General features: G+C 67.1%; 109 protein-coding genes and 4 tRNA genes (1 of these 113 cut by a window edge). 42 read left to right on the top strand and 71 right to left on the bottom strand.

Going from position 1 to position 112657, the window contains the following annotated elements; all coding sequences use genetic code 11:
* Nucleotides 1-227 carry the beginning of a GH25 family lysozyme gene (locus ASF54_RS14600; protein ID WP_055964693.1) on the bottom strand. 688 nt of this gene lie to the left of the window's left edge, so the window shows 227 of its 915 coding nt (coding positions 1-227); it begins with the start codon at nucleotides 225-227; its stop codon lies off the left edge, out of view.
* Nucleotides 228-229: 2 nt separating this feature from the next.
* Nucleotides 230-415 (bottom strand): PspC domain-containing protein, encoded by a 186-nt coding sequence (locus ASF54_RS16705; protein WP_055964692.1) that lies wholly within the window; start codon nucleotides 413-415, stop codon nucleotides 230-232.
* 80 nt (nucleotides 416-495) lie between these two features.
* Here ASF54_RS16705 and ASF54_RS14590 point away from each other — a divergent pair, with 80 nt between their 5' ends.
* The gene (locus ASF54_RS14590) at nucleotides 496-993 is read left to right on the top strand and encodes an SRPBCC family protein (protein WP_055964689.1); all 498 of its coding nucleotides are present in this window, start codon (nucleotides 496-498) and stop codon (nucleotides 991-993) included.
* 194 nt (nucleotides 994-1187) lie between these two features.
* Here the strand turns inward: ASF54_RS14590 and ASF54_RS14585 are convergent, their stop codons facing one another.
* From ASF54_RS14585 to ASF54_RS14565, 5 genes are all read right to left on the bottom strand, one after another.
* Nucleotides 1188-1694: a hypothetical protein gene (locus tag ASF54_RS14585; protein ID WP_055964686.1), complete on the bottom strand. Its 507-nt coding sequence runs from the start codon at nucleotides 1692-1694 to the stop codon at nucleotides 1188-1190.
* A 129-nt stretch (nucleotides 1695-1823) separates the two neighbouring features.
* A complete protein-coding gene (locus ASF54_RS14580) occupies nucleotides 1824-2336 on the bottom strand; it encodes an FBP domain-containing protein (RefSeq protein WP_055964683.1) in 513 nt (170 codons plus the stop codon).
* 205 nt (nucleotides 2337-2541) lie between these two features.
* Complete coding sequence (locus ASF54_RS14575) at nucleotides 2542-3351, bottom strand: tryptophan-rich sensory protein (RefSeq protein ID WP_055965422.1); 810 nt, start codon at nucleotides 3349-3351, stop codon at nucleotides 2542-2544.
* 120 nt (nucleotides 3352-3471) lie between these two features.
* Nucleotides 3472-4953: a hypothetical protein gene (locus ASF54_RS14570; protein WP_055964679.1), complete on the bottom strand. Its 1482-nt coding sequence runs from the start codon at nucleotides 4951-4953 to the stop codon at nucleotides 3472-3474.
* Entirely contained in the window at nucleotides 4950-13184 is an 8235-nt protein-coding gene (locus tag ASF54_RS14565; protein ID WP_157510214.1) for a pectinesterase family protein, read from the bottom strand. Before ASF54_RS14565 ends, ASF54_RS14570 begins: the two co-directional genes overlap by 4 nt.
* A gap of 506 nt (nucleotides 13185-13690) precedes the next feature.
* Here ASF54_RS14565 and ASF54_RS14560 point away from each other — a divergent pair.
* Entirely contained in the window at nucleotides 13691-14791 is a 1101-nt protein-coding gene (locus tag ASF54_RS14560) for a Fic family protein (RefSeq protein ID WP_162237145.1), read from the top strand.
* A 122-nt stretch (nucleotides 14792-14913) separates the two neighbouring features.
* Nucleotides 14914-16854, top strand: coding sequence for a LamG-like jellyroll fold domain-containing protein (locus ASF54_RS14555; protein WP_055964670.1), 1941 nt, complete (start codon nucleotides 14914-14916; stop codon nucleotides 16852-16854).
* A 147-nt stretch (nucleotides 16855-17001) separates the two neighbouring features.
* Here the strand turns inward: ASF54_RS14555 and ASF54_RS14550 are convergent, their stop codons facing one another.
* The 7 genes from ASF54_RS14550 to ASF54_RS14520 all read right to left on the bottom strand — a co-directional run bounded on the left by ASF54_RS14550 (nucleotide 17002) and on the right by ASF54_RS14520 (nucleotide 25374).
* Complete coding sequence (locus ASF54_RS14550; RefSeq protein WP_055965419.1) at nucleotides 17002-18792, bottom strand: alpha/beta hydrolase family protein; 1791 nt, start codon at nucleotides 18790-18792, stop codon at nucleotides 17002-17004.
* A 364-nt stretch (nucleotides 18793-19156) separates the two neighbouring features.
* Nucleotides 19157-19861 (bottom strand): aspartate/glutamate racemase family protein, encoded by a 705-nt coding sequence (locus tag ASF54_RS14545; protein ID WP_326934340.1) that lies wholly within the window; start codon nucleotides 19859-19861, stop codon nucleotides 19157-19159.
* 5 nt (nucleotides 19862-19866) lie between these two features.
* Entirely contained in the window at nucleotides 19867-20895 is a 1029-nt protein-coding gene (locus ASF54_RS14540) for an ornithine cyclodeaminase family protein (RefSeq protein WP_055964667.1), read from the bottom strand.
* A complete protein-coding gene (locus ASF54_RS14535; RefSeq protein WP_055964664.1) occupies nucleotides 20895-21794 on the bottom strand; it encodes an ABC transporter substrate-binding protein in 900 nt (299 codons plus the stop codon). Before ASF54_RS14535 ends, ASF54_RS14540 begins: the two co-directional genes overlap by 1 nt.
* A 63-nt stretch (nucleotides 21795-21857) precedes the next feature.
* Nucleotides 21858-23333, bottom strand: coding sequence for an MFS transporter (locus tag ASF54_RS14530; protein ID WP_235481098.1), 1476 nt, complete (start codon nucleotides 23331-23333; stop codon nucleotides 21858-21860).
* A gap of 191 nt (nucleotides 23334-23524) precedes the next feature.
* Nucleotides 23525-24139 carry a GntR family transcriptional regulator gene (locus ASF54_RS14525; protein WP_055964661.1) on the bottom strand — a complete coding sequence of 205 codons (615 nt, stop codon included), beginning with the start codon at nucleotides 24137-24139 and terminating at the stop codon, nucleotides 23525-23527.
* Nucleotides 24140-24630: 491 nt separating this feature from the next.
* Nucleotides 24631-25374, bottom strand: a complete 744-nt coding sequence (locus ASF54_RS14520; RefSeq protein ID WP_055964658.1) for an alpha/beta fold hydrolase — start codon at nucleotides 25372-25374, stop codon at nucleotides 24631-24633.
* 53 nt (nucleotides 25375-25427) lie between these two features.
* Between ASF54_RS14520 and ASF54_RS14515 the strand changes: the two genes are divergently transcribed.
* A complete protein-coding gene (locus ASF54_RS14515; protein ID WP_055964655.1) occupies nucleotides 25428-25853 on the top strand; it encodes a MarR family winged helix-turn-helix transcriptional regulator in 426 nt (141 codons plus the stop codon).
* Between the two features lie 99 nt (nucleotides 25854-25952).
* On the opposite strand, the gene ASF54_RS14510 is transcribed toward ASF54_RS14515, so the two are convergent.
* Entirely contained in the window at nucleotides 25953-26360 is a 408-nt protein-coding gene (locus ASF54_RS14510; protein ID WP_055964651.1) for a nuclear transport factor 2 family protein, read from the bottom strand.
* Nucleotides 26351-27157 carry an MBL fold metallo-hydrolase gene (locus tag ASF54_RS14505; RefSeq protein WP_055964647.1) on the bottom strand — a complete coding sequence of 269 codons (807 nt, stop codon included), beginning with the start codon at nucleotides 27155-27157 and terminating at the stop codon, nucleotides 26351-26353. The genes ASF54_RS14510 and ASF54_RS14505 overlap by 10 nt, the downstream gene beginning before the upstream one ends.
* An 87-nt stretch (nucleotides 27158-27244) precedes the next feature.
* Here ASF54_RS14505 and ASF54_RS14500 point away from each other — a divergent pair, with 87 nt between their 5' ends.
* Nucleotides 27245-28117 carry an AraC family transcriptional regulator gene (locus ASF54_RS14500; protein WP_162237144.1) on the top strand — a complete coding sequence of 291 codons (873 nt, stop codon included), beginning with the start codon at nucleotides 27245-27247 and terminating at the stop codon, nucleotides 28115-28117.
* Between the two features lie 179 nt (nucleotides 28118-28296).
* Here the strand turns inward: ASF54_RS14500 and ASF54_RS14495 are convergent, their stop codons facing one another.
* Nucleotides 28297-28716, bottom strand: coding sequence for a MerR family transcriptional regulator (locus ASF54_RS14495; RefSeq protein ID WP_055964641.1), 420 nt, complete (start codon nucleotides 28714-28716; stop codon nucleotides 28297-28299).
* An 87-nt stretch (nucleotides 28717-28803) separates the two neighbouring features.
* On the opposite strand from ASF54_RS14495, the gene ASF54_RS14490 reads away from it, so the two are divergent.
* Nucleotides 28804-29787: an aldo/keto reductase gene (locus tag ASF54_RS14490; protein ID WP_055964638.1), complete on the top strand. Its 984-nt coding sequence runs from the start codon at nucleotides 28804-28806 to the stop codon at nucleotides 29785-29787.
* 201 nt (nucleotides 29788-29988) lie between these two features.
* On the opposite strand, the gene ASF54_RS14485 is transcribed toward ASF54_RS14490, so the two are convergent.
* On the bottom strand, nucleotides 29989-30924 hold the full coding sequence (locus tag ASF54_RS14485) for an alpha/beta hydrolase (RefSeq protein ID WP_055964635.1): 936 nt from the start codon (nucleotides 30922-30924) through the stop codon (nucleotides 29989-29991).
* Between the two features lie 126 nt (nucleotides 30925-31050).
* Between ASF54_RS14485 and ASF54_RS14480 the strand changes: the two genes are divergently transcribed.
* Nucleotides 31051-31461, top strand: a complete 411-nt coding sequence (locus ASF54_RS14480; RefSeq protein ID WP_055964632.1) for a MarR family winged helix-turn-helix transcriptional regulator — start codon at nucleotides 31051-31053, stop codon at nucleotides 31459-31461.
* 329 nt (nucleotides 31462-31790) lie between these two features.
* The gene (locus tag ASF54_RS14475; RefSeq protein ID WP_055965410.1) at nucleotides 31791-32228 is read left to right on the top strand and encodes a GNAT family N-acetyltransferase; all 438 of its coding nucleotides are present in this window, start codon (nucleotides 31791-31793) and stop codon (nucleotides 32226-32228) included.
* Between the two features lie 24 nt (nucleotides 32229-32252).
* On the opposite strand, the gene ASF54_RS16555 is transcribed toward ASF54_RS14475, so the two are convergent.
* Together ASF54_RS16555 and ASF54_RS14470 are read right to left on the bottom strand one after the other, a co-directional pair.
* Complete coding sequence (locus ASF54_RS16555; protein ID WP_157510213.1) at nucleotides 32253-33005, bottom strand: hypothetical protein; 753 nt, start codon at nucleotides 33003-33005, stop codon at nucleotides 32253-32255.
* Nucleotides 33002-33604: an RNA polymerase sigma factor gene (locus tag ASF54_RS14470; RefSeq protein WP_055964629.1), complete on the bottom strand. Its 603-nt coding sequence runs from the start codon at nucleotides 33602-33604 to the stop codon at nucleotides 33002-33004. The genes ASF54_RS16555 and ASF54_RS14470 overlap by 4 nt, the downstream gene beginning before the upstream one ends.
* Nucleotides 33605-33768: 164 nt before the next feature.
* On the opposite strand from ASF54_RS14470, the gene ASF54_RS14465 reads away from it, so the two are divergent.
* Both ASF54_RS14465 and ASF54_RS14460 read left to right on the top strand, forming a co-directional pair.
* On the top strand, nucleotides 33769-34281 hold the full coding sequence (locus ASF54_RS14465) for an AAA family ATPase (protein ID WP_084816320.1): 513 nt from the start codon (nucleotides 33769-33771) through the stop codon (nucleotides 34279-34281).
* A gap of 57 nt (nucleotides 34282-34338) precedes the next feature.
* Nucleotides 34339-34560, top strand: coding sequence for a hypothetical protein (locus tag ASF54_RS14460; protein WP_055964627.1), 222 nt, complete (start codon nucleotides 34339-34341; stop codon nucleotides 34558-34560).
* Nucleotides 34561-34582: 22 nt separating this feature from the next.
* On the opposite strand, the gene ASF54_RS14455 is transcribed toward ASF54_RS14460, so the two are convergent.
* The 3 genes from ASF54_RS14455 to ASF54_RS14445 all read right to left on the bottom strand — a co-directional run bounded on the left by ASF54_RS14455 (nucleotide 34583) and on the right by ASF54_RS14445 (nucleotide 36211).
* Nucleotides 34583-34954, bottom strand: coding sequence for a cupin domain-containing protein (locus ASF54_RS14455; protein ID WP_055964624.1), 372 nt, complete (start codon nucleotides 34952-34954; stop codon nucleotides 34583-34585).
* Nucleotides 34955-35005: 51 nt separating this feature from the next.
* Complete coding sequence (locus tag ASF54_RS14450; RefSeq protein ID WP_055964622.1) at nucleotides 35006-35365, bottom strand: hypothetical protein; 360 nt, start codon at nucleotides 35363-35365, stop codon at nucleotides 35006-35008.
* Nucleotides 35366-35503: 138 nt separating this feature from the next.
* Entirely contained in the window at nucleotides 35504-36211 is a 708-nt protein-coding gene (locus ASF54_RS14445) for an alpha/beta hydrolase (protein WP_055965407.1), read from the bottom strand.
* A 74-nt stretch (nucleotides 36212-36285) separates the two neighbouring features.
* Here ASF54_RS14445 and ASF54_RS14440 point away from each other — a divergent pair, with 74 nt between their 5' ends.
* Nucleotides 36286-36876: a TetR/AcrR family transcriptional regulator gene (locus tag ASF54_RS14440; protein ID WP_055964619.1), complete on the top strand. Its 591-nt coding sequence runs from the start codon at nucleotides 36286-36288 to the stop codon at nucleotides 36874-36876.
* Between the two features lie 181 nt (nucleotides 36877-37057).
* On the opposite strand, the gene ASF54_RS14435 is transcribed toward ASF54_RS14440, so the two are convergent.
* Complete coding sequence (locus ASF54_RS14435; RefSeq protein ID WP_055964616.1) at nucleotides 37058-37558, bottom strand: VanZ family protein; 501 nt, start codon at nucleotides 37556-37558, stop codon at nucleotides 37058-37060.
* Nucleotides 37555-38271 (bottom strand): TetR/AcrR family transcriptional regulator, encoded by a 717-nt coding sequence (locus tag ASF54_RS14430; RefSeq protein ID WP_055964614.1) that lies wholly within the window; start codon nucleotides 38269-38271, stop codon nucleotides 37555-37557. The genes ASF54_RS14435 and ASF54_RS14430 overlap by 4 nt, the downstream gene beginning before the upstream one ends.
* A 96-nt stretch (nucleotides 38272-38367) precedes the next feature.
* Between ASF54_RS14430 and ASF54_RS14425 the strand changes: the two genes are divergently transcribed.
* From ASF54_RS14425 to ASF54_RS14415, 3 genes are read left to right on the top strand one after another with little or no spacing between them, the layout of a single operon-like run.
* Complete coding sequence (locus ASF54_RS14425) at nucleotides 38368-39108, top strand: SDR family oxidoreductase (protein WP_055964611.1); 741 nt, start codon at nucleotides 38368-38370, stop codon at nucleotides 39106-39108.
* Nucleotides 39108-40010 (top strand): SDR family oxidoreductase, encoded by a 903-nt coding sequence (locus ASF54_RS14420; protein WP_055964607.1) that lies wholly within the window; start codon nucleotides 39108-39110, stop codon nucleotides 40008-40010. The genes ASF54_RS14425 and ASF54_RS14420 overlap by 1 nt, the downstream gene beginning before the upstream one ends.
* A gap of 38 nt (nucleotides 40011-40048) precedes the next feature.
* Nucleotides 40049-40255: a tautomerase family protein gene (locus ASF54_RS14415; protein ID WP_043594869.1), complete on the top strand. Its 207-nt coding sequence runs from the start codon at nucleotides 40049-40051 to the stop codon at nucleotides 40253-40255.
* A 95-nt stretch (nucleotides 40256-40350) separates the two neighbouring features.
* Here ASF54_RS14415 and ASF54_RS14410 read toward each other — a convergent pair whose 3' ends face one another.
* Nucleotides 40351-40977, bottom strand: a complete 627-nt coding sequence (locus tag ASF54_RS14410; protein WP_055964604.1) for a TetR/AcrR family transcriptional regulator — start codon at nucleotides 40975-40977, stop codon at nucleotides 40351-40353.
* 51 nt (nucleotides 40978-41028) lie between these two features.
* Between ASF54_RS14410 and ASF54_RS14405 the strand changes: the two genes are divergently transcribed.
* A complete protein-coding gene (locus ASF54_RS14405; protein WP_055964602.1) occupies nucleotides 41029-41907 on the top strand; it encodes an SDR family NAD(P)-dependent oxidoreductase in 879 nt (292 codons plus the stop codon).
* Complete coding sequence (locus tag ASF54_RS14400) at nucleotides 41904-42848, top strand: hypothetical protein (RefSeq protein ID WP_055964599.1); 945 nt, start codon at nucleotides 41904-41906, stop codon at nucleotides 42846-42848. The genes ASF54_RS14405 and ASF54_RS14400 overlap by 4 nt, the downstream gene beginning before the upstream one ends.
* A 154-nt stretch (nucleotides 42849-43002) precedes the next feature.
* On the opposite strand, the gene ASF54_RS14395 is transcribed toward ASF54_RS14400, so the two are convergent.
* The 3 genes from ASF54_RS14395 to ASF54_RS14385 form a co-directional block, all read right to left on the bottom strand.
* Nucleotides 43003-43584 carry a TetR/AcrR family transcriptional regulator gene (locus ASF54_RS14395; RefSeq protein WP_055964596.1) on the bottom strand — a complete coding sequence of 194 codons (582 nt, stop codon included), beginning with the start codon at nucleotides 43582-43584 and terminating at the stop codon, nucleotides 43003-43005.
* A 65-nt stretch (nucleotides 43585-43649) separates the two neighbouring features.
* Complete coding sequence (locus ASF54_RS14390; protein ID WP_055964593.1) at nucleotides 43650-44000, bottom strand: putative quinol monooxygenase; 351 nt, start codon at nucleotides 43998-44000, stop codon at nucleotides 43650-43652.
* A 493-nt stretch (nucleotides 44001-44493) separates the two neighbouring features.
* A complete protein-coding gene (locus ASF54_RS14385) occupies nucleotides 44494-45279 on the bottom strand; it encodes an SDR family NAD(P)-dependent oxidoreductase (RefSeq protein ID WP_055964590.1) in 786 nt (261 codons plus the stop codon).
* Between the two features lie 85 nt (nucleotides 45280-45364).
* Between ASF54_RS14385 and ASF54_RS14380 the strand changes: the two genes are divergently transcribed.
* The 4 genes from ASF54_RS14380 (at nucleotide 45365) to ASF54_RS14365 (ending at nucleotide 47865) form a co-directional block, all read left to right on the top strand.
* On the top strand, nucleotides 45365-46222 hold the full coding sequence (locus ASF54_RS14380; protein ID WP_055964587.1) for a helix-turn-helix transcriptional regulator: 858 nt from the start codon (nucleotides 45365-45367) through the stop codon (nucleotides 46220-46222).
* A 150-nt stretch (nucleotides 46223-46372) separates the two neighbouring features.
* The gene (locus tag ASF54_RS14375; RefSeq protein ID WP_055964583.1) at nucleotides 46373-46588 is read left to right on the top strand and encodes a hypothetical protein; all 216 of its coding nucleotides are present in this window, start codon (nucleotides 46373-46375) and stop codon (nucleotides 46586-46588) included.
* Between the two features lie 73 nt (nucleotides 46589-46661).
* The gene (locus tag ASF54_RS14370) at nucleotides 46662-47174 is read left to right on the top strand and encodes a GNAT family N-acetyltransferase (RefSeq protein WP_055964580.1); all 513 of its coding nucleotides are present in this window, start codon (nucleotides 46662-46664) and stop codon (nucleotides 47172-47174) included.
* A 115-nt stretch (nucleotides 47175-47289) separates the two neighbouring features.
* Complete coding sequence (locus ASF54_RS14365; RefSeq protein WP_055964577.1) at nucleotides 47290-47865, top strand: VanZ family protein; 576 nt, start codon at nucleotides 47290-47292, stop codon at nucleotides 47863-47865.
* A gap of 192 nt (nucleotides 47866-48057) precedes the next feature.
* On the opposite strand, the gene ASF54_RS14360 is transcribed toward ASF54_RS14365, so the two are convergent.
* Entirely contained in the window at nucleotides 48058-48501 is a 444-nt protein-coding gene (locus ASF54_RS14360; protein ID WP_055964574.1) for a hypothetical protein, read from the bottom strand.
* An 88-nt stretch (nucleotides 48502-48589) separates the two neighbouring features.
* On the opposite strand from ASF54_RS14360, the gene ASF54_RS16550 reads away from it, so the two are divergent.
* Complete coding sequence (locus tag ASF54_RS16550; protein WP_157510212.1) at nucleotides 48590-48763, top strand: hypothetical protein; 174 nt, start codon at nucleotides 48590-48592, stop codon at nucleotides 48761-48763.
* Nucleotides 48764-49038: 275 nt separating this feature from the next.
* Here the strand turns inward: ASF54_RS16550 and ASF54_RS14355 are convergent, their stop codons facing one another.
* Together ASF54_RS14355 and ASF54_RS16205 are read right to left on the bottom strand one after the other, a co-directional pair.
* A complete protein-coding gene (locus tag ASF54_RS14355; protein WP_055964572.1) occupies nucleotides 49039-49779 on the bottom strand; it encodes a hypothetical protein in 741 nt (246 codons plus the stop codon).
* 170 nt (nucleotides 49780-49949) lie between these two features.
* Nucleotides 49950-50501 carry an RNA polymerase sigma factor gene (locus ASF54_RS16205; RefSeq protein WP_084816318.1) on the bottom strand — a complete coding sequence of 184 codons (552 nt, stop codon included), beginning with the start codon at nucleotides 50499-50501 and terminating at the stop codon, nucleotides 49950-49952.
* 1022 nt (nucleotides 50502-51523) lie between these two features.
* Here ASF54_RS16205 and ASF54_RS14350 point away from each other — a divergent pair.
* Both ASF54_RS14350 and ASF54_RS16200 read left to right on the top strand, forming a co-directional pair.
* On the top strand, nucleotides 51524-52006 hold the full coding sequence (locus ASF54_RS14350) for a hypothetical protein (RefSeq protein WP_055964569.1): 483 nt from the start codon (nucleotides 51524-51526) through the stop codon (nucleotides 52004-52006).
* A gap of 206 nt (nucleotides 52007-52212) precedes the next feature.
* Entirely contained in the window at nucleotides 52213-53874 is a 1662-nt protein-coding gene (locus tag ASF54_RS16200) for a hypothetical protein (protein ID WP_084816317.1), read from the top strand.
* Between the two features lie 880 nt (nucleotides 53875-54754).
* Here ASF54_RS16200 and ASF54_RS16545 read toward each other — a convergent pair.
* The 10 genes from ASF54_RS16545 to ASF54_RS14285 all read right to left on the bottom strand — a co-directional run bounded on the left by ASF54_RS16545 (nucleotide 54755) and on the right by ASF54_RS14285 (nucleotide 63154).
* A complete protein-coding gene (locus tag ASF54_RS16545) occupies nucleotides 54755-55177 on the bottom strand; it encodes a hypothetical protein (RefSeq protein WP_157510210.1) in 423 nt (140 codons plus the stop codon).
* Nucleotides 55178-55225: 48 nt separating this feature from the next.
* Entirely contained in the window at nucleotides 55226-56020 is a 795-nt protein-coding gene (locus ASF54_RS14330) for a hypothetical protein (protein ID WP_055964558.1), read from the bottom strand.
* A gap of 81 nt (nucleotides 56021-56101) precedes the next feature.
* A complete protein-coding gene (locus ASF54_RS16540; RefSeq protein ID WP_157510209.1) occupies nucleotides 56102-56749 on the bottom strand; it encodes a hypothetical protein in 648 nt (215 codons plus the stop codon).
* Nucleotides 56750-57418: 669 nt separating this feature from the next.
* On the bottom strand, nucleotides 57419-57559 hold the full coding sequence (locus ASF54_RS17060) for a helix-turn-helix domain-containing protein (protein ID WP_442855796.1): 141 nt from the start codon (nucleotides 57557-57559) through the stop codon (nucleotides 57419-57421).
* Nucleotides 57560-57867: 308 nt separating this feature from the next.
* Nucleotides 57868-58893: a c-type cytochrome biogenesis protein CcsB gene (gene ccsB, locus ASF54_RS14320; RefSeq protein ID WP_055964553.1), complete on the bottom strand. Its 1026-nt coding sequence runs from the start codon at nucleotides 58891-58893 to the stop codon at nucleotides 57868-57870.
* Nucleotides 58894-59236: 343 nt separating this feature from the next.
* Nucleotides 59237-59701, bottom strand: a complete 465-nt coding sequence (locus tag ASF54_RS14315) for a hypothetical protein (RefSeq protein WP_055964549.1) — start codon at nucleotides 59699-59701, stop codon at nucleotides 59237-59239.
* Between the two features lie 448 nt (nucleotides 59702-60149).
* The gene (locus ASF54_RS17055; RefSeq protein WP_055964543.1) at nucleotides 60150-60380 is read right to left on the bottom strand and encodes a cold-shock protein; all 231 of its coding nucleotides are present in this window, start codon (nucleotides 60378-60380) and stop codon (nucleotides 60150-60152) included.
* A gap of 687 nt (nucleotides 60381-61067) precedes the next feature.
* Entirely contained in the window at nucleotides 61068-61289 is a 222-nt protein-coding gene (locus tag ASF54_RS14295) for a hypothetical protein (protein ID WP_055964537.1), read from the bottom strand.
* A 162-nt stretch (nucleotides 61290-61451) separates the two neighbouring features.
* Complete coding sequence (locus ASF54_RS14290; protein WP_235481095.1) at nucleotides 61452-61838, bottom strand: DUF6176 family protein; 387 nt, start codon at nucleotides 61836-61838, stop codon at nucleotides 61452-61454.
* A 1228-nt stretch (nucleotides 61839-63066) separates the two neighbouring features.
* Nucleotides 63067-63154: transfer RNA gene (locus ASF54_RS14285), tRNA-Ser, on the bottom strand.
* A 124-nt stretch (nucleotides 63155-63278) separates the two neighbouring features.
* Here ASF54_RS14285 and ASF54_RS14280 point away from each other — a divergent pair.
* Both ASF54_RS14280 and radA read left to right on the top strand, forming a co-directional pair.
* Nucleotides 63279-64142: an SGNH/GDSL hydrolase family protein gene (locus tag ASF54_RS14280; RefSeq protein ID WP_084816316.1), complete on the top strand. Its 864-nt coding sequence runs from the start codon at nucleotides 63279-63281 to the stop codon at nucleotides 64140-64142.
* Between the two features lie 120 nt (nucleotides 64143-64262).
* The gene (gene radA, locus ASF54_RS14275; RefSeq protein ID WP_055964531.1) at nucleotides 64263-65624 is read left to right on the top strand and encodes a DNA repair protein RadA; all 1362 of its coding nucleotides are present in this window, start codon (nucleotides 64263-64265) and stop codon (nucleotides 65622-65624) included.
* A gap of 169 nt (nucleotides 65625-65793) precedes the next feature.
* Here radA and ASF54_RS14270 read toward each other — a convergent pair whose 3' ends face one another.
* From ASF54_RS14270 to ASF54_RS14255, 4 genes are all read right to left on the bottom strand, one after another.
* Nucleotides 65794-66180, bottom strand: a complete 387-nt coding sequence (locus tag ASF54_RS14270) for an SseB family protein (RefSeq protein ID WP_055964528.1) — start codon at nucleotides 66178-66180, stop codon at nucleotides 65794-65796.
* A gap of 14 nt (nucleotides 66181-66194) precedes the next feature.
* Nucleotides 66195-66860: a hypothetical protein gene (locus ASF54_RS14265; protein ID WP_055964525.1), complete on the bottom strand. Its 666-nt coding sequence runs from the start codon at nucleotides 66858-66860 to the stop codon at nucleotides 66195-66197.
* 110 nt (nucleotides 66861-66970) lie between these two features.
* A complete protein-coding gene (locus tag ASF54_RS14260) occupies nucleotides 66971-67489 on the bottom strand; it encodes an amino-acid N-acetyltransferase (protein WP_055964522.1) in 519 nt (172 codons plus the stop codon).
* Nucleotides 67490-67564: 75 nt separating this feature from the next.
* Entirely contained in the window at nucleotides 67565-70054 is a 2490-nt protein-coding gene (locus ASF54_RS14255) for an ATP-dependent Clp protease ATP-binding subunit (protein WP_055964520.1), read from the bottom strand.
* 166 nt (nucleotides 70055-70220) lie between these two features.
* On the opposite strand from ASF54_RS14255, the gene ASF54_RS14250 reads away from it, so the two are divergent.
* Nucleotides 70221-71147, top strand: coding sequence for an NAD(+)/NADH kinase (locus ASF54_RS14250; protein ID WP_055964517.1), 927 nt, complete (start codon nucleotides 70221-70223; stop codon nucleotides 71145-71147).
* Nucleotides 71148-71201: 54 nt separating this feature from the next.
* Here ASF54_RS14250 and ASF54_RS14245 read toward each other — a convergent pair whose 3' ends face one another.
* The 5 genes from ASF54_RS14245 to ASF54_RS14225 all read right to left on the bottom strand — a co-directional run bounded on the left by ASF54_RS14245 (nucleotide 71202) and on the right by ASF54_RS14225 (nucleotide 76319).
* Nucleotides 71202-72050: a serine protein kinase RIO gene (locus tag ASF54_RS14245; RefSeq protein WP_084816315.1), complete on the bottom strand. Its 849-nt coding sequence runs from the start codon at nucleotides 72048-72050 to the stop codon at nucleotides 71202-71204.
* Between the two features lie 141 nt (nucleotides 72051-72191).
* On the bottom strand, nucleotides 72192-73097 hold the full coding sequence (locus ASF54_RS14240; RefSeq protein ID WP_157510208.1) for a hypothetical protein: 906 nt from the start codon (nucleotides 73095-73097) through the stop codon (nucleotides 72192-72194).
* Between the two features lie 349 nt (nucleotides 73098-73446).
* Nucleotides 73447-74484 (bottom strand): sigma-70 family RNA polymerase sigma factor, encoded by a 1038-nt coding sequence (locus ASF54_RS14235; protein WP_055964512.1) that lies wholly within the window; start codon nucleotides 74482-74484, stop codon nucleotides 73447-73449.
* Nucleotides 74485-74988: 504 nt separating this feature from the next.
* Nucleotides 74989-75174 (bottom strand): hypothetical protein, encoded by a 186-nt coding sequence (locus ASF54_RS14230; protein WP_055964510.1) that lies wholly within the window; start codon nucleotides 75172-75174, stop codon nucleotides 74989-74991.
* 32 nt (nucleotides 75175-75206) lie between these two features.
* Nucleotides 75207-76319, bottom strand: a complete 1113-nt coding sequence (locus ASF54_RS14225) for a substrate-binding domain-containing protein (protein ID WP_055964507.1) — start codon at nucleotides 76317-76319, stop codon at nucleotides 75207-75209.
* Between the two features lie 271 nt (nucleotides 76320-76590).
* Here ASF54_RS14225 and ASF54_RS14220 point away from each other — a divergent pair, with 271 nt between their 5' ends.
* The 5 genes from ASF54_RS14220 to ASF54_RS16195 are packed head-to-tail and all read left to right on the top strand — an operon-like array spanning nucleotide 76591 to nucleotide 82216.
* Nucleotides 76591-77736 (top strand): extracellular solute-binding protein, encoded by a 1146-nt coding sequence (locus ASF54_RS14220; RefSeq protein ID WP_055964505.1) that lies wholly within the window; start codon nucleotides 76591-76593, stop codon nucleotides 77734-77736.
* Complete coding sequence (locus tag ASF54_RS14215; protein WP_055964502.1) at nucleotides 77733-78683, top strand: ABC transporter permease; 951 nt, start codon at nucleotides 77733-77735, stop codon at nucleotides 78681-78683. Before ASF54_RS14220 ends, ASF54_RS14215 begins: the two co-directional genes overlap by 4 nt.
* On the top strand, nucleotides 78683-79498 hold the full coding sequence (locus ASF54_RS14210; protein WP_055964499.1) for an ABC transporter permease: 816 nt from the start codon (nucleotides 78683-78685) through the stop codon (nucleotides 79496-79498). Before ASF54_RS14215 ends, ASF54_RS14210 begins: the two co-directional genes overlap by 1 nt.
* 10 nt (nucleotides 79499-79508) lie before the next feature.
* Nucleotides 79509-80684 carry an ABC transporter ATP-binding protein gene (locus ASF54_RS14205; protein WP_084816314.1) on the top strand — a complete coding sequence of 392 codons (1176 nt, stop codon included), beginning with the start codon at nucleotides 79509-79511 and terminating at the stop codon, nucleotides 80682-80684.
* A complete protein-coding gene (locus ASF54_RS16195) occupies nucleotides 80681-82216 on the top strand; it encodes an inositol monophosphatase family protein (RefSeq protein ID WP_084816313.1) in 1536 nt (511 codons plus the stop codon). The genes ASF54_RS14205 and ASF54_RS16195 overlap by 4 nt, the downstream gene beginning before the upstream one ends.
* A 6-nt stretch (nucleotides 82217-82222) precedes the next feature.
* Here the strand turns inward: ASF54_RS16195 and lysS are convergent, their stop codons facing one another.
* The 11 genes from lysS to tilS all read right to left on the bottom strand — a co-directional run bounded on the left by lysS (nucleotide 82223) and on the right by tilS (nucleotide 93798).
* Nucleotides 82223-83716, bottom strand: a complete 1494-nt coding sequence (lysS, locus tag ASF54_RS14195; protein WP_055964496.1) for a lysine--tRNA ligase — start codon at nucleotides 83714-83716, stop codon at nucleotides 82223-82225.
* A gap of 17 nt (nucleotides 83717-83733) precedes the next feature.
* The gene (locus tag ASF54_RS14190) at nucleotides 83734-84486 is read right to left on the bottom strand and encodes a Rossmann-like and DUF2520 domain-containing protein (RefSeq protein ID WP_055964494.1); all 753 of its coding nucleotides are present in this window, start codon (nucleotides 84484-84486) and stop codon (nucleotides 83734-83736) included.
* Nucleotides 84483-86222 carry a PH domain-containing protein gene (locus tag ASF54_RS14185; protein WP_055964491.1) on the bottom strand — a complete coding sequence of 580 codons (1740 nt, stop codon included), beginning with the start codon at nucleotides 86220-86222 and terminating at the stop codon, nucleotides 84483-84485. The genes ASF54_RS14190 and ASF54_RS14185 overlap by 4 nt, the downstream gene beginning before the upstream one ends.
* Nucleotides 86223-86284: 62 nt before the next feature.
* Complete coding sequence (locus ASF54_RS14180; RefSeq protein ID WP_055964488.1) at nucleotides 86285-86767, bottom strand: PH domain-containing protein; 483 nt, start codon at nucleotides 86765-86767, stop codon at nucleotides 86285-86287.
* A gap of 276 nt (nucleotides 86768-87043) precedes the next feature.
* Nucleotides 87044-87523 carry a DUF3180 domain-containing protein gene (locus ASF54_RS14175; RefSeq protein ID WP_055964484.1) on the bottom strand — a complete coding sequence of 160 codons (480 nt, stop codon included), beginning with the start codon at nucleotides 87521-87523 and terminating at the stop codon, nucleotides 87044-87046.
* The gene (gene folK, locus ASF54_RS14170) at nucleotides 87520-88071 is read right to left on the bottom strand and encodes a 2-amino-4-hydroxy-6-hydroxymethyldihydropteridine diphosphokinase (protein WP_055964480.1); all 552 of its coding nucleotides are present in this window, start codon (nucleotides 88069-88071) and stop codon (nucleotides 87520-87522) included. The genes ASF54_RS14175 and folK overlap by 4 nt, the downstream gene beginning before the upstream one ends.
* Nucleotides 88068-88430, bottom strand: coding sequence for a dihydroneopterin aldolase (gene folB / locus ASF54_RS14165; protein WP_235481093.1), 363 nt, complete (start codon nucleotides 88428-88430; stop codon nucleotides 88068-88070). Before folB ends, folK begins: the two co-directional genes overlap by 4 nt.
* Entirely contained in the window at nucleotides 88423-89214 is a 792-nt protein-coding gene (folP, locus tag ASF54_RS14160) for a dihydropteroate synthase (RefSeq protein ID WP_055965398.1), read from the bottom strand. The genes folB and folP overlap by 8 nt, the downstream gene beginning before the upstream one ends.
* Before the next feature lie 687 nt (nucleotides 89215-89901).
* Nucleotides 89902-91911, bottom strand: a complete 2010-nt coding sequence (gene ftsH, locus ASF54_RS14155; RefSeq protein WP_055964474.1) for an ATP-dependent zinc metalloprotease FtsH — start codon at nucleotides 91909-91911, stop codon at nucleotides 89902-89904.
* 203 nt (nucleotides 91912-92114) lie between these two features.
* A complete protein-coding gene (hpt, locus tag ASF54_RS14150) occupies nucleotides 92115-92666 on the bottom strand; it encodes a hypoxanthine phosphoribosyltransferase (RefSeq protein WP_055964472.1) in 552 nt (183 codons plus the stop codon).
* A gap of 19 nt (nucleotides 92667-92685) precedes the next feature.
* On the bottom strand, nucleotides 92686-93798 hold the full coding sequence (tilS, locus tag ASF54_RS14145; protein WP_055964469.1) for a tRNA lysidine(34) synthetase TilS: 1113 nt from the start codon (nucleotides 93796-93798) through the stop codon (nucleotides 92686-92688).
* Between the two features lie 55 nt (nucleotides 93799-93853).
* On the opposite strand from tilS, the gene ASF54_RS14140 reads away from it, so the two are divergent.
* The gene (locus ASF54_RS14140) at nucleotides 93854-94357 is read left to right on the top strand and encodes an inorganic diphosphatase (protein ID WP_055964466.1); all 504 of its coding nucleotides are present in this window, start codon (nucleotides 93854-93856) and stop codon (nucleotides 94355-94357) included.
* Between the two features lie 115 nt (nucleotides 94358-94472).
* Here the strand turns inward: ASF54_RS14140 and ASF54_RS16535 are convergent, their stop codons facing one another.
* Complete coding sequence (locus tag ASF54_RS16535) at nucleotides 94473-95951, bottom strand: C40 family peptidase (protein WP_162237142.1); 1479 nt, start codon at nucleotides 95949-95951, stop codon at nucleotides 94473-94475.
* A gap of 31 nt (nucleotides 95952-95982) precedes the next feature.
* Nucleotides 95983-97275, bottom strand: a complete 1293-nt coding sequence (locus ASF54_RS14130) for a M23 family metallopeptidase (RefSeq protein WP_084816309.1) — start codon at nucleotides 97273-97275, stop codon at nucleotides 95983-95985.
* Between the two features lie 362 nt (nucleotides 97276-97637).
* On the opposite strand from ASF54_RS14130, the gene ASF54_RS14125 reads away from it, so the two are divergent.
* The 3 genes from ASF54_RS14125 (at nucleotide 97638) to ASF54_RS14115 (ending at nucleotide 97939) form a co-directional block, all read left to right on the top strand.
* Nucleotides 97638-97710, top strand: a tRNA-Glu gene (locus tag ASF54_RS14125).
* Between the two features lie 78 nt (nucleotides 97711-97788).
* Nucleotides 97789-97865: transfer RNA gene (locus tag ASF54_RS14120), tRNA-Asp, on the top strand.
* Between the two features lies 1 nt (nucleotide 97866).
* Nucleotides 97867-97939 (top strand) — tRNA-Phe (locus tag ASF54_RS14115).
* 402 nt (nucleotides 97940-98341) lie between these two features.
* Here the strand turns inward: ASF54_RS14115 and rocD are convergent.
* Both rocD and ddaH read right to left on the bottom strand, forming a co-directional pair.
* Nucleotides 98342-99601, bottom strand: coding sequence for an ornithine--oxo-acid transaminase (gene rocD / locus ASF54_RS14110; RefSeq protein WP_055964457.1), 1260 nt, complete (start codon nucleotides 99599-99601; stop codon nucleotides 98342-98344).
* A complete protein-coding gene (ddaH, locus tag ASF54_RS14105; protein WP_084816360.1) occupies nucleotides 99598-100389 on the bottom strand; it encodes a dimethylargininase in 792 nt (263 codons plus the stop codon). The genes rocD and ddaH overlap by 4 nt, the downstream gene beginning before the upstream one ends.
* A gap of 172 nt (nucleotides 100390-100561) precedes the next feature.
* Here ddaH and ASF54_RS14100 point away from each other — a divergent pair, with 172 nt between their 5' ends.
* Entirely contained in the window at nucleotides 100562-100999 is a 438-nt protein-coding gene (locus ASF54_RS14100; RefSeq protein ID WP_055964454.1) for an Lrp/AsnC family transcriptional regulator, read from the top strand.
* A gap of 10 nt (nucleotides 101000-101009) precedes the next feature.
* On the opposite strand, the gene ASF54_RS14095 is transcribed toward ASF54_RS14100, so the two are convergent.
* Nucleotides 101010-104651 carry a proline dehydrogenase family protein gene (locus tag ASF54_RS14095; RefSeq protein ID WP_055964451.1) on the bottom strand — a complete coding sequence of 1214 codons (3642 nt, stop codon included), beginning with the start codon at nucleotides 104649-104651 and terminating at the stop codon, nucleotides 101010-101012.
* Between the two features lie 41 nt (nucleotides 104652-104692).
* On the opposite strand from ASF54_RS14095, the gene ASF54_RS14090 reads away from it, so the two are divergent.
* Complete coding sequence (locus ASF54_RS14090) at nucleotides 104693-105157, top strand: MarR family winged helix-turn-helix transcriptional regulator (RefSeq protein ID WP_055964448.1); 465 nt, start codon at nucleotides 104693-104695, stop codon at nucleotides 105155-105157.
* A gap of 37 nt (nucleotides 105158-105194) precedes the next feature.
* Here the strand turns inward: ASF54_RS14090 and ASF54_RS14085 are convergent, their stop codons facing one another.
* The 3 genes from ASF54_RS14085 to ASF54_RS14075 are packed head-to-tail and all read right to left on the bottom strand — an operon-like array spanning nucleotide 105195 to nucleotide 107524.
* On the bottom strand, nucleotides 105195-106169 hold the full coding sequence (locus ASF54_RS14085; RefSeq protein WP_055964445.1) for a DNA-3-methyladenine glycosylase family protein: 975 nt from the start codon (nucleotides 106167-106169) through the stop codon (nucleotides 105195-105197).
* A 9-nt stretch (nucleotides 106170-106178) separates the two neighbouring features.
* Nucleotides 106179-106856, bottom strand: a complete 678-nt coding sequence (locus ASF54_RS16530; protein ID WP_055964442.1) for a GntR family transcriptional regulator — start codon at nucleotides 106854-106856, stop codon at nucleotides 106179-106181.
* Nucleotides 106853-107524: a GntR family transcriptional regulator gene (locus ASF54_RS14075; protein WP_055964439.1), complete on the bottom strand. Its 672-nt coding sequence runs from the start codon at nucleotides 107522-107524 to the stop codon at nucleotides 106853-106855. Before ASF54_RS14075 ends, ASF54_RS16530 begins: the two co-directional genes overlap by 4 nt.
* An 87-nt stretch (nucleotides 107525-107611) precedes the next feature.
* On the opposite strand from ASF54_RS14075, the gene trhO reads away from it, so the two are divergent.
* Both trhO and ASF54_RS14065 read left to right on the top strand, forming a co-directional pair.
* Entirely contained in the window at nucleotides 107612-108487 is an 876-nt protein-coding gene (gene trhO / locus ASF54_RS14070; RefSeq protein WP_055964436.1) for an oxygen-dependent tRNA uridine(34) hydroxylase TrhO, read from the top strand.
* Between the two features lie 10 nt (nucleotides 108488-108497).
* Entirely contained in the window at nucleotides 108498-108986 is a 489-nt protein-coding gene (locus tag ASF54_RS14065; protein ID WP_055964433.1) for a pyridoxamine 5'-phosphate oxidase family protein, read from the top strand.
* 27 nt (nucleotides 108987-109013) lie between these two features.
* On the opposite strand, the gene ASF54_RS14060 is transcribed toward ASF54_RS14065, so the two are convergent.
* Nucleotides 109014-109658 carry a DUF4190 domain-containing protein gene (locus ASF54_RS14060; protein ID WP_055964431.1) on the bottom strand — a complete coding sequence of 215 codons (645 nt, stop codon included), beginning with the start codon at nucleotides 109656-109658 and terminating at the stop codon, nucleotides 109014-109016.
* Nucleotides 109659-109743: 85 nt separating this feature from the next.
* Here ASF54_RS14060 and ASF54_RS14055 point away from each other — a divergent pair, with 85 nt between their 5' ends.
* The 3 genes from ASF54_RS14055 to ASF54_RS16925 all read left to right on the top strand — a co-directional run.
* A complete protein-coding gene (locus tag ASF54_RS14055) occupies nucleotides 109744-110769 on the top strand; it encodes a 6-phosphofructokinase (RefSeq protein WP_055965393.1) in 1026 nt (341 codons plus the stop codon).
* A gap of 63 nt (nucleotides 110770-110832) precedes the next feature.
* Nucleotides 110833-111825: an MDR family oxidoreductase gene (locus tag ASF54_RS14050; protein WP_055964428.1), complete on the top strand. Its 993-nt coding sequence runs from the start codon at nucleotides 110833-110835 to the stop codon at nucleotides 111823-111825.
* A gap of 194 nt (nucleotides 111826-112019) precedes the next feature.
* The coding region (locus tag ASF54_RS16925; protein ID WP_235481091.1) for a GntR family transcriptional regulator at nucleotides 112020-112657 on the top strand (638 nt) is incomplete at its 3' end.

The raw sequence follows: 112657 nt of genomic DNA, 5'->3' as shown, positions 1-112657 counted from the left end.
CCCCGGGCATAGACCTTTCTGAAGCTGACGCCGTGCTGGTAGGCGCTGACGTCGAGGCCGGGGACGGTTTGCTCAGGCAACGCCGTGCCCGAGGAGGTGGAGGGCGCGGCGGCGGCAACGGGCGGTGACCCCGCTCGCGACGGGCCTGGATCCTGAAGCACCGTCGAACCGGCCACGCCGAGCACGATCAAACCCGCGATCAGCGCCGCCGCTCGGCCGTGGGGCACGCCTACTTCTGCTTGGGGATCAGGATCCAGAGCGCCAGGTAGAGCAGGAACTGCGGCCCGGGCAGGATGATCGACACGACGAACAGCAGCCGCACGACGAAGCGGCTCCAGTGGAAGCGGTCGGCGATGGCCGCGCAGACACCCGCGATGACGGTGCCGCGCTTGGGTCGGACGAGGTGATGAGCCATGCCACGAGTGTGCCCGACCTGCCTGATCCCACCATGAGTGCGGGCCAACCCGGGTCGGGTGTCGGCTCCGAACCCCTGTCATGAGCACAACGTCGTCGTCGACCGCCTCCGCCCACGGTGTGGCCCGCTCGGGTCTCGAGGCCACGTGGGACGTCAGCACGCCCCTGACCCCCGTCGGCTTCTACCCCCGCTCCGGCCTGCTGCCCGCCGTCGTCGAAGTGCGCGATCAGACCGGTGCGTGGGACGCCCCGGGGCAGACCCGCCAGCTGATGCTGTCCGACGGCGGAAGCGTCGTCGAGCACACCGTTCTCGTCGATCGACCCGGCCGTTTCGTGTACGAGCTCAGCGACTTCCAGAAGCTCTTCGGGGTGCTCGTGTCGAGCGCCCGCGCCGAGTGGGAGTACAGCGAGGTGCCCGGCGGCACACGAATCGACTGGACCTACACGTTCTTCGCGAGGCCACGCGCCGGGCTCGTGCTTCGCGGCATCGTGTCGCTGCTCTGGGGCCCCTATATGCGCCGGGTGCTGCCCGGGATCATCGCCGAGGTAGAACGGCAGGATCCGGCCCACCGCCGCTGAGGTCGGTGCCGCTCGCGCTCTGTGCCGGGCGCTCCGCTTGGCCCCGCGCTCCGCTGGGTTCCGCTCGGCTCCGCTCGGAGTCGGCGGGTGTAGTTAGGTGTCGGCGGGTGCTGGAGCACCCGCCGACTCCTCAGAACACCCGCCGACCTCTCGCGGGGCCTCGCACGGGCCTCGCCCAGGCGAAGGGGCCGCCGTCAGCCGTGCGCGAGCAGTTCGAGCCCGATCACCGCGAGGCCGAGCACGACTTCGGCGAGCAGCACGACGGCCTTCTGCCAGAACGGCAGGGTGATCCGACGGACGGCGAGGAATCCAACGAAGGCCAGCGTCGCGATGAGCACCACGACCGCCGCCTGGATCGCAGCCTCGATCGACCACACGTCGAGCTGCGCGAGCAGCAGAAACACCATCGGCAGCACGACGACGCCGATGGAGCCGATGCTCACCCCGATCATGTGCCGGAGCTCCGGCGCGGTCGGCAGCTTGGCATGCACGGTCAGGTGGCTCAGCAGATCGGCCACGAAGACGGCGAGCAGGGTGCCGACAACAGCAATGAGCAGCGTGATCGCCGCCTGACCCGGAGTGGTCTCGGAGGCGTGCGATTGGAGCGTAAGCACCACGGCGAGGCTCGTGAAGGTGACGTAGATGCGCTCCTTAAGGCTCTCGGCGCGCGCTTCGGCGTCGGGTGCGGGTCGGGTGCTCACCGGCTCAGCCTAGGCCGCGGGTGTCGTTCACTGTGCTGCGCGTCACTAACCGTTTCACGCATCACTCACCGTTTATTCGGTGCGCGATGCGTGAAACGGTTAGCCATGCTGACTGTCGGCTAACCGCACCTACACCGACGCGGCGAACGCAGCCACCCGCGACCGCAGCCGCACGACCTGCTCGTCACGGGCGGCGTCGGCGTCGAAGCCGAGGTATGCCTGGGGCGGACGGCGCCGGGCATTGGTGGAGCACTCGAAGTCGGCGCAGACGAGGGTGCCGAGCGTGTTGCCGTTGCGACCCAAAGCGCCGGAGCGCTTGGCGCTGTAGAACACGACCGGGCTCGGCAGCGTGACGTCCTGGCACCAGGCGCACTGGGCGCGAGCGGTCGGCGCCACGTCGCCCTGCCGCAGGAGGATCGCGGTGACTCCGCCGCCGCCGGACGGGATCGCGGTGACTCCGTCGCCGACGGACGGGATCACGGCGTAGGCCCGGCGCGGCATCTTGGGGTCGCGCCAGCCCAGGAAGTCGAGGGCGTCCCACTCGATTTCGCCGAACGAGGGCGGCAGCGTCAGGTCGGAGACCTCTTTGCGGGAGGCGTTCGAGAACGAGGAGCGGATGGTTTTTTCGGTCAGAGGAAGCACGGTTGAACACCAGTCAGAAGAAGGCGCGCGAGGGCGCAAAGAAATCGGAAGCCGGCGGTGGGAACGCCGGAGAAGGAAGGGTCGGGGCTACCTGCCGCCGGCGAGAATGCCGCCGACGACCTCCCGACGCCCGCTGGGCTTCGCCGATCCGATGGTGTTCACGCCTCAACGGTAACCCTTGAAGGCGTTCCGCGGATCCTTGTCGCTACGCTCGCGTCGTGCTCGCCGCTCCTCGCGCCGATCGCAGCCGGACGACGACTGTCGCGCCCACGATGACGACGACAGCGACGATCGCGGCCACCGCGGTGGGTGTCGACTCGGGCGAGCCGGACAGCCGCGCCTGGGCGATCCACGCGAGCCCCCACCCGAGCGACAGGGCCGGGGCGATGCGCCCGCGGCCGAGGGTGGCCACGGCGAGGCCCACCAGGCCGGCGACCGCGACGATCACGACCGCCCAGAGATCGGGCGAGATGCCGAAGCCCTCGAAGCCTTCCGCAACGAGGAGAGCGGTGACGTTGGCCGCCGTCGCCACCGACACCCAGCCGAGGTAGAGCCCGACTGTTCCGTCGGTGACGACCGCGTCGACAACGCTCGCGGACTTCGTCGTCGCGGTGATGCGGAAGGAGATGACGAGCGCGACGAGCAGTGCCGCGATGACGGGCACACTCAGCCACAGCTGATCGAACTGGATGCTCAGGATCCAGGCCGCGTTCAGCACGAGCGACCACGCGATCGGGTAGCCGAGTCGGCGGTGCCTCTCCGCGGTCGCCTGCGCTGGCAAGAACTGCCAGACCGCGTAGGCGACGAGGCCGAGGTAGATCAGACCCCAGATCTGAAACGCACCCGTGCCGGGAGCAACCAGCGTGGCGTCGGCGGCGAGCGCGCCACCTGCGGCCTCGGCGATGGGAGTGCCGAAGAGCACGCCCGACCCGACGAACGAACCGACGATCGCGATCACGGCGCTGATAGCGACCGTCGCCTGCCGCCGGCGATCGCTTCGAGTGGGAGTCGACATGACGATCATCTTGCCCTAGACGGCTCGCCGGTGACCTGACGGGAATCGGCCGATGTCACAGCGCCGCGGCGCGCGAGGTCGGCCGATTCACGCGACCTCCCTCGCCGCGAGGGCGCGCCGCTAGAGCACGCGGCCCAGCAGGCGCCGCCGCCACAGCAGCCACGCACCGACGCCGACGCCGAGAAGGGCGAGGCCGCCGCCGACACCGGCGACGATCGGCAGGAGCGCGGACCGCGCCGAATCGGAGGGAGCGGCCAGCACCGCGGTCGGCGCACCCGCGGCCGGTGCCGAAGCGCTACCGGGTGCGGCAATCGCGACGGGGGTGCCGTCGACGCTGACGGCGACGTGCGAACGAACGGAGTGAGAGGCTCGGTTGGCCCAGCCCGTCGAGGTGGTGCCGCCCGGCTGCCGCGCCTGGGCTGCCGCCGAGGTCGTCCCGCTCGATCCGGATGAGCTGGAGGATCCATCGGATCCGGCGGACCCGGACGTCCCACTTGCACCGGGCGCCGGCGAAGACGAAACCGGAGACCCCGGAGTGACAGGAGACCCCGGCGTGACAGGAGACCCGGGAGTCACCGGAGACGCGGGCGAACCGGGCTGCGCGGGGTCGTCGGCACACGACGCGACCTGCAGCTCGGCGCTGCGCGTCGTGCGCGGAGCCGCGTCGTCGCTCACCTCGACGCGATAGGCGCCCACCGCAAGGCCCGCGAACTCGACGCGGTGGTCGAGGTCGTCGCCGACGAGCGACACGATGGGCTGACCGCTGCCCGAACCAGACCTGGTGAGAGCGACGTCGTAGCCTCGACCGGTTACGAGCGAGGCAATGTCGGCCGTGATCGACCTCGAGCCGCCGACCGCGGTGCACTCCGAGATGGTGGTCTCGAGGCTCACCGGCGCGGCGCATCCGGGCAGCGTGACGCTCTCAACGGTCGAGAGCCCGTCGTCCGACTGGTCGGTGACCCGCACGACGTAGTCGACTCCCGCGGTCAGTCCGGAGAAGTGCTTCGTGATCTCCGGCTGGGTACGGAACTGGAAGTGCTTGACGACCTCTCCCCCAGTGAGCACCTCGATCAGATACGTGGTGCTGCGGCGGAGCGACCCGACGCTGAGATCGAGACCCTGCTGCGCACTGCGGTCCGGGTTGGTGCAGTTCGTGGTGGCCACCCGGAGGGAGACCGGCGAGCACGGGGTGGTCGTGCCCGAGACGGTCGCGTCGGATCCTGAGCCCGGTGTGAAGTCGCGCCCAGCTGAATCCGCGCCGAACGAGTTGAGATCGACCGAGTAGCGGTGTGCGACGGTCGGGTCGAAGTCGTAGACGCCCGGAAAGCTGCCCTTGAACACGCGCCAGTCATCACCCGACGAGTCGCGCTGGGTCGACCCGTCGGTCTGGATCTCTCCGTCGACGACCACCCGCACCTCGCCCTTGTCGACGAAGCCCTTCGGCTTCACGACGAGAGAAGAGCAGGTGTCCGAGATGCCCGGAACGGGCGCGGGCAGAGTGTCGGCATGGGCCGCCGGAGCGGCAAGGAAGGCGAGGCTCCCGGCCACGGCGACCGCGAGGGTCACCGCGGCCAGACGGCGGGGCAGGATCGAGGCGCTCATCGGGCGGTCGGGTTCCAGCCGTCGGTGCCGGCCAGGTAGCTCGAAGCGGTGAAGCCCGTCGCCGCGGAGTCGGTCAGCTGAGGTCGCGTGGCCGGGTCGACGATCGTCGCGCCGGCGCCCGTGTTCTGGTACTCCGAGAACCGACCCGCCTTCCACGTGGTGACGGCGTCCCAGTCGTTCCAGGGCTTGGCCTGGACGATGCCGGCTCCGAGCTCGGTGTTGCGCACGACGACCTGGGCCTGGCCCTGAGTCGAATACGGGCGACCGAGGTAGACCGTGTTCGCGGCACCGTCGGTCAGGATCCGACTGTCGGCGATCAGGAAGCCGAACGGCGAGGCAGCGCCCACCGACGAGTCGGTGAGGGTCGCGCCGGGCCGGTCGAGCACGTGGATGGTGCTGCGGCTCACCACGGTGACGGCCCGTCCGAGGATCAGGTCGGACCCGCCCTCGATGTACGACGAGGTGATGGAGATGCGGCTGAATGTCGCCGCGTTCGCCGTCGACGCCAGAACCGTCTGCTTGTCACCGAGCAGTCGCACATTGTCGAAGACCTGCTTGTCGCCCGACTTCACCTGCACCGCGGTGGCCTGCGCGCCGGCCGTGGTGGCGACGCTCTTCAGCGTCACCGCCCGCAGCGTCCACTGGTTGCCCGAGATGGTCATCGCGGCGACGGTTCCGCCGGGGGCGGTGATGACGACGTCCGAAGGATCCCCGGTGGCGCCGACGATGTTCACGCCGTAGCGGTTACCACTCACGATCGGGCCGGTGTACGTGCCGGGCTGCACCAGGATCGTGCGGAAGCCCTGCGCGGAGTAGTCAGCGTTGTTGGCCAGGAGGCCCGGGCTGGCAGCCACGAGTGCACCCGACGCGTCGACCTGGCCGAGGATCGCCTGGATCGAGGTCGCGTCGCCCGAACCGTCGGCCGCGACCACGTAGTCGACCTTGATCGGCGTCGCCGTGGCACCGGACGACGCCAGTGAGACGTTGCCGGAGGCGTCTCGGGCGACCACCGAATACGTGTAGGCGGTGCCGATGACGACGGTCGAGTCGACGAACTTGGTCGTCGAGGCGCCGGTGGAACCCGCGAGCGTCGCAGCCCCGGTGCCCGCGACGCGGTAGACGTCGTATCCGGCGAGGTCGTCGTCGGAGTCGGCGGCCCAGCTCACGGTGACGGAACCTTTGCCGAGCAGGGTCTGCACCTTCGACGGAACCGCGGGGGCGATGCTGTCGCCCGGGGCGGGCGTCACCGTCACGGCTGCCGAGAGAGCCGACTCGTTGCCGAAGACGTCGACCGCGGTCACCCGGTACGAGTACTCGGTTCCGTTCGTCAGGCCCTGGTCGGTGCGCGTCGCACCGGTGAGGAGGCTGTCATTCACCTTCGTGCCATCGCGGTAGACGTTGTAACCGGCGAGGTCGGACTCGGTGTTCGGAGTCCACGAGAGGATCGCCTTCGAGTCGGCCGCGGCACCCGCGACACCGACCGGGGCCGCAGGCGGCGCGGTGTCGGCAGGAGTCGCCGAGACCGTGACTGCGGAGGCACGGTTGCCCGAGGCGTCTTTGGCCACCACGGCGTAGGTGTAGGCGGTGCCGTTGACGAGCCCGGTGTCGGTGAAGCTGCCGACGAGACCCAAGGATCCGACGAGCGTCGCCTGCGACGGCGTCACACTCGCCCCGGTGGACCGGTAGACGTTGTACCCGCCGAGGTCGCTGTCCCCGGGAGCCGTCCAGGTCAGCGTCGCCGACCGGTCACCCGTGCTGGCCGCGAGCGCCGAGACCGGGGCCGGAGCCGTAACGTCGGCCGGGGTGGCCGGGTCGGCGACCTCCGGGTACCAGGTCGGCGCGCCGAGCCAGTTCGCGACCGTGACGGTCGTCGACTCCGCGGGAGACAGCTGCGGGCGCGACGCGGTGACCGTGGAGCCAGCTCCGGTGTTGACGTACTCGGCGAAGCGCGCGTTGAGCCAGGCGTACCCGTTGAAGTCCTGCCACGGCGCCGACTTGATTCCGGCACCGAGGGCGGTGTCGCGCACGATGGCCTGCGGGGCGTTCGCCGAGGTCGTCGTGCCCTGCGCGTACGGCCCGCCGAGGCGGACGTCGCTCACTCCGGTGGCCGGGGTGATCGCCCCGCCGATGACCAGGATCCCGTTGCCGCCCGCGGCTGTCGTCGACGGGATGAAGACGGTGCCGGAGGTGCGGGTCGGGGTGATCGTCGTGGCGTGGATGACGAGCGTGGCACGACCGAGGACGATGTTGGTCGCGCCCTGGATGGTCGACGACTCGATCAGCTGGCGGCTGGTCGCCCCGGCGGTCGGAACGTCGGCCCACACGGCCCGGTCGGTGGCACTGAGAGCGACGCCGGTGAGCAGCACCTTGTCGCCGGTCATGGAGACCGCCGGGCCGTTGCTGACGCCGGAGGTGTTCGCGATGCCGACGTTCGAGACGGTGACGTTCGATCCGGTGATACCGACGGTCGGCGTCGCGGTCGAGTTCGTCAGCGTGACGTCCGAGGATCCTGCGCCAGCGCCGATGATCGTGACGTTCGAGCGCGCGATCGTGGTCGTGCCGGTGTAGGTGCCGGGCTGGACCTTGATCACCCAGGGGGCGGTGCCGGTCGCCGCGTCGACCGCGGACTGGAGCGTCGGATACCGGGTGCCGGCCTCGACGGTGGCGTCGATACGGAGGCTCGGGGTCACGGTCGCCACGGTGGAGAGGGCGGATTCGTTGCCCGCCGAGTCGATGGCCGAGACCCGGAAGTCGTACGACTGCCCGTTCGTCAGGCCGGTGGCCGTGTAACCGGCCGTGGTCGTGGTGCCGACGAGGTCACCCTCGCGGTAGACCCGGTAGCCGACGACGTCGGCCTCGGTGCTCTCCTGCCAGGCGAGCACGGCCTGCGAGCTCCCGGCACCGGCCGTGACGCCGACGGGGGCGGACGGCGCGGCAGCGGTGGCGGGGTCGACGACGGGGTTCCAGCCGTCGGTGCCGGCCAGGTAGATCGCGGGCGTGGCCTGCGCCGCCTGGGCGACGGTCAGCTGGGGCCGGTTCGCGTTCGTGGTCGCGCCCGGTCCGGTCGTGCCCGATTCGGCGAAGCGGCCGTCGGTCCAGACGTTCGGCGCGAAGTCGACCCAGGGCTGCGCGGTCGAGATGCCGGCCGACATCCAGGTGTTCTTGATCGTCGTCTCGCCGCGCGAGTTGTCGGCGTAGACCCCGTCGCTCCAGGAGCGCCACGGGCGGCCGAGGGCGAACGAGCCGTCGTTGTCGCTCGCGATGCGACTTTCGACAACGAGGTAGCCGTGCGACTTGCTCGCGGTGCTCGGCGCGAAGATGGTGCCGCCGTTGTGGGCGGTGGCGTGGATCGTCGTCCGGTCGAAGACCGCCGTCGCGCGACCGAAGATGAAGTCGACGTTGCCCTCGATGAAGCTGTTGACGTAGTACTGGCGCGGGTAGCCCGAGCCGTCGGCCGAGATGTTGCCGTTGGCGTCGGCGTTCAGGGTGTCCTGCACGCCCAGGAGTCGCACGTTGCTGTACACCTGGCGGTCGCCGGTGGCGCGGAGGGCGACGGCCTGCGTGTTGAAGTTGCCGATCTCGGGGTGCGAGGCGCTGTCGAACGAGTTGCGGATGGTGAGATCGCGCACCTGCACACCGGCACCGCTGAGGGTGACCGTGGCGCTGCCCGCGGTGCCGCAGGTCGCAGCCGTGACGGCGGGGCAGGTGGAGGAGGAACTTGCCGTGCCGTTGGCGTTGTCGAAGGTCAGCACGACGTCGCGGGCGTTTCCGGTGGTGCCGGCGATGATCACGTTGGCCTTGGCCGACGAGACGACGCCGCGGTAGGTGCCCGGCTCGACCAGGATCACCTTCGGCTTGGTCGCCGTTCCCGCAGTGATCGCGGTCAGCGCCTGCTGCAGGGTCGTGTAGTCGCCCGACCCGTCGGCGGCGACCGTGAGGTCGGCGACGAGAGGCGTGACGGCGGGGGTGGCCGAGGCTTTCGCCCCGTCCGACACGAGGCCGGCGCGATCGACGGCCACGACGAGGTAGTGGTAGTCGGTGCCGTTGGTCAGTCCCTTATCGACGAAGGTCGGCTTGGCGACCTCGGCGACCAGGTGGGCTGCATCGACCTCGACATCGTCGGAGCCGGCCGAGCGGTAGACCCGGTACGCGGTGACGTCGGCCTCGACCGAGTCGTTCCACGACAGGCCGACCTGCTTCTCGGCGGGGGTCGCAACGAGACCGGTGACGCTCGCCGGAGCGATGTCGGCGGCGGGGTCGACGACCGGGTTCCAGCCGTCGGAGCCGGCGAGATAGGTGGCGGAGGTGTAGCCGGACGCCTGCGCGTCAGAGAGCTGGGGCCTGGTGGCGGAAACGCCGGATCCTGGGCCCGAGTTGGCGTACTCGCCGAATCGCGCGCTCTGCCACTGCGTGGTGATGCCGCTGTTGACCATGTTGGTCCAGGTCTGGGTGGAGCTCACGACCGGTCCGAGCCAGGTGTCGCGCACGACGACCTGTGCCACGGCGTTGGTGTCGGCGACGGAGGTGCCGTCGGCCTGGGCCTTGCCGGGCTGCCACGGGCGACCGAGGTTCTGAGAGCCGTCGGGGGCGCTGCCGATGATGCGGCTGCCCGTGATCAGGATCCCGAACTTCTGCGACAGGTCGGTGCTGGCCGCGGTGACCGCCCCGTTCGGCGAGGTGCCGTGGTCGAGCGCCTTCAGCGTGGAGTCGTCGATGACGACGGTGCCGCGGCCGAAGATGAAGTCGACGTCACCCTCGACGTAGCCGCCGTGGAAGTACGAGCGGGCCGGGGTGGCCGACGACGGGCTATTGGCGTACCAGGTGTCTTGGTTGCCGAGCAGACGCACGTTGTCGTAAGTGAGGCGGTCGCCGGTGGTGCGGAGCGCGACGGCCTGGCCGTTCGCATAGGTGCCCTCGACGTAGGAGTTCTCGACCGTGAGGCTGCGGAGCTGCACGTTGTTGCCGGTGATCACGAGGGTGGCGCTGCCCGAGGTGCCGTAGGTGTCGGCGACGCCGTTCGTCGAGGTACCGGTCGGGGTGCCCGCGGCGCGGTTGCCCGTGATGACGACGTCGGAGGCGCGACCCGTTGCGCCGACCACGATCGTGTACGGCTTCTGGATCGTGTCGTACTCGGCGTAGCGGCCCGCGGCGAGCGAGATGACGGTCGGGTCGGTCGCTGTTCCCGCCGGGGCTGCGGCGAGTGCGTCGGCAAGAGTGGTGAAGTGCGTGGCCCCGTCCGAGGTGCCCGCGGGATCGACGGTGATGTCGGTCACGAGGGGCGCGGCGGCGACGACCGCGGTCACCGCCGCGGACGGCAGCGACGAGACGCCGGTGCGCGAGGTAGCCACGACGACGTAGCGGTAGGTGGCGCCGTTGACGACCGTCGTGTCGCTGAAGGTCGGGGAGTCGACCGAGGCGATCTTCGAGAAGGCACCGGTTTCGTCGGCGCGCAGCACGTTCCATCCGGTGACTGCGGCCGAGGTGTCGTCGCTCCAGGTGAGGTGGACTACCCGCGAATCGGGGGCGGCGACGAGGTCGGTCGGGGTGGTCGGGACGGCCGTGGGCGCCGCGGTGACGGGGTTCCAGCCGTCTTTGCCGGCGAGGTACTTCTCCGGGGTGGCGTTGGCCGCGTCTTTGGCGGTGAGCTGCGGGCGGTTCGCGTTGACGGTGGCGCCGGGGCCGGTGTTGCCGAACTCGGCGAAGCGGGCGCTCTGCCACGTGAAGTTGACCTTGACGCCAGCGGAGTTGGTCGACGCCATGTCGTCCCAGGGGGCGGCGGTGTCGACGGCGGCGGGCAGCCAGGTGTTCATCACCACGACGGAGGCGAGGGCCGAGGGGTCGGCGCTCGGGTGCCACGGGCGGCCGAGGTTGATGGTGCCGGCGGCGGCGTTGCTGACGACCTTGCTGTCGGTGATCAAGAAGCCGTACTTGCTGCCCTTGTCGGTGCTGGCAGCGGTCAAGTAGCCGTTGTTCGCCTTGCCGCGGTCGAGCGACTTGAAGGTGTCGCGCTGGAAGACAGCGGTACCGGCACCGAAGAGGTAGTCGACGTCGCCCTCGAGGTAGCTGTCGACGTAGTACTGGCGGATCCTTGTGGTCGGCTTCGGGGTGTCGGCCAGAAGGGTGTCCTGGTTGCCGAGCAGACGAACGGTGTCGGCGACGAACCGGTCACCCTCGACGCGGAGGGCGACGGCCTGCGCGCTGGTGATCTGCGGGTTCGCGGCCTCGTCGAAGGTGTTCGCGACGGTGAGGTGGTCGAGGGTGATGTTGGAGCCGGTCACGAAGACGACGGCGCTGCCCGCGGTGCCGAGGGTCGACTCGGGCTCGTCGGGGTCGGAGCTGCCGGAGGCGCGGGCCGAACGGATGACGACGTCACCGGGCTTGGCGCCCAGTCCGTGCAGGGTCACGTTCGACTGCGCGATCTCGAACGACTCGTCGTAGGTGCCGGGCGCGATGTCGACGCGGTAGTTCGCCAGCGATGATTTCGGGATGGAGTCAAGCGCCGCCGTGATGGTCGGAAAGAGCCCCTGGGGGCCGACGGTCAGGACCGTCTGCACGAGCGGGATCGGGATGGGGGTGGTGAGTGAGGTGCCCGAGACGGTGCTGCTCGCCTTCGAGACGTTGCCGACCGTGTCGCGCGCGGTGATCCGGTAGTAGACGGTCACGCCCTTGGGGGCGCTCGAGTCGACGAAGCGCGGCGAGACGCCCGCGTCGGCGGTCGAGACGGTGGAGAGGAGCACGTAGGTGCCCGACGAGGCGGTGCTGCGCGAGACCGAGTAGCCGGCGACGTCGAGGTCCTTCGGCGCAGTCCAGGCGAGGTCGAGACCGGCCGTGGCGTCCTGGGTCACCTTGAACGACGACGGCGCTCCGGGAGCCACGTTCGGGTTGTTGGCCGTCACAGCGAGATACGAGGAGGTGTTGCCCGAGGTGTCGACCGCGCGGATCCGGTAGTAGTCGGTCTCCCCCTCCGTCACCGAGACGTCGGTGAAGGTCGTCGCGACCAGGGCCTTGGCGCTACCGGTCGGCAGGTACGGCACGTAGACCTCGTCGCCGTTGCGCTTGGTGACGAGGTAGCCGGCCAGGTCGGCCTCGGTGTTGGCCTTCCAGGTGACGGTCACTCCGCCCGTGGCGAGCACGACGACCTTGGGGCTCGACGGCGCCTTCGGGGGCGTCGTGTCGCCGGGAACGACGATGCTCGCGGTGACGACGGAGCTCGAGCCGACGGCGTTGGTCGCGGTCAGCGTGTAGTACGAGGTGGCGCCGGCCGGGGCGCCGGCATCCGAGAAGCTCGTGGCGGTGGGCGACGCCGCGTTGATCCGAGAGAAGGATCCGCCGGCACTCGTTCCCCGCGACAGCACATAGCCGGTCGCACCGGTCGAGGCGGTCCACGACAGGGCGGGCACGTTGCCCGAGCCGAGCTTCACCGAGAAGCCCGTCGGCGATGCCGGCGCGACCGGCGCACCCGCCGGGCGGGTGGCCGTCGCGCTCGTCGCACTCGACACGTTCCCGGTGAGGTCGACGGCGGTGATCCGGTAATACGACTTCGTGCCCGAGGGAGCCTGGGAGTCGGTGAACTGCGACGTCGACAGCGGGCTCGAAGTGAGCAGCGTGTAGGTGCCGCTCGACGATGCGGCACGTGACACCGAATAGCCCTTGAGGTCGGGCTCGTCGTTGTCGGCCCAGTCGAGGGAGACGCCACCAGCCGAGACGGAGGACTTCACGCTCGCGGGCGCATCGGGCTTGGTCGTGTCTTTGGCGACGATGCTCTTCACGCTCGAGAGCTTCGAGACGTTGCCGGTCTTGTCGACCGCCGCGACGGCGTAGAAGTACGAGGTGCCGCCGGTCGCCGCCGGGTCGGTCACCTTGACGGCCGTGGTCGAGGCCACGAGCGTCGACGAAGTGGTCACACTCGTCGACGTCGACCGGTAGACGCGGTAGGTGGCGAGGTCGGAGGCCGAGACCTTGCCCCAGGTCACGACGGCTCCGACGCCACCGAAGTAGGAGGTCGCCAGGCTGCTCGGCGCCGAGGGGGCGGTCGTGTCGGTCGCACCGAAGGCGCTCTGCAGCGGGAGCGCCGAGGCGGCCAAGGCGGCGATGCCGAGCGCCGCACCGGCGACGTGAAGGCGTTTTCTCGTGCGAGCACGCGGGCGGGGTCGCAAAGACGACTCGGGCGAAGTCGACGGTGCAGTGGAAGCGGGCGCAGAGAAATCGGGCGCAGAAAAGGGTGCGGGCATGGCTTTCGGGAGCCTTCAGCTGAGCGCCATAGCCGGGCGAGCGCACACCAAAGAGAGCTGCCGGGTAAGCATGGTGGACGGCGCGATCGGGTATCGCGGAATTCGGGTTGTGATCTCACGCGCGGTGCTCGGGTAAGCACTGCGCGTGTCCCCATAGTGGGGGACTCGTCACCGAAAATCAAGTAAAACTCAGAAGCGTCGCCAGCGCAGTTCAGCCGACGCAGGCCGACTCCGCCCGGAGGGTCAGTCCGTGAGACGTGCCGCGGATCCTTGCATCGCTGCCGTCTCGCTGCCATCGACCGACCGTCGAGAGTTGAGCCGAGAAGAAAGTGGCGGCAACTTATACGTTATTGACACTTATCGCGAATAAGTGACATTATTGGCAAAGTTATTGACACGAAGGAGTTGGAATGTCCGCGTGGCCAAAGCACACAGCCCACACAGTGCCATGGACGAGTACTGGCCGACGCGGTCCACGCGATGACCGCACGCTCAGCTCAGTCACGGTGTCTTTGCCGCCCGAGATCGCCGACCTCACGCCGCCGAGCGCATCAGGGCGCGACCTCGCCAGGGCGCGGTGGGAAGCACGCGACCTCGAACGGGTCGCCGACGGCCTGCTCAGCCCCTTGGCCGGATTCCTGATCCGCATGGAATCCGTCGCCTCCAGCCGAATCGAGCACGTCGAAGCGACACCCGTCGCGTTCGCACGGGCGATCGGCGGCATCAAGGAGAACACCTCGGCAACGTCGATGGTCGCAGCTGGCGAATCGATCACGGCACTCATCCAAGCCTCCACCGAGACGATCTCGCTCGACGAAATCCTGGCCGCACACCAGGCGCTCATGCACCATGACGCCGGTGCCTCCGAGGGGCGCTACGCCGGTCAGGTGCGCGACGTGCAGAACTGGATCGGCGGCTCTCAGTACTCCCCACGGAATGCGCTTTATGTCCCGCCACCGCCGGAGGCCGTCCCCGGCTTGCTCGACGACCTCATCGTGTTCTCGAACCGGAACGATATCGAGCCGATTACGCAGGCCGCATTGGCGCACGCACAGTTCGAGAGCATCCATCCCTTCACTGACGGCAACGGCCGCATCGGCCGAGCCCTGATCGGTGCGATCCTCCGCCGGCGTGGTGTAACCCCCCACACAGTCCTCCCGGTTGCCAGCGCTCTCGCCGCCGACACCGCGCACTACTTCGCGCTGCTCACGGCGTACCGCTCGGGCGACGCCCTGCCGATCATCTCGGACCTCGCCCTCAGCGTCGAAACCGCCGCCCGAGAGGCTCGGGGCACCGCCCGCGCCTTCGCCGCGTACGAGGAAGCCTGGCGCGCGCGAGTCTCGCCCCGCGCGGACAGTGCAATAAATACGATCCTGCCTGCGCTCCTCGCCCTACCGGTCTTCACCGTCGAGCAGCTCGCCCAGGCGACAGGTGTTCCGGAGAGAAACGTCTACCGCGCAGTCGAGACGCTCAAGGAGCACGACGTTGTCCAGGCCGTGACCGAACGAATCCGTGGTCGCGCCTACGCTGCGATGGACATCCTCGACGAGTTCGACGACCTCGACACGCGGATTCGCGAGCGCATTACGCGGCTTCGCGGCACGTGAGCGACCGGTAGCCGCATCCCGCCATCCGGCTCGAGGCTGTCGCCCTCCCGCGACGGACGGGACGACTCGTGTTCACCACGCGGTCGCATATCGTTCCGCGCCGGTCACTATCGTGCGGCGCTGTGAAGAACTCGCCCCGTGATCCCGAGCACACGCCCCTCTCCCGCCGCGGCTTCCTCGTCGGTTCCGGCCTGGTCGGTGCTGCCGGCCTCGCCGGAGCTAGCGCCCTGCAGAGCGCGCCCGCTGTCGCCGCACCCCTCCCCTCGACCGCCGGCGCAGCCGTCCCGCTAACCGCCACAGCCACTTCCACTCAGACGGCCGCGCGAGGAAAGTCGGGGCGCTGGAAGCCGGACACCACCTCCCCGCGTTTCACCGTCGCGGTGATGCCCGACACCCAGTACATGTTCGACGGGGCGGCGGTCGACGAGGCGCCGATGCGCGCCTCGCTCGAGTACGTCGTTCGCGAGCAGGCCCGTCACAACACCGTCTTTCTCGTGCACCTCGGCGACCTGACCCAGAACGGTGCGGCGTCCGAGATGACGGCGGCCGGGGCGGTCTTCGACGTGCTCGACCGAGCGCACGCGCCCTACAGCGTGCTCGCCGGCAACCACGACATCGACTCCTCGACCACCGACCAGCGCGGCCCGACGCCCTACCTCGACGTGTTCGGCCCGAAGCGATTCCGGCGAGCGCCGGGCTGGATCGGGTCGAGCCCCGACGGCTACAACAGTGCGCATCGCTTCACCGCGGCCGGTCGCGAATGGATCGTCCTCGCCCTCGACTGGCGGACGAGCGCGAGCGGCCTCGCCTGGGCCAGCTCGGTCTTGGCGGCACGACCGCATTCGCCGGTGATCCTCACCACGCACACGCTCGTCGACTCGGATCCGAACGGAGGCGCCGCGTTCGACGCCTACGGGCAGCAGCTCTGGGATGACTTCATCGCCGACCACGACCAGGTGTTCCTCACCCTCAACGGCCATTACTGGGGGCCGGGGCGCACCACGAAGCAGAACGCCGCCGGCCACGACGTCGCCCTGCACCTGACCAACTATCAGAACCGCTACTACGGCGGGGCGGCAATGATCCGGCTCTATCACGTCGATCTCGAAAGGAACGTGATCGACGTCGAGACCCTGTCTCCCTTCTTGCTCGGCGGCGGCCTCGGCGCCTCCAATGAGCTCGCGGCGCAGGAGCTCACGCTCAGCGGAGACGTCGACCGCTTCACCATGGAGGTGGACTTCGACGCCCGGTTCGCCGGCTTCGCGCCGATCGCACCACGCCCCTCTCGCCCGGCGGCCCGAATGCTCGTGCCGGGAACCCTCGCGTACTGGCGCTTCGAGGGCCACTCGGATGGCGCCGCGCTCGCTTCGTCGACGCGAGTGCGCGACCAGAGCGGCCACGGGAACCACCTCGAAGTGGCCCCGCGGGCCGGCGCCGTCGCGGGGGCGCTGCGCTGGTCGACCGACCACCACCCCGACCAGCCGGGTGCGGGAAGCCTCGCGCTGCAGGGCGGTAAGCCCGCTGGCCAGCATCTGCGGACGGTGAACGCCGCGCCGATCAACACACAGCGCTTCACCGGCGGGTACACCGTCGAGGCGTTCTTCTTCCTGCCGACGACATTCGACCCCAGCGCAAACGGCTTCAGCGCCCTGCTCTCGCAGTTCTCGAGTGCGGGCCAGGCCGGCAAGGCCCGGGGTGCGGGCGGCGACCCCGACGAGCCCGCGGTGACGCTGAGCCTCTCCGGCGACCGCGAGCTGCAGTGGTGCGTCTATCCGGCAAGCCAGGACGGCTCGCTGACGAACTGGGGGCACGAGCTCCCGCTAGGAAAGTGGTGGCACGTCGCCGTGGTCAACGACCGATCACACACGGTGATGTACGTCGACGGATGCCCGGTGGTGAGAAACCCGTCGACGCGCAACCGTGGGCTGAGCACCATCGGCAAGCCGTGGCTGCTCGGCGGGTACCGCTACGGCGGCGTACTCGACCAGGTGTTCGTCGGGTCGATCGGCGACGTCCGGATCGTCGGTCGCGCCCTCGAGCCGGGCGAATTCATGATTGCGTGATCTGGCGGGCGGTCGCTTCTTCGAGTCGTCGAAGTCGCCAGCCCGGGACTTGCTCAAACGCGCGCGACAGGACGGTCAGTCGAGCTCGAAGCAGAAAACCCCCGATTTCTCGGGGGTTTTCTGTGGTTGCTCGACTACAGAATTGCTTTAACGCGTGTAGGTCAAGGTGTTCGAGACCGACACGATCGTGACGACGCAGGCCATGATGAAGCCGCCAATGTACGGATTACCGGTCGCGCGGTAGATCTTTCTCGTGACGACAGCCGCGACAGGCAGGATCACGACGATCGGGAACAGCCAGATGCTGTTGATGCCGCCGAAGCCGGAGATCAGCTCGCCTGTGATGAAGAAGTGCGAGTACTGAGCGATCACGAGAATGATCGGGGCTATCCCGTTAGCGAGCGCGAGGACGGCGGTGTTGCCCCATTCCCGTCCGCGGATGGCGAACCTGTTGAAGGAGTTGATGGCAACCGAGTTGGCCAGGAAGTACAGGAGGAAGAACGGCAGGTAAATGCCGGCGATCGCGAGCTTGTTCGGCGTGAAGGTCGGGATCGCGATGACCCAGAGTCGGAAGTCGGTCGTGAAGAAGTACGCCAGCACGAACACGATCAGGAACGCGGAGGCGACCACGATCGCTCCCAGGAGGATTCCCTGCCAGAATCGCCTCCAGCCGGGCAGCACGCCGATGTCGCGGAGGCTCACACCGGTGCGCCTGCCGACGACGCGGTACGACACCGTCATGATGACGATCGCGACGAGGCCGTTGAGGGCCGCCCAGAGGGCGATGATCCACACCGCACCCTGCGGGTTGATCGGGGGATCACCCAGGAAGCTGACGGTACCGACTGCGGTGTTCGCACTGATGATCCAATAGCTGACGCCCGACACGATCGCCGAGACGACGAGGCTGCCCCAGAACCACAGCAGCCCCCGTCCCTCGCGGGGGACGAGTGCCGGAGCGGGGCCGGCCCGCAACCCGGCAAACGCCCTGGTGCCGAGGAGGGAGGTGGCGAAGGCGATGAGGAACATCCCGAATCCGACGAGGCCGAGAGCGTTGAAGCCCTCTTTCAGCTGCCAGATCTGCGAGCCGGGGGCGATGGCGGTGGGTGCCCCGAGGGTTTTGTCGAAGTACGTGAGAAGCGACGTCACCTCCTGCTTCGAGAACGGCCCCCAGGGGTGAGTCTGGGCCGGGTTGTCGATCTCGCGGACGGCATCCCGGCCATCGACCGACTGGGTATAGGTCGTGTACGGCTTGCGAGCGGCCTGGCCCGACGGGTCGGCACCGAAGTGGAGGAACGATTGGGCGTTCGGGGTGCCGATGTAGTCGCGCGGGGCGGTGAGTGCGACCCCATTGGCGTCGTAGCTGCGGAAGAAGAACTCGTCGTACTGGTCGGCCTGCACTCCGACGTCGCGATCGCCGTAGTAGTTGACGTACTTACCCGTCTCGTCCGTGTAGATCGGATCGTTGTCGACGAGGTAGACCGACGAGATGAGGGGGGTCGCAGCCTTGTCGTCGATGGGAATGGCGAAGTTGGCCGCGCGGGCTCCGTTCGAGTGTCCGCTGATGCCGATTCGCGTCGTGTCGACGTACGGCAGGCTGGCGATCTCCTTGACTCCGTCGTACATACCGGTGGCCGCGTCCATCTCGTGGCCCTCTTGCAACGGGTCGGATGAGGCGTGGCCGTACATGTCGATAGACAGAACGACGTAGCCACGGCGGGCAAGCTCGACGTAGTTGGAGTCTTGCATCTGCTTGTTGTTCCACCAGCCGTGGGCCAGCACGATGGCGGGGCGCTTGTCGTCGGCGCTGGCACCGTCCGGGACGAGCAGGAGAGCGCTCATGGTCTTGCCCGAGCCGGTCACCCAGCTCATGTCGTGGATCTTGACCGCTCCACCGACGGTCTGCACGATGGAGGCGCCAATTGACGAGACCAACATGATTACCAGAGATAGAACGAGCCAGAACAGCGGTCTCTTGTGTTTCGTGAGGTGCACTTTTCCCTACTTCATTGTCGGGACCGACCAGACCATTCTGAATCGGAACTGAGAAGAACCTTGTGGTTCCTTATGAATACAAAACGGTTCGGTCGCATGATGCAACTCATCCGCACATACGTGCGAGTTCCCCGCCGGGGAAGTTGCCCTGCACAGGTTCGTCGCACCCCTGGATGAGCATCGTTGTGCACATTTGTTCACCTGCGGCCAATAGCGAGCATGCGGAAGACCAACCCGCACAGGCGCTCTGTGGCCAGAGGACGCCATCCGTGCCCCGTGGTAGTCGGCGCTTTGACCTACAGGTGTTCTAAACGCTCCAGCTGCGGCGCTTCGCCCGAGGAGACGCGAACGAGTCGATCTTGCTCGTTGAAAGCCCCTGGCGGATCAGGGTTTCGACGAGGGCCGACGCGGCGGCGACCCCGTCGATGACCGGCACGGGCAGGCGGTCCCGCACGTGCTCTTCGAGGCCGGCCATGCCCGCGCAGCCGAGGCAGATGACTTCGGCCCCTTTCGCAATTGCTCGCTGTCCGGCCGCCACGAACGCTTCAGCCGTGGCGAAGGGATCCTCGTCGAGCTCGAGTACGCCGAGGCCGGTGTCTTCGATCGCGGCGCACCGGTCGATGAGGCCGGCGGTAGTCAGGCTGTCCTCGATCTGTCCGACGGCTCGCCGCACCGAGGTGACGACTCCGTATCGACGTCCGAGCGGCATCGCGAGGTGGGCGGCGGCCTCGGTGATGTCGACGACCGGGATCGACAGCAGTTCGCGAGCTCCCTCCCGACCGTGCTCGCCGAATCCGGCCATGACGACGCCGTCGATGTCGTCGGGCAGGCTCTCGAGAGTCTGCAGAACGGCGGCGGCGCTGATGAAGCTGTCGTACCAGCCCTCCGCCGAGGCCACACCCCAGGCGGGAGTGATGCCGACGATCTCCACGTCCGGGCCGACGGCGAGCCGGGCGCGTGCCGCCGCGGTCTCGGTCATCGACTCGGTCGTGTTGCAGTTGACGACCGCCATGCGGATCACGAGGCGGCCCCGGCCAGGGTCGAGAACGGGGCCGAGGATCCGGGCGCTACCGCTACGGGCGTCCCGATACCGCGGTCCTGGGCAAGCTGGATGACGCGAGCAGCGACGGCCAGATCCTGCGCGCCCAGCCCGACCGAGTCGAACACGGTGATCTCGCCCGGGCTCGTCCGGCCCTTCGCCGTGCCCGCGATGACCTCCCCCAGCTCGGCATAGTGGGCGCCCGCGCTGAGCGCGCCTTCGGCTACGGCCTCGAGCAGGTCGCCCGATTTGGCGAGCGCGGTCGCACGGCTGTCGACGAAGACGGTGGCGCGAGCCATGGCCTGTCCGTCGAGTTCGCGGTGGGTCGGCCGGGGTCGGGCTCCGACGGCGTTGATGTGCTGGCCTGCGTGCAGCCAGGATCCGAGCACGATCGGATCGACGGACGGGGTCAGCGTGCAGAGCACGTCGGATTCTTCGACGACTTCCTGTGGCCCCGCGGCGATGACGCATCGCCCGGGCAGATCTCCGCCGACCTCCTGTAAGAACCGATCGATCGTGGCCGAGGAGCGCGACCAGAGCACGATCCGCTCGAACGGTCGCGTGGCGGCGAACGCCCTCGCGTGCTCGATCGCGAGGTTGCCCGCACCGATGATGCCGAGTGTCCGGCTGTCGGGGCGGGCGAGGTGACGGGTGGCGACGACGGAGGCCGCAGCCGTCCGCCGTCGCGTGATGGCCATGCCGTCCAGCACGGCGATGCACTCCCCGGTCACCGACGACGACACGAGGATCGTCGAGCGCTGCGTCGGCAACCCCCGGTCGGCGTTGTCGGGGATGTCGGCCATGAGCTTGACCGCGACGAGCCCGAGTCGGTCCGAGCGCACCGCCATGGGCAGGAAGAGCGCGTCGTCGGCCCCGGTCAGGGCGACGGGCGCGGGTTGCTGCATACTGCCGGAACCCAGGTCGGCGTGGATGGCTTCGACCGCCTCGACGACGTCGACGGCCCCGATGACCGCGCCGATCTCCGCTGCGCCGAGGACGACGGTCATCAGGCGTTCACGGCGGAGTACGCGCCGACGAGCTCGTCGAGGGTCGGGACGTGCGTCGTGAGGCCTCCGTCGAACAGGATCCTCATCCATCGGTCGGATGCGTCGCGGTCGACGACGGCGGAATCCCAGACGCCTCCGGCCGCCATCTCATCGGCAGCACGGCGCAGTAGTGCCTGATCCTTGTCGGGCCAGCGAGCCGCGAGGACCGCCTCGATCTCGACGTCGGCGTCGTGGGATGTGATCTTCGTCATCCCGGCCGCGATGCCGTCCATGAAGCGGTCGATCCGGTCGCTCAGCTCCTCGACCCGTTCGGTGAGGCAGTAGTAGACACTGTTGGGCATGACGCCTCCCGACTGGAGGTGCCGGAAGACGATGGTGCCGCCGCCGGCCGCGACGAGTTCTTCGGCCGAGACGAGGTCGAGGATGATGGCGTCGCCGAGGCCGCTCTGGTAGAGCTCGATCAGCATCGCGGTCGAGAGGTCGCGGACGAAGCGGGTCTTTGACACGTCGAAGCCCGCTTCGCGGATGAGGCCCGCGGTGAACTCGTAGGGAGCACTACCGCCGGCCCCGGGGGCGAGGACCACCTTGCCTGCGAGCTGGTCGAGGGTGATCGGTGCCGTCTCGGTGCGCGACACGATCGTCATGGGGAACATGCGGTTGAGCTGCCCGACGACGCTGAGCTTGCGAGACGTCCCCGCGTACATGGCGGGAACCCAGAGTCCTCCGAGGGCCAGGTCGGCGGCACCCGACTCGATGTCGTCGAGCACTCCCGTCCACGGGTCGCAGGCCGTGGCGGTGACGTTCAGGCCACGCTCGGCGAAGAGCCCGCCCTGGTCGGCGACGTACTCGGGCAGGTAGTTCAGGCCGTTGGCTGTTGCGGAGATCTTCAGGGTGTCCATGTGTTCCTCCAAAGGAATCGAGGGGTGGAAGGGCGGGTCGGAGGCTCCGACCCGCCCGAGAGGTCAGACCCGGCTGGTCGCCAGGGCGTTCTCGTTGACGTCTTCGAGCGAGCGACCGCGAGCTTCGGGGGCGAATCGGGAGGCGACGACGAGGATGGCGTACATCACGGCGGCGAGGCCGAAGACGCCGGCGAAGGCGAACGACCCGTAGAGCGCGATGGCGAGGAACGGCATGACCGCGCCGGCGATGTTGCCGATGCCGTTGACGATCGAGGCACCGGAGGCGCGGATGGCGGTCGGGTAGACCTCCGCCGTCCACGCGGCGAGCGTGGTGTTCGTCAGCATCGTGAAGAACTGGAAGAGAGCGCCGAGCACCAGGATCGCGCCGGTGTCATTGCCGAAGGCGGCGAATGCCAGGGCGGTGAGGCAGCCGAGGATCCCGGCCGACGTGACCATGGCCCGCCGTCCGACCCGGTTCGCGAGCAGGGCGGCCGCCGTGCAGCCGAGCAGCGAGCCGATGTTCATGATCATCGTGTAGAGCAGGCTCTGCGAGACGGTGTAGCCGCGCTCAACCAGCAGCGTTGGCATCAGGAAGTTCAGAGTGACCTGCGAGCCGAACGCCATCCAGGAGGCGACGCCGATCGCGATGGTGCGCTTGAGGACGAGCGGGTGGAACACGGCCGCCGGCGAGGAGTGCAGCGCGACCGGGGGAAGGTCGGCCGGGGTCAAGGTGACCGGCGACTTCGCGTCGGCCGGAGGCCGCAGGCTGTTCGAGGCGAGGATCGCCAGCGAGCGGTTGGCCTCGTCGATTCGCCCCTTGGAGAGCAGCCAGCGGGGCGTCTCGGGAAGCCTGCGGCGGTAGAGGACGACGAGCAGTGCCGGCAGGGCGAGGAGCACGAAGCTCCAGCGCCACACCTGGCCGTCGCCGCCCAGCGGAACCGCCAGGGGTCCGAGCAGGAGCAGGAAGAGACCGTACGAGATGAAGTTACCGATGCCTCCGGCGCCGACGTTGATCGTGGCGATGAGGCCGCCGCGGTAGCGGGTGGCGACCATCTCGGAGAGCATGGCGATGCCGATCATGAACTCGCCGCCGACGCCGATGCCGACGATGAAGCGGCTGACGAGGAGCATGTCGTAGTTGAACGAGAGAGCGCTCAGGAGACCGCCGAGCGTGTAGATGAGCAGGTTGAGGCCGAGCGAGAATCGACGGCCGTACTTGTCGGCCAGCCAGCCGGCGAGGAAGCGTCCGACCAGGCCGCCGATGACGGTCGCGGTGTTGATGGTCGTGAGCTGGAGGTCGCCGATCTGGAGCGACGCCTTGATGTTAGTGGCCATGGCGCCGACGGAGTTCTGTTCGAGGGTGTCGAAGAACTCTCCGGCGAGGATCAGCATCAGCACCGCGAACTGGGCGCGGGTGAAGCCGATCGAGTCGAGGGCGGAGGCCACACCGTTGCTGGTGTCGGCCGAGGAGGTGGGAGGTGTGGTGCCGATGGGAGCTGTCGTACCTGGGGGAACTGTGGTGCGCGTTACAGCAGTCATGGGTGACTCCAGCGGAAAGAGGGTTGCGATGCCAGAATTCGTTCTGCATCGTGCGGACACTCTTTTGTATACGAAAAGGTGTTTCCGGCTGGTTTCGTCGAAGAAACGCTTTGTTACAGACCCGCGCAAGACCTGGTGGAGTCAACGATTCCCCGGAAAGTCTTCGTCAGGGATCCTTGTTTCGTATACGTTCAGTTACCGAGGGTGCTCAGGGTCGCCTCGTCGCGCCGCAGGTGCTCCTCCATGAGGAGGCCGGCCTGAACGGGTGATCCGCGGAGGATCGCCTGAGCCACGGCGGCGTGGTCTCCGCCGCTTTCCGCCACCTCTTCTTGGGTGACGCGCTCGAAGGCCCACGCGGTCTGGTGCAGGAGGCGCTCGATCATGGACTCCAGGTGGGCGTTTCCGGATGCCTGGGCGACCAGCCGGTGGAACGTGAAGCGGGGTGACTGCACTTCGACCTCCTGGTCGGAGCGCTGCTCGTTGATGACCGCGCGAAGAAGGTCGGCGCTGTCTCCGCCTCGATGTCCGGCCGCGAGCTCCGCAGCCAGAACCTCCAGGGCACGGCGGATCTGCATGAGCTCGATGACCGCATCAGCCGATGAATCGGCGACGCTCACACCCTTGAACTTCTCCGAGACGACGAACCCCTCGGTCTCGAGCTGGCGAAGGGCCTCGCGGACCGGCACTCGGGAGACCCCGAACCGCTCGGCGATCGCATCCTCCTTGAGGCGCGTGCCCCTGGCGAGACTGCCAGCGATGATCTCAGCGCGAAGAGCTTTGAGGACGGATGCGGGTTTGGACTCCACGGCTCGATCCTAGGGGCGCACTGCCTGGTGTAGCCGTGCGAGAGCCCGCCCCGGTCTCGGCCGACCCGAGGCCGCGGTCGAGGCCTTCGGTTTCGTAGTCGACGCTGACTTCGTTTCGTTCGGGAGACCGACGCTGCCGGCCGGCCCCTGGCCGTTGCTGGTGGCCACACGCTCATGGCCGGCTTTAGCCCGGACCAATCCTTCTGGCTCACTGACTCGTTCCACTTTCCGGAACCTGGAATTAACTGGGATCCTGATACCGCGGGCGGTGCCGGTGCGTTGTAGGTGGCGCCGTCTCTGCAATGGGCCCAGATGACGTTGATCCGCTTTCGCGCCGGGGTGATCAGAGCCTGCCTGTCGGACTTGCCCTCACGTCGCTTCCTTTCGTGGAAGATGCGGGAGACCGGACATGTCCCCGGACCGCGCAGGCGTACCAGCCCCACGGCATCCGATAGTTGATCGATTAGAGGGAGTGTCGAGGGCGTCCCGAATCAGGCCGGAGCGAGGAACGGGTCGATTACCGCCCACGTCGCAGTGGGGGCTTCGAGATGCGGCAGGTGTCCCGCAGCTTGGACCTCGGCGAAGGACGCTCCGGGGATCGCGGCCGAGACTCGGCGGCCGTACGCCGATGTGACGATCCGGTCGCTGGCACCGAACACGACGAGCGTCGGCACTGTGATCTGAGGCAGGCGCGCGAGGAGCGTCGGGTCGCTCATGCTGGTACCGGCGATTGCGGCCATGGTCCGCCCGTTGGACTGCTGGATGGCGCGCTGGTCGTCGGTGAGGGTAGCCGGGTCGATATAGCCGCGCTCGGGATCGTGCCACGCGGCTTCGGCGAGCCCCCGCGCGTCGAGGCCAAAAAAGTCCGCGATAGGTTCACCGTCCACGACGGCCCCAACACCGTCGATGTTGACAACGGCACCCACGACGTCGGCGTACCGGGCGTCCGAGCCGGCTTGGAGTGCCATCTCGAGAGCTATCCACCCGCCGATCGAGGAGCCGACCAGCACCACGTCATGCTCGCCCTGTTCACGGAGTTGTTCGAGGTAGGACGCAGCGAGATCGGCGACGGACGAGATGCTGTCCGGACGAGGAATGCCATCCCAGCCCGGGTGGGTTGGGGCGAGGACGCGCATGGTCGGACTGAGGTGCGCGATAATCGGCGCGACGGTGCGGGGTCCGCCACCCCCATGGAGAACGAGTGCGGTGCGGGGCATGGACGTCTTGTCGGTCATTACTACCTCTGTATCTCAATATGTTTATCTACGTGTGCTGATACAGTAGCACCGTGACCACGAATCTGGAACAGCTCGGTCAGGCAATCAAACGAGCGCAGTACCGCAACCATCGGGCAATGGACGCCGCACTGCGCGACGCCGGCGTGACGCTCGTTCAATGGGACGCGCTGCGCGCGATCGACAGGATGCCTGGCGCATCCGGTCATGCATTAGCGGTCGCCACTTTTCAAAGCGATCAAGCGTTCGGCACCCTTGCAAACAGGATGGTCGACCGCGGGCTGATCGAACGGAACGCGGGTCACGGGCGCCGAATCGGCCACACGCTCACCGCGGCCGGACGAGCAGCCCTGTCCGAAGGGCAACGCATCTCGGCCGACGTGCTCGGCAACATATTCGCCCCGCTTGATGAACCCGACCGGGCCGCCCTGGCCAGAGTGCTCGACACCCTCGCGGGCGACAATTCACCGTCTCGATAGCCGATCCGCTACCGGACACAAGGTGAAGTCCGGATCGGGACCGCCTCGCTGACTGGAGCCTGCTATCCCCAGTCAGCAAGACAGTCACGGGAATCAGCGTCAGGCCATGGCGTCGCGGACGAGGGCGGTGTCGACGAACTGTTCGAAGCGGACGATGAGCCCGCCCCGGACGACGAACGCGTGAGCGACGCGAGCATCGAGTGTCTTGCCCGTCGCGCCGTGGGTCGCGGTATAACGGGCAAGCACGACGACATTCTCGCCGTCGACGACGTAGGTGTCGTCGTGAGCGGTCCATTCGACCCAGTCGGCACCGAGCTTCTCCATGACGGCCACGGTGACGCCCTCGGGAGTGCGGTAGGTGCCGGCAAGAGGGAAGCCTGCCATCTCGGTCCACTCGACGTCGGGGGCGAGCGTCGCCCGCAGCGCGTCGAGGTCGCCGGCGGCGGAGGCAAGGTACTGGCGACGGACGACGGCGCGGGGCGAGTCGTCGATCGGGGTCAGCCCCATGTCATCTCTCCCTTGGCAACGCGGGTGCCGAGGTGGGCGGCGACGCCGAGACCAGCGCCCGGGTAGGCGGCCTGCAGGATCTTCTCGGCCCCGTCGGCGGTGTCGCTCGAGGCGACCGCGGCGTCAAAGGCTGCGAGGTAGTCGCGTGTGTGACGGATGGCGGTGACATCGGCGGGGAACGCAGGATCCCGGTGCCCGGCGATCACGAGCGTCGGGTCGAGCGCCTCGAACAGATCGAGCGCCGCGGTCCATGCGGCGCGCTGCTCGACGGTGGCGGTGTCGGCGGTCCAGACGTGCAGGCCGCCGAAGACAAGGATGCCGCCAAGCAGGGTGCGGCTGTCGGCGTCGAAGAGGTACCAGCCGCGGTCGGCGGGGTCGACGTCGGCGAAGCGGACCTCGAGGGCGGCGTCGTCGATGGCGATGTGGTCCTCTTCGAGCGCAGTGAGCTCGACCTTGCGGGTCGGTAGGTTCTCGCCGAGGCTCTGCCAGGCCTTGAGCTTGCCCTCGTAGCTGTGCTCGATGTGCTCGATCACGGCGGCGGGTGCGACGAAGCGGGCGTTCGGGAACGCGTCCTGCACGACCTCGGCGCCGAAGTAGAAATCGGGGTCGCCAGCGCCGATGAACACGGTGGTCAGGGTCTTGCCCGAGTCAAGGGTCGCGGCGACGGCACGGTGACCGGCGGAACGGGTGAATCCGGCGTCGACGAGGACAGCCTCGGTGTCGCCCGTGACGAGCGTGAGGGTCTTCTCGAGAGCCTTATCGCCGGAGTCGAGGACGGTGTAGTTGAGGGTGGTCATGTGGTTCCTCTCGGTTGTTCTGATGGGTCAAGTCTCAAATGAGGAGAGCCACCTGTCACGGTGCGGACCGGTGCCAGAATGGTGAATATGGGACAAGATGAACCACGTGGCGTGCGCTTCTCGCTACCGACCCCTGGGCCGTCGATCGAGCTGACGGGGCTGCGGGACATCATTCGGCGCGGTGGCCGTCGTGAGTTCATTTCGACCCAGCGCCTCGAGTTCGAGATGTTCTACCTGATCGACGCAGGCAGCACCGTGCACGAGGTCGACTTCGTCTCGTATGAGCTCGGCCCCGGCGACGCCCTGTGGGTGCGCCCCGGTCAGGTGCACCGCTGGGGAGACATCTCGACACTGTCGGGCTGGGTCGCACTGTTCCCCTCGCACGCCATTCCCCCAGACGTGCAAGAAGCGCTAGTCGAGCTTGGATACGCGGGCTCCACCTCGCGGGTCACCGCGTGGAAAGCATCGACGCTTGACCGGACGGGGGTCACGGCGGCCTGGCGAGCACTGCACGCTGGCGACTCGCCGGGCGACCACCGGGCCGTGCGGTCGCTGTTGCGCGAGGTCGCGTTGTCGGCGGTCCTGCTGCGACTAGCGACCTCGGCATCCGATCGCACCCAGACGCCCTCCGGTACGACGGACGACCGCGAGGGCATCTACGCCGCCTTCGTTGCCGAGGTCGAGGCGCATTACCGCGACTTCCACCTGGTGTCGGACTATGCCCGTCGTCTGGGCTGGTCGGCAAAGACCCTCGGACGCGCCACCGCAGCACACGGCATGACACCCAAGCAGATCATCGACGACCGTCTCGTGCTCGAAGCCAGACGACTGCTCGTCCACACCACCCAGCCGGTCGCTCAAGTAGGTGGGCACCTAGGCTTCGATGACCCCTCGAACTTCTCGAGCTTCTTCCAACTCCGCACCGGGTTGAGACCCGGGAGCGTTCGAGCCGACGCTTGATTCGATATCAGCAGAGGAATGGATACCGCGACACCGTCAAGCCTCGCCTAAACGCTGTGCACGGCTAGGCCACACGAGACGGTCTCCATACTGCGGTCGCAGAGCTCATTGCGACCACCCCACCTCGGATCGGGCCACGCAGGCTGTTTCGATAGCCGATGGGCAGGCGGACAGTGTCATCAGGCGGCCGAGCGGGTGCTCTCGCTCGCACTTCTCGCCGCGATGGTCTGGCGGTACGCGTCGATCTTCCGTTCCAGCGCGCCAAGGTGCCGCTGGACCTCCGCCTGTCGCTCGAGAACGGTCGCGTGGTGCCGTTCGAGAAGCGCGAGACGCTCGGCATCGTCAGCGCCGGCCCGGTACGCGGACGCGTACTCGCGCATTTCCTGGACATTCATCCCCGTGCCGCGGAGCATCACCGTTCCCGCGAGCCAGCTCAGCGCCGACGTGTCGTAACGACGCCACCCGTCTGAGCCTCGCTCGGGTGCCGGCGCGATGCCTTCCTTCTCGTAGTACCTGATTGTGTCGACGGTGATGCCGAGCATCTCCGCCGCGACGCTGATCGTGACCGGATCGTCGACACGGACCTCGGGAAGCAGCATGCACTCAGTCTTCCACTTGACATGGTGTGCACACCAGGGTCGAGAGTCGGGACGTCCGGATCGACCCGGCAATGAACGGAGAACTCCATGCAGCAAATTCCTCTCGGCTCTCAAGGCCTCGTCACGTCCCCCCTCGGGCTCGGGTGCATGGGCATGAGCGCCTTCTACGGCGGCGCCACTGAGGCCGGCTCTGTCGAGACGATCCAACGGGCTCTCGACCTCGGGATCACCCTGTTCGACACGGCGGAGGCATACGGGCCGTTCGAGAATGAGAAGCTACTCGGCCGGGTCCTCGGCGCTGACCGGGACCGCGTGGTGGTCGCGTCGAAGTTCGCCACGGACTTCACCGACGACGGCGCCCCTGTCGGCCTCGACGGTTCTCTGGAGCACGCGCGCCGCGCAATCGACCGCTCCCTCAGCCATCTCGGGACCGACCACGTCGACCTCTGGTACCTGCACCGTGTCGACCCGAACGTGCCGGTCGAAGACACCATCGGCGCAATGGGTGAGGCTGTCACCGCGGGCAAGGCCCGCTACATCGGCGTCTCGGAGACCTCCGCGGAGACGCTGCGTCGAGCACACGCGACGTTCCCGATTACCGCGATCCAGTCCGAGTACAGCCTGTTCGAGCGTGACGCCGAACATAACGGCGTCCTCGACACCGCTCGTGAGCTCGGCATCGGGTTTGTGCCCTTCTCCCCGCTCGGCCGCGGGTTCCTCTCCGGCACCCTCGCTCGCAAGGACGACCTCCCTGAGGGCGATGCCCGACGGAACCTCCCCCGGTTCTCCGACGAAGCGATCGACGCGAACCTCCGCGTCGTTGACGCGCTCAAGGTCATCGCCGACGAGAAGAGCGTCACCACCGCTCAGCTCGCCCTCGCGTGGCTGATCCAGGCCGACACCGTCCCGATCCCCGGCACCACGAAGGCATCCCGTGTCGAGGAGAACACCGCCGCTGCGGACGTGGTGCTCACCACGAACGACCTTGAGCGGATCGAGGCGGCCTCACCGCATGGCGTGGCCGTCGGCACTCGCAACACCGAAGCAGGCATGGCTCGCGACCGCGGCTGACTCACCCCAAATACCCGCGGCACCGGCCAGGTGTCACGGGTCGTCTCGGTGTCCGATAGCCGATCGGCTATCGGGACAGATGCTCGAGTCGCGTCGTTCAGAGGATCGCTTCCACAAGATGATCCCAAGGGGCGTTGCGACTCAACGAGAGTCATGAGCGACAGCGCCCCTTGGTGTTTGCATCGCACCCTGTCGAAAGAATCAGCTGGCGAGGTGCTCCCGGAAGAAGACGTCGAGGGTCTCGACGGCTTCGTTGACGTACTTGGGCTCGTCGTACATCTCGTAGTGCCCTGCCCCGTCGATGACGTGGAAGTTCTTGGCGTTGGGCGCTTTCTCCCAGAGGGCGAGGCCGTCGGAGTAGGAGAACGTCGTTCCGAGGCGGCCGCCGACGATGACCTGCAGCGGCTGGGTGAGGAGTTCGTCGACGAGGTTGAACGCGTCGTAGCCAAGCATCATGGCGTCGCTGGTGAAGTAGCGGCGGTTGGTCGAGTTCTCGTTGTAGCCGCGCGGGGTCCGGTAGAACCGCACCGCCTGGAGCGTGTCGATGTCGGTGATACCGAAGGCCGTTGCTTGGTCCTCGGTGTCGGGGATCCACATGTTGCGGTCGATGTCCTCGCCGGCCGCTGCCGCGGTGCGCTTGTCGCCGACGCCGTCGATCATCGCGATCGCGGAGCCCTTGGAGGAGGTGTCGGCCTGGCGGAATGCTCGCCCGACGTTGACGGGCACGACTGTGCCGAGGGCCTTGATGCGGTGGTCGGTCATGGTGGCGCTGACCGCGTAGCCGCCACCGGCGCAGATGCCGAGGGCGCCGATCTGGGAGTTGTCGACGTACGGAAGCGTCGTGAGGTAGTCGACGGCGAAGCGGATGTCGTCGACGCGCGCGGCCGGGTTCTCAAGGTCCCGGGGGTGGCCGCCGCTCTGGCCCTGGAATCCGGGGTCGAAGGCGAGCGCGACGTAGCCGCGGTCGGCGAGGCCTCGTCCGTAGTTCGCGCCGATCTGCTCCTTAACGCTGCTCCCGGGCGTGGAGATGACGACCGCCGGGTAGGAGCCGTCTCGGTCGAAGCCGTCCGGCAGGTGGAGCTGGCCGGCGAGGTCGAAGGTGTCGTTGCTAAAGGTGATGTCCTGCGTGGTCGACATGGGGGTCGATCCTTCCGGGGGCTTAAGGCCCCGTAGTAGACTGTTCGTCGGACGAGGTTGTCCGAGACCACGACGGTTCCGTTTGGAACTACTTCGAAACTGTACCACTATTCATCAGGAGCCTCGATGCACACCTCCAGCGCCGCCCGGATCTGGTCGTTGAACCACCAGGTGCTGACCCGGGTGATGAACGACTGCGCTCCGGAGATCGAGTCGCTCGGGTTGGAGGCGAAGGAGTTCTTCGTCCTCGGCGAGATCGATGACTGCCCCTACCCCGCAGAACTCGCCGTGCGGCTCGTCCTCCCCAAGCCCAGCGTGACCGTGTACCTCAAAAACCTTCAAGCCAAGGGCTTCGTCCGACGAGAGATCGATCCCGCCGACCTTCGCCGGCACCGCCTCGCCCTCACCCCTGAAGGCACACAGACCCTCGACAAGGCGCTCGAGATCCTCTCCGTGAAATTCGATGAATGGCTCGTACGACTTGACGCGGACGAGCAGACCGAACTTCAGCGACTGCTGGCGAAGTTGCTCAACTAGTCACGTTGCCCGAGCTATCAGCCGGGCAACCCACCGAGAACCGTCCGCGCTGGGGTGGCACTCATCCCCATCACGAACCTGCTGGGTACGACCTACAAGTGCGCCGTCAAGAGCCGGCGTCTCGAACGCGTACAGATGGAGACCCAGCTGGTCTCGAGGTCCTTCTCTGCTCGCTCGCTCTCGAGTGCACTTATGTGACCGCATCGGTCGTCAAGACCACGCGAGAAGCAGCTGACACATGGCGGCTCACAGAACCCATCTGCACCCCGGCACCCATCTGCACCCCGGCGCTCCTTGGGCTGCTGCCTCTCGTCGGGAAGACTCGAGACATGCCCCTGCACCGTGACTACCGCCTCCTCGATGGGCCGCCACCCTTGGCCGACTACCTCCGGCTGCGAGTCGAGAGCGGCCTGTCGCCCAAGAGCGGAGCCCAGGGTGCCGGCGCGCTGACGGGCTCCTGGACCTTCCGGCACGTCGTCGACGCCGCCGGGGACGTCGTCGGGATGGGGCGTGTCGTCGGCGATGGCGCCTGGTACTTCCTCATCGCCGACATGGCCACCCTCCCCGAGCACCAAGGCCGAGGGATCGGAGGCGCAATCCTGGACGCCCTCCTCGCTCACATCGCCGAGCACGCGCCCTCGGGGGCCTACGTGACTCTGACGGCGGACCCACCGGGCAGGCGCCTCTACGAACAACGCTTCTTCGTCGACGTCGCCCCCGGACGAACCGGGATGCACCTCGTCATGCCCACTCCAGGTGTCCGATAGGCGATCGGCTACCGGGCGCCAGGCTCATCTGGATGCGTGGGTTGTTCCGATGCGTGTGGTCCCGTCCACGGCGTACAGGGGAATGTCGTGCGTCGTTGACGAGGGCGAATGAGCTCCTGCGGATGGCGAGGGGGCGGCTTCAGGTGTGTCTGCACGACGCGTGTAGCCGGTGATCGAATTACCTTGTGGGTCGGTACCGGTTGTGGCGATGAGGTCTGGCCTGCCGTGCTCGTTGGGGAGGCCGTAGGTCTGACCATGGGAGTTCTTCGCCCAGGGGACCGTGTCCTCGTCGGTGGCGGCGATCCTGATCTCCCACTGTGTGCCCGGTGTCGCGATCACGTCGAGGTGCGTCCGGCCTGCCGCCATATTGCCGCCTTCGGTAGCCCCGTGCGTGCGGGCAGCATCAACGAGCGATTGGTCGCAGGTGATGGTCGTCAGCCCTACTACGGTGACTGTGCCTCGGCTGAGGCAACCAATCTCCACCTCCAGTGTTGAAGCCCCTCGGGGTAAGGAGTCGAGGGTGATCGTTGCTGGCCCCGCATGCGTTTCGATGATTGGTGTGCCGTGCGTCGTGATGACGACACTCCCCGGTGCCCCGAGGACTGCCGCTGTGGCCGCGGATGCCCCGCCGAGAGCTAGAGCGGCAAGGGGAAGTGCGATCGCGAGCTTGCGATGCCGTCGCCACCACGGGCGAGGCACCCCGCGGGCCGCATCCACTTCGTTACGGAGGGCAGCTTCCACCGCATCGGCGAAAACCGGGTCGAGCGTGGGAGTCACGGGGTAGTCCCTTCGATGTTGCTGGCGGCAGCAGCGGTGAGTGTGGGGTTCAGGCTCGGATGGCGTCTGAGGCGGACGCGCGCGCGATGCAGCCGCGTTCGGGCACCGGTCTCAGTGAGCCCGAGCTCTCTTGCTGCCTCGGCCACGGTCAGCCCCTCGTACGTCACGAGTGTGAGCAGCGTGAGGTCCTGGGGAGGCAGGTTGCGCATTTCCGCGAGCAAGGCCGGATCCAGTGAGGCGACGAGGCTGGCGTCTTCGTGCTGCCGATCGGCACCCGGCGCTGGTTCAGTTCGCGGGAGCGTGCGAAGGAGCTGGTCATGCCGCGCGGTTTTCCGGGTGACGTTACGAGCGGTGTTCGTCGCCGTCACGAGAAGCCAGGCGAGGACTGACCCGTTGACGGTTCGGACCGACTCCCGGCGACGCCAGAGCTCAAGGAACGCCGTCGCGGTGACATCTTCCGCATCTTGAACGGCACTCGTCAATCGGTAGGCGTGGCGGTAGACACGGTCACGATGTTCGATGAACAGCGACCCGAAGGCGTCGCTGTCACCGTTGAGACTCCGCTGCCACAGCGAATCGTCCGTGCTCTTTACTCCCATACCCAGAAGTGTCGCGAACCCCCCGCCGTGTTGCACCTCCGCGGCGTGCGGTGAGGCGCAATGACAATTGGCTCCCAGGACCGTCCAGATTCCGTCCGACAGGCCATGGTCAACCGCGCGTCTAGGCACTAGACAGGCACGACGGTCTATCGAAGGAGTTGCCGATGCTGATTCAGGTCTGCGGGTTACCCGGTTCTGGGAAGTCCACACTGTCAGCCGCACTCGCGGATCGAGTGCCGGCGACGATGCTGCGAGTCGATGCGATCGAAGCGGCGATGTGGAAATACGGCATCCCTCGGGAGCAATCTGGTATCGCTGCATACTCGGCAATGCACGCGATCGCCGTCCCGAACCTTCTTCGGGGCCAGACGGTGATCGCGGATGCAGTCAGTGGAAGTGAACCCGCACGGGCCGGTTGGGTGTCGACTGCCGAGATGGCTGGTGTTCCCCTACGAATAATCGAGCTCGTCTGCCCTGACCTCATCGAGCACCGACGCCGAGTCGAAGAGCGCAAGAACGACCTTCCTGGATTCGTGCTGCCAACGTGGGACGAAGTGGAAACCACGCGAGCTGAGTACGAAGCGCGCAGTGACGAACGACTCGTGCTTGACAGCACCATGCCCGTGCCGGAAATGGCCACAATGGCCCTCGAATTTGTCGGGGCCGGCGTCCGATAGCCGATCCCGCAACGCTTACCTCTGGCGCTACCCTCCCTGCAACTAGAAAGGCCCAGCATGACGACAATTTGGAACTGGCTTACCGCCCTCATCGGTGTAGCTGTCATCGTCCTGACCTACATCAACGGGGCTCTTCTCGCCGATTACTTTGACGCTCACGCGATTTTCAACAATTCAGGGCTTAGTGGGCTGCCAAGCCTCGGGTTAGGGGCCTTGGGCTTCATACTCATCGTTGGCGGCGCGGTGGCTGCTTTGCGAGGTCGCCACCGCGTCCGATAGCCGATCGGCTCCTGAGACAGGTTTAAGCCTCGCAGAACTCGCGAAGCCGACTGGTCATCTCCCCATCGGCGTCACCGGTGTTGACTGTGCCCTGTGGTTCGAAGAGCATGGCTTGCACTTCTTCGGCAGCTTTGGGGCAGTGCTCTACTCCGCGAGGAACGACGAAGACGTCGTTCGGCCCGAGTACAACGTCGCGGTCGCGGAGCTGGATGGTCAGCTGGCCACTCAGGACAAGGAACATCTCGTCCGTGTCGGGGTGAATGTGCCACACGAATTCGCCTTGGAGCTTCACGACCTTTACGTCGTAGTCGTTAATGCTGTGCAGCCGGTGGGGCTGCCAGTGCTCGGAAATCGTTGCTAGTGCGGTCGTTATGTTACGGACGTCTTCGGTCATGGAGAGACCGTACCGAACCGGCGTTTCCGGCTTATCGCCGCAGAGGCGCGGCTAAGGGGCGGTCATCTCCGCGACTTCGCTGGTGCCTTTGCCGGGTTTCGATTCCCAGGCCCACGTCTCTTTCATCCGGAGCTTGCCGGCAGTGTCGCGGGTGATTGTGGAGACGCAGGATCCCGTCGAGGTGGCGCCGCCTTGGTTGAGCTGGCAATAGCGAAACGTCAGCGTGTCACCGGTCCGGGTGCCGACAAGGAACCCCCGCCGGACTGCGCCGCCGGCGTAGGTGGCCCACACCTCGCCATCCGCCTCGTGGTAGTTAAAGACGGTCTCAGGTCCCACCTCACCGCCCGAAGTGTCGCGGACAGCTGCGAAGCGGTAACCATCGAGAGAGGGCAAAGAGTTGGATGCGTCCATAATGCAAGACTAGGGAGGAAGGCGACGGCTGCTCCGCCGCGCAAGACTCGCCGCATCCGGAGAACCATCCCTCAACGGACGACGAAAACCAGCGGGCGATCAGCCAGGCCTCCGCGTCTTGTGTAGGAGGAATCTGCGTCACCGCATGGAAAGCAGTGCTTCGATCTCCGTCACGACGAGATCCGGACGCGAGATGAAGGGGTGGTGCCCGGTCGGGAGGGTAACGGACCGGTGCGCGCGCGCAGCATGGAAGTGCTGCAGCTCGAGCGAGGTGCTGCGGTCCTCTCCGCAGACCAGGTACGTCGAGTCGACGTCCTGCCACCCCGCTGCGGTCGTCGGCGTGCCGAATGACGCGACCGCCTGTGCGGTGACGCGATCCCATGCCTCTTGCTGCACGCACGGGTCCGCGTCCTGCAGGAACCTCTGGCCGAACGACGCCGCGTCGTAGCCCTGCACGCCGACCACGCCGTCGCCGACGTCCCCGACAGTCACCGGGTCCGGCTCTCCGCTCATGATCGTGCCCTGCGCCTGTCCCACGTCCGGCAGGTAGGACGACACGTAGAGCAGGTGCGCCACGGCCGGGTGGCGTCCGGCCTCGGCGATGACGGTCCCGCCGTAGGAGTGACCCACGACGATCGCCTCGTCGACCCGGTCCAGGGCCTGGCGGAGCGCCGCAGCGTCGGCGACGAGCCCGCCTGCTGTCTCGTCCGGGCTGGATTCGCCGCACGACGGCAAGGCGAGCGCGTGGCTCGTGATCCCTGTCCGCTCTTCCAAGAGCGTGGCGGTCCGCTGCCACCACCACGCTCCGTCCCGTACGAGGGCTCCGTGTATGAAGATGAGGTCCATCTGATCCTCCTCGGATCGGTGATCATGGTCCTTCAACGTTATCTGTAGCGATCGTTACGTGAAAAGATCGGCAGATGGGACGTCGACCGCAGCCGGAGATCGCTGAGCAGCTGCTGGAGCGCTGCACCGACCATTGCTTGGAGCATGGGCTCCCTGATCGCCTCGAACCGCTCGTCCGCGCGACCGGGAGCTCGGCGCGGATGCTCCTGTACCACTTCGGGACCCGGGACCAGTTGCTGTTGGCGATCCTGCGTCGTGCGCGGCAGCGTCATCTGGCGAGCTTCGGCGACCACCTGAAGTCGCGTCCGGACGAGCCCTATGTGGTGACGCTCGGGCGTGCGTGGGTTGCCATGACCAGTCCGGATGCGGCGCCGTACCTTCGGATGTTCGGGCAGTTGAGGGAGCAGTCTGAGCGGTCGCTCTGGCCGGGCTTCCGCCGTCTCGCGACCACGGACTGGCTTGCGCCCATCGAGACCGGGGTGGCGAGCATCGACCGGCCCGGCTCGGCCACGCTGGTCCTCGCGGTTATCCGAGGGCTCATGATGGATCTCGATGCCACCGGAGATCTCGCCCGGGCCGACGCCGCGTTCCACCAACTGCTCCGCGCTCTCGATTCCGGCGCCCCGGCCCCACCACGCGACGTTCCAAGCGCACAGTCCCGATAGCCGATCCTCTATCGGGCACCTTCATGGAGCCGCCGCCGTAGCTCCTAAATACATCGAGCGTCCCCACCTAGAGAGAAAAGACCACCATCCTCACCGTGGCCGATGAGCCCGTACAGATCGCGCCCAGATCGCCAGTAGGCATGTAGGCCACTGGTCGGGTGCACCGCTGGCGAATAGCAACTCATCCCAACGAAGCGGTGGCCCTACGGTGCCGCTCGAGCGCGCAGATGACCAGGGCGACGACAGCCCCCAGGACCGCTCCGACGGTGTTCATGAACCAGTCGTTCGTGTCGCACCGGCGACCGAGGACGGGCGCGAGGGCCTGTACGACTTCGATGACGGCGGAGAGGGCGACCGCACCGGTGAGGATTGTCAGCGGCCGGTTCGTCGCCGTCCCGAGGAAGAGCACGAGCGGCAGCAGCATCGCGACGTTGGCGAGCGTGTCGATGCCCTGGAACGGGACGCTGAACTGCACGGTGCAGGTGACACCGCCGGGCCGAGCTCCGTCGGGCAGCAGGGTTAGAACGAGCACCGCGATGAGCGCGACAGCCGAGAGGCCGAGGAGGACACGCCGGAGCCGGAGCCGGAGCAGGACCCAGGCGAGCAGGGTGGCGGCCGCGACGGCGACCCAGAAGCCGATGCGGACGAGGGGCGCGTGTTCGACGAGGAACGTGGAGATCACCGGGGGCCGTCGCTTTCTCGGTCGAGGCGCGTGAGCCAGACGTTCATGAGCGCGGACTCCTCGGGGAGGAGGGCGCCAGGCCCGCCCTCAGCGAGCTGCGCACGGAGCTGCCGCCGGGCGGCTGTGGCAGCGTCGAACGACGCCGGCGGGGAACCCGCGACGAGGACGGCGCCGAGGACGGCGTCGCGGAGCGCGTCGGCGACCGCATTCGCCCGTCGCGCGGGACGCACGGTCGTCATCTCGTCGAGGGCGAGCCCGACGTTGGCCGCCAAGATCATCCCCGATGCGACGTCGACTTCGAGACGGAGAAGCCCCGCGGCCGCGCACCGAGAGAGCGTCCGCTCGAGCAGCGCCCTCACACCGTCCGCTGCGCGACCGCCCGCCCAGGGTCGCGGCGCGAACATCAGGCGATAGAGGGCGGGGTTCTCCCTCGCGAAGTCGAGGTGGTCACCCCACCCGCGGCGCAGGTCCGCCGCCGGGTCGTCGGTGGCCTCGAGCTCGGCCTTGCGGGCGGCGTAGCGCTGCAGGCCCGTCTCGGCCAGGGCGTCGAGGAGTCCCCGTTTGTCGCCGAACAGCCGATACAGCACCGGCTGGGTCACACCGACAGCCTCACAGACCGCTCGTGTGGCGATCTCGCCATCGGACGCGGCGACCAGTTGTTCCTCGGCCGCCGCGAGCAGCGCGCTCCGGAGGTCATCGTCGGATCGGATCATGGCCCCCAGCCTAGGGCACTTGCTATCGCGTGTCGTATCTGTGATAGTTCTTGCGTATCGGCGAAACTGCCGAACAATAGCAACGAAAGGCAGATCATGAGCACTGATCCCCAGCGCATCGCCGTCGTCACGGGTGGCTCCCGCGGCATCGGCCGCGCCATCTCCACCCGACTCTCCCGTGACGGGTTCACCATCGTCGTCGCATCAGCCAGCGGGGGTGCCGCGGCCGCCGCGACCCTCGACGAGATCACGAGCGCCGGCGGCCATGCCATCGCCGTGCAGGCCGACGTCGCCGACGAGCACGCCGTGGCGGCGATCTTCGACAGGGTCGCGAACGACTTCGGGGGCGTCGACGTCGTGGTGCACGCGGCCGGACGCCTCGGCTTGTCGACCATCGCCGAGCAAGACCTCGACGCCCTCGACGACCTGCACAGGACGAACGTCCGCGGCACCTTCGTCGTCGCACAGCAGGCAGCACGTCGACTGCGCTCCGGGGGTGCCTTCGTCGGCATGTCGACATCCGTCGTCGGAACGCAGTTCCCCACCTACGGCGCCTACGTCGCGAGCAAGAGCGCGGTCGAGGGCATGGCGCTGATCCTGGCGAAGGAGCTCCGTGGCCGGGACGTCACGGTGAACGTCGTCGCTCCGGGCCCGACCGCGACGGAGCTGTTCCTCGACGGCAAGACGCAGGAGCAGATCGACGCCCTGGCCAAGGTCCCGCCGCTCGAGCGCCTCGGGACCCCGGAGGACATCGCCGGCGTGGTGGCGTTCCTTGCAGGGCCGGACGGGCGCTGGGTAAACGGCCAGACCATCCGTATCAACGGCGGCATGGTCTGATGACGGTGCCGCTGGTCATCCTCGTCACCGGCGCCTCCACAGGATTCGGTCGACTCACGGCAGAATCGCTGGCACGCGCAGGCCACGTCGTCGCGGCGGGCATGCGCGCCGTCGACGGGAGGAACGCGGCTCATCGCGACGCCCTGGCCGACCTCGCCTCTCGTGAGGGGCTGAGGCTCGGCGGCGTCGAGCTCGACGTCCAGTCGCAGGGATCCGTGGACGCTGCGGTCGACACCGTCGTCAGGGCGTACGGCCGCATCGACGCCGTCGTGCAGAACGCCGGCCACATGGCCTTCGGTGCCGCTGAGGCTTTCACGCCTGAACAGTTCGCGTACCTGTACGACGTCAACGTGGTCGGCGGCCACCGGGTAGCCCGCGCCGTCTTGCCGCACATGCGCTCCCAGCGCTCGGGCTTCGTCGTATGGGTGGGCAGTTCCTCCACCCGCGGCGGGCACCCTCCGTTCCTCGCCCCGTACTTCGCCGCCAAGGCCGGCATGGACGCCCTCGCCGAGAGCTACGCGGCCGAGACGATCCGCTTCGGCATCGACAGCTCGATCGTCGTCCCCGGGGCGTTCACCTCGGGCACGAACCACTTCACCAACGCCACCACCCCGGCGGACGAGGCGCGGGTGACCGACCACGACGCCGAGTACGGCACGCTCCGCCGCCAGCTGACCCACCGCCTCACCGCGATCGTGCCGCCCGAGGCCGACGTGCAGGACGTCGCCGACGAGATCGTGCGCCTGGTCGGCCTGCCCCAGGGGACGCGCCCGTTCCGGTCGCACGTCGACCCGTCCCGCGACGGCAGCGAAGTCGTGTCCGCGGTCACCGACCGCATCCGTGCCGAGTTCTACCGCCGCATCGGCATCGAGGATCTCTTGCCCTCGAACGCCGCCCTCTGACCCCCGGAACGTCCGGGCCACCACCGAAAGGAACCACCATGCCCTTCGCCAACCTCAAGGTCCCCGCGGACACCCTCACGCCTGAGTCCAAGAAGAAGCTGCAGGACGCCGTCACGGACGCCATCGTCGACGTCTACGGAGAACGAGCACGCCCGACGACCCTCGTCATCCTCGACGAGGTCGCCGACGGCGGCTGGATGCTCGGCGGCACCATCCTCAACGAAGCGATGCTCGGCCGCGTCTAGTACCGCATGTCGCAGGATGAGGGGCCCGGGCGACCGGGCCCCTCATCGCGTTCGCGGCACCGAGCCTGCCGCGACTCGAGCGCGCCGGTCCCGGTTCACCCGTCGGGGGCGGTGACCGGTCCCTGGGCGGCCGTTCCGAGCTGCTGCTCGATCTGCGGCAGGAGCGCCCGCACCGCGGCGACGACGACTTCGTCCACGCGATCCTCGGGGAGCCGGCCGGTGGCGGCCAAGGCACTGATGCCTTCTGTCGTCGCCGCGACCAGGAACGGCATCGGGCCCATCGACTCCGGACTGCTCTCCCCGAGCAGCTCCGCGCCCACTGCGAAGAAGCGCTCGGCCGAGGACTGCGCCTCGGGCTCGCGCCCCGCATTCGTGCCGTCGTCGGTCGACGCGAACATCAGCTGCATCAGGGGGCCGTTGTGCTGCGCGAAGCGAGCATGAGCGCGGATGTACTCCGTGAGCCTGCGCTCGAGGGTGCCCACCTGCCGCGCGGCCTCGAGATAGCGACGCAGCTCGTCGAAACCGTCCGCGGCGATCGCGGCGAGGACGGCGTCCCGGTCACGGAAGTGACGGAGCGGCGCACCATGGCTGACGCCCACGCGGCGCGCGAGCTCTCGCACCGTCACCGCCTGTTGCCCCTCCTCGATCAGGAGCGCGCGCCCCTCGCGGACGAGCTCTTCACGCAGCGACCCGTGGTGGTAGGAGCGTGCTTGCTGTGCCATCCGAACAGTGTAGACGTTGACAACAATGTGGCCAGTGTCTACATTGGGGGCATGGACGACACCAGAGCAGGCCAGGCACCGACCAACGAAACCGTCATCATCACCGGCGGCACCAGCGGAATCGGCCGAGCGACCGCGGTCGCCCTGGCCAGGTCCGGATCACGCATCATCCTCGCTGTCCGGAATCAGGAGAAGGGGCAAGCCATGGCAGCGACCCTCCCCGGCACTCCGGGAACGCACCGCGTCCTGCCACTCGACCTCGCGCGGCTTGAGACGGTGCCCGACTTCGCAGACCGGATCGACGAACCGATCGCCATCCTCGTCAACAACGCAGGCGTCGAGTCGAAGGACCTCCAGCGGACGGCCGACGGTCACGAGCTCCAGTTCGGCACGAACCACCTGGGGCACTTCCTCCTGACGACGCTGCTCCTGCCGCACATCACCGACCGCGTCGTCACCGTCGCGTCCCAGGCGGAACGGATGGCTCGTCTCGACCTCGACGACCTCGATTGGCACCGACGCCCGTACCAGGCGAGCCGGGCGTACGCGGACTCCAAGCTCGCCAACCTGCTGTTCACGTCGGAGCTGGACCGGCGGCTGCAGACGTCGGGCTCTCGAGTGCGGGCGCTGGCCGCCCACCCGGGGTTGGTCAAGACAGCCATCTACGACCGGCCGGCCGGTCAGCGCCCTAACCTCTGGGACCGGCTCGTCCCGATCTTGGGGCAGGAGCCGGAAGACGGTGCGCTGCCGTCGCTGCTCGCCGCCTCAGCCGACCTCCCCGGCGGCACCTTCGTTGGACCCCAGCGGATGATGCACATGCGAGGCGGGGCCGAGGTGATCAGCCAGTCGAAGCAGGCACGGAAGCCGGAGACCGCAGCGAGACTCTGGTCGATCTCCGAGCGGATGACGGCAGCGGGCACCCGCCCGTGAGCCTCGTCCAGGACCGTCCCCGCGCACTCTGGACCGCTTTACGCGGATGGCACCGACCTCTCGTCGCCTTCACCACAGTGACGTGCCTCTGGGCTGTGGTGTGCCTCGTCGGGCTGATCCTCGATCCGCGGACATTGGCAGACGACCCGATCTGGGCCAAACCTCTCAAGTTCTCGATCTCCCTCGCGCTCTACGCGATCACCCTTGCGTGGATGCTCTCGATGGTGCAGCGGCCTGTCCTGCGTCGGATCGGTTGGTGGGCCGGAACCGTCGGCGCAGCGGCGTCCCTCCTGGAGATCGTCGTCATCTCGATCCAAGTGGTTCGCGGCGTGGGAAGCCACTTCAACGTCTCGACTCCGACGAACCAGCTCTTCTACCAGCTCATGGCCGGTGGGGTCACCCTCATGTACTGCGCGACACTGGTCATCGGAGCCTTCCTGGCCATGTTCTCCCGGATCGAGGACAGGGCGCTGGCGTGGTCCCTGAGGCTCGGACTGATCATCGCCCTGGTCGGCCTGTCCGTGGGCTTCCTCATGGTGATCCCCACCGCGGCCCAGCTGGCCGACCCGACATCGTCGACCTACGGCTCCCACTCCGTGGGCGGTGACGACGCGACCGGCGGCATCTTCTTCCTCGGCTGGAACACCGCCCACGGAGATCTCCGCGTGTCCCACTTCATCGGCATGCACGCACTGCAGGTGCTGCCGATCCTCGCGATCACGCTCCCCCGGGCGCTCAGTGAGGCCGATCGGCTCCGTATCGTCGTCGCGGCCGGAGCGACGTACGCTGCCGTCACCGCGATCGCCCTGTGGCAGGCGTTGCGGGGACAATCGGTCATCCACCCCGACGCCATCACCGTCGCGGCAGTCGGGGTCACCATCGTCCTGGCTGCGATGAGCTTCATGACCATCGCCGCGCAGAGACGCCACCAGCACAGGTAGCTCCAGAGCCTGGCCTGACGGCACACCGATGGACGAAGTCGAGGTCGCGCTCGACGAGCGCCCTGGTTTCCCGTCGAGTTTCGGCCCACCTCCTGTCGGTCACCTCCAGCGTGGTCGCTACAAGCACTTGACCGGGTCTGGGTTGCCTCGCGCTTCAAGTGAGCAGGGTGAACGCCGCTCGGCCGACACCGAGGAGCACCGACCGGTCGGCGCCGGCAGTGCCGAGGACCTCCATGCCGCGAGTGACCGCCACGAAGTACGTCGCCAGGGCCCGGGCGTCGAGAGCCGCGTCCACTTCCCCGGCTGTCTGCGCTTGCTCGATGCACCCGGCGTACTCGTCCTCGAGGCGCCGATAGGCGCAACGAGCGGCTTCGGCGACCTCCGGATCGCGGTCGGCCAGCTCCACCGTGGCCTTCGTGAACAGCGAATCCAACGGCCCTTCCAAGGTGAAAGTGATGGCGAGTGCATCCAGGTGCGCTCTGATCCGCTCGAGCGGAGAGGCCGTCCCCGATGTGAGCTCGACAGTCAGGCGATCAACCTGCGTGGAGGTGCTCCGCTCGAGTGCGCGCAGAAAAAGGTCTCGCTTGCCCCCAAAGGTGTTGTAGATGCTCTGCTTACCGAGCCCGGTGGCGCGGCTCAGCTCCTCCATCGTCGTGCCGCCGTAGCCAACGGCAGCGAAGACACCGGCGGCTTTTTCGACGACGGTGTCCTCGTCGAATTTGCGAGGTCGGGGCATGGCTCGATCCTATGCGGGGCCAAGGCGGGCTCGGCCTACGTTCCGCAGGTCGCTTAGTGGTGCTGTCAGCTCACGCTGGGGAGGGCGCCAGCTGTCTGGGCGGCCACGTCATAGTACTCGGCCTGGTAGTCGAGGATGCGGATGCCCCCGAGGACGGCTGTAGCCGCCTCAAGGAAGTTCTCATCAGCCATATGGGCGTCGACGGCGGCTTGGTCACGCCAGCCCTCGGTGAGGTGGATCGTGTTCGGGTCCGTGAGATCCTCGGCGAAGACGTAGTACGTGCATCCGTCTTGGTGCGCAGTGGTGGTCAGGTGAGGGATCACGGCGTCGCTGAATGCCTGTCGATCGTCGGGGTGGACCGTGTAGTACGCGCTGATGACCTTGCTGGTCGGGCTGTGCTTGGTGTGCGAGATCATGTTGCCTTCTCCTCCGTGACCACGGACCGTCCGGGCCAGCAGGCCACTGTACCTCGATAATTGTCTACTTAGTCAATAACTCGGTTTCCGCGCTCTACCTACTTGCTACCGTGACCGTCGAAGAAGGATCGGTACGCCGTCCTCTTCTTCAAGCTCGCAGCCGTCGCTGGCACAATCATCGACACCGTCTGAATCCCTGGGGACCGGGGCGCGTGCACGGCGGCGCGACGCCTCCCCGACGCAAGCCGCGCTGAACCGGCCCCACGCATACGCCGGACCAGACGAATAGCGCCGAGAACCAGGAATGTCGCTGAGCGATCGGCTATCGGGACACTTTGGGCTATCGACTTCGTGTCGATTTCGGGTTGAGAAGATTCGTGTAGGGACGCCCGACCCTCCAAATCTTTTCCGCGGCCGGCCAACGATCGCCTGGCCGAAATGTCTCTCGTCGGTGACGACCGGCGGCGCGTCTGACGTGAGAGTGGCCCCGGTCTCAGGCGCCGGCGCCGCCGTCGACGGGCACGATGGCGCCCGTCACGGCCGATGCACGATCGCTCAGGAAGAATGCGGCTACCTCCGCGACTTCGAGGGCGGTCGCCATGCGGCCCATGGGGCTGGCCGCGTTGTTGGCGTCGATGATCCCCGGGGTCTTCTCCTCCCACTCGTCCATCATCTCGGTCGCTGTCCCCCCGGGCGTCAGGCCGTTCACCCGGATGCCCTCGGAAGCCCAGGTGACAGCCGCGGTCTCCGTGATGCTGTTCAGTGCCCGCTTCATGGCCCCGTACGCCGGCAGCGGCGGCACAGCACGTCGACTGCCGATACTCGAGGTGTTCACGATCGCGCCGCCGCCGGATTTACGCATGAGGGCCGCCTCGGCGACCATCGCGACCCAGTGTGCGCGGAAGTTGACGGCGAACTGCTCGTCGATGTCGTCATCGGACGTGGTGTCGAGTGGGCCGATTTCTTGCTGGTTGGTGCCTCCGTTGTTGAATGCCCCGTCGAGGCGCCCGTGGCGTTCCTCGACTCGCTTGATGGCCGCACGGATGCCGGCCCGGTCGGCGAGGTCCATCGCGACGGCGTCAGCCGTGCCGCCTTGGGTGCGGATCTCGTCGACGAGGGCGTCGAGCGCCCCCGTGCCGCGGGCAGCGAGCACGACGGAAGCCCCCTCTCGAGCGAAGAGACGGGCCGCCGCGGCACCGATACCGCGGCTGGCTCCGGTGATGAAGATGACCTTCCCGGCCAGCAGGCCGACCGGCGTGGACTCGTTGTTGTTCGTCATGTGATGAGCGTCTTCGCCTCCGGAATCCGCATCCAGGCACAAACGGTACGAGGGTCCGCAGCCTGACCTGGCGGAGAATGGTGGCATGGACAAGGGTGAGCTCGCAGCTTTTCTCCGGAGTCGCCGCGAGCGTCTCCGCCCCGAAGACGTCGGCCTCTTGTCTGGGTCTCGGCGAAGGACTCCAGGTCTTCGGCGAGAGGAGGTCGCCGTCCTCGCTCACGTCTCCACCGAGTACTACGCCCGACTCGAACAGGGCCGCGCGCCTCGGCCCTCAGACGTCGTCCTCGCAGGCATCGCGGGCGCACTGCGTCTCACCCCCGAGGAGTCCGCACACCTCCACCGGCTGGCCGGCACCGCCCCCACTCCGACGGGACTCCATAGTCGCGACGTACGGCCGAGCATCCTGACCCTGCTCGAACGGCTCCCGCACACCGCAGGGATCGTCCTTTCGGCCACCTTCGAGGTGCTCGCCTGGAACGACCTGGCGGCAGCTCTCATGGAGGACTTCTCCCGGCTCGTTCCCCGCGATCGCAACCTCGCGAGGAAGACTTTCCTCGACGATGGGCAGCCGTCAGAGGCGATCTACGGAATTTCCGACGAGGCCGCATTCCGGGAAGGTGTCGTGACCCAACTCCGTAGCGCCCAGGCTGTCTACCCGTCAGACCCGAGCGTCCGCGAACTCATCGACGACCTCCACGCTGGCAGCGCTGAGTTCGCACTGCTCTGGGCGCGACACGACGTTCAGACACCACCGCCCCTGCAAAAGACGTTCCGCTACACAACCGTCGGGGCGATCACCGTCAACTGCGATTCTCTCGCCATCACTGAGCGGGACCAGCACCTCGTGCTCTACACCGCGCCAGCGGGCTCCCGAGACGCTGAGGACCTCGCCCTACTGGAAGTCATAGGCTCCGAACCCCTCGTCGGACCGCGGGGCACCTGAACGGCCCACCCAAGCTCAGGTTTCGAGAGATCGACGAACTTCGCGGCCGAGTCTCGATGGCCGATCGGCTACCGGACGCACCCACGGCTTGAAACCCTATGGTTTAGCTCATGCTCTCGTGCCCATCGATGAGGCGACTACCCTCACATCGTGAGCGAAACTGACGAAGCTGTTGACTCGAAGCCAAAGACATGGACGTCGCGATACAGGCTTGCGATCGCAATCGGAAGTGGCGTCCTTGCCTTGCTCTGCTTCTGGCTGCTGTTTAACGGGGGCGCGGCGGGGAAGTGGATAGGCGGGATCGGGTTGGCCGCCCTCGTCGTCTGGGTCTTCGTGTTCAGCACGCTCTACCGCCGCGGCTACTGAGTACACCTGGGTGGCATCACGCCACCGTCCGGTGGCCGATGGTCGGCCGAGACAGGAATGGCAGAGTGTCCGGGTGACTAATTCGGAGACTCAGCGCGTCAGCCTGCGCCCCTACGAACCGGCCGATGCGGCCGCCACGCTCTCCATCTTTACGGACGCCATCACACAGACGGCCGCCGCTTTCTACTCAGCGGATCAGGTCGACGCATGGGCAAAGCCAGGACGGCGCAGTCCGGGCACTTGGCACGTGGCAATGGCTGGACGTGCGAGCGTCGTAGCTGTCATCGGGTCGGAGGTCGTCGGGTTCTCGGACATCGACGGGAACGGTTACATTGACATGCTGTTTGTCGCGCCTAGGTACGTGCGCCGAGGTGTCGCGCGCACGCTGCTCGGGTTCCTTGAGCAGCGGGCACAAGAGGCAGGGACCAGCGAGCTGACTTCCAATGTCAGTGTCGCCGCTCGTCCTTTCTTCGAGAGCATCGGCTTCGAGGTCGTCCGAGAGCAGCGACCCGTCGTAGACGGAATCGAAATGACCAACTACCGGATGACCAAAGCAGTTAGTCCGACGAACGCGACCGTCCGATAGCCGATCGGCTAACGGACATTAACTTTGCTCGGCCCGGGCGGGGTCGCGCTAAGCGGACAGTTGGTTCCCGCAGATGGCCACTGAGTGGTGCCAGAGGATGGTTAGGATCTGTCAAATGTCTGACAACCCGTTCGGCGAGATTCCCGCTCTTCCCGTTGCCCTCATAGTCGGCGTCATGGCCTTCCTCATCCAACTGCTGCTCCTGCTGCGCTGTGGACGATTCACCTGGCCCCGTACTGCCGTCGCCGGTGCACTCGCTGTCTACGCTGCAGGCATCCTCGCGAACACGGTGCTCCCGATCTACCTCAACCGGCCCCCGCAGCTAGAACCCTGGACGCCGAAGCTGGCACTGATCCCGTTCTACGACTATGAGGTCATGGACGCGATCACGAACGTGATCGTGTTCGCCCCGCTGGGCATTCTGATTCCGCTCCTGATGCGCCGACCGTCCTGGGTGAAGGTGATCTCCACCGCCGCTGCCGTCAGCCTCACGATCGAACTCATCCAGATCGTCACGGACGGACTCTTCGGCGGTGGCCACGTCGCGGACGTCAACGACTTCCTCTGGAACACCGTTGGTGGAGCCGTCGGCTATGCGATCTTCATCGTGGTGTCACACACCCCTGGCCTGTCCCGCCTCGTCGAGCTCTTCCGCTGGCACCCAACCATGAGGACCATGCGCCCCGCCTGAACCAGGCAAAAGTCGATCGGGAGCGCCCGCGGGCACGTGCCTCCGCGGGCGCTCCCGCGTCTCGGCAAACCATCGGTCACCGAACGATCGCGCAGGTCATCCACTCCCCCGCGGTCACTCGGCTCCAGACGTCTTGATAGACCAGTCCGAAAGGCATCCCGGACAAGGATTCCCTGTCGCACGGTCCGTTGCTTAGGAAAGCGGGCTAAGAACGATGTCGCCTGTACCCGAGTCGATGTGGAGGACCGGTGGTCCGCCTTGATCCCCCTCGGCTCGGACGATGACATCCTTGCCCAAGGCTGAACTCACCAGCCTGAATAGTCGAAGAAGCCCGTTGACGGCCTCATCGTCGACTATCTCCCGGAGGTCGAAGTCAAACTCGATGGGCGCTCCCCAGCCGAAGAAGAAGTTGACCTGGACGCCATCAATCGGCCAGACAACGAATCGTTCGGCTTCGTCACCTGCGCGTTGCTCCTCAACCCGAGTCCAGAGCGCGCCCCTGAGAGCGTCGCGCAGCGTGTCAATGTCAGCCTCGAGGGAATCGATCACTTCAACATCAGGAAGAACCAGCGGCTCCAGCCCATTAGCCTCCTGGAAGGCCCACCGAAAGGCCGCGGCCGAGATCTCGGGGTTCACGGCTCGAACCTCTCACCTCTGCCCGCTGAGCGCAACATACCTGTGGAGGATGGCCAATCGGGCTAGGTCAGGTAACGGTTTCTGCCTCATGTCCGAAGTGTGTGACTGCGCCGAGGAATTCAGTGGGTTCGTCATCGTTGACGAAATCGACTACAAAGAGAGGGTCCACTGGGATGCTGCCGAAGGCACCCGCGTCAGTCCTGAACCGGACGACTGGCACAAGATGCAGACCTTTTCGGACCGCGTCGATGGCGGCGGCTGAAAGATCGGGCCACGCAGCCTCTTGACTCGGAGAGACACCTAGAGAGACCCCTCCGCTAGTTCTTAAGACTCGCATCGTCCGATCTTCCTCTCACTCGCCCGCTTGTTTCCAAGGTGAGGAACCTCTCTCGATAGACAACGGGCTGCTGGGACGAGTCGCCGGGAGGTTCTCTTACCAGCACGGAAGCGCTCGAGGGGCTGTGGTCGCGAGCCGAGCTTCAGCAGAGCCGGGGATGCCTGGGTGAGGACCGCGCATCCCCGGCTGATGTGGCTGGGTTACTTGCGTGTCGGCTGCGCCGGCGGGTCTGCGGGCATCGGGTGCTCCGTTTGCCACAGGTTGTCGACGGCTTGGAACTCGCGTGGGTAGCACTGGGTGTCGAATGTCTCGAGGCCGTCGGACGGTGTCGAGTACAGGTACCACGGCCCAGTTCCGCCGGGCTTCCCCGTCCACACACCGCCCGAGAACCAGGAGAGCGGGACGTTCGACATGGGGTGCCCGGCTTGCGCTGAACACGCCTCGAGCCGGTTGAACGCGGCGGTGTATTCCGTGAGGGTGACGACCCCGTCCGCGGTTTCGTCCTGTTGCTGCGCGGACGGGGTGGCGATGCTGGCAGCTTTCGCCCACGACGCCCACACCGCATACCGTGCCGAGCCCTCGGCGGAGACCTTGATGGACGCGGTCCCTGAGCTCACCGGTCGCATGTTCCACTGCGAACCCGTCGAATCGGTCTGCTCACCAGACGACGGTGTGCAGGTGACGGGGTCGCTGTCGGTTGTGCCGTTCACGGTCACGGTAATGGTGCCGGAATCAAGGCATTCCCACGTGAATGCCACCCGGTCAGCGCCCGCAGGTCGCGTTCCGAGCGAAAGCGTCGATTGCCCCTGAGTCACTTCGAAGGCCGGTGTGCCAAGAAGAGAGCCGTGATTGCCGACTTCCACCTGGTACCGGGTCGAGGTCGCCAACGCGGTCTCGAGGAGAGCATTCGTGTCGGGGCCGGCGAACGCTGCAGCTGTCAACCCACCGGTCAGCGCTGACCCGAGAAGGAAAGCCCCGGCGACCGCAGCCGCCGTACTTCGGGACGGTTTCCGCAGACGCCGCCGGGGTGTTTCCGCAGCCTCGACAGAATCAACTTCTCCCATGAGGGCATCTCGCATCGAGGCCAGGCGGGGGGAGATGGGGTTGTCGTTCACAGTGTGCCTCCGAGAGTTTCCGCGGTTGTGTAGTGCTGATGCAGTCGCGCTTTAGCGCGGTGAAGTCGTGATTTGACGGTGCCCGGTGGCACTCCAAGGGCCACCGCGGCTTCTCGCTCACTGAGGCCTTCCAAGACGCACAACGTCAAGACCTGTTGATCGGTTCGCGAGAGAGTCCGGAGAGCCGCAGAGGCGGCCCCCTCGGTGAACCGGTCAGCCGGGTCGGGTGCGGGGTCATCGACCGGGAACCGGGAAAGGAATTGCCGGTGTCGCCGCGCTGACCGAGTGAGGTTGTGGGCGGTGTTCGTGGCCGTGACCAATAACCACGGCAACAACGAGTCGTCGACGAACCGGACGCGATCGCGGTGACGCCACGCTTCCATAAAAACGATGGCGACAGCATCGTCCGCATCGGTGGACGCCGGGACGAGACCTGCGACGTGGCGCACCAGACGTGGCGCGTGACGGTCGAAAATACGGCCAAACGCACGCCCGTCACCCGCTGCGGCTAACAGCCAATCCGCCCGGTCCCCAATGACTTCATCCATACCCGTATTGTCCGATCACCCCGAAAAGGTTCCACAACACGAGCACGACACTCAGACATGCGTCCGACACCACCTCATCAGCCCGCGTTCAAGCCGATCCGTCCATTGCGACTTTGATAGATGGTTCGTCGGGCGATCTTGCCCCGAGGTCGAGACGCGGGCGTATCCGATCAGCATCCGACGCCTGTAGCGTTTAAACTCCCATCACCGGGCACTTTTGCGGGACGGGCATACGCGAATCCGCAGATTAGGTGCCACTTGATTCGCGTGCGCCGGCACCAACTCGATCAGGCGTCCCGATGAAGGACCGTCTATCGGACAGCAACCAGCTGCGTGCCACAATTCTCCTGAGTGGTGAGGAGCCCACGTGGAGACAGCGATTGCAGTAGCTCTGATCGGGAGTGGAACCACCCTTGTCACGGCTGCGGCCAGCGCCGTTGTGGCAGTGACGATCTATCGTCGTGGCGAGCGGGGCCGAGCTCGAGATGCAGCCCGCGAGCAGCAGCGCGTTACCGTCGTTCGAATGCTCGACACGATGGACAGCGCAGTGCGTGGTCGATTGTCGCTGCCGCTGGTCCGTGGGATTCGAGACCCCAATACGGATGTACTACTCGCGCTACCCAGACTGCTCGTCGAGCTTCCCGAAGCGGATCTGCCCGTGGCGACTTGGTGCGCAGGCCAGGTACAGCGAGGGCTTCAGATAGTTCGCCGCAAGCCGTTCATCGACTGCGTAATGAACATCGAGGCACGATTAATCTCTTGGCATCGCGGGGACATCACAACCGAGTGGTTCACGGACGCTCTCAAGAAAGAGCCTTACGACCCGGATTTCCATGTTTCGAAAAAGACGAGAATATGGTCTTGGCTCCGAGACGCTTTGGAAATGAGTGTCCTTCTCGGGGCCTCAGCTTTCGTCCGCCGTGCATGGAGATACGCGACTTCGTGACTCCGAAGCGAAACGTGGCACCCGAGAGAAGCGCCACTAAGAAGCCCAAAGACCCGGACGGGCGTCGCTTCGTCTCGTGCACCCGCTATTCGGGCTGGGTGTAGAAGGTTCGCATCTGCTCGAGACCGGCGACCTGATCGGCGCGGACGACTCGGCCGTCCGGGTACGTGAATGTCGCCGTGGCATCGGCGAGGTACTGGTTGACGACGATGCAAGAACCGGACCAGCTCTAGCTGTCGGGACCGACGACGACTACGTTTTTCCCATGAAGTCCCGTGAGGAACGCCGGCAGCTATTCGAGCTGCGGGAAGCTGCCCGGAAGGAGACGTTCCGGGTGCGCCAGGAACTGTTGGCAGTCAGGAAGATAGAGCTGAAAGCGAAGGCGAACAGCCCCATCGGGCAGATGAACGCCGCGGTCAAGAACGCCCGCGAATGGTCGGCGTACGCCGCGCAGCAGAAGAAACTCGCCGCCGGGAAGACCATCCCGGAAGGCAAGCTCCTGCCGACACCGAAGACGATTGCGCAGTCCACCGACATCTGGGGTATCGGCGGGTTCTAGTTCTCGGACGCTCTCCGCGGGTTGGTTCGGCGGTAGACGCGGTCTGTGCATCGGGGCGAGCGGCAGCCATCTCTTCACCCGTCTGGGGGTCTTGTTGCCCAGATTGGCCCCTGCCACACTGTGGCTATTCCGGGGGGTTCCTATGCACCTGCGGAAACCTGAATGCCCGGCGCTGATCACAACGGGCCCTGCAGCAAGGAACACGCATGAAGTTGCCCTTCTTGAACACTGCCCGCCCCCGTCTCGCCCGCGCACTCTCGGCAGCGGCAGTCATGGGGCTCGCTGCTGTCGCTGTCGTCGCCGTCGCTGGGCCTTCCGAAGCGGCAGTGAGCAAGGGTTGCTACACGGCTTCCAGCGGTGCGTTGCGGACTCTCACGACGGCCACCTCAAAGTGCACCACCAAAGAAACGACCGTCTTCTGGGTTGTCGGACCGACTGGGAAAACCGGGGCGACCGGCGCCACCGGCAAGACCGGAAGTACGGGCCCCGCGGGTGCCAAAGGGGTAAACCCTTGGTCCGCCATCACTACCTGGGATGCTTCGACCTCCTACGTCGCCGGGCCCCCGGCCAGCGTCGTCAGCTACGGCGGCGGTGCGTACGTCGCTGTCGCGAACACGACGGGTGTCCTCCCGGATACGAACAAGAGTGCGTGGCTTCAAATTGCCGCCCCGGGTAAGACGGGCCCGCAGGGGATGCCCGGAGTTGCAGGCCTTGCCGGTGCCGACGGGAAGGACGGCGCTGACGGGCAGACCGGCGCCCAGGGCCCCAAGGGCGACACGGGAGCGACCGGACCGATGGGCCCCGCGGGCCCCGCGGGGGCAGGTGCTACCTCGGCCAGTAGCGACCCAGCTACTTGCACCCCCGGGGTTCATTCGCTTGTGACCATGACCGGTTATTCGACGTCGAAGCTCGACGCCACCGGGTTCTGCCTCCAAAGCGTTGTCGACGTAATCGAGCCTGCTGGGAGTGGCGGTAGCGGTGGCACTGGAAAAACCAGTTGGTCCGGCGTTCACCTGACCTTTTCATCCACCGACGCCACTACATATCTCGAGTTGCTGCAGCACAGGGGCACCAGCGCGCCGCTGACTGTCGAGCTCAGCCCGTGCCTTGCCAGCGACACGACCTGCACGAACCCGAAAGGCACGCTCACCTACACGTTCCCCGCGACTGTTGTCGTCAACATCTCCGTTCGTCCGAGCGTCAACGGGACTGTCGATGTCCTCTTCGCATGGCAAGGCATCAGCATCACGCGCCTGGGTGCCGCCACCAGCTCAAGCGTTTACACCAACGACACGGACGCAGGCAGTCCTGGAAGCATTCCGGACGCCAACCCCGAGCTGACGCAGACGACATGCGCGACAGCAGCACCGGAATCGTCCACACTCGTCAACATCTCAAACGGCACAGGCTCAAATCGCACTTCCCTGGTCGGCGACATACCGGTTCCATCACCTGATGGTCAATCCAACAGTCTGGGGTTCGCATCTCCCACAGGTGTGTGCGTTTCCACACTGAGGCAAAGCTCGACTGAGGGCGCTGGCAGAACCAGCTCGGCGCCTCTCGCTTTCACCATTCACAGTACGAGGCCCGGTGTGGCGATCCTCGTCGATGGGCGCATCAAGACACTGAAGTTCACGGAGACATCCTCGAGCCCCAGCTATTCAACAAACAAAACTGTCGTCGCCGTGACGACCATGACCGGCTACATGTCTTCCAGCAGCGTCGGGCAGGGGGCGGACAGCGGTGATGTCGTGCTGGCATTCACTCCGTACACGACAGCCCTGACCATCTACTCGCCAAAGAGCGGCGAGTCGACGTTCACCCGTCGAGACTTCGCCTGGGACTACGGGAAGAACGACACACCATGACGACGAGTCACCCGTCACGGCCGGCCGGGGTCTGTCAGATTTGTTGTGTAACTGGCGTTCGGCTAGTTGATTCCTAGGTGGCTATCATTGATATATATTTTCGACGAGGAGAACGGTGCTCTTCTTCCCCGCTTTGACGCCGCCCGCCTCGAAAGCAGAGCGTTAGCGCGCGGCATCGCCACAGACCTCCGAGCTGGCAAAACTGTCGAACAGACTTGCAACCAGCTGCAGCAGACATACGACTATCAGTCCATTTCACCGTCTCAATAGATGATCCTGCTCCGGACGCGTTAGGTCGATCAGCCCTTCGGTCTTGGTGGTGCCAGTCCCGTCATCGTGAAAAGCCTGGCCAAAACGTTGCCGGCAGAAGCCCCGTCACGACGACCTAAGACCGTCAAGGACTCACGAGCTGACGTTACGCACGGGGAGGAAAGTGGCAGGGCGAGCCAGGACGCGCCCGACTAGGGCCAGTTCCGACGCGGCCGTGGTCATTCGTTCGATGACCCGGTTGTCGGGCCCGGGCTCAAGCCGAGTTTGTCCATTTTGGAGCGGACGGTTGGAGACTGCGACACATCTCTGCACCACGTGCCCGTAGGAAAAGGGCTTCCCCCCTACTCGGGCCACAGCCCGGGTGACGGCCATGAGCTCGATGGGCAGGAGCGGGAACGCTTCAGCAGTGTCGACTGTGAAGTTGAGGTGGTCCCAGGCGGTGGATCGGTGTCCTTTTTCGATGAGTTCGCCGGCGCGTAGCCAGCTCTGAACCTCACCGGGTTGCAGCTCGGCGGGCGTGGGCACCCGGATGACTGCTGGGGTGCCCTGCTGGATAAGCGTGAGCGCATGCATGGCCGCGATTGACTTCGCGAGGGCCGCATCACGTTCTTCATCGTGAGTCGGCGGTGGCAATCATGGCAATGACGGGAGGTCCTCCCGCTATGGCGATGCTGAACTCCCCGGATTGGGACAGGACTTGTTGGAGTCGCAGGGCTAGTTCGGCGCTGCGGGGGCGCATCCCCTGCACCGTGAAGGGCCGCAGCGACAGCCCGTTTTCCTCGCCGTCAAAGGAGCCATAGACAGTCAAAGACAACGCGCCGTCGATCATCCCCGTCCAGCTCCAGCCTCGTTCCCCTCTGTTCATGCGGTCCATAACGACCCGGTCGGTAAGAGTGTCGCCGCTAGCTGAGGTGACTGTTAGTTCGTAATTGCCACCGTCTTGCCCGGCCTCGACAGGCACCACGGTGACTTCGGCTGCAAGCCCATCGAAGAAATCAACGCCTGGGAACCCTCCCGTCACTTCGGCAGGCATGTTGGCTAGAGGAGCCCCGAACCCCTGAAACGCGGCAACGCTATGTGCCTATGCGTCCGTGTGCGGGCGGAAGGCAATATTGAGTTCCAAGTCAAGGGGGCTGTCTTCCTCGGCAAGGTTGTAGCGGCGGTAGATATTTGTGCGGACTCGGACTTTCCCACGGGTGACGTCGAAGGTCGCGGCAAGGTCCGAGTCTTCAGGAACGTCTGTCAGGGGGTCCTTGCGGGGTGCCCCTACAGCGAATTCGTATCGGAAGTGTGGGTCGACGGCATTAACCGATTTGTAGATTGCTTCGAGCCCGTCGCGGGCCTCCGAGTGGTTCAGAGCAATGCCGCCGGCGGCATCGTGGGAAAGCTTGACGGCCTGGAAGAGTTGCATGGCCATGTTAAACGCTCGTCGTTCACCACCTTTGAGGTAGTAGTCGACCGCTTCGGGGAACTGAGTGGCCCACGCGTCCAAGTTCGTCTCGCCTAGCCACTGAGCCGGGACTCCGCTATCGGAGGTGAGGCCTTCCAGCCACTCCGTGTCTTCCGTTGTGGCGTCGCGAGGTCGGACAACAATCCAGTTGCTGACCTGAATCTTTCGCTCGAGAGTGTAGTCACGAAGTCGTGTCCACGATTCCGTGATGGAAGCTTTTTGCTTGGCGTCGAGTCGTGAGGTGTATCGCTTCACTTGGTAGACATCCCAGGTTCCGTCTTTTTGGCGGACGAGAATGTCGATCCCTTTGTCACCTGTGGATGGCTTTCGCCGTTCTCCGTGTGGGTGCAGGCGGAGAAGGAAGATCGCGACGAGAGTCTCGATGGCTTCACCCTTGTAGGTCTGCCATGCAATGCGATCGGACACGCTCTCAGACTATGGCGTGAGTAGCGTCCACGACCGGAGAGCCGTTACCGGCATGGTCTCATCTGCCGCTGACGTCGCAGCCTAAGAACGACTCTTGTTCATGGCTGTCGCGATCGCCGCCGTCTTGTCTGCCAGGGTCTTTAGGTGTTTGTTCATTGACGTCATGAGGCCCTTTTGAGATGTGGAGGAGAAGCTGCTCGTGGTCAGTTTCACGGTATCCATGCTGAGTGGGAACGAATCTTTGAGACGGCGTCGCCCACGGCCACGGTAGGTGATCACGATTATGACGTCGTCCGGTGTGGGTTCAGCATTGACGAGTTGGGGCCCGCCTCTGTTTTCGCCAGCCCACCAGGTGTTGGAGAGGACCTGTCCGGGGTTCAAGACCGGAATTTGTTTTGAGTAGCGCTGGACGATGTACCGGGCTGATACCCCGGTGGTGTCTGCGGGAAGTTCCAGTTCCGGTATGAAGCGCACCACCACATCTCGAGCGGGAGTCTGCCCAAGATTTGTGATGACCAGTTCGGCGAAGGTGTCGCTTTCCGGTGCTGCCCTAAATTCCGCGGTGATCATGGGCTGACTCCGCGCCCGATTATCAAGAGCGGCCGAAACGAGGGTAAGGATGGCAATGACGGCCGCACCAACGCCTGCCACCGCACCGATTCCGGAACCGTAGAAGTTAATCCATTCCCAAACGTTTGCGGGGGCTGCGGCGAGGACTTGGAGAGGCATTCCCAGAGGATAACCGCGGCATTCTCACCTACGGAGCCGTTCGAGAGGATGGCCCCGCAGCTTTCAAGGCAGCGCGCTCCTTGCGGCGGACACTGCGCACTCTCATCGCAGTCAAAATTTCAGAGATCTCGCGTTCAATGGATTGGCGTACGGTGGGAACGAATGTGCCTGCGGCCCGTTGGCGACGGGAGGATTTTCGTCGCCGCCGCCAAGACATGACTACGACGACTAGACCCGCAACACCTAGTCCGACAAGCGTTAAGCTCGAAACACTATTGACGACTTTCTGGGCGGGGTCGGTGACCCCGTTATTGCCGGATATGTTGATCCCTAAAACTCCGAAGAAGACGGAGTATCCAGCAATGGCGGTGGTCGCGAAGATGGAAAGCCCACTGCGCAATGCTCGGTCAGAGAAATCCACTGCGCCGAGTCGTATCACTCGTTGTAAGGACCTGATCTGTTCTTCGTGGAGAGTTCGTGTCGCGGTCGAGTCGAGCCCGACGTCGGCGCCGCCCAGATCTATTTCGCGAAGCAGAGTGATCATGCGAGCGGCGCGTTCGGCTTGGTCCGCTTGTCGTTTTCCGCTGCTTTCGCGTATGTAAGCGACGATCGCCCACGCCAACGTCAGCAACCCGACACCAGCGGATAGCCATGGACCCACGGCCACCATCAGAGAGCCTGCCCTGACGTGTCGCCCAGGACCCGGTAGACCGTGGGACGACTGACACCGAAAAGATTGGCGATTTCCGTCACCGTTTTCGATCGCGCCTCGTAGAGATGCCTGGCCTCAGCGACCCGCTCCGGTGTCATTTTTTGCGGGTCTGCCGCCTTGTCTGCCTCGAGACCTTGCGGCGGCCAGACCATTTTTTGCGCGGCTGACCATCATGGCGTGCTCGAACTCGGCAAAGGCAGCCACCATTGCCCTCTGCTGTGCCTGTATCGATGTTCTGCTCGATCTGTGGAGTTCATCGTCAGATGGCGGCGCTCTGCGATCGTTGAGTGGCGGTGTCCCCGTGCACGGTGACCAACCCCTCGAGTGCTTCCCAGGATCCAGTTGCATTGGTCGGGAGGATCGATGACGAGCGCCCCGTCTTGTCCCGGCTGCTTTAGCAAGCTCTCTAGGGGGCCGTTGATTCGAAGCCCGAGTAGGCGTGCAGTCCACGGAAGAACAGGTTGACAATCGAGAAGTTGAACATCACAGCCGAGAATCCGATGAGTGACAGGTAGGCAGAGCGCGTACCTCTCCAGCCCCGAGTTGCTCGAGCGTGGATGTACCCGGCGTAAATGACCCAAATAATGAAAGTCCAGGTTTCCTTCGTGTCCCATCCCCAGTAGCGTCCCCAGGCGCTGCGCGCCCAGATGGCTCCTGCCATGAGGGTAAAGGTCCAGAGGACAAAACCGACGAGAGCGATGCGGTAAGCCAAATCCTCAAGCCGGTCAGCTTCCGGGAGGGTGTCAAGAAGTTTGAGCTTCGCCGTTCGGGCGGTCTCGCGTCTCGCCTGGACAATTTGACCTGCAGAAAGTCCCGCGGAAATGGCGAAAAAAGCTGTTCCCAGGCACGCCACGAACACGTGAACAACAAGCCAGTAGGACTGCAAGGCGGGAACGAGTGGAGAGACCGTGACGTAGAAGTTGACGACAGCCACGCCCAAGAGCAGGACGTTTAGACCCATGACGTAGGCGCCGAGGTATCTCAGGTCAATGACGAGGTTGACGATTAGGAAGACCGCGACGATGAGCGCTGTGCCGGTGAGGCCGAACTCAAACATGTTGGCCCAGGGGACACGGTCTGCCGCAAGCCCGCGGAGGACAATGGACGCGATATGGACCAGGAGCCCCAAGGCCATAAGGGACATTCCTACGCGCTCGAACTTCGACGAGCGGCGAGGTGTTTCCCCGTCTGTTTTCTCTCCGGTCCGGAGGAGGGTCGTGGATCCGCCCCGAGAATCCCCCGCCATGGACATGGTCTCGGCCTGAATGGCCGGAGATGCTGCCGAAGCGGCTTTCAGCGCGGCCGTCGAGGCGATCTGCGCCTCGCCAGAACGCTTCGCGAGGTCAAGCGCGAACGCAATGAACGAGATGACGTAAACGCCGATGGCTGAATACGCCGCGTAAAGACAGTAAGTGGAGAATTCCTCGATCACTACCAAACCATAGGTCAGGAATGCCGCAACGCGAAGCCCGGCATGCCTGGATCAGCCTCACTACCTCCAGATCAAGACTTTCCAACAAGTAGCTGCAAGACCAAGCAGAGTACCGACGACACGGCGGTGCCATTGCCGGCGCTGGAGGCCGCTGCCTCCCGTGCCAATGGCAGCAAGTTCGGCGCGAATGGCGGCGGATGTGTCAGGGTGCATGTCAGTGCTCATGAGAACGTGCCTCCTGGTGCGGAGTGAACTTCGCGGATGACCGCGCGCACGTCATCGCGGACTCTAGATTGACTTGTTCAGATACTTGACGCTCGAGCCGTGGTGTGACGGTGCTGGTCTAGTTGCCGCGGATGATGACTTGCCAGGCGCTGTCTTGGCTAGCGTCGAACGCGCTGAAGCCGACCTTGTCGACGCCCGTGCGTCCCGCTCTGGAGAGGTGGAGCGGCTGCGCCCCCTTGCTGCAGGACAAGGACTCGACCGTGTTGGTCGTGCCGAGACTTCCGGCAGAAGTCGTCAGGGTTCCGCTCATGGTTCCGCCGCCGAAGCAGGAGAAATCAAACCCTTCGATGTCTGTCGCCTTGGCAAAGGTGATCGTGATCCCCTTGTCTACACCCGGCTTCGGATTCCGGGTACTGATAGGCGCGGATAGGGCCCCAAGGACCCCATCGCCACGGGCGGCAGCATCTTGTTTCGTGCTCCATTTATCCATGGCGGCTTGATCGACGACAGGTTCCGACGAGCACCCGGCGAGGACGGTGACACACAAGGTCGAGACGATCAGAAGAGTAGGGGCGAGGCGCACACGCCCACTCTAGAGAAGGAGTCGAGGAGTGTTGGCGTAACCCTCTCCGCGCGCGACAGGAACTAGTGGCTTTGCCGCGCCTTTACTTCCTTTCCGCCGAAGGGAACGCCTGTTTTTCTCCGCCGCGTTTCTGAGCTCTGCGGACTTGGTAGACATCGATGAGATTGATGGCTGCCGCCACGACGCAGAGAATTCCCCACCACCTAATTTCGTGGTCGAGCAAAAACTGGCTTACGAATAGAAGCAATGAGGCCAGCCAAAGGAGGGCCATTACCCCCAGGAGATAGCGTCGGAGCCGGGAGTATGTGGGCACAGGATGAGCTTAGTAATCTAGCCGTGTAGTTGAACTACTGCAGGCGCCTAGGACTGCCCAGGGATGGACCGAGTCCTTCGAGCGACGAGCCAACCGCTACCGTTCATTCGCCCGCCGCGGCTTTCGGTCTGCGCGTCATCGGCCAATGACGCGAACTTCTTCGGCTCGAAACACGCATCCATCTTGACCCCGCGGGTAGTCCTCGAGAAGAAACTCGACCTTTTGGCCCGACTGCAGGGCGTGATATCCCTCCATGTCCAGGTCGGAGAAGAGGGCGAACACGTCGGAAGGAGCCGAGTCCGTTCGCAGGGTACCCCATCCTTCGTCTTCGCTCCACGAAATGACGACGCCCGTTACCCTCTGCATGGAGCGAGGCTACTTGACGCACTCAATCCGAACCTCATGCGTGCGGCTGGACCGTTCACACGGAAATCATTCAAGGAACGATCAGTCGCGGATGTAACTTCGGCGGGGAAGCCATTTATCTCCTTGGCCTAAAAGGCGGTCCGTGAGGTGTTGGCGGTTCCAAACGGCGGCCACTTCGAGGCCTTCGATTTCCGACTCCTCGGCCCGGGTTATAAGGCCGCGGTGGTACACGGAGTAGCCGCCGCCTGGGTGATAGATCGCCTGGGGCGGCGGCCACTCGTCCTCTCCGGACAATGGAGCGACACTGCCCACGTGACTTACCCAGTCGGATGTCAGAACGTCGTTGTAGACGCCCACTACAAAATCCACCTCGCCCATTGGGCTGGGAACAGTGCCCGCCTCCGAGCTACGTTGTAGGTAGAAGGCGACGGAAGAGTCACGAAGTGCCCGTCCGTAGGCGAAGGTGCCGTCTGGTAGCGGAAACTCCAAAAGAGTTCCTACGGGAGGTCGACGTCTACCCACGTAAGCCTCGCGAAGGGAAGAGCTCTGGGTTATCCATGGAGCGAGGCTACGCGACCGGCACGGAAGCCGAACGCCCATCGTGCGGGAGGCAACCCTCACCGTTAGGCGCGGAAGGTACTCACGAGAGTGCACATCGTGGGAGACAGCCTTGGTGAATGGGGAACCTCACACTAGGACGTCGCGGAACGGTGTGCCGAGGAGTCGGCTGTCGGCCCTTAAACGCTCGAGGATCTCATTCCTCCGACCCCGAAAAGGCAAGGGCATGACACGGTCCCAATCCTCCACCCTGGGTATATCCAGAAATGGGCCTATCCAGAAGTCGAACCGCGCGGGGCCTTCCCTGTACTCAACGCTTTCCTTCGTCGAGAACCTGATGACGTACTCCACGTCTCCCTTTCGGTCTTCCGCTTTGTGACTACAAGGTTGAGCACTGCCGCCGGTTTGATGGGCGCACATAGCCAACTCTGACGGTGAGCAGACTCGAGCCTTGCTGAGTATTGAGCATCGGGTGGCCGACTCTTAGTCACGTGCGGCCCACTCGTGGCGCGTTCAGTGAGAGCCGGTGGCTGCCCAGCGGATCATGGTGTCTCGGATGTGGTTCGGGGTGAGCATGAACTTGGGCTCGAGTTCTTCCCATCCGGGTTCCTTGGCCTGACGGCTGTAGGCAGCATGTGTGGCCGCTATCGCGTGTTGCTCGTCGAGGCCTGTGCCGTCTGATCCCATGAGACTGAGGTGGTAGATCCATACCTGCCCATCAGCCTCCGTGCTCTTGAAGGTCGCCTCAAACAGTTGCCGCTCGTCCGAAAGCGCCGGTTCCAATTCGTCGTACCGCGCGTTCAGCTCCGACATCCACTTCTCGAAGACAGGTTCCTGGCCCGCTTTGATCGGCGCGCGACTCAGCTCGAGGCGCATCCCAGGTGGAACGGACGAGGGCATGGGGAAACCTTCGAAGTCACGAGGATGAGGTCGGAAGGGAACAGCCGGCTCCGGAGTCCGAGAGGGCACATCGGGGATCGTCATTCCTCCAGCTTGAGGCATCGACCGATCAGTCGTGGCCTTCTGCATATTTTGAACGGGTAATTCCGTGTGGTGCACGTTGACCGGACGAGCACCGCTCATCGAATGTCGTTTGCGAGAGCAAAATCGCCGCAGACATGGGGATGCACGTTTACCCCGTACGGTGACGATGCGCGGTGAGCGGGGGCTAAGTGCAACGCCGTTTCGACCTAATGCGCCGAGACCTGAGGGGCACGCTGACTGCCTCCTCTACTTGCCGAGAGCTACGCCCATCCCATAAGTCGACCATTCGTTGGTGCCATGCTCGGGAGGGCCAGATCAGTGAGGTCGGGCGGCGCAGCGAGGGGTCTCGAAAAACTAAAGTTTTCTGAGACGTCCCAAGCTCTCACCGTGACCATCTGAACGGCACAGCCACTCCCCCTCACTTGCACGGCTGTCAGAGATCACTGACTGTCTTGAAATGTCGTCTCAACATATTTGGTGACGGCGAAGCGCCCCTGGGGATTTTTGAGACACGATCAGCGCACAGGACCGCTCGCCCGGAGCCGCACCAGAGAACCGCAACTCCAGATCGATTCACGCCCCTCCGCGTCTTCGGGTGTCTGAATAACTGACGGGCTCGACCACGCGCCGGAAAGAGTGGCGAGGTTCCCCCGTTGTAACGGCAAGTCGCCTCTGGTTAGCTCGCAACATGAGACACCCGTTGAATGGAAGTCAGCGACAGGACGGCAGCGTCGTCGCACTCACATGGGCCGTCGTCGTCTCCTGGCTCCTGGCCGTGGCGGTGGCCGCCTGCATTCTCGTACTCTTCAGTCACGCGCCCGATACATCCCCGGCGAGAACCCTCCTCATCCTCGGCGGAGCGTGTGGTGTCTTCGCGATACCAGCGGCCGCGGCGACAGTGGTACTTATCGTCATCCGAGTTCGTCAGCGGCGTTCGCTGGCGGCGGGCTAGGGGAACGGAAGAGAATCCTCTTCCGCCGGCCTCAGGGATTCGACCTCGGCCTTGGGAACCACCTTCCCGACGACAGCCCAAGGGCGCCTCCCGGTAGGAGTACGACCTGTACAGGCCGGAAGCTGCACCCCAGAAGCACCAAAAACACCCACAAAATAAGAAAACCCCCGCGCGAACGGGGGTTTTCTGTTGCGGTACCGGTGGGATTTGAACCCACGGTGGAGTTAACCCCCACACATGTTTTCGAGACATGATCCTTCGGCCGCTCGGACACGGTACCGAGAGCGAGTTTAGTACAGATTCGGGAGCTTGCCGAATCGCCCGGGTGAGCTGTCGGATCCTGCGCTCTGGCCAGGCGCAGACGGCCGAGCGGCCGCGCACCCGCGAGGGCGTATCGTGCCGGAATGACCAACACGAAGGCAATCGCCGGAGCGGTCGGCGGAGCAGCCGCAGCAGCCGTCGCGGGCACGGCCTACTACCGCCGCTTCATGGCCCGCCGACAGGTCGCGGCCGACGTGCTCAACAGCACCCTGCCCGTGCATTCGAAGTGGTGGCGTGAGCGCTTCGCCCAGCAGGGCGCTCTTAGCTACGTGGCTCTCGGCGACTCGGCTGCCCAGGGCATCGGCGCGTCGGCTCCGTCGCGCAGCTACGTCGGCCGCATCGGTCAGCACATCAAGCGCACCACCCGCTCAACGGTCGGCGTCAAGAATCTGGCGGTGAGCGGCTCCACGACGCGCCTGTGCAAGATCAACCAGGTGCCGCGCCTCGCCGATCTGACTCCTGACATCGTCACGGTCGCGATCGGTTCGAACGATGTCGGCGAGTTCAACGCCGCGAAGTTCGAGAAGAACATCCGCACCATCTACGGGGCCCTCCCCCCGCACGCGATCGTCGCCGACCTGCCGTTCATGCTGCTGCCCGACCTCGAGAAGAAGGTCGCCGTGGCGAACGAGATCGTGCGCCGTGTCGCCGGGGAGCTCGGCCTGACCGTCGCCCCGCTCTATGCGACCACCCGCCGGCAGGGCTACATCGGCACCTACCGCAACACCGCGAAAGACCTGTTCCACCCGAACGACAAGGGCTACACGGTGTGGGCGTCGGCGTTCTTCCCCGCCATCGACGCCCGCCTGGCCCGGATCGCCGCCGAACGGGCAGCAGCCGACGTGACCGCGTCGCGCCGGGTCACGAGTGTTGCTTCGGCCGTCGCCGACCGGGCTCACGGGGCTGCGATCGCGCGGTCCGACGACGACGTCACCGCGACTTCCTGAGCCGAACCCCCAACCCGACAAACCAAGGATCCGCGGCCACCCCCGCTCGCTCCACCCCCACCAGCCGGGCCCCTGTGAGCATCACCCGCCGGTGTCGGTGGCACCACCTAGAGTTGCCCCATGGCTCGCCCCACCTCCACTTTCCGCTGCACCGAGTGCGGCTGGTCGTCGATCAAATGGGTCGGCAAATGCGCCGAGTGCCAGTCGTGGGGCACCGTCGTCGATGCGTCGGCCGCGGTCGCATCCAGCCGCGGCGTGAGCGCGATCGCGGTGCCGGCCGATCGCGCCGCGCGACCGATCACCGAGATCCCGGCCGAGAGTGTCTCGCACTGGCCGAGCGGCATCGCCGAGTTCGACCGGGTGCTCGGCGGCGGCATCGTTCCCGGGGCCGCGATCCTGCTCTCGGGCGAGCCGGGCGTCGGCAAGTCGACCCTGTTGCTCGAGGTCGCGTCGCGTGCCGCCGCGCAGGGTGCTCGTGTGCTGTACGTCACCGCCGAAGAGTCGGCCTCGCAGGTGCGGCTCCGCGCTCAGCGCACCGGCGCCATGCACCCCAACCTCTTTCTCGCCGCCGAGGTCGATCTCGCCGTGATCCTCGGCCAGATCGAGCAGACCAAGCCATCGCTCGTGATCGTCGACTCAGTGCAGACCGTGTCGTCGTCGGCCAGCGAGGGCATGGCGGGCGGTCCGTCGCAGGTGCGCGAGGTGGCCTCGACCCTGGTGCGCGTCTCGAAAGACCGCAACCTGCCGATCCTGCTCGTCGGTCACGTCACCAAAGACGGCAGCATCGCCGGTCCGCGCCTGCTCGAGCACCTCGTCGACGTCGTCTGCCAGTTCGAGGGCGACCGCCAGACCGCGCTGCGTTTCATCCGCGCCCACAAAAACCGCTTCGGCCCGACCGACGAGGTCGGCTGCTTCGAGATGACGGGCGACGGCATCGCCGAGGTCAAAGACCCGTCGGGCCTGTTCATGTCGCGGGGCGGCGCTCCCGTGAGCGGCACCTGCATCACCATCTCGATGGAGGGTCGCCGCGCCCTGCCTGTCGAGATCCAGGCGCTCATCGTCTCCAGCACCGCGCCGCAGCCTCGCCGCGTGGTCAACGGCGTCGACGCCTCCCGCGTCGCCATGCTCCTCGCCGTGCTCGAACGCCGCGCGGGCATCCGCCTCGGCGATGCCGACGTCTACGTCTCGACGGTCGGCGGCATCAAGCTGACCGAGCCCGGCGCCGACCTCGCCATCGCGCTCGCCCTCGCCTCCGCGAGTCGCGAACGCGCCTACCCCCACACCCTGGCGGCCGTCGGCGAGATCAGCCTCGCGGGCGAGATCCGGCCCGTCTCCTCCGGCAAGCAGCGCGCCTCCGAGGCCGCGCGGCTCGGCTTCACGCAGATCATCGACTCGTCGTCCGAGCACCTGCGCGAAGCGCTCCGGCAGGCGTTCTCCAGCGCGTCCAGCGACCGCGACCGCGAGCTCGACGCCGCGTTCTGAGCCCCGACCGTTCAGAATTCTGGCAAAACCGGCCGATCCGGGCCCTGGAACCGTCCCGCGGGCCACTTCTGCCAGAGTTCTGAACCGTCACCCTACGATTTCGGCGCTTTCAGGCCCGCAACCCGCCTCAATCGCCCAGTTCGGTAGGCCGAAGGCTCGCCAGCCGCACCTACGCCCGCAACGCCCGCAGCAGATCTTCCGGGTTCGCGGCCATCGTGTGCGGCCCGGCGATGTCGAAGAACACCTGCTCCAGCACGTCCAGGTGCGCCTCGATGAAGTCGCGCAGCTTCGCCCCGTCGTAGAGCATCACGAGTCGCACCTTCTCATTCGGCACCATGGCCTTGTACGTCTCGGCCGACGAGAACAGCAGCAGGATCCGCTTATCGGTGTTCTCCCGCCCGAAGACCCGCACCTGCTCGTCTTTGCGGTCAGCGAGCACCAGGCGCGGTACGACGACCACGTCGTTGCGGAGTGCGAACGCGACCGCGGCGACGTCTTGCGCGGCGAGCGCCTGCTCGAGCTGCTCCGAGCGGAATTCAGGTTTCGGGGATGCCATTCGATGGTGCCGTTTCAGTTCAGAATCATGAGCGCCGACGTGGCCGATTTGATCGACCCGACGGCGACGGACAGGTGGTAGCTGGCTCCGCCGGCCGGCACCGATGCCCGCGAGCTGTTGCAAGTCGACGACGACGATCGCGTGCGATCCCAGGCGATGGCCGGGGTCGTCAGCGTCTGACCGGCTTTAACCGTGATCTTCTGGTGCGTGCCGTTGACCTGGCAGTCTTTCGACGACCAATACGTCTCGGCGCCGGAGGTGATCGACAGCACCTGCTCGGCCGATCCGAGGTCGAGCGAGCACGCCGACGTCGACGTGTTGGTGATCGACATCGAGATCTGCGGCTGCTCCAGCGAGGTGTATGAGGCCTGGTCGGCGACGGGCTTGAGCGTGATCGCATCGGCGTCGCAGGTGGCATTCGAGGCCGAGGCCGTGGGGGCGTCGGTGGCTTTCGACGTGGCGGCGGCCGTGGGGGCGGGCTTCGGCGTGGCAGTGCGCGAAACCGCAGGATCCGACGTGGTCGGGGCCGAAGCGGGCGTCGCGTCGGATCCTGAACCCGGCTTTGCCACGATCAACACGACGATGATCACCACGAGCACCAGCACCCCGATGACGATTGCGCGGCGACGCCAGTACACCGAGCTCGGTTCCGAGCCGACGGGATGCTTGATCGACGACATGCGCACAGGGTAAGCGCCTGCCGGTACCGCGACCCGGATGCGCCCGGCGAGTCACGCGGGCGTGCGGCGGATCGTCAGGCAGAGCCTAGGTCGGGCGGTTCGACCGCGGCTCAGACCGGGGGCAGCACCTTGAGCATGCGCGTGTTGCCGAGGGTGTTCGGCTTGACGCGGGCGAGGTCGAGGAACTCCGCGACGCCCTCGTCGGACGACCGCACGAGCTCCGCATAGACCTCGGGCGAGACGACCGATTCGCCGATCTCGAGATAGTCGTGCTTGACGAAGAAGTCGACCTCGAAGGTGAGGCAGAAGATACGGCCGACTCCGAGCGAGCGGGCGTCGTTCTCGAGCCCCTCGAGAAGCTTGTGGCCGACTCCGTGATGGATCCACTCGGGGTCGAGCGCGAGGGTGCGAACCTCGGCGAGGTCGTCCCAGAAGACATTGAGGGCGCCGCAGCCGATCGGCACCCCGTCGGGGTCGAGCGCGATCTGGAACTGCTGGATGCTGCCGTACAGCGTGACGTTGTCTTTGCCCAGAAGGATCCGTCGGCTCACGTACGGCGCTATCAACCGTTGGATGTGGGGCACGTCGCTCGCCAGCGCCTTGCGGGTGGTGATAGCGGCAGACGTCATAGTCGCAAGCCTACGGGAACGCCGAAGGCGGCCCTCCCAGTGGGAGAGCCGCCCTCGAAGTGGTGCGGTTGAGACCTACGCCTCTTCGGCGCCCTTGTCGAGCACCAGGACCTCTTCGCGGCCCGGCTGACGCCCGGTCTCGAAGGTGAACTTGCCGTCGACGTAGTCAACCTTCACGTGGTCGCCGGCGTTGAGCTCACCCTGAAGGATGTGCTCCGACAGCTGGTCTTCGACCTCGTGCTGAATCGCACGACGGAGGGGACGAGCACCGAGCGACGGGTCGAACCCGACCTTGATGAGCTGCTCCTTGGCCGCGAGCGAGAGCTCGGCGGTCATGTCGCGGTCGAGCAGGCGGTCGGAAAGACGCTTGACGAACAGGTCGACGATCTGGAGAAGCTCCGGCTGCGTGAGCTGCGGGAACACGATCGTCTCGTCGACGCGGTTCAGGAACTCCGGCTTGAAGTGCTTCTTGAGCTCCTCCGTGACCTTCGAGCGCATGCGCTCGTAGGAGGTCGCCGTGTCGCCCTCGATCTGGAAGCCGACGGGGCCACCGGTGATGTCTTTCGTTCCGAGGTTGGTCGTCATGATGATGACCGTGTTCTTGAAGTCGACGACTCGACCCTGACCGTCGGTCAGACGACCTTCTTCGAGCACCTGGAGGAGCGAGTTGAAGATGTCGGGGTGGGCCTTCTCGATCTCGTCGAACAGAACCACGGAGAACGGCTTGCGGCGGACCTTCTCGGTCAGCTGGCCGCCCTCTTCGAATCCGACGAACCCGGGAGGGGCACCGAACAGACGCGAGACGGTGTGCTTCTCGCCGTACTCCGACATGTCGAGGCTGATGAGAGCGTTCTCGTCGTCGAAGAGGAACTCGGCGAGCGCCTTGGCCAGCTCGGTCTTTCCGACACCGGTCGGGCCGGCGAAGATGAACGAGCCCGAGGGGCGCTTGGGGTCTTTCAGACCGGCACGGGTGCGTCGGATCGTCTTCGAGAGCGCAGCGATCGCCTGCTCCTGGCCGATGACCCGCTGGTGCAGCGCCTTCTCCATGAAGACGAGACGCGAGGTCTCTTCTTCGGTGAGCTTGAAGACCGGGATGCCCGTGGCCTGAGCCAGGACCTCTGCGATGACGCCCTCGTCGACGGTGCCGGATGCTCCGACATCGCCCGAACGCCACTGCTTCTCGAGGCGGAGACGCTCACCGAGGAGCTTCTTCTCCTCGTCGCGGAGGGAGGCAGCCTTCTCGAAGTCCTGATCTTCGATCGCGGCCTCCTTCTGGCCGCGGACGACAGCGATCTTCTCGTCGAACTCGCGCAGCTCCGGCGGGGCCGAGAGGATCGAGAGACGCAGGCGGGCGCCGGCCTCGTCGATCAGGTCGATGGCCTTGTCGGGCAGGAAGCGGTCGGCGACGTAGCGGTCGGCGAGGTTCGCCGCGGCGACGATCGCGCCGTCGGTGATCGAGACCTTGTGGAACGCCTCGTACTTGTCGCGCAGCCCCTTGAGGATGTTGATCGCGTGGGGCAGCGAAGGCTCGTGCACCTGGACGGGCTGGAAGCGACGCTCGAGGGCGGCGTCTTTCTCGAAGTGCTTGCGGTACTCGTCGAGCGTGGTCGCGCCGATGGTCTGCAGCTCGCCTCGGGCCAGGAGCGGCTTGAGGATCGAGGCCGCGTCGATGGCGCCCTCGGCGGCACCGGCACCCACGAGGGTGTGGATCTCGTCGATGAAGACGATGATGTCGCCGCGAGTGCGGATCTCTTTGGTGACCTTCTTCAGGCGCTCTTCGAAGTCACCGCGGTAGCGGCTTCCGGCGATGAGCGACCCGAGGTCGAGCGAGTAGAGCTGCTTGTCTTTCAGCGTCTCGGGCACGTCGCCCTTGACGATCGCCTGGGCGAGGCCCTCGACGACGGCGGTCTTGCCGACGCCGGGCTCACCAATCAGCACGGGGTTGTTCTTGGAGCGGCGGGAGAGGATCTGCATGACGCGCTCCATCTCCTTCTCGCGCCCGATGACCGGGTCGAGTTTGTTATCGCGCGCAGCCTGGGTCAGGTTGCGACCGAACTGGTCGAGCACCTGCGACCCACCCTGCGGGCCAGCCTGCGTTTCTCCGCCCACTGCAACCGCCTCCTTGCCCTGGTACCCCGAGAGAAGCTGGATGACCTGCTGGCGCACCCGGTTCAGGTCGGCGCCCAGCTTGACGAGGACCTGTGCGGCAACCCCTTCACCCTCGCGGATGAGGCCGAGCAGGATGTGCTCGGTGCCGATGTAGTTGTGGCCGAGCTGCAGCGCTTCGCGCAGGCTCAGCTCGAGGACCTTCTTCGCACGGGGCGTGAAGGGGATGTGGCCGGTCGGCTGCTGCTGGCCCTGACCGATGATGTCTTGGACCTGCTCGCGCACGGCGTCGAGCGAGATGCCCAGCGACTCGAGCGCCTTGGCGGCGACGCCTTCGCCCTCGTGAATGAGGCCGAGCAGGATGTGCTCGGTGCCGATGTAGTTGTGGTTGAGCAGCTTCGCTTCTTCTTGAGCGAGGACGACAACGCGACGGGCACGGTCGGTGAATCTCTCGAACATCTTCAAACTCCCTTGGTGACGGGCTGGAACGTCACCGATATGACGGTCGACGCCCCGAGGGGGTGGGCGTCGCGTATGTCGAGAGTAACCACGGCACGGGCGGGAGTCTGCCCCTGTTCGCTGGCGGCGTGACGGTCTTCCAAGCGTCGCTCACTAGCCTCGGGTCATGGGCAACTACACGGTCGGTCTGATCCCCCACCCCACGAAGCCGGTCACGCCGTCGATCGACGTACTGCGTGAATGGCAGGAGCCGGTCGGCGCCCACCTGATCGCGCTGACCGATGATGCGGCACGGGTCGGCGAGGGCATCGAACTGGTCGACGAGGCCACGTTCGTCGAGCGGGTCGACGTCGTCGTGTCGCTCGGTGGTGACGGCACGATGCTGGGGGCCATGCGCCTGGTCTCACAGCGCCCTGTGCCGGTGCTCGGAGTGAACTACGGCAACGTCGGGTTCTTGGTCGAGATCGAGCCCGCCGAACTGCCTGGAGTGCTCGACACGCTCGCGTCGAACGAGTTCTCACTCGAGTCGCACCACGCCATCGAGGTCGTCGTCTCGTCGACCGGATTCGAATCCTCCTTCCTGGCCTTCAACGATCTCTCCGTCACGCGCCGCCCCGGCCAGGGCGTCGTCACCGCCGATCTGCTCGTCGACGGCACGCCCTACGGCTACTTCAAGGCCGACTCCGTGGTCGTGTCGACGCCCGCGGGCTCGACGGCCTACAACTACGCCGCGGGCGGCCCGGTCGTCAGCCCCGCTGTTGCCGCGACGATCGTGACCCCGGTCGCTCCGATGGCGGGGATCGACCGGACCATCGTGCTCGGGCCCAAGGAGCTCCTCAAGTTTGTGGTCGGCGCGGGCACCCGGTCGGCGGCACTCGAACTCGACGGACGCGTGGTGTCGGACGTCGGCGAGGGCGCCGTCATTAAGGTGCGCCTCCGCGAAGACGCGGGGATCGTGGCCCGCCTCGACGCGGGTCGCCACGGCCGCAAGGGTCGACTGAAGCTGAGCCTCATGGACCTCCCTCTCCGAGAAGACCAACTGCTCGAGTTGGTCCCCCCGGCGGTCCGGGCCCGCTTCCTGCGCCAGCACTGACCCGCTCGCCGCGCCCTCCCAGCCCACGCTCGGGCTCTAGCTCTGGCTTGCGCTCTAGCCGCCGAACACCTCCCCCAGGCACTTCGCAAACAGCTGGTCGACGTCGCGCACGAACCCCCTCCGGGCAAACCACGCGGCGACGTTTCGGCAGTCGCGTTCGAGCAGGGCCACCCCGTTCGGATTGCTCACCACGTCGACCAGCTGCGGCAGGTCGATGACCACGACCCGCCACTCGTGCACCAGCAGGTTGTACTGCGAGAGGTCGCCGTGGGCATACCCGGCTCTCGCGAACCCGAGCAGGATCTCGACCACCTGTTCGTACAGCGGCTCGAGGTCGGCCCCGTCGGCCTTCGTCTGAGCCAGGCGCGGCGCAGCGGTAGCCCCGTCGCCGATGAACTCCATCAGGATCTCCGTGCCCGAGATCTGCACCGGGTACGGCACCGGCAGACCTCGCGCGTAGAGGCGAGAGAGGGCCTCGAATTCGGCCCAGGCCCACAGCCCGGCCTGGACCGAGCGGCCGTGGGCGGATCCTCGTGCCATTGCCCTGCCGTCTCGCGTATTGCGGGTGCGGCGGCCCTCGCGGTACTGAGCGCCGCGGTGGAAATCGCTGGTCTCGGGGCCCCGGTACCGCTTCGCGGCGAGAACCGAGGATCCGGCACTCCCGTCTCTCGCCCGCACGTCGAGGGGAACTCGGCGTTCGATGAGAAACACGTCGGCCTCCTTGCCCGACTTGACGATGCCGAGTTCGGTGTCGATCGCGGCGGCGCTCGTCACGACCCAGTCGGGGAACGGACGCGGGCCTCGTTCGAGGGGTTGGGTAGCCGGCCAGGTCGACCAGCGTTGGCCGTCGCCGAGAGCGGCTTCGGTGAAGGTGGGTACGACGAAATCGTCGGAAAAAGTCAACGGATGTCTCCAGGACGGAGGCCACCGCGGCTTCTAGAAGGCGGCGACCTCGGGGAAAGAAGGATTCATGGCGCTCTCGTTCGATGCAGTCATGGTCTTCACCTCTTTCGGTCGCTCGTGGGCGTCTTCCGCCGGTGCTCGTCACGCTAGCGCCTCCGCCCCGATGTGTCGAGAGAGACGGTCGATCAGCGCCCTGGGCGCACCGAAGTCGTCGTCGGTCACTCGCAGCACTCGCCAGCCCGCGTCGTGGAAGCTCTCGTAGCGCAGCACGTCTCGACGCCACTGGCCCCGATCGCTGCGATGCTGATCACCCTCGTACTCGATCACCTTCTTCTGCCGTCGGTAAACGAGATCGCCGTGCCCCAGCACCCTCCCGCCGTCGTCGGTGACCTCTCCGTTAAGCTCGGGTGGCTCGGGCAATCCGCCCCGCACGATCAAAAGCCTGAGCTCGGTCTCTTTCGGCGACCACACGTTCGGCCGGATCCACCCCAGGGCCTCCCGCAGCTTCCGAGCCCCGCGCCGGCTACCCCAGCGCCGAGCCGCCGCCTGCAACCGCTCGACCGGGAGCTCCCTCGCCGCTTCGAACGGCGACCACCGCCCGGCGAGCGCGTCGCCCATGATGACGACGTCGTCGAGCGGCAGGAGCGCGGCGCACTGCAGCCAGCATGTGACGGGGTCGACAACGGGGAGGATGTCGACGAACCGACCGCGTACCCCTCGGGAGCGGTGGGCGACGACACCCGGGCGGCTCGGGTGCGCCCCACTCGGGCTGATGACGTGCAGCGGGCCGGATCCTGCGCCCCAGGGAAGAGGAAGACCCCATAACGCGGCGGCCGTGAGGTGGCTGAACAGATGATCCGACCGCAGAGCGGGCATGAGGGCCGCACATCGTTCTTCGATGGTGGAGACCGGCCCGGCGACGCGAATGCCGTGGTGCGGCGCTAGAAGATCGGGGGCGTCGATCCGTGCCCGGCGGAGGCCCAGAGCGCGTGCCTCTGCCACGGCGAAGGGAGCGCCAAGCAGGAGGGGAGGGAGGGGAGATCTCATGCATCAAGCCTGGCGATCGGGGCTGCCCCCGTACGGCGAGCACCCAATTCTGTGGAGAGATGCGGGCGCGTAATTCCCTGTGGGGGCTTGGCCGCGTTCTCGAGTGCCGCCAATTGCAGCCGCCCTGCCTCGGGCGGCGGCATTAGGCGGCACTCGCGCAGCAGCCGTCGAACCCGGACACCCCGAGTGACGGCAAATGCCGCCGGGCAAGGCCGGGAGACGACATTAGGCGGCACTCGGCGGGAGGCCGGCCGCCACCCACCCACCCACGGCAAAGGCCCGCCCGTGCTGAGCACGGACGGGCCTAATAACGCCGACAAACGGGACGGGGCGGCCCCGGGAGACGCTCTTACTGCAGGTACAGCTGCAGGTCTTGCGACACGGCCTTCGCGAACATGCGCAGGCGGGCTCGCGACTCGACGCGCGAGACGGCTTGGCGCGACGAGTGGACGCGCTTGGAGATCTCGTCGAGGGTCATCGGCTGGTCGTCGTCGAGGCCGAAGCGCATGCGGATCACGCGGGCTTCGTCGTCGGGCAGACCTTCGACGAGCGAGTGGATGTCGCGGTTCAGCAGCGACGTCTCCGTCGCTTCGCCGGGCGAGGGGGTCTCTTCGTCTTCGATGAAGTCGCCGAGCTCGGAGTCTTCGGCGTCGCCGACGACGGTGTGGATCGAGACGGGCTCGTGCGAGCGCGACTTGAGGTCGACGAGGTCGGCAACCTCCATCGCGACCTCGGCGGCCACCTCGTCGACGGTGGGCGCACGGCCCAGGTCGACGGTGAGGTCGCGCTCGGCACGAGAGATGCGGTTGATGCGCTCGACGGTGTGAACCGGGATGCGGATGGCACGCGCCTTGTCGGCGAGGCCGCGGGCGATGGCCTGGCGGATCCACCAGGTGGCGTAGGTCGAGAACTTGTAGCCCTGCGTGTAGTCGAATTTCTCGACCGCGCGGACGAGGCCGAGGTTGCCCTCCTGGATGACGTCCATGAAGGGGAGGCCCCGCTGCGTGTAGCGCTTGGCGATCGAGACGACCAGGCGGAGGTTCGCCGTGATCATGCGGTCTTTGGCACGCTCGCCGTCGTGGATGAGCCAGCGGTAGTCGCTGCGGTCGGAGGCCGAGACCTTGCCGGCGGCGTCGAGCTCGGCGAGCTTCTCCTCGGCGAAGAGGCCGACCTCGATGCGGCGGGCGATCTCGGTCTCCTCCTGGGCGTCGAGGAGGGGCATGCGGCCGATGTGGCGGAGGTAGTCGCCGACCTGGTCGGTCGAGGCGCCCCGCACCTGCCCGAGGACTTCGACTTCGACGTCGTCGTCAGTGGAGGTGGTGGTCTGTGCGGCGCTGGTGGCGCCCTTGGTGTTCGCGCGGACGTTGCTATCGATAGTTGTCGACATGTTTTCTTCTCCATCCCTAGCGAGATCAGGCCCCTGCTGAGACCCCGATTCGACGGTGAAGCTCCGATGCTCGGATGTTTTCGCCGCACTACGAGTCTTCCGAGCGGGTACAGCCCTCCCAAAATCGTTCAGGGCGTTCCCAAGTAATCTTTGGGGACGCTCCCAGAAAAGACGGCGTATTGGGGTACGCCAATGCACATTCTTTGACATGCAGTGCTGTTCGGGTGTACGACCCGTTCTCTCTCAACGGGGTACGCCAGACCCAGGCAATAGCGCTGATTTCCCAAGGTTCCGTACCCCCGCTCTCGCTGATTGGGGGACGCCGGGGGTCACGAAGGTGTCCGGCGCATTTCGTTCCGATGTCCAGAGCCCCATCCAGAAGGGGGACATCAGGATCCGCGACACCGCCGCTCGACCCACCGTCCGCCCCGCACGACGACGACACCCCCGCACTCGAGGTGCGGGGGTGTCGGTTGCTGCGGGGGTGTCGTCGCGGAAGCCCGCTTATGCCGCCGGCCGGGCCTCTTCAGCTTCGGCCTTCGCGCGCTCTTCGGCCTCGATGGTGGCGTAGGCCGTTCGCTCGTTCTTGTCGGCGCGGAAGATCGCGCGCATGGCGAACCAGAAGATCAGGCCGACGAGGATTGTCGGGGCGATCGAGAACACGATCCCGCCGACGAGGGAATCAGGCATGCCTCCAGGGTACGGTGCCGAAGCCCGGACGCCTACCGGGCCGAGCGCCCTTCTCTCGACGTCGGCTGAGACGGTGCGACGGGGCCAGCCGTGTCTCCGGCGCGAAAGGAGACCGGCAGCACGACGCCGCCGGGTGATCCCCCCTGCAGCAACTCGCTCACCAGCCTGCCGGCCACTCGGCCTCGTTCGCGGAGGGGTTGCTCGACGGTCGTCAGGCGTCGGTCGAGCCACGGGAGGTCCGCGCCGTCGAAGCCGGTGATCGTGAGATCCCGGGGTACGTCGAGGCCGCGGGCCGCTGCCGCACGCAGGGCTCCGGCGGCCAGCAGGTCGTTTTGGGCGAGAAGCGCCGTCGGAGGTCTGGCGACATCGAGAAGACGGGCCGCCGCGGCTTCTCCTGCCTCGAGGTCGCGCCCACCCGCCTCGACTCGCACGGCGTCGGGAAACACCTCGGCCGTGGCGGCGAGGCGACCCCGGATCGTCCGGTTCGCGATCGCCTCCAGTTCGAATGCGATCGGCACGACCTGGCCAGCGGGCGCGGACGCACCGAGACGGGTCGTGCGCATCACCACGCCGACCCGGGTATGCCCGAGCGACCGGACGTGCCGCGCCAGCTCCGCCGCCCCGCGGTCGTCGTCGATGCCGACGAGCACGATGTCGTCGGCATGCGGTCCTTCGATGCCGACCATGGGGATCCTTCGCGCCCGGAGGCCCGGCAGCAGATCGTCGAACTGCTCGCCGCGCGCGAGAAACACCACGGCATCGACCGGCATCGAGTCGAGGAGGCGCGAGGAGCTCGCCCCCGCGCCGATTCGTCCGGGTACGAGCAGCTGGCCGACGTCGAGGGCGTCCAGCTCTTCGCTCAGGCCGTCCATGGTCGCGATCGTCACGGGGCTCTGGAACGCACGTCGGATGCTCTCCGCAACGACCACCCCGACGATGCCGGTTCGTCCGCTCTTGAGGGAGCGTGCGACGGGGTTCGGCCCGGCGTAACCGAGCTCGCCGGCGGCCGAGAGGATGCGGGCGCGCGTGCGCTCCGTGATGGATCCGGTGGTGCGGAACGCGAGGCTGGCGGTGGAGGTCGAGACTCCGGCACGGGATGCCACGTCGGCGATCGTGACGGAGGACCGCCGTCTGGTACTCGTCACGCTTCTCCTCGACTGAGCCGGGATCGGCTCTGGCCGCCCCCGAAATCACTGTAGTGAGAGCCTTCGCCACCGTGGTCCGTGTTCGTGAGCACCACACCGAATCGCAACGTTTCGTTAAGACGGTCGCAACCGCCTCTCCCGAGAATCGAAACGGTGCGATTAGCCCCCCGAGTCGCCCTGAAGATCGGTTCCCGCAACCCTGCGCGGAGTCCGATCGAACGAACCCCACCCCCAACCGAAGGAAGCCCCTCCCGTGTTCAGACGCCGCTCCATGCTCTCCGTCGCCGCGGCCGCGACCGTCACTCTGGCCCTCGCCGGCTGCGCGCCCACGACAAGCGCCTCCGCTGGGGGCGATTCCCAGTCCGCCGGTGCCAAGGGCACCGTCACCGTCTTCATCTCGGGCGACACCAACATCCAGACCCTCTGGCAGGACGCCCTCATCCCCGCGTTCGAGAAGGCCAACCCGGGAACCACCGTCAAGACCACCCTCGATCTGCACGGCGAGCACGACGCGCAGACGCTCGCCAAGCTGGCCAGCGCCACCAAGGCCGGAGACGCCCCGGGGTACGACCTCATCGACTCCGGCTTCATCCAGGCGGCGGGCGACTCCGGGCTCCTGACCAAGGTCAGCAGCACGACGATCCCGAACCTCGCATCCGTCCCGTCGACGACCGTCGCGGCGGGCAAGGGCTACGGGATCCCCTACCGCGCCTCCAGTGTGCTGCTCGCCTACGACTCCACCAAGGTGAGCACTCCGCCCAAGACTCTCGACGCGCTCCTGGCCTGGATCAAAGCCAACCCCGGCCAGTTCGCCTACAACTCGCCCTCGACCGGCGGTGCTGGCGGCGCATTCGTGACCACCGTGCTCGACCGGTACCTGTCGGACGCCGACCGCACCACCCTCGAGACGAAGTACGACAAATCTCTCGAGTCGAAGTGGGACAGGGGCTTCACTACGCTCGCTGCTTTGAACTCCTCCGTGTACCAGAAGGGGGTCTACCCGAACGGAAACCAGCAGGTGATCGATCTGCTCGGATCGGGCGGCATCTCGATGGCGCCGGTGTGGAGCGACCAGGTCATCTCCGCCCAGGACAACGGGACCCTCCCCAAGACGATCAAGTACACCCAGATCTCCGACCCCGCCTTCACTGGCAGCCCGTCGTACCTGGGGATCCCGAAGACGTCCACGCACGCGGCGATCGCCGAGAAGCTCGCCGACTATGTCCTCTCCCCCGCGGGCCAGGCTCTGATCGCCTCCAAGATCGCCGGCTACCCCGTGGTCAAGGTGGACGGTCTGAAAGCGTCGACCGTCGCGAAGTTCTCCGGCGCCGACCCGAACAACCTCCGCCCCGGGTACTACAGCGAGACCGCGTCTGACATGAGCAACCTCTGGGATCAGAAGGTCCCCGGCCAGTGACCGCTCTTCGATCCGGCGCGGGTGCGCGGGTCGTCGCTCGTCGGCGGGTCTCTTCGGAGTCCCGCCGGCGGGCCCTCGGCCTCACGCTCGCGCTGCCTCCCGTGCTTCTCCTCGCGGTCTTCGTCGGCATTCCGGTGGTCTTGGCGATCGGCTTCAGCCTCGGCCACAACGGAGGCCTGAACTCGACGATCGCCGACATCGGAACAGGCACCCACTCCGCCACGAGCTGGTGGGGCACCGGGCAGGCCTATGTCGACGTCTTCACCGATCCCCGCTTCCTCCGCGATCTCGGGGTCACCGTCTTCGTCACGGTGGTCTCGACGCTCCTGGTGATCGCGACGTCGCTCGCCATCGCCCTCAACCTCCGACTCCGAGGCGGGCGTCTGGCCACCGTCTTCGCCGGTCTCGCGGTCGTTCCCCTCTTCATTCCCGTGGTGATCGCCTCCTGGGCCATCCTGACCTTCTACTCGGCCGACGGATTCGTCCGCACTGCCTTCGCCCTGGTGGGGCTGGAGGGGCCGACCTGGGGATACACGACCATCGCCGTGGTGATCGGCTCGGTCTGGACCTCGTTGCCGTTCGCGACATTGATGGCGACCTCAGGGCTCCAGTCGGTGCCGGACGCGATGATCGAGGCGGCAAAGGATGCCGGGGCGTCCACGAGATCGATCGTGACGCGGATCCTCGTGCCCCTGGCCGGTATTCCGCTCGTCATCGCGACGACGTTCACCGCCATCGGGATCCTCGGGCAGTTCACCGTTCCCTACTTCACCGGGCCGAATGCGCCGACCGTGTTGGGAGTCGACATCTCGAAGTACTTCCAGGCCTTCAACCGGCCGCAGGAGTCCGCCGTGATGGCCGTCGTCGTCTTCGCTCTGGCCTCCGGCATCGCGTTCGTCTACGTGCGGGCCAACTTCCGGTCGGCGAAGAAGGAGGGCCGGATCTGATGCGCGCCTCCCTGTTCGGCCGGCGCGCCACATCTCTGGTGTTGTTCGCCCTCGTGGCGGTCTTCATCCTGGGCCCGCTGCTGTGGCTGGCCGCTCACGCCTTCGCCACCTCGTGGACGTACCCGAGCCTTCTTCCCGAAGGGCTCACGTTCCACTGGTGGTCGGTCGTGTTCAGCGACCCCCAGCTCGCGGCCTCCGTCAAGAACTCCCTCTACTTCTCACCGCTCACCGTTCTCGTCTCCGCGATCGTGTGCCTGCCCGCCGCCTACGCGTTCTCTCGCTTCGAGTTCCCCGGCAGACGCGTCTTCCTGATCGGTCTCTTCGCGACCAATGCCTTCCCGAAGATGGGCCTTTTCGTCTCGATGGCGTCGCTCTTCTACGGCCTCCACCTCATGAACACGATCGCCGGCATCGTGATCGTGCAGTTCATCGGCACGGTCGTGTTCATGACCTGGATTCCGGCGGCGGCCTTCTCCTCTGTGCCGAGGGCGCTCGAGGAGGCCTCGCGCGATGCGGGAGCCGGAGCGTTCCAGACCTTCCTGCGCGTCACGCTGCCGCTCGCTCTTCCCGGGATCCTCGTCGCGCTCCTCATGTCGTTCCTCGCCTCGTTCGACGAGGCGCAGGGCACGTATCTCGTGGGCGCCCCGGTGTTCATGACGATGCCGACCGAGATGTACTCCCTGGTGCTCAACTACCCCAAGCAGGTTGCGGCCGTGTTCGCGATCCTGCTGTCGATCCCCTCCGTCGCCCTGCTTCTCGTCGCCCGCAAATACATCCTCGGCGGACGCTTGGCCGAGGGCTTCCAGATCCGATAGGTGCCCCACCATGACCCTCGAAACCTCTCGCCACACACTTCCGGTCGCCCCGCTCGGGGCCGCGTCCCCTTCGGCAGATCACAGGGCTGGCCTCGTCGTCTCCGGTCTGACGAAGTCACTCGGCGGCCGCACCATCGTCGACTCCTTCGATCTCCGTCTGCGACCGGGCGAGCTCGTCACGCTGCTCGGCCCGTCCGGCTGCGGCAAGACGACGACCCTCCGCATGATCGCCGGGTTCCTCGCGCCCGACAGCGGAACCGTCACGATCGACGGCCGCGATGTGACCAACCTCGGCCCCGAGAAGCGACCGAGCGCGATGGTGTTCCAGAACTACGCCCTGTGGCCCCACCTGACCGTCTTCAAGAACGTCGCCTTTCCCCTCACAGTCAAGCGTCTGCCGAAGGCCGAGGTGACGACACGTGTCATGAATGCGCTCGAGACGGTCGGCCTCACCCACCACGCGCAGTCCCGTCCGGCGCACATCTCCGGAGGCGAGCAGCAACGCGCCGCCCTGGCACGCGCGATCGTGCAGGAACCCGGCCTGCTGCTGCTCGATGAGCCCCTGTCGAACCTCGACGCCCAGCTGCGCGTGCGTGTACGAGAAGAGATCCGCGAGATCCAGCAGCGCCTCGCGATCACGACGGTGATGGTCACTCACGACCAGGAGGAGGCCCTGGCCATCTCTGATCGGGTGGCCGTGATGAACGGGGGCCGCGTCGAGCAGGTCGACGCCCCGTCGGCGGTCTACGCCACCCCCGCGACGTCGTTCGTCGCGTCGTTCATCGGAAGCATGAACGTCCTCACGAGCGCCGAACTCGATCGGGTGCGGCACGGCCGGGCCGAAGCCGCCGGGCCCTCCGAGACCGGCGGGCCCTTCGCCGCCGGCGAGCCCTTGGAGGCCGGCGAGCCCTTGGAGGCCGGCGAGCCTTTCAACGCAGAAGGCGAGACGTGGGCGGTGCGCCCCGAGCACGTCGTGTTTCGGCCAGCGCCGGGCGGTCCGATCGAGGTCCGCCGGATCCTGCCCCACGGCCACTTCACCGAGGTCGTCCTCGACGCCGGCGGTCTCGAGCTGAGAGCCGTCGTGACCGGCGAGGCCCCGCGTGAGGGCGATCGCGGCGACGTCACCCTGACCCGCGTGCAGCACTACCGCGACGGGCTCCTCACGGCGAGCGGAGAGGCCCGATGACCCTGGTCGCAGCGCACCGCGGTGACTCCTCCCGCTATCGCGAGAACACGATTGCCGCCATCCGCTCGGCGCTGGCGGCCGGTGCCGACATCGTCGAGATCGACGTCCGCCTGACCGCTGACGGCGACGTCGCGCTCCTCCACGACGCGACCCTGGAGCGGCTCTGGGGTGACCATCGGGCCCTCTGCGAGGTCTCGACCGACGCCGTTCGCGGCTTCGGCGGGGGCGACCTCCGAATCCCGTTCCTCGACGAGGTCCTGCCCCTGTTCGACGGGTCGGACACCGTCCTCCTCATCGACATGGATTCCGACGTGCCCGCGCCGGCCGCGCACCGGGTCGTCGCCCGGCACGCCGGCTCCGCCCGCATCGCCTGGTGCGGCGACATCGACGCCATGCGACTCCTCCGCGGCCTCGACCCTGACGCCGAGATCTGGCTGCCTTGGTCACGTTCGACGCCTCCGACCGCGAACGATCTGGAGGAGCTCCGGCCCGCCGTGGTCAACCTCCCCCACCTCGTCGTCGGCGCGGCGCTGGTGACGGCGGTCCATCGTCTCGGTGCCCGCGTCTCGTGCTGGACCGTCGACGACGCCGTCCAGGCCCGCCGTCTCCGCGCGATCGGCGTCGACTCGATCACGACCAACGACCTGACAAGGATCCGACAGGAGGTCACCGGCGAACTCATCCCCCTCTCTTCAGCCGATGAGCGCCGTCGTCACCGCCTCGTCGCGCGCGAGCTCGCCGAGTGGGCCGTCGACTACGTCCGGACGCACGCGATCCTCCGCGTCGACACGAAGGCCAACCCGGCCGACCACGTGACCGAGGTCGATCGGTCGATCGAACTCGGCGTCCGCGAGATCATCGGCGCCCAGTTCGAGGATCACGTCTTCATCGGCGAGGAGTTCGGAGGAGCGGAGGCCGACGGGGCGCCCTGCTGGTACCTCGACCCCGTGGACGGCACGGCGAACCTCGCCAACGGAGTGCCGTGGACGAGCTTCTCGCTCGCCCTCGTCGAAGACGGCGTGCCCGTCGTCGGCGTGGTCGCCGACCCGTGGAGAGACCTCGTGGTCGAGGCGGCCGCCGGCGAGGGCGCCTGGTCAGCCGGGCGGCAGCTCGATCTCGGCTCCGCCCCCAGCTCGTCGCCCGCCTCCTCCGACCCTCTCCGCGGCGCCATCGTCTCGACCGAACTGGCCGGGCACCGACCGTGGCCGGGGCTCATCCGGCTCATCGACGAGCTCGCCGCCCGCTTCTGCACGACCCGCATCATGGGCTCGGGAACACTCACCGTCGCCGGGATCGCCCTCGGCTACGGAACAGCGTCGGTGATCGGATCCTTTGGTCCCGTCGACCACCTGGCTGCCTGCCTCATCGTGCGGGAGGCGGGCGGTGTCGTCCTCGACGAAGACGGGCGCGACACGCTCTTCCCGGCCCAGGGCGGCGTGCTCGCCGCTCGCGATCGGGCCTCCGCCGAGGCGCTGTTCGCGCTGTGGACCAACGCCACCGCATGGGCCTCCTACGACCCGATCGGGGTGTGAGGGCCGCTACTTGACGAGCGGGAAGAGGATCGTCTCACGGATGCCGAGCCCGGTGATCGCCATGAGCAGACGGTCGACGCCCATGCCCATACCACCCGTCGGCGGCATGCCGTGCTCCAACGCCTTCAAGAAGTCTTCGTCGAGGCGCATGGCCTCGACGTCGCCGCGGGCGGCGAGCTGCGCCTGCTCTACGAAGCGCTCGCGCTGCACGACGGGGTCGACCAGCTCGGAGTAGCCGGTCGCGAGCTCGAAGCCGCGGACGTAGAGGTCCCACTTCTCGACGACGCCCGGCTTGCTGCGGTGCGCGCGCACGAGCGGCGAGGTGTCGAGCGGGAAGTCCATCACGAAGGTGGGGCGCTCGAGCGAACCCTTGACGAAGTGCTCCCAGAGCTCCTCGACGAGCTTGCCGTGGGTCTCTTGGGCGACGCTGATGCCGAGGTCGGAGGCCATGGCCTGCAGCTCGGGCAACGGGGTGTCGACGGTGATGCGGGTGCCGGCGGCCTCGCTGAGCGATTCGTACATCGAGATGCGATCCCAGTCGCCGCCGAGGTCGAACTCGGTGCCGTCTGCCCAAGTGACCACGTGGGATCCTGCGACCGCGAAAGCGGCCTTCTGAATCATCTCTTGCGTGAGGTCGGCGATCTGGTTGTAGTCGCCGTACGCCTGGTACGCCTCGACCATCGCGAACTCGGGCGAGTGCGTCGAGTCGGCGCCCTCGTTGCGAAAGTTGCGGTTGATCTCGAAGACGCGCTCGATGCCGCCGACGGCAGCGCGCTTGAGATAGAGCTCGGGCGCGATGCGCAGGTACAGCTCGGTGTCGAAGGCGTTCGAGTGCGTGGCGAAGGGTCGGGCTGAGGCGCCGCCGTGCATCGTCTGCAGCATCGGGGTCTCGACCTCGAGGAACTCGTGCTCGTCGAACGTGGCGCGGAGCGACTTCATCACGGCCGCGCGAGTGCGAACCGTGGCGCGCGCCTGCTCGCGGACGATGAGGTCGAGGTAGCGGCTACGGACGCGCGTCTCTTCGCTCAGCTCGGAGTGGAGGTTCGGCAGCGGCAGGATCGACTTCGAGGCGATCTGCCACTCCTTGACCAACACGGAGAGCTCGCCCCGCCGCGACGAGATGACCTCGCCCGACACGAAGACGTGGTCGCCCAGGTCGACCATGGCCTTCCAGCGCGCGAGCGACTCGTCGCCGACCTCGGCCAGTGACACCATCACCTGGATTCGTTCGCCGTCGCCCGACTGCAGGGCCGCGAAGCAGAGCTTGCCGCCGATGCGGAAGTGCACGATGCGCCCCGCGAGACCCACGATGTCGCCGGTGGCGGTGTCGGTCTCGATCTCGGAGTACTGCGCGCGGACGGCCGGGATCGTGGTGGTGACCGGCACGGCGACCGGGTAGGCGCCCTCGCCGGATTCGATCAGGCGCAGGCGCTTCTCGAGGCGGACGGCCTTCTGCTCGAAGACCTCGTCTTCTGTCAGGTCGGCAGGCGCGTCGGTCATCGCTCGAACTCCAAAGATCAGGTGAGGGGGCCGTCGTCATCGAAAGACGGCATCTCGATGGTACCGGGGCCGAGCGACCCGTCGGCCGTGCCCAGCGCGCGGTCCATCGCGGATCGCACGAGCGGCGCGATGACCCGACCGGGTTCGTCGAGTCCGAGCTCGCGGAGGATGCCGACCGACTGCGACACGATCGCGGCCGAGAAGGTCGTCGCCGTCTCGACCGCTTCGGCGTACTTCGCCCGGTCGGCGTCGGCGACGACGACCGGCTCAGCGCCCATCTCGACCACGAGCGCCTGCCCGATCGGCAGCACCGGGCCCGGTGCCGTGACGGCGCAGTAGGCCTCGCGCAACCGGACGAGGTCGATCGTGGTGCCGGTGAACTGCAGGGCGGGGTGGATGGCGATTGGGATGGCTCCCGCGGCCCTCGCCGGGTCGAGCACCGAGAGACCGTGACCGGGCGACGTGTGCACCACGAGCTGCCCGGCCTGCCAGGCCTTGGTCGCGGCGAGCCCCGAGACGAGGTCGTCGAGCTGGTCGTCGGGCACGGCGAGAAGCACGAGCTCGCTCCGCTCGACGATGTCTTGCACCGACAGGATCGGTACGCCGGGCAGAATCGCGTCGGCCCGGTCGCGGCTCGCCTCCGACACGGCCGAGATGCCGACGATGGCGTGCCCGGCTGCGGCGAGCGCGGCTCCGAGGATCGGCCCGACGTGGCCGGCACCGACGATTCCGACGCCCAGTCGCCCCGAGGGTCGGTCGGCCGGGCTCACGAGGTCTCTCCGTCGACACGGCGGAACGAAGGATCCGGCGCCGGCCACTGCTGACCCGAGGTACTGGGCGCATCCCCGACCCCCTCCAGCCACCGGTGCGTCTGGTCGGCTCGAGCCGCGCCCACGGCGTGTGCCGCCGACGTCTCGAAGAACTCGGCCGCCTGCGCCTGGTCGAGCGCGCCGATGCTCGCGGTGATGGGGCCCTGCACGGTGTGGAACTGCAGGGCGGCCAACCCGAGTCGGCGCAGAAGGGGGCCCTGCGTGATTCCGACACTCTGCACGCGCGGCAGCGGAACGACGATCAGTTGGCGCCAGATCGCCCCCTTGCGCAGCAGCACGGCACCCGGGGCCTCGCGGAAGCCGTTGCGGCGCCACGAGAACCAGCGGAGCACGGCGGCCCGGCGGGGCGAGTTGGTGAAGCCCCCCTCGTCGCCGCTCGATGTCATGCCCGCCTCGATGAGCGACAGCGTCTCGGACGACTTCTCGACCGCCAGCTCGGGCTGCGCCGCGACGACGTCTTCGGCGGTCGTGTGCCCGGCAGCGAGCGCCTCGGCCGCGTCCGCCTCGGCGGCCGAGAGCCCGACGAGCTGCGGCAGGATCAACTCGAGCACGCGCGTGACGTCTTCCTTGCTGCCCACGGGCAGGATCGTCGTGTTGGCCTGGTTGTCTGCGCCCTTGGTCGACGAGTGCGAGGCACGGTTGATCTTGACCTCCCACCAGCCGAACGGCCGCCAGGCGAGGGGCTGGCTCAGGCGGATGGAGTGCACCCGGCCGGGCGGTAGCGTCTCGTTGCTCGTCGAGAGCAGACCCCAGCCGATCCGGATCCCGTCGGGTGTGGAGGCGATCGAGTAGCGCAGTGACTTCACCACACGACGCGAGTAGTAGCTGAACGACCCGAGGAGCGTCGGGAAGAACACGAAGAGCAGGAAGTACTCGCCCGTCGTGACGATGCTGACCACGACGGCCACGATGATCGCCACCAGAAAGAGCGTGAAACCGCTGAGCACGGCCGAGCCGATGAGGCGCCCGAGGTGCATCCGCACGACCGAGCGCGGTTCGGTCTCTCCTTCGCCGAGCGGCTCGGCGAGAAACTCGTTGAGGCGTTTCTCGAGTACCCCGCTCGCACCGGCCGGCTGCGCTATGCCCGGCTGCGCTCTCCCCGCTGCTTCGCGCTCTGACTCTGCACGACCACTGGCCCTGCGCAGGATCTCGGACCGCACCTCTTCGGCCGACGCCGAGCGGAGGTAGGCGAGCGGCACGTTAGCGTCGTTGCCCGCCTGGTTGATCTCGAGCTTCGCCGCCCCGAAGATCCGGGCGAACAGCTGCCGCTGCACGTTGATGCCCTGGATGCGGTCGAGTCGAGCCCGACGGTTGGTGCGGAAGAAGACTCCGCTCCGGACTTCGACGGTGTCGGCGGTGACCCGGAAAGTGTTCATCCGCCACGAGACGTAGAAGATCGCGACGATCACGACGAGCAGGGCGACGATGCCCAGCACGACGAAGAGGAGGAGCCCATGGTCGACGGCATACCCGACCGGATCGTCGCTCTGGCCACCGCGGCGCCCGTCGGGCCCGGGCAGGAAGAACTCGACGAGCTGTTCCCGCGCGCTGTTCAGGAAGATACCGATGATGACGATGAGTGCCAGGCCGCCCTTGAGCAGCGGGGTCGCCGGGTGCAGCCGGTGCCATTCGCCGTCGGTGAAGTCGATGGCGGGCGCAGCGGTCTTGGACGACACCCCGGGCTTGGCTGGCGGCCGCGGGGGCTCCGGCGGGTATTCGGGCCCGGGCGTCCAGCCGCTCACAGGCCGGCCCGCCGCGTCTCGGCCAGCTCGACGAGTTTGTCGCGCAGCCGATCGGCCTCGGCGGCGGGGACCCCCGGAATCGTCACGGCCGACGCCGCGGCCGCGGTGACGAACTTGAGGTCGCTCAGGCCGAGAGCGCGCACGACCGGCCCGCGGTTGACGTCGATCAGCTGCATGCGGCCGTAGGGCACGGCGACGAAGCGCAAGAAGAAGATGCCGCGGCGCACGAGCAGGTCGTCATCGCGCAACTGGTAGCCGATCGATCGGACTCGGCGCGGCGTGAAGGCAACCAGGAGGATCGTGACCACAAGGATCCCGGCCGTCAGCGCATAGCCCCACCACTGGCCCGTGAACCACGTGAATGCCGACACCCCCGCCAGCACGAGGCCGCTCAGTGCGTAGCTCGCCATCTCGGGCCACTTGTATTTCGGCGAGATGCGGGTCCAGCTGGCACCGTCGAGGTCGAGTCGGTCGGTCACTGGGGGCTCCTGAGGTCGTGGCTGCTCTGCCTATCGGGCGGGCTGCCGTTTACTGTCGCAGGCTACCGGACGCCTCCGTCACCAGTCTCTCCCCGCCAATCCTGAACTCAGGCGCGCCGGTGGCTAACTCAGGCCATGGCGGCAAAACTCGTCCTGACTTCAGGATCACGGTCTCCCTGGCCTCCTGAAATCAGGCCGCCAACCGGAGCTCTCCTGAAGTCAGGAGTGCCGCCACCCCAGCACGCCCCAGCCGATCCTGAAGTCAGGGGCAAACCACTAGAACCGCGCCTGCTGCGGCTGCCCCTTGTCGGAGTCGCCGTCCTCGGGCGGGATCGAGCACATGTGCTCGGCGACGAGTCCGGCTACGAGCAGCACCACTCCCCCGACGACGCCGATGACGGTCGGCACGAGCGAACTCGCGGGAACACTGACGCCGCGGGTCAGCATGTAGATCAGCATGCCGCCGACGAAGCCGCCGAACAGCGCGCCCGAGAGGCTCGACGCCTTGGCGATGAGCACGACCCGGGTCGCGTAGTAGGCATCGATGCGCTCTTTCGTGCGGCCCCGAGCCACGCGGAAGACCGGCACGGCCAGCGAGATGACGATGGCCGCGATCGCCAGCAGCACGAGGCCGAGCGTGATCGACGGAACCGCCACCGGGCGCTGCGTCGAGGCGAGAACGGCATTGAAGACGAAGCCTGCCGCGAGGGCGACCACAAGGAAGGCGACGACGGTGGAAGGGCTCGTGCGCTTCATGGGGTGGCTCCGGTGTGGTGGTCGGCGAGGTCGGCGTCGAGGCGAGCGGCCCCGGCAACGCGAGACACCGGGTCGGAGAGCTGCGCGAGGAGGGGGGCGATCGGGCCGGATCCTGGGATCGCCGCTTCGGGGTCGACCTGCAGCCAGGGCTCGAGCACGAACGAGCGTTCGGCGGCTCGGGGGTGCGGCAGTGTGAGCCGCTCGGTGTCGAGCACGACGTCGTCGTAGGCGATGAGGTCGAGGTCGAGGGTGCGGTCTCCCCAGCGTTCGACGCGGAGCCGGCCCTCGTCGTTCTCGATGCGGTTCAGCTGGTCGAGGAGCGCCACGGGCTCGAGCGTCGTCGCGAGCAGTACGGCGCCATTGAGGTAGGCCGGTTTGCTCTCGTCGAGTCCGTCGACGGTGAGGGCGACGCTCTCGATGGGAACGGAGGCGGCCACGACCTCGACTTCGGGGGTGGCTCGTAACGCGCTCACGGCACGGCGCAACGTGGCGTCGCGGTCGCCGAGGTTCGACCCGAGAGCGACCACCGCCTTCGACGAGGGCCTCACGCGCGGCTCCGCTCGATCATGATCGAGACGTCGGTGAACGGCACCGTGATCGGCGCTCCCGGCTTGTGCACGGTCACCGTGGTGCGCAGGGCGGCGCGGTGAGACAGGACGGTTGCCGCGATGCGCTCGGCGAGCGTCTCGATCAGGTCGACCGGCTCGTGCTCGATGTCGTGCACGATCTGCTCGGCAAGGATTCCGTAGTGCACGGTCTGGTCGAGAGCGTCTCCCGACGAGGCGGCCGTCGCGTCGATCTCGACGACGACGTCGACGACGAACTCCTGGCCGTCGGCCCGCTCGAAGTCGAAGACGCCGTGGTGCCCGGTCGCTCGGACACCGGTGAGGGTGAGTCGGTCAGGCACGAGAGCCTTTCTGCCAGGCGTCCCACACGTCGAGTGCGGCGCGGGTGGTTGCGACATCGTGCACTCGCACGCCCCAGGCGCCGGCCTGAGCGCTGAGCGCCGAGATGACGGCGGTGGCGGGGTCGCGTTCGCCGACGCCCGCCTCTTCGGGAAGAAGTGCCCCCAGGAATCGTTTGCGCGAGGCCGCGACCAGAACCGGCAGTCCGATCTCGGAGAGCTCGGCGAGATGCCCGAGGAGCTGCCAGTTGTGCTCGGCGCGCTTTGCGAAGCCGAGCCCCGGGTCGATCACGAGGCGATCCGGGTCAACGCCCTGCACGACGAGCTCGGCGACCCGCTGGAACAGCTCCGCCTTGACCTCGGCGACCGCGTCGCCGTAGACCGCGCGGGAGTTCATGGTGTCGCTGTGGCCGCGCCAGTGCATGGCGATGTACGTCGCGTCGGTGTCGACCACGACCTGGGCCATGTTCGGGTCGGCGAGGCCGCCCGAGACGTCGTTGACGATGTCGGCACCGGCCTCGACGGCGGCGAAGGCGGTCGCGGCGTTCATCGTGTCGATGCTGATGCGGAATCCGAGCGCGGCGAGCTCGCGGATGACGGGGATCACACGCCGTTGCTCTTCGTGCACCTCTACGCGAGCTGCCCCGGGCCTGGTCGACTCGCCGCCCACGTCGATGATGTCGGCACCGTCGGCCACCAGCGAGCGGGCGTGCGCGATCGCGTCGTCGTATCGGGCGTATCGGCCGCCGTCGCTGAACGAGTCGAGCGTCACGTTGAGGATGCCCATCACGAGCGTGCGTGCCGGAGGGGCATCAGCGACGGTGGGCGCGGCCACGGGGCCGGCGCGACGGACGACGGCGATGGCGCGGGTCGCGACGTCATCAGCCGCCGCCGTCGGCGAGGGGGTGGCAGGCGGGAGCGCAGGATCCTGGTGGTCGCCCACCGGCGAGACCTGCGGGGCGCGACTCGGCTCGACGCCCGGCAGAGCGAGGGGTTCGACGAACAGGCCGCCCGCGATCAGTCGGCGGCTCGGGGTCGCCGCCCGATCGTCGGGAACGCTCTGCTGAACCGCCCCCTCGATCGTCGCCGGGGGCTTGACGGCGTCGGCCTCGCGGCGGCCGCGGGCCACGCGGCGCAGGGCTTCGCCCTGAGCAGCGACCGTCGCCCGGTCGGCGGCCAGCTTTTCGGCGGCCACCGCCTCGGGGGCGACCACGGGGTTGGCACGCCGGCCGCTCGGGCGGGGCGCCGGGGGCGGCGATGCCTCGGGCGCCGGGCTTGCGGGGCGGTCCGATCGACGAGTGTCGCTCTGAGGCCAGGTGGCGCCGGGGTACCGCTTCGCACCACGCGGCCGCAGCCACGTCTGCTCGATCTCGGGGTGGAGGTCGGGCGACGTGGCTGCGGTGGGGTCGAGGTCACTCGTGGGAGCGCGATGCGCTCCCCGAATCGTCTCGTCGGGGGTGGGCTCGGTCACGGCCTAGGCGGGAGCGATGCCGGGGGTCGTGCGGGGCGGGCGCTTGCGAAGCGAGGGCTTGGACTCGGGCTCGGAATCGACGCCGCCGTCGACGGCTCCGGCGTCGACCGGGATGCGCGACGGGATCTGGATCGCCGGCAGGTTCGACGACGGACGCTTCGAGCTCGAGAGCCACTCGGGGCGCTCCGGGAGCTTCTTGACGTCTTTGAAGATGTCGGCGAGCTCGTCGTGGTCGAGCGTCTCCTTCTCGAGAAGCAGCGCAGCGAGGCGGTCCAGGATGTCGCGGTTGTCGTTGATGACGGCCCAGGCCTCGTCGTGCGCCTGCTCGAGCAGGAGTCGCACCTCGGTGTCGACCGTCTCGGCGATCTTCTCCGAGTAGTCGCGGTCGCTGCCGTCGCGGCCCATCATCATTTCGCCGGAGCCGTTGCCCAGCTTCACCGAGCCGACCTTCGCGCTCATGCCGTACTCGGTGACCATCTTGCGAGCCGTCGAAGTGGCTTTCTCGATGTCGTTCGACGCACCCGTGGTCGGGTCGTGGAAGACGATCTCTTCGGCGACGCGACCGCCCATGGCGTAGGCGAGCTGGTCGAGCAGCTCGTTGCGCGTGACGCTGTACTTGTCTTCGAGCGGGAGCACCATCGTGTAACCGAGGGCACGGCCGCGGGGAAGAATCGTAATCTTCGTCACCGGGTCGGTGTGGCGCATCGCGGCGGCTGCCAGAGCGTGACCACCCTCGTGGTACGCCGTGATGAGCTTCTCGCTGTCTTTCATGACGCGGCTCCGTCGCTGCGGGCCGGCCATGACTCGGTCGACGGCCTCGTCGAGGGCGCGGTTGTCGATCAGCTGCGCGTTGCTGCGAGCCGTGAGCAGCGCGGCCTCGTTCAGCACGTTCGCGAGGTCGGCACCGGTGAAGCCCGGCGTCTTGCGAGCGAGCACCTCGAGGTTGACGCTGGCCGAGAGCGGCTTGCCCTTGCCGTGAACCTCGAGGATCTGCCTGCGGCCCTGGAGTCCGGGTGCGTCGACACCGATCTGACGGTCGAAGCGGCCCGGGCGCAGGAGCGCGGGGTCGAGCACGTCGGGGCGGTTCGTCGCGGCGATCAGGATCACGTTGGTCTTGACGTCGAAGCCGTCCATCTCGACCAGGAGCTGGTTGAGGGTCTGCTCGCGCTCGTCGTTACCGCCGCCGATACCGGCGCCGCGGTGGCGACCGACGGCGTCGATCTCGTCGATGAAGATGATGGCCGGGCTGTTCTGCTTCGCCTGCTCGAACAGGTCGCGGACGCGGCTGGCGCCGACACCGACGAACATCTCGACGAAGTCGGAACCCGAGATCGAGAAGAACGGCACGCCGGCCTCGCCTGCGACGGCGCGAGCGAGAAGGGTCTTGCCGGTGCCGGGAGGGCCGTAGAGCAGGACGCCCTTCGGGATCCGCGCGCCGACGGCCTGGAACTTGGCGGGCTCCTTGAGGAAGTCCTTGATCTCTTCGAGCTCCTCGATCGCCTCGTCGGCGCCCGCCACGTCACCGAAGGTGACCTGCGGGGTCTCCTTGTTGTTGAGCTTCGCGCGCGACTTGCCGAACTGCATGACCTTGCTTCCGCCGCCCTGCATGCTCGACAGGAGGAACCAGAAGATCACGCCGATCAGCAGGAACGGCAGGAGGATGCCGAGCAGAGACAGGAGCGGGTTCGACTGGGAGACGACGTCGTCGTACCCCTTGTTGTCGCTCGAGCCGGAGTATTTGGCGTCGGAGACGGCCTGGACCACTTCGGAACCGCGGTCGGTCGCGTAGTAGAACTGCGCCGTCGACTTGTCGTTGAGCGTCAGGTCGACGCGTTGCTCGTTGCTGTAGATCTGGGCCGAGGCGACCTTGCCACCGGACAGGTCGGCGAGACCCTCCTGGGTGGTGATCTTGGTGGTGCCGCCGGCGTTGATGACGCTCCAGCCGATGCCGATGCCAACCAGGGCGATGATGACATACAGCCAGGGGCCGCGAAGTAAGCGCTTGAAGTCCATAGAGATCCGGGGGGCGCCCGACACCTTTCTGCAGGAAAGAACGTGAGTTGTAGGCTACCTCGCCGTTCCTTGCCATCGGATGGGTGTTCGCCGTAGGCCTAATGCGCGATGCCAGTGAGCGGTCCGCGCGGCACGGGTCGCGGCAGCGGACGACCGAGGCTCGCACGAGGTCCGCTGCCGCGACCCGCGTCGCGCCAAAAGAATCAGCTGTAGACGTGGGGAGCCAGGATGCCGATCGCCCGGAGGTTCCGGTATCGCTCGTCGAAGTCGAGGCCGTAGCCGACCACGAACTCGTTCGGAATCTCGAAGCCCGCGTACTTCACGTCGACCTCGACCTTGGCGGCTTCCGGCTTGCGGAGCAGCGCGAAGATCTCGACGCTCGCCGCCCCGCGACCGCGGAGGTTGGCGAGCAGCCACGACAGCGTGAGCCCGGAGTCGATGATGTCTTCGACGATGATGACGTCGCGCCCGTGCAGGTCGGCGTCGAGGTCTTTCAGGATGCGCACCACGCCCGACGACTTCGTGCCCGAGCCGTACGACGAGACGGCCATCCAGTCCATCGTCGCCGGAATACGCAGTTCGCGAGCGAAGTCGGCCATGACCATGACCGCGCCCTTCAGCACGCCGACGAGCAGCGGGTCGCGCCCCTGGTAGTCGTGCTCGACCTGGCGCGCCACCTCGGCGATCTTCGCGAGGATCTGCTCCTCCGTGTAGAGGATCGAGGTGAGGTCGCCCTCGATGTCGCTGGTCTCCATGAGGAACGGTGCTTTCGTGTCAGGGGTGGTTCTGGCGGTCCGCGGCGGCCTCGAAATGCAGGACTCCACCGCTTCTCACCACTGTAATGCCCGGCAGCGAGACGGGACCCTGGCCGTGCCAGTCGGTGACCAGGCGTGCCACCTCGAGGGTCTGGGCCCGACTCAGGGTCACGTCGAACTCGCTCGAGACGGCGAGCCGGATCAGTCGCTGCCGCAGCGCCGCCGGGTTCGCCCTCAGCCCCGAGACGCTCAGCGAGATACCCGCCTCGGCATGGTCGGCCAGGTCTTCCGCCTGCTCCTCGGCCATGTGGTCGAGTGCCGCACTGTCTTCGCGGAGCTGATCGGCCGTCCGGGTCAGAGCCTCGGCCACACCCGGCCCCAGTTCCCGCTCCAGCAACGGCAGCACGGTGGTGCGAATGCGCACGCGCGAGAACGCAGGATCCGAGTTGTGCGGGTCGATCCACGGGGTCAGCCCCGAATCCGCGCAGAAGGCCTCGGTCGACTCGCGTCGCAGACCGAGCAGCGGGCGCGCATACAGTCCGGCGCGAGGCTCCATGCCCTGGAGGCTCAGCGGCCCCGATCCTCGAGCCAGCCCGAGCAGCACCGTCTCGGCCTGATCGTCGAGCGTGTGGCCGAGCAGCACTGCACGCGAGCCCGTCTCCCGCGCGACCTCGGCGAGCGCCGCGTACCGCGCCGTACGCGCCGCGGCCTCGGGCCCGCCATCGGTACCGACGACCACGGGCCGCACGATCACGGGTGACAGCCCGAGCGCTTCCGCCTGAGCTGCGGCCGCGGCGGCCACCTCGGCGGAACCGGCCTGGAGGCCGTGGTCGATCACGACCGCACCCGCGCGCAGACCTCCGTCAAGGGTCGAAAGGCCGCCGCCGGCGCCGCGCTCCTTCGACGTGGAGCCGACGCGCGGCGCCTCGAACGCCGTAGCGGCCGCGAGGGCGAGCGAATCGGGGCCGCCGCTGAGAGCGACGAGCACATCGGCCGAGGCGCCGGTTGTTGCGGGCGCGGCCGACGGATCCTTCGGTTCGGATCTGGGGCCGGAGGCGATCTCGGCGAGCGCCTCACGGACGGCACGGCGGACATCGGCGATAGCGGGAGTCAGGCGAGGTCGGGACGGCACCTTGTAACGTTATTGCAGGCGTGCCATCGCCTTCCCCACTTATCTAGGAGTAGCCATGACCGCGTATGACGTCGTCGTCGAAATCCCCAAAGGATCCCGCAACAAGTACGAGGTAGACCACGAGACCGGGCGTGTCTACCTCGACCGCGTGCTCTTCACCGCGTTCGTCTACCCGACCGACTACGGCTACTTCGAGAACACGCTCGGCCTCGACGGCGACCCCGTCGACGCACTCGTGCTGCTCGAGTACCCCGTGTTCCCGGGCGTCGGTGTCTCGGTGCGTCCCGTCGGCGTGTTCAACATGAGCGACGAGGCCGGCTCGGACGCGAAGGTGCTCGTCGTGCCCGCGAAAGACCCGCGCTGGGCGCACATCCAAGACATCGACGACGTGCCGGAGCAGACGCGCGCCGAGATCGCGCACTTCTTCGAGCGCTACAAAGACCTCGAGCCCAACAAGTGGGTCAAGGCCGACGGCTGGGGCGATGCCGCTGAGGCCGAGGCCATCGTCGAGGCCGGTTTCAAGAAGTACGAGGAAGAGGGCGCCGGCTCGGGTCACTAGACCCCTCAGATCGGCCTGAACCCGCACGATCGGCGTCGACACCTGCCCTAGGGCTGGTGTTTATGCCGGGCGTGCGGGTTTTGCCATGCTGGGCGCGGCGAGGGGGGGGTGCGGCTCAGCCGACGGGGCGACCCACGTACGAGAGCTGGAAGTAGCGCACCGCCACGATCCGCACCTTCGCGCTGGGGTTCGGTGCTTCGAGCATCTGACCGCCGCCGATGTACATGGCGTCGTGGTACATGCCGTCGGTGCCGTTGTAGTAGAAGAGGATGTCGCCGGCCTTCATCGACCCGATCGACACGAGTCGGCCCTGGCCGTTGAGGTAGTCGTACTGCCAGCGCACGGAGTGCCCGCCGATGTAGACGCCGGCGGCGTTGTACGAGCCCATCATCAGGCCGGAGCAGTCCCAGACGTCGGGGCCGGCGCCGCCCCACACGTACGTCTTGCCGAGCTGGGCCTTGGCGAATGCCATCGCCGTCGTGACGGCCGCGGGCGTTCCGGTCGACGCCGGCGGGGTGGGCTTGGGTGCCGGGGCCGGGGCTGGGGCGGGCGCGGGCGCCGGTTTGCTCGGCGCCGGCGCGGGCTTCTTCGTCGGCGTGGTGCTCCCGCCCGTGCTGCCCGACGACGAACCCGAGCCTGAAGAACCAGACCCCGAGCCCGAACCTGAACCCGAACCAGAGCCCGAACCCGAACCCGAACCCGAGGATCCGGCGCCCGACCCCGCCGATCCACTGCCGCCCGCGCTCGATCCCGCTGAGCCTGAGCCCGACCCTGCCGAGCCCGACCCCGACCCCGTGCTGCTGCCCGTTGCGGTCCCGGCCGGGCTCGCATCCGCGATGGTGCCCGCGGCCTTGCCCGCGTAGTACTTCTTCTGAACGGCCGCGGTGGTGCCCTTGAGGAAGGCCACCTGCTCGATCAGCTGGTCTTGATTCTTCTCTTGCGTGGCGACAGCCGCAGCCGCCGTCGAGGCCAGGGAGTTGGCCCGCTCGAGCGCTGCCGAAGCCGCGGCCTTCCGGTCGGCCAGAGCCTTCTCGGCGGCACCGGCCTGATCGCTGAGCGACGCCGCGACGTTTTCGTCTTGTTTCGCCTGCTTGAGGAGGCCGCTCGTGCGCGAGGTGAGGCTGGTCATCGCGCCGAGCTGGTAGAGCAGGTCGCCGGCCCTGTCGGACTCGGTGAGCATGGTGACGGTGAGCTGGCCACCGCCCGCGTGAGAGAGCTCGGCGACGAGCTGCCCGACCTGCTGCTGTGACTTCGTGGCGGTGGAGGCCGCGGCCTTCTGCTGCTTCTTCAGCCCGGCGAGGGTCTGTGCGGCCTTCTGCTCGGCCAGCGAGGCGATCTGGTACCGCTCACCCGCTCCGAGAGCGCTGTCGTTCGCCGAGGACGATCGCTGCTGCAGCGTGGTGATGGCACCGTCGAGCTCGGCGACCGCTTTGGCAGCCTTGGCCTCGTGGCCCTTGGCGGCCTGCACCTCTGACCACGACGGGTACGGCGAGGCCTGTGCCGGAGTGGCCACTCCGAGGGCGGTGGAGGTGACGACGCCCGTGCAGACGGCGAGAACGAGGAGCACACCCAGTGTGCGACGCGGGGGCGTCACAGAGCGATCGATCTGGGTGTGCGGGGTCTCATTACAGAGTCACTCCTCGTGCGGCCATGAAGGGGACGGCGTCTTGCGCCACCGTGTTGACGCGGGTCTCGAAGTGGAGGTGGCATCCGGTCGACCACCCGGTCGAACCGACCTGCGCGATGATCTGCCCGGCCGTCACGGTCTGACCGACCGAGACGTGGATGCCTCCGTCGACGATGTGGCCGTAGCCGGTGTTGATGCCGTCGCCGTTGTCGAGCAGCACGAAGTTGCCGTAGCCGCCGTAGGGGCCCGCGTAGATGACCGTGCCGGCGTGGGCGGCATAGATGTTCGACCCGCACGAGGCGCCGAGGTCGGTGCCGGCGTGCAGCTGGTAGACGCCGATCGCCGGGTCGAGGCGGTAGCCGAAGCCGCTGGTGATGTAGCCGCCGGCGGGGCGAGTCCAGCCCTGAGCGTTGGCGACGCCGGTGGCACCGCTGGCCTTGGCTGCCGCGGCCGCCGCCCTCGCCTGAGCCGCAGCGATCTTCGCCTTGCGGATCTTCTCGCCCTTGTTGTACTTGGTCTGCGTGAGCACTCGATCGGCCTTGATCGACGCGAGCTGCGCCTCGAGGCGAGAGGCGTTGGCCGACTGCTCGTCGACAGCCGCCTGCGCCTCTTCGGTGGCCGCCTGAGCCGTCTCCAGGGCGGCGTCGGCCTTCGCCTTGAGATCGCCGAGGGCCTTCGTCGCGACTGTCGCCTGATCGGTGAGACCCTGCGCCGTGTTGCGGTCTTGGACGGCCTGCGAGTAGATGCCGTTGGCCTGCTCGGTGAGCTTGCTCATGGCCCCGAGCTTGTAGAGCAGGTTGCTGGCCTTGCCGGGGTTCGCGATGAGGTCGGACGAGATGTCGTTCGAGCCGGATCGCCCGAGCTGTGCCGCCAGCTGACCAGCTCGCGTCTCACTCGACTTCGCGACCCGATCGGCCGAGTCGGCCTTCGCCTGGAGCTTGGATCGGATGTCTTCCTGGTTGTCGTAGGCGAGCTGAGCCTTCTGGAGCTCGTCACCCTTCTCAGCCTGGACGGCCTGCTTGGCCTTCACATCGGCGTCGAGCGAGACGAGAAGCGCCCGGATCGACTTCACCTCGCGGTTCTTCACCGCCTGGTTCTGCACGGCCACCTGCACGTCGTGCCACGAGGGGTACTTCGTCGACGCACTCGCCTCGAGGGGAGTGCCCAGCACGGCACCGGCGGCGAGAAGGGCGCCCACCGCGAGCATGGCCACGGGGCCTCGCGCGCGCGATCGACTCCGACGCGGCCCTGTGGGGCGAGCGGTGCGAGAGGAGCGGAAGTAGAGAGTCATTGTTCCCGAATCGTCGTCACGGTGAGGTCGGAACCCGCCAGTCACACCGTCAACACGAGCAACAGTAGCAACGCAGGGTCTGCCGCCCAAGGGACGAAACGACCCTCGGAGCGGCACAGCAACCGACCGGGCTCCCCGTCGGAAAGCCTCGATTACTGCATGAAGCTAATGCTGGCACGGGTTGCCGGGGGTGCACCCGGTCGGAGTGGCGCATCTGTGGACAAATCGGACGTCCCCCCAACTGGGGAGACGAGGGGCCCAGGATCCGACGGCGCGGCAGACCCGGATCCTCACGATTTTGCATTTCCGGTCTCGATCCGTATGCTTGTCCCTCGGTTGCTGGAATGCCTTCAAGCCTTCACGGCCCCATCGTTTAGTGGCCTAGGACACCGCCCTTTCACGGCGGCAGCACGGGTTCGAATCCCGTTGGGGTCACAAGGCAGTAGTATCGAAGACAACGCTGGAGCAAGTCGCAGCACCGCAACAAACACAGATTCATCAGCAACATCGTTTGGCCCTGTAGCGCAGTTGGTTAGCGCGCCGCCCTGTCACGGCGGAGGTCGCCGGTTCAAGTCCGGTCAGGGTCGCCAAGGCTGGGTAGCTCAGTTGGTAGAGCGTTCGACTGAAAATCGAAAGGTCCGCGGATCGATGCCGCGTCCAGCCACGTGCTAGTCATCACGACTCGCAGAAGCACAGAAAAGCCGCCCCCTGAGGGCGGTTTTTCGGTTAACCGCTGCCCCGCCCACCACTTTCCGGCAATGTCACCGCCTTTCGACGGTGTTTTCGCCGAAACGCGGTGCCGAATCAGCGGCAGGGCATTTATGCCTCAGGCATGTATACTTCAGATGCCGGCGTGAGGGTTCGCCGAGCAGGCGGGAGGCTGGGTACGGCCGGCCTCCCGCCCCCGCCTACCTGCCGGCGCCAGCTGGCGCCGGCCAGCCCAGGTTGCCTCCTGAGTGCCGCCAAATGCCGCTCACGCCCGCGGCGAAGAGGCATTTGGCGGCACTCGGCAGCGCGGCACGCGGCACCGCAGCACGCGGCACCGCAGCAGGCGGCACCGCAAGCCTCAGCGCAGCTCGTCCAAGACGCCCGCGAGCTGCTCCACTGCCCAGTCGAGCTCCTCGCCCGTCACCACCAGCGGCGGCGCGAGGCGGATCGTCGACCCGTGCGTGTCTTTGGCCAGCACGCCGCGACGCATGAGCCCTTCGCAGACCTCGCGCCCCGTGCCGATTGCGGGGTCGATGTCGATACCCGCCCAGAGTCCCGCCGTGCGAATGGCGACCACTCCGCGGCCGAGGAGGCCGTCGAGCGACTCTCGCAGCCGCGCCCCGAGCACCGACGCCCGCTCCTGGAACTCCCCCGTCGAGAGCATCGCGACGACCTCGCGGCCCACCGCAGCGGCCAACGGGTTGCCTCCGAACGTCGACCCGTGTTCGCCGGGCCGGATCACGCCGACCACCGCGGCGTCGCCGACGACGGCGCTGACCGGAACGATCCCGCCGCCGAGCGCCTTGCCGAGCAGGTACAGGTCGGGCACGACGCCGCTCAGGTCGGAGCTGACGGTCGTGCCGGTGCGGCCGAGCCCCGACTGGATCTCGTCGGCGATCATGAGCACGTTGCGAGCCGAGGTGAGCTCGCGCACCGCCGGCAGGTACTCCGCCGGCGGGATAACTACTCCGGCCTCGCCCTGGATCGGCTCCAGCAGCACGGCGACGGTGTCGTCGTCGATGGCTGCGGCGAGCGCGTCGACGTCGCCGTACGGCACCGAGACGAACCCGGGGGTGTACGGGCCGAAGTCGGCACGGGCCTCCGGGTCGCCCGAGAAGCTGATGATCGTCGTCGTGCGGCCGTGGAAGTTGCCGTCCATCACGATGATCTTCGCGCGACCGTCTGCCACGCCCTTGACCCGGTAGCCCCAGGCCCGAGCGATCTTGATCGCGGACTCGACGGCCTCGGCGCCGGTGTTCATCGGCAAGACCATCTCTTTGCCGAGAAGGGTGCCGAGCTCGGCGGCGAACGGCCCCAGCTGGTCGTTGTGGAACGCCCGGCTCGTGAGCGTCACGCGGTCGAGCTGCGCCCGGGCGGCCTCGATCAGCCGCGGGTTGCCGTGCCCGAAGTTGACGGCCGAGTACGCCGCGAGGCAGTCGAGGTAGCGATTACCCTCGACGTCGGTCACCCAGGCGCCGTCACCCGAGGCGACCACGACGGGCAGCGGGTGGTAGTTGTGGGCGAGCGTGCGCTCCTCGACCTCGATGGCGGCGGACGACGAGCCCGACGACGGGAGGGCAGAGGATCCGGCCGAAGCCGCTCCGGTCGACGTCGTCATCGCCGCAACTCGAGCGTGCAGCACTTCACGCCGCCGCCGCCGAGCAGCAGCTCGGAGAGGTCGACGCCGATGGGGTTGTAGCCGCGCTCGCGCAGCTGCTTCTCGAAGCCCTTGGCGCGGGCGGCGATCACGACGTTGTAGCCGTCGCTGTACGAGTTGAGGCCGAGGATCGCGGCGTCTTCTTCGCTGACGAGGATCGCGTCGGGGTAGCGCTCTCGCAGAATGGCCAGCGAGGGCTCGTCGAAGGCGCTCTCGAGGTAGGCGATGTTGTTGTGGCCGTCGACCGGCTCGGGGTCGAGCACGGCGATCGCCGTGTCGAGGTGGTAGAAGCTCGGGTTGATGAGCTTCAGCGTGATGACGGGTCGACCGAAGATGGCGGCCAGTTCTTCGTGCGACGTCGAGTCGCTGCGGAAGCCGGTGCCGGCGAGGATCACGTCGCCGACGAGGAGGAAGTCGCCCTCGCCCTCGTTGATCTGCTCGGGCGCTTTGACGTCGTAGCCGTTGGCGCCGAACCACTCCATGTAGGCGGGGCCCTCGGGCTGGCGCTCGGGGTAGGTGAAGCTGGCGCCGTAGGCCTTGCCGTCGAGCACGAAGCCGCCGTTGGCCGAGTAGACCATGTCGGGCAGGCCGTCGATCGGGTCGATCAGCTCGACGTCGAAGCCGAGGCCGACGTAGGTGTCATAGAGCGTCTGCCACTGGGCGACGGCCTTCGAGGTGTCGGTCGGGTCTTCCGGGTGCATCCACGGGTTGATGCGGTAGCTCACGGTGAAGAAGTCCGGTCGGCACATCAGGATGGTTCGGTGGGACGCGACGCGCGTCGGGACGGTGGTCTGCTGGGAATCGGTGTCGATGCTCACGCTTGCCAGTGTCACACGTCAATCGCGCATGCTGGAAGCGTTAGACGCAACTATCCTGCAGGATCCCCCGGCTCACGCAATAAAGGACCGGTACAGTCGCGGCGTGGACAATCTCGACTTCAGCATCATCGACCTGCTCCGTCAGAACGCCCGCGCCGGCTACGGCGACATCGGCGCGGTGGTCGGCCTCAGTGCCTCAGCTGTCAAGCGGCGGGTGGATCGCATGGTCGGCGACGGGGTGATTCGCGGGTTCACCGTTCAGGTCGACCCGGCCGTCGACGGTTTGGCGACGGAGGCCTATGTCGAGTTGTTCTGCCGAGGAACGGTGTCTCCTGCAGAGTTGCAGCGGATCCTGAGCACTGTTCCCGAGGTCGTCGATGCCGGAACGGTGACGGGCAGCGCCGACGCGATCGTGCACATGCGGTCGCGCGACATTCCGTCGCTGGAGGGCGCGCTCGAGCGGGTGCGGAACGCGCCGAACGTCGATCACACGCGAAGCGCCATCGTGCTGTCGAAACTGATCAACCGGCAGCCCGCCTAGTCGGCACTGCCTAGAAGCGCAGTCGCTCCAAAGCCGGCACCGGATTGCCGAACCGGTGCGCCGTCAGCGAGATCGCCTGCTCCCGGAGGAACGGCAGCAGCTCGACCCGCCCCGCTTCGGTCACCTCGCCGGCGTAGATCGCGACATCGAGGCTGCCCTCGACCGCTCGCGCCAGCGCCGACGCGTCGCCCCCGATGAGGCGGATGCGGACTCCGCGGTACGTCGATGGGCCCGGGCCGTCGAGCCTCGACGACGGGTCTCGGGCCAGAAGTGCCGCTCGGTCGAGCGAGACGGTGTTCTGCATGCCGAGCTGGATCAGACCAGAGTCTCGGGTGGCCCGCTCGATCAGGGCGAGGTCGTCGTCGACGGGTTCGTCGGGTGCGCCCTGGAGGAGGCCCGCCGCGGCTCGCGCGAGCCAGAGCCCCTCGTTCTCGACGGTGATGTCGTCGACCCGCACCGGCGTCGAGTTGGATCGCAGCAGCTGCACGAGCGTCGACGGCAGGGGCTGGGCCGTACTGATGGTGAGGGCCGAACCCGAGACCGCCGCGGCGATGACGACGCGGACGAGGTCGGCCATTCGAGCACCCGTCGACAGCCGCACGATGACCGGCACCGGCAGGTACCTCAGCACGTTGCGCTCGACGCCGAGGGCGGAGACGTCGCTCGAGACGGCGAAGCGCTCACGCCAGGCCCGGAGGTCGGAGGCCGCGGCGGAGCGGACGAAGTCGAACTCTTCGAACGAGAGCACCGAGCGGGTGGCCTCGATGATCTCGACTCCGACGCCCGGAACCCCGTCGAGGCTGATCGACGTGGCCGGCTCGCGCGCGACGCGCTTCCAGTCGGTGAGGGCGGCCACGTGGTTCGGCCCACCGGCTTTCGCCCCGGTGCCGACCGACGAGCGCTTCCAGCCGCCGAAGGGCTGCCGGCGAACGACGGCCCCGGTCGTGCCGCGATTGACGTACAGGTTGCCGGCCTGCACGCGGCTCGACCAGATCGCGATCTCGTCGGGGTCGAGCGACTGCAGACCGGCGGTGAGGCCGTACTCGACCGCGTTCTGCCACTCGATGGCCTGCTCGAGCGTCTCAGCGCGCATGATGCCGATCACGGGGCCGAAGTATTCGGTGAGGTGGAACTCGCTGCCCGGCCGGACCCCCTCGCGGATGCCGGGGCTCCAGAGCACGCCGGTCTCGTCGAGGGATTTCGGGGCAAGGATCCAGGATTCGCCTGCCGACAGCACGCCGAGGCCTCGTGCGAGCTTGCCCTCCGGCGGGTCGATCAGCGGGCCCATCCTGGTCGTCGCCACGTCGGGGTAGCCGACCCGGATGCTCTCGACGGCATCGATCAGCTGACGCCGGAAGCGGGCGCTCTCGCCCACGGTGCCGACGAGGATCACCAAAGAGGCCGCGGAGCACTTCTGGCCCGCGTGCCCGAAGGCGCTCGAGACGATGTCGGCCACGGCGAGGTCGAGGTCGGCCGTCGGGGTGACCACGATCGCGTTCTTCCCGCTGGTCTCGGCGTTGACCGGTAGATCGGCCCGCCAGGAGCGGAAGGTGGCGGCGGTCTCGAAGGAGCCGGTGAGGAGAACCCGGTCGACGGCGGGGTGGGCGATGAGATCGCGACCGAGGGCCTCCTCGTCGAGGTCGACGATTGCGAGCAGAGAACGGGGCACGCCCGCCTTCCAGAGGATCTCGGCGACGACGGCCGCGGAGCGATGAGCCTGGGGTGCTGGCTTCAGGATCACCCCGCTCCCGGCCGCGAGGGCAGCGAGGATCCCGCCCACCGGGATCGAGACCGGAAAGTTCCAGGGCGGGGCGACCACGGTGACCCGCGGCGGGACGGCGACCGCGCCGTCGACGAGATCGAGTTCGCGAGCCAGCTCGGCGTAGTAGTGGGCGAAGTCGATCGCCTCGGTGACTTCGGGGTCGCCCTCCGCCATCGTCTTGCCGGTCTCGCTCGCCATGACCTCGATCAACTCGGCACGGTGGGCCGCCAGGGCCATTCCGGCCAGGTCGAGCAGCTCGGCGCGCGTCGACCCGTCTTCGCGGCCCCACTTCACCCCGGCCTCGGCCACGCGCGCAATGATCTCTTCGAGGGCGCTGGCGTCGTCGATCCAGGATTCGTCGATCGTCTCGACTCCGAGCTCGGAGGTGCCGGCGCGACGGAGGAGGCGTCGGGCCCAAGTGCGATTGGCCTCGAGCGAGGCGTCGGTGTCGCTGCTGTTCGAGAATCCGCCGGTCGTCAGCGCCGCCGGAGCCGTCTCGGAGGCGAGACGCCGCGAGCGGTCTTGACGACGGTTCGGCCGGGGCACCCGGTCGTCGAGCGCCTCGAGCGAGGCGAGGAAGCGCGATTTCTCCCGGTCGAAGACCTCCTGGTCGGTCGCCAGGTCGAAGGCCCCCGAGAGGAAGTTGTCGGGTGATGCGCTCTCTTCGAGGCGCCGCACCAGGTAGCTGATGGCGGAGTCGAACTCGCGCGGGTGGACGACGGGCGTGTAGAGCAGGAGCTCCCCCACGTCGGCTCGGACGGCCGCGGCCTGAGCCGTCGTCATGCCGAGCAGCATCTCGAAGTCGACGCGGTTCGTCACCATGCGCGCTTTGGCGAGGTTCCAGGCGTAGGCGACGTCGAAGAGGTTGTGCCCCGCGACGCCGATCTTGACGACGGCCGCGTTGTCGAACGTCAGCGCCCAGTTGAGCAGGCGCTTGTAGTTGGTGTCGGTCTCGACCTTCGACGACCAGGTCGCCAGCGGCCAGCCGTGCACCGCGGCGTCGACCCGCTCCATCGCGAGGTTCGCCCCCTTGACGATCCTGACCTTGATCGGGGCACCGCCGCGCGAGACCCGACTGCGCGACCAGTCGGTCAGCAGCTGGAGAGAGGCGAGGGCATCGGGCAGGTAGGCCTGGAGCACGATACCGGCCTCGAGGCCGAGCATCTCGGGGCTGTCGAGGATCCTGGTGAAGACATCGATGGTGAGATCGAGGTCGTGGTACTCCTCCATGTCGAGGTTGATGAACTTCGGCGTGGGTGACGCCACGGCGAGCTCGTAGAGCGGCCGGAGGCGATCGACGAGGCGGTCACTCGTCTCTTCGAACGCCCAGAGCGAGAGCTGGCTGGCGACGGCGCTGACCTTGATCGACACGTAGTCGACGTCGTCGCGCTCGAGGAGATCGCGGGTGCCCTGGAGGCGGCGATCCGCCTCGGCCTCGCCGAGCACGGCCTCGCCGAGGAGGTTGAGGTTCAGCCGCGACCCGTCGGCCCGCAGCTTCGTGAGCGCGGAGCCGAGCCTCGACGGTGTCGCATCGACGATCAGGTGCTCGACCATCTTGCGAAGGGCCCGCCGGGCCAACGGCACGGTCGGCCAGGCGGCGCCGGATGCGAGACCGCCACCCGCCGAGAACGCCGCGCGGAGGTGCCAGGGCAAGAACTTCGGGATCGAGTGGCTCAGCTCTTCGAGACTGCGGGCAGCCACGGTGCGGTCTTCGGGGCGCACGACTCGGTCGACGAAATCGAGGGTGAAATCGAGGCCCTCGCGATTGCGCAGCACGCCGGCGAGACGAGCCGCCGACGGGTCGATCTTGACCTCGGACGACGCCTCGAGCCAGCGCCGAACGGTCTCGACGGTCTCGGAGGCGAGGTCAGTGGTGCGCACGTCGGACATGATTCGAGGATATGCCGCACCCCCGTCCCTACACTGGGCGAATGGCCGAGGGATTGACGGAAGACGACTGGGCCGTCTGGGACGCCTTCTACTCGATGCGCCGCCGCCTCGATCGAGCCCTCGAAGTGCAGCTGCACGAAGAGAGCGGGGTCTCGGCTCCCGAATACGAGATGCTCGTCGGCCTGGGCCGCTCCCGTGACCGCCGGCTCCGAGTACGCGACATCGCCGAGCAGATCGGCTGGGAGAAGAGTCGCGTCAGCCATCAGGTCACCCGGATGGAGAGGCGTGGGTTCGTCCGCCGAAGCGACTGCGATTCGGACGGCCGCGGCACCTGGGTGGAGATGACCGCCGACGGCAGACGCGCGATGCTGGAGGCGAGCCGCGGCCACAACGAGGCGATCAAGCGCTACTTCGTCGACCTGCTGGGCGATGACGCCGATCGGCTGTCTGCGTTTTCGGAGCGGGTGCTCGGAGCCCTCCGGGCGGAGTCTGACCCCCGGCCTTAGGTGCTCGCAGCACCGTGCCCCGAGCGCTGGCTCGAACTCAGTGGCCGCGGTGATCCTGGATCGTCATGCGCGGTCCGAACCTCGGCTTGCGGAATCCGCTCACCCCGATGAGTCGCATCACCCTCTCGCGATTGCCCCGCCACGGTTCGAGGAGCTCGAGCATGCCGTCGTCGTCGACCGGCTTTCCGATCAGCGCCCAACCGACCAGGGCCGGGAGGTGGTAATCGCCGACACTCGGCGAATCGGGGTCGCCGTGAGCCCGCTGGCTCGTCTCGGCGGCGGTCCAGACGCCGACGCCGACGACGCTCCGCAGCCTTCGCTGCACCTCGTCGCCGCCTCGGCCGAGCGCGAGAGTGCGCTCGAGGCCCGGCGCGACCGCGCACACCCGCATGATGGTCGCCGATCGTTGCGGGCCGACCCCGGCACGGTGCCACTCCCAGCTCGGGATCGACTTGAAGGTCGAGGCGTCGGGCGGCACCATCAGCTCCGACGGGCCCGGCACGGTGGCGACCGGCCCCGGCGCCGCCTCGCCGAAACGGCGAACGAGATAGCGCCAGGCACCCCAGGCCTCCCGGCTCGTCACCTTCTGCTCGAGGATCGCCGGAACGAGCATCTGCAGCACCTGATTGGTGCGAGTGAGTCGAAGGCCCGGGTTTCGTCGCCGGGCGTCGGCGAGGAACGAGTTGGCCGCGACGTCGAGCGACGACCAGTCGTCGCCGTGGCCGAGAAGATCGGGGACCGCGCCGATCACCCAGTCGGCACCCGCGCCCCAGGCAACCGCCTCGACGCTGGATGAGCGTGCCGTCAGCCGGAGCGTGGCGGCGCCCAGCGGGGTTCGGACACCGCGCCAGACCGAGCCGTCGACCACGCGGAAGGTCGGATCGCCGGCGCCCCGAGAGAGCGAACGCACGGTCTGGCCGAGATGAACCGGATCGCGGGGCGCGTAGACGGTGCGGACTTCGCGAACCGGCTCACCGCCCGGGGCGGACCCCGGAGCGGTGATCGTCGACATGGCAGAAGGTTAACCGCTGCCACCGACGCGCACGATCCGCCAGGAGAACCGCTCGCGAAGCACGTCGGCCACGACGCGGCCGTCGCGCCGATCGGCCGCGGCGAGCAGAGCCTCCGCCAAGGCCGTCAGCTCGGCCCCGTCGCCGAAGGCGCGCAGGCTCGAGAAGGAGAACGCCAACCGGACGCGGATCTCGAAGAGCAGGTCGAGCAACAGGGGGTTGCCCGTCCGGTGGGCGAAGAACGAGACCGCCTCGTCGACGAGGGCGAGATCGGCGCGCGACCATGCGTGCTCGCCCTGTTGCGCCGCGAGCTCGGTTACCCGGCCGAAGCACCGGTGGAGCTCGGCGAGATCGTCGTCGCCGAGACCGGGAACGACCGCCTCTGCGACCCACGCGTGCAAGGCGGCATACAGTTGCAGCGTTTCGAGCAGCGACGACCGCGTCGGAACGGCGACCCGCGTGAACCGGTTCGGGGCCATCTCGACCAGCCCGACCTCGGCGAGGCGCTCGAGGGCGGTGCGGATGGGTGTGCGCGAGACCCCGAGCCACTGGATCAGCTCATCGTCGTGCAGGCGCTCCCCGGCCACGAGGGTGCCGTTCAGGATCGCCACGAGAAGGCTCCGCCGCGCGCCGTCGCTGAGCAGCTCGCGGGTGCGTGCCGAGGGCGCAGCCCCGGGGACGGGGCTCACGCGGTCACTCCACAGAGCCGTCGACCCGTGGATTGCACGTGACGGATCGCCTCCCCGGCCGCCGCGGAGTCGCGCGCCTCGACCGCCTCGTCGAGCCGTTCGAAGACGCTCTCGAGCAGGAGCTTGTCCATGGAATCGCCCTGCAGTGACATCTGGAACCGGAGCGCGGCCCCGATCCGCACGACCAGAACGCGGAGGAGCTCGTTGTCGGAGTGCTCGCTGAAGAAGAACATCGCGCGGCGCATGTGTTCGACCGCCTCTTCGGCGCGGGAGCCGTCGTGCTCTCGACAGGCCCGGGCCGCTTCGGCCAGCAGCTCGCGGCACTCGAGAGCGCTCGTCTCGTCGAGGGTCTCGATGGTGAGGCGGGTCGCGAGCTCCCAGAAGGCGCACATCACTTGGAGGAGCTCGGGGATCCGGCCGGGCGCCGCGGGGCTCACCCGGGTGAAGCGGTTGGGTCGGCTCTCGATCAGGTTCATCTCGACGAGACGGTCGATGGCCAGACGGATCGGGGTGCGCGAGACTCCCAGCCACTCCTGCAGTTCGACGTCGCGGATTCGCTCACCCGGTTGGAGTGTTCCGTCGAGGATCGCCTGGAACAGACGGTCGAAGACCTCGTCTTTTCGGAGTCTCCGATGAAAATCGACTGTCGGGCGTGATGGTATCGGCATCGGGCTCCCTAACTGCTCGAATGGATGGAGAATACACATGTCACACACTACTGCAGGCGGGGAGAACGGCATGGCTAGACTCCTGCAGTGGCAACCCCGAAGATCCTGTTGTTCTACGTGTTCACCCCCCTCCCCGACCCGGCGGCGATTCGGCTTTGGCAGCGCGACCTGTGCGAGCTCCTCGGGCTGACCGGGCGCATCGTCATCTCTCGGCAGGGCATCAACGGCACGGTGGGCGGCGATCTGCCGAACGTCAAGCGCTACCTCCGCAAGACGCGTGAGTACGCACCGTTTCGCGACGCCGACGTCAAGTGGAGCGAGGGTCAGGGCGACGACTTTCCTCGGCTCAGCGTGAAGGTCCGTGACGAGATCGTCAGCTTCGGCGCTCCCGGCGAGCTCGAGGTCGACAGCGGCGGGGTGGTCGGAGGCGGGGTGAGGCTGAGCCCGGAGGAGCTGCACGCCCTCGTCGCCGAGAAAGACGTGACCTTCTTCGACGGACGCAACGAATTCGAGGCGAGGATCGGTCGATTCCGCGGTGCCGTCGTGCCCGACGTCCAGAACACGCGCGAGTTCGTGACCGAAATCGACTCGGGCCGCTACGACCATCTCAAAGACGAGCCGATCGTCACCTACTGCACCGGTGGCGTGCGCTGCGAAGTCCTCTCCTCGCTCCTGATCGATCGCGGGTTCCGCGAGGTGTATCAGCTCGACGGAGGCATCGTCCGCTACGGCGAGCGCTTCGGCGACGACGGCCTCTGGGAGGGCGCGCTCACCGTGTTCGACGGACGGGAGAAGGTCGAGTTCAGCGACCACGCGAAGGTCCTCGGATCCTGCGTTCTCTGTGGCGCGCCCTCCTCGCACCTCCAGAACTGCTCCGACCCGTCATGCCGGGTGCGGCTCGTCGTCTGCGACGAGCACTCGCCTGAGGCTCCGCTGTGCGACGTGCACGCACCCCGGGCGTAGCGTCCGACACATGACTGCCACCGCTGAAGAACTCCAGACCGTCTCCGATGTGCTCGACAAGGCGCGCATCGGCTTGCTCACCACCGTCGACGCCGAGAAGCACCTCGTCAGCCGCCCGCTGGCCCTCATCGACCGTCCGTTCGACGGCGACGTCTGGTTCTTCGTCGCCAAAGACAGCCACAAGGTGCACGACATCGAGACCACCCCCGAGGTGAACGTCGCCGTCGACACGTCGAAGGGCTGGCTGTCGATCTCGGGCACGGCGTCGCTGACACAGGACTCCGCGAAGATCGACGAGCTCTGGAACACCGGTGCCGAGGCCTGGTTCGATCAGGGCCGCGACGACCCGCAGGTCTCGCTGCTGCGTGTCGAGGCGCACACCATCGAGTCGTGGACGAGCACCGAGCCGAAGGCGATCACCCTCTTCAAGTACGCCAAGGCGGCCGCGACCGGCGGCCACCCTAAGAACGTCGGCGAGAACGAGACCATCTCGCTCTAGCCGCGTTGCCCTCCGGTCGCGTGAGGGCTAGCTGCAGGTCACGAGGTCGCCCGACGACGTGTAATACTGCCCCGGGCCGACGAGCGAGCACTGCTGTGCCAGCTCGACCTCATAGCGCACCCACGACAGGACGATCGAGCCGAACAGCAGCACGCTGAGGCTGGACACGATCACTCCGGCGATGCCGATGCCGCCGGTGAGCCCGACGGCACGGGATTTCCGGATCGAGTGGACCCCGATGAAGAGCCCGATGATGCCGAAGAAGATCCCGACGGCGATCGAGGCGATTCCGGTCGACCGACCGGGGTCGACCTCGACCGGCATCCAGTCGTACGCGGGAGTCTCGTAGAGCGGTTCGGCACCCTTCTCGCTCTCGAACTCGGCGAAGAGGTGCTCGCTCGACGGCGCCTCGCGCGAGGGCACCGACGAGTCGGGCGCTGGCGGTGCAGCCCAGTCGACGGGCGGCGCCACCGGCGGCGCGAACGCCGGCGGCTGGGGGGTCGTCTGCGCGACCGGCGGGAGCGCAGGATCCGACGCGGCCGGCTCCAGCTGACCGGCGAACTCCGGCAGCACGGGCGGCGGGCCCGGGGCACCGACGTGCTGCGTCTCGCCGCCGGGCGCACCGCGTCGGAAGCGCGTGAGGCGCGGATCGTTCTCTGCCGGAGGAGCCATTGCCTCGACCCTATTACGCCGGTGGGCCATGATGGAGCGAGTGCGGCCGGAACCCGGTGGCTGCGACGACCCACGGAGAGCAATGATGCGAATCGGAATTCTGACCAGTGGCGGCGACTGCCCCGGATTGAACGCGGTCATCCGTGGCGCGGTGCTCAAGGGGATCCAGATCCACGGGCAGGAGTTCGTGGGGTTCCGCGACGGCTGGCGGGGGGTCGTCGAGTCGGACATCGTGCCTCTCGGCCGCAAAGAGATCCAGGGCATCGCCAAGCAGGGCGGCACGATCCTCGGCACGAGCCGCACGAATCCCTTCGAGGGCAACGGCGGGGTCGAGCGGATCACCGAGAACCTCGAGCGGCGGGGCATCGACGCCCTGATCGCCATCGGCGGCGAGGGCACCCTCGCGGCGGCCAAGAGGCTGACCGACGCCGGTCTGAAGATCGTCGGCGTTCCCAAGACGGTCGACAACGATCTGGGCGCCACCGACTACACGTTCGGCTTCGACACGGCCGTCCAGATCGCCGTCGACGCGATGGATCGCCTCCGGACGACCGGGGAGTCGCACAGCCGCTGCATGGTCGCCGAGGTCATGGGCCGTCACGTCGGCTGGATCGCCCTGCACTCGGGCATGGCCGCCGGCGCGCACGCCATCCTGATCCCGGAGCAGAAGACCAGCGTCGAGCAGCTCGCCGAGTGGGTCCGCTCGGCCTACGACCGCGGACGGGCGCCGCTCGTCGTCGTCGCCGAGGGGTTCGTTCCCGACGAAGAAGACGACGCCCACTCCGAGCGCGGCCTCGATGCCTTCGGCCGACCGCGGCTCGGCGGCATCGGCGAGCGCCTCGCCCCGCTGATCGAAGAGCTGACCGGCATCGAGACGAGAGCCACGACCCTGGGGCACATCCAGCGCGGCGGCACGCCCTCGGCGTACGACCGGGTTCTCGCGACACGCCTCGGAATGGCCGCCAGCGACTCGGTCGCCGAGGGGCGCTGGGGGCGCATGGTCGCCCTCCGCGGAACCGAGATCGAGCACGTCTCGTTCGAGGAGGCCCTCGGAACCCTCAAGGTGGTGCCGCAGAACCGGTACGACGAGGCGGCCATCCTCTTCGGCTAGGTCGGGGCTGCCGAGAGGCAATGTGCCCGTCGTTATTCGACGCACCTGGCGTAGCGTCGAGTCATGACCCGCGCCGTAGTCGTCTCCGAGTCCGAACCAGCGACCCTCCAAGAGGTCGACGACAGCTTCCTCCGGGGCGGCGGCGAACCGGCCCCGGGCGAGGTCACGATCGACGTGTCGTGGTCGAGCCTCAACTACAAAGACGGGATGGCGCTCGGGGGTGACCGCGGGGTCGCCAGGATCCTTCCGCTCATTCCCGGTATCGACCTGGTCGGCACCGTCGCTGCGGGCGATGCAGACGGGCGCTTCGTCGCGGGACAGCAGGTGGTCCTCACCGGAGCGGGAATCGGCGAAACGCGCCACGGAGGTTTGGCCGAGCGGGCAATCGTCGATGCCGCGTCGCTGGTCGAGCTGCCCGAGGCACTCACTCCTCGGCGTGCGGCGGCGATCGGCACGGCCGGTTTCACCGCGATGCTCAGCGTGCTGAAGCTCGAGCGCGACGTCGCGCCTGACGCGGGCGACATCCTGGTGACCGGGGCGACGGGCGGTGTCGGCTCGATCGCGGTCGCCCTCCTGGCCCGCCTCGGCTACCGCGTGGTGGCGTGCACCGGTCGAGCCGAGCTGACGGACTACCTCCGGGGTCTCGGAGCGGCTTCGGTGATCCCGCGGGAGTCGCTCGGCGAGCCCGGAAAACCTTTGCAGCGCGCCCTGTATGCCGGGGCTGTGGACTGCGTCGGCAGCACGACCCTCGCGAACGTCCTCGCGCAGACGAGATGGGGCGGGACGGTCACCGCCTGCGGCCTCGCTCAGGGTAGCGACCTGCCGACCACCGTGCTCCCGTTCATCCTCCGGGCCGTCTCGCTGGTCGGCATCAACTCGGTGGAGGCTCCGCTGTCGCTTCGCCGAACCGCCTGGCAACGACTGTCCCGCGACCTCGATCCGGCACTGCTCGACTCTGTGACGGAGGAGGCCTCGCTGGCCGAGGCCATCGATCTCGGACCGGAGATTCTCGGGGGACGCATTCGTGGTCGAACGGTGATCGACGTTCGTCGCTGACTCCGCCCAGAGCACGAGCGCGGTGGCTCGACAACCGGTCGGAGTTATCCTAGAGTCTGAGATACTCGATACATTCAACTGCATGGAAGGTGAGGCATGCCCGCCCGCACCCGCTCCCGTGCAGCAGCAGTCAAGCCCGATTGACCGTCGGTCGTCCCCCGGCGACCACCGATCCGATGTACCAGGGAGCCCCGATGCCAGTCCCCCGCCCCACCCCGGAAAACCAGGAACCTCGCCGCCTCCTCCGCGACGTCGTCTACGACAAGATGTTCCTCGCCATCCTCGACGGCACCCTCGAACTCGGCGAACGCTTGAACGACGACGAGCTCGTCCGCTGGCTCGGCGTCTCCCGCACCCCCGTGCGCGAAGCCATCGCCAAACTGGCCGAACAGGGCCTCGTCGACATCGAGGCCAACCGCTACACGCGCGTCGTCGCCCCGAGCTTCGAGCAGTTCACCGATACGATCCGGACGGGCTACGACCTCTGGTCGATCGTGATGAAGCGCGGCGTGCCGAACCTCACCGACGCCGACCGCACCTTCGTCGTCAACGCCCTCGGCCAGCGCGCCAAAGACCTCGCCGCCCACAAGCGCGAAGACCTCGCGACGCTCGACGCCTTCAACCTCCGAGTCGTGACCGCGGCGAACAGCCCCATGCTCTCGCGCCTCTGGGCGGCGACCGGTCCGCTGACCGCCCTGCTGTTCCAGCGGGCCGGCGCGAAAGACATCTTCCCGTTCGAACCGGGCGCGACCTTCAGCAAAGAGCTCGCGAAGGCGATCAAGGCGAACGACGCCGACCGCGCCGCCGAGCTCGTCGCGAACCAGCCGGACAA

Origin of the sequence: Frondihabitans sp. Leaf304, from assembly GCF_001423105.1 — a bacterium.
GTDB lineage: Bacteria > Actinomycetota > Actinomycetes > Actinomycetales > Microbacteriaceae > Frondihabitans.
This window is presented reverse-complemented; position numbering and strand designations above follow the sequence as displayed.

Excerpts from the sequence above, each read along its gene's own strand:
- ASF54_RS14140 (WP_055964466.1), top strand. The coding sequence starts at position 93,854 with ATGACCGCGTATGACGTCGTCGTCGAAATCCCCAAAGGATCCCGCAAC.
- ASF54_RS14255 (WP_055964520.1), bottom strand. The coding sequence starts at position 70,054 with ATGTTCGAGAGATTCACCGACCGTGCCCGTCGCGTTGTCGTCCTCGCT.
- ASF54_RS14260 (WP_055964522.1), bottom strand. The coding sequence starts at position 67,489 with ATGACGTCTGCCGCTATCACCACCCGCAAGGCGCTGGCGAGCGACGTG.
- radA (WP_055964531.1), top strand. The coding sequence starts at position 64,263 with ATGGCTCGCCCCACCTCCACTTTCCGCTGCACCGAGTGCGGCTGGTCG.
- ASF54_RS14265 (WP_055964525.1), bottom strand. The coding sequence starts at position 66,860 with ATGTCGTCGATCAAGCATCCCGTCGGCTCGGAACCGAGCTCGGTGTAC.
- ASF54_RS14095 (WP_055964451.1), bottom strand. The coding sequence starts at position 104,651 with ATGTCCGACGTGCGCACCACTGACCTCGCCTCCGAGACCGTCGAGACC.
- ASF54_RS14495 (WP_055964641.1), bottom strand. The coding sequence starts at position 28,716 with ATGCTGCTTCCCGAGGTCCGTGTCGACGATCCGGTCACGATCAGCGTC.
- ASF54_RS14590 (WP_055964689.1), top strand. The coding sequence starts at position 496 with ATGAGCACAACGTCGTCGTCGACCGCCTCCGCCCACGGTGTGGCCCGC.
- ASF54_RS17055 (WP_055964543.1), bottom strand. The coding sequence starts at position 60,380 with ATGCAGAGGGTAACGGGCGTCGTCATTTCGTGGAGCGAAGACGAAGGA.
- ASF54_RS14250 (WP_055964517.1), top strand. The coding sequence starts at position 70,221 with ATGGGCAACTACACGGTCGGTCTGATCCCCCACCCCACGAAGCCGGTC.
- ASF54_RS14475 (WP_055965410.1), top strand. The coding sequence starts at position 31,791 with ATGCCCCTGCACCGTGACTACCGCCTCCTCGATGGGCCGCCACCCTTG.
- ASF54_RS14365 (WP_055964577.1), top strand. The coding sequence starts at position 47,290 with ATGTCTGACAACCCGTTCGGCGAGATTCCCGCTCTTCCCGTTGCCCTC.
- ASF54_RS14235 (WP_055964512.1), bottom strand. The coding sequence starts at position 74,484 with ATGTCGACAACTATCGATAGCAACGTCCGCGCGAACACCAAGGGCGCC.
- ASF54_RS14175 (WP_055964484.1), bottom strand. The coding sequence starts at position 87,523 with ATGAAGCGCACGAGCCCTTCCACCGTCGTCGCCTTCCTTGTGGTCGCC.
- ASF54_RS16705 (WP_055964692.1), bottom strand. The coding sequence starts at position 415 with ATGGCTCATCACCTCGTCCGACCCAAGCGCGGCACCGTCATCGCGGGT.
- rocD (WP_055964457.1), bottom strand. The coding sequence starts at position 99,601 with ATGACGACGTCGACCGGAGCGGCTTCGGCCGGATCCTCTGCCCTCCCG.
- ASF54_RS14445 (WP_055965407.1), bottom strand. The coding sequence starts at position 36,211 with ATGGACCTCATCTTCATACACGGAGCCCTCGTACGGGACGGAGCGTGG.
- ASF54_RS16195 (WP_084816313.1), top strand. The coding sequence starts at position 80,681 with ATGACCCTGGTCGCAGCGCACCGCGGTGACTCCTCCCGCTATCGCGAG.
- ASF54_RS14570 (WP_055964679.1), bottom strand. The coding sequence starts at position 4,953 with ATGAGCGCCTCGATCCTGCCCCGCCGTCTGGCCGCGGTGACCCTCGCG.
- ASF54_RS14545 (WP_326934340.1), bottom strand. The coding sequence starts at position 19,861 with ATGGCGGTCGTCAACTGCAACACGACCGAGTCGATGACCGAGACCGCG.
- ASF54_RS14385 (WP_055964590.1), bottom strand. The coding sequence starts at position 45,279 with ATGACGAACAACAACGAGTCCACGCCGGTCGGCCTGCTGGCCGGGAAG.
- ASF54_RS14060 (WP_055964431.1), bottom strand. The coding sequence starts at position 109,658 with ATGGCTCCTCCGGCAGAGAACGATCCGCGCCTCACGCGCTTCCGACGC.
- ASF54_RS14530 (WP_235481098.1), bottom strand. The coding sequence starts at position 23,333 with ATGACTGCTGTAACGCGCACCACAGTTCCCCCAGGTACGACAGCTCCC.
- ASF54_RS16550 (WP_157510212.1), top strand. The coding sequence starts at position 48,590 with ATGTCCGAAGTGTGTGACTGCGCCGAGGAATTCAGTGGGTTCGTCATC.
- ASF54_RS14380 (WP_055964587.1), top strand. The coding sequence starts at position 45,365 with ATGGACAAGGGTGAGCTCGCAGCTTTTCTCCGGAGTCGCCGCGAGCGT.
- ASF54_RS14410 (WP_055964604.1), bottom strand. The coding sequence starts at position 40,977 with ATGGCACAGCAAGCACGCTCCTACCACCACGGGTCGCTGCGTGAAGAG.
- folP (WP_055965398.1), bottom strand. The coding sequence starts at position 89,214 with ATGGGCATCCTCAACGTGACGCTCGACTCGTTCAGCGACGGCGGCCGA.
- ASF54_RS14505 (WP_055964647.1), bottom strand. The coding sequence starts at position 27,157 with ATGACCACCCTCAACTACACCGTCCTCGACTCCGGCGATAAGGCTCTC.
- ASF54_RS14395 (WP_055964596.1), bottom strand. The coding sequence starts at position 43,584 with ATGCCCCGACCTCGCAAATTCGACGAGGACACCGTCGTCGAAAAAGCC.
- ftsH (WP_055964474.1), bottom strand. The coding sequence starts at position 91,911 with ATGGACTTCAAGCGCTTACTTCGCGGCCCCTGGCTGTATGTCATCATC.
- ASF54_RS14390 (WP_055964593.1), bottom strand. The coding sequence starts at position 44,000 with ATGATCTCGCACACCAAGCACAGCCCGACCAGCAAGGTCATCAGCGCG.
- ASF54_RS14480 (WP_055964632.1), top strand. The coding sequence starts at position 31,051 with ATGCACACCTCCAGCGCCGCCCGGATCTGGTCGTTGAACCACCAGGTG.
- ASF54_RS16200 (WP_084816317.1), top strand. The coding sequence starts at position 52,213 with ATGAAGTTGCCCTTCTTGAACACTGCCCGCCCCCGTCTCGCCCGCGCA.
- ASF54_RS14425 (WP_055964611.1), top strand. The coding sequence starts at position 38,368 with ATGAGCACTGATCCCCAGCGCATCGCCGTCGTCACGGGTGGCTCCCGC.
- ASF54_RS14535 (WP_055964664.1), bottom strand. The coding sequence starts at position 21,794 with ATGGACACCCTGAAGATCTCCGCAACAGCCAACGGCCTGAACTACCTG.
- hpt (WP_055964472.1), bottom strand. The coding sequence starts at position 92,666 with ATGGAGACCAGCGACATCGAGGGCGACCTCACCTCGATCCTCTACACG.
- ASF54_RS16545 (WP_157510210.1), bottom strand. The coding sequence starts at position 55,177 with ATGCCTGCCGAAGTGACGGGAGGGTTCCCAGGCGTTGATTTCTTCGAT.
- ASF54_RS14220 (WP_055964505.1), top strand. The coding sequence starts at position 76,591 with ATGCTCTCCGTCGCCGCGGCCGCGACCGTCACTCTGGCCCTCGCCGGC.
- ASF54_RS14520 (WP_055964658.1), bottom strand. The coding sequence starts at position 25,374 with ATGACCGACAAGACGTCCATGCCCCGCACCGCACTCGTTCTCCATGGG.
- ASF54_RS14405 (WP_055964602.1), top strand. The coding sequence starts at position 41,029 with ATGGACGACACCAGAGCAGGCCAGGCACCGACCAACGAAACCGTCATC.
- ASF54_RS14290 (WP_235481095.1), bottom strand. The coding sequence starts at position 61,838 with ATGCCCTCGTCCGTTCCACCTGGGATGCGCCTCGAGCTGAGTCGCGCG.
- ASF54_RS14455 (WP_055964624.1), bottom strand. The coding sequence starts at position 34,954 with ATGACCGAAGACGTCCGTAACATAACGACCGCACTAGCAACGATTTCC.
- ASF54_RS14470 (WP_055964629.1), bottom strand. The coding sequence starts at position 33,604 with ATGGGAGTAAAGAGCACGGACGATTCGCTGTGGCAGCGGAGTCTCAAC.
- ASF54_RS14085 (WP_055964445.1), bottom strand. The coding sequence starts at position 106,169 with ATGTCGACGATCACCGCTCCGGGGTCCGCCCCGGGCGGTGAGCCGGTT.
- ASF54_RS14550 (WP_055965419.1), bottom strand. The coding sequence starts at position 18,792 with ATGTTGGTCTCGTCAATTGGCGCCTCCATCGTGCAGACCGTCGGTGGA.
- ASF54_RS14440 (WP_055964619.1), top strand. The coding sequence starts at position 36,286 with ATGGGACGTCGACCGCAGCCGGAGATCGCTGAGCAGCTGCTGGAGCGC.
- ASF54_RS14210 (WP_055964499.1), top strand. The coding sequence starts at position 78,683 with ATGCGCGCCTCCCTGTTCGGCCGGCGCGCCACATCTCTGGTGTTGTTC.
- ASF54_RS14485 (WP_055964635.1), bottom strand. The coding sequence starts at position 30,924 with ATGTCGACCACGCAGGACATCACCTTTAGCAACGACACCTTCGACCTC.
- ASF54_RS14205 (WP_084816314.1), top strand. The coding sequence starts at position 79,509 with ATGACCCTCGAAACCTCTCGCCACACACTTCCGGTCGCCCCGCTCGGG.
- ASF54_RS16205 (WP_084816318.1), bottom strand. The coding sequence starts at position 50,501 with ATGGATGAAGTCATTGGGGACCGGGCGGATTGGCTGTTAGCCGCAGCG.
- ASF54_RS14240 (WP_157510208.1), bottom strand. The coding sequence starts at position 73,097 with ATGAGATCTCCCCTCCCTCCCCTCCTGCTTGGCGCTCCCTTCGCCGTG.
- ASF54_RS14270 (WP_055964528.1), bottom strand. The coding sequence starts at position 66,180 with ATGGCATCCCCGAAACCTGAATTCCGCTCGGAGCAGCTCGAGCAGGCG.
- ASF54_RS14565 (WP_157510214.1), bottom strand. The coding sequence starts at position 13,184 with ATGCCCGCACCCTTTTCTGCGCCCGATTTCTCTGCGCCCGCTTCCACT.
- ASF54_RS14065 (WP_055964433.1), top strand. The coding sequence starts at position 108,498 with ATGACTGCCACCGCTGAAGAACTCCAGACCGTCTCCGATGTGCTCGAC.
- ASF54_RS14490 (WP_055964638.1), top strand. The coding sequence starts at position 28,804 with ATGCAGCAAATTCCTCTCGGCTCTCAAGGCCTCGTCACGTCCCCCCTC.
- ASF54_RS14130 (WP_084816309.1), bottom strand. The coding sequence starts at position 97,275 with ATGACTCTCTACTTCCGCTCCTCTCGCACCGCTCGCCCCACAGGGCCG.
- ASF54_RS14090 (WP_055964448.1), top strand. The coding sequence starts at position 104,693 with ATGGCCGAGGGATTGACGGAAGACGACTGGGCCGTCTGGGACGCCTTC.
- ASF54_RS14075 (WP_055964439.1), bottom strand. The coding sequence starts at position 107,524 with ATGCCGATACCATCACGCCCGACAGTCGATTTTCATCGGAGACTCCGA.
- ASF54_RS14415 (WP_043594869.1), top strand. The coding sequence starts at position 40,049 with ATGCCCTTCGCCAACCTCAAGGTCCCCGCGGACACCCTCACGCCTGAG.
- ASF54_RS14420 (WP_055964607.1), top strand. The coding sequence starts at position 39,108 with ATGACGGTGCCGCTGGTCATCCTCGTCACCGGCGCCTCCACAGGATTC.
- ASF54_RS14510 (WP_055964651.1), bottom strand. The coding sequence starts at position 26,360 with ATGGGGCTGACCCCGATCGACGACTCGCCCCGCGCCGTCGTCCGTCGC.
- ASF54_RS14460 (WP_055964627.1), top strand. The coding sequence starts at position 34,339 with ATGACGACAATTTGGAACTGGCTTACCGCCCTCATCGGTGTAGCTGTC.
- ASF54_RS14430 (WP_055964614.1), bottom strand. The coding sequence starts at position 38,271 with ATGATCCGATCCGACGATGACCTCCGGAGCGCGCTGCTCGCGGCGGCC.
- ASF54_RS14465 (WP_084816320.1), top strand. The coding sequence starts at position 33,769 with ATGCTGATTCAGGTCTGCGGGTTACCCGGTTCTGGGAAGTCCACACTG.
- ASF54_RS14500 (WP_162237144.1), top strand. The coding sequence starts at position 27,245 with ATGGGACAAGATGAACCACGTGGCGTGCGCTTCTCGCTACCGACCCCT.
- ASF54_RS14280 (WP_084816316.1), top strand. The coding sequence starts at position 63,279 with ATGACCAACACGAAGGCAATCGCCGGAGCGGTCGGCGGAGCAGCCGCA.
- ddaH (WP_084816360.1), bottom strand. The coding sequence starts at position 100,389 with ATGTGCCGACCGGACTTCTTCACCGTGAGCTACCGCATCAACCCGTGG.
- ASF54_RS14230 (WP_055964510.1), bottom strand. The coding sequence starts at position 75,174 with ATGCCTGATTCCCTCGTCGGCGGGATCGTGTTCTCGATCGCCCCGACA.
- ASF54_RS14575 (WP_055965422.1), bottom strand. The coding sequence starts at position 3,351 with ATGTCGACTCCCACTCGAAGCGATCGCCGGCGGCAGGCGACGGTCGCT.
- ASF54_RS14055 (WP_055965393.1), top strand. The coding sequence starts at position 109,744 with ATGCGAATCGGAATTCTGACCAGTGGCGGCGACTGCCCCGGATTGAAC.
- lysS (WP_055964496.1), bottom strand. The coding sequence starts at position 83,716 with ATGACCGACGCGCCTGCCGACCTGACAGAAGACGAGGTCTTCGAGCAG.
- ASF54_RS17060 (WP_442855796.1), bottom strand. The coding sequence starts at position 57,559 with ATGACACCGGAGCGGGTCGCTGAGGCCAGGCATCTCTACGAGGCGCGA.
- ASF54_RS14050 (WP_055964428.1), top strand. The coding sequence starts at position 110,833 with ATGACCCGCGCCGTAGTCGTCTCCGAGTCCGAACCAGCGACCCTCCAA.
- ASF54_RS14450 (WP_055964622.1), bottom strand. The coding sequence starts at position 35,365 with ATGGACGCATCCAACTCTTTGCCCTCTCTCGATGGTTACCGCTTCGCA.
- ASF54_RS14540 (WP_055964667.1), bottom strand. The coding sequence starts at position 20,895 with ATGACCGTCGTCCTCGGCGCAGCGGAGATCGGCGCGGTCATCGGGGCC.
- ASF54_RS16540 (WP_157510209.1), bottom strand. The coding sequence starts at position 56,749 with ATGCCTCTCCAAGTCCTCGCCGCAGCCCCCGCAAACGTTTGGGAATGG.